The organism is Streptomyces sp. CB02400, assembly GCF_001905725.1.
GTDB lineage: Bacteria > Actinomycetota > Actinomycetes > Streptomycetales > Streptomycetaceae > Streptomyces > Streptomyces atrovirens.
Genome location: NZ_LIWB01000021.1, coordinates 57,672 through 157,454 on the forward strand (window position 1 = coordinate 57,672; position 99,783 = coordinate 157,454).

Consider the following 99,783-nt stretch of genomic DNA (forward strand, 5'->3'; position numbering starts at 1 on the left):
CTTCTCCCTCACCAAGAGCCGAAGTGCACTCATGTCGATGTCCACGATTACGCCTCCTCTTCCTTCTCGTTGTCCTTGCGGTTGAACTCGACCTGGACGCGCGCCCTGGTGATGTCGTCGAAGGCGAGTCTGCGCGCGGTGGCCTTGCGGCCCTTCACGCCGGGCACCTCGAGGTCGAGACCCTCGTCGTCGGCCTCGATGATCCTGGCGACCAGTTCGCCGCCCTCGGCGAGCTGGAACCGGACCAGGCGGCCGGTGGCGCGCGTGTAGTGCCGGTGCTCGGTGAGGAGGCGCTCCGCGCCCGGGGTGCCGACCTCGAGGGTGTACTCCGCGCTGCCCATCGCGTCCGTCTCGTCGAGCTTCGCCGAGAGCGCGCGGCTCACATCGGCGATCCGGTCGAGGTCCGCTCCGGTGTCGGAGTCGACGACGACGCGCAGCACACGCTTGCGGCCGACCGCGTCCACGGCGATCTCTTCGAGATCCAGGCCCTGGGAGCTGACGAGCGGTTCCAGAAGTTCTCGAAGCCTCTCGCTCTGGGTGGTGCTCATCCGGGTGACTCCTCGGCCGCGTGTGCTGTTGTGGGACGGTGCGCGTGTCTGGTCAAAGGGTATCCGGTCGCGGAGGGTGTTGCTGTCCACCCGGTCACGGAGGGTGCCGCTGGGCACCCTCGCGCGGGCGCACGGGTACGGTGATCACGGGCCCCGGCCCGCCCTTTTCCGTCGCCCCGTTCGTACGAGCTTCCGAGGACGTCTGCCGTGTCGTTCCCCCTGTCTCCGCGCGCCCGTTCGGGGCCGCGCAGAAGGAGTCTGCTCGCCGTCGCCCCGGCGGCCCTGCTGGTGGCGGGCTGCTCCGCCGGGTCCGAGGGCTCCGGTGCCTCCGGCGGCAGCCGTCCCTCGGCCGCCGACCGGGCACGCGCGCGTGCGGCCCGGGACAGCAGGGAGCTGGCCGAGCGGTACGACGCGGTCGTGGCCGCGCATCCGAAGCTGGCGGAGCGGCTGCGTCCGCTGCGCGCGGAGGTCGTACGGCACGCGGAGGCGTTCGGGGAGACGGCGGATTCCTCGCCGTCTCCGTCGCTGTCGCCGTCGTCGTCCGGGTCGGGCTCGCCCTCGGCCTCCGCGTCGGCCGGCGTGCCCGCCGTGCCCGCGAAGGAGAAGGACGCCCTCGCCGGACTCGCCGCCGCCGAGCGGGAGCTCGCCGACCGGCGCGCGAAGGCGCTCCTCGACGCGCCGGGCGAGCTGGCCCGGCTGCTGGCCTCGGTCGCGGCGGCCGGCGCGGCGCATGTGTATCTGCTGACGGAGGCATGAGGGTGAGCGAGTCGCGCGAGGCTAAGGACCGGGAACTGCGGGCTCTCCAGGCCGCGCTGGCGGCGGAGCACGCGGCGGTGTACGGCTACGGGGTCGTCGGCGGGCGGATCGGCAAGGACCGGCGCACCGAGGCACGGACGGCGTACGACGCGCACCGGGCGCGCAGGGACGCACTGGTGCGCGCGGTGAAGGACGCGGGGGGCGCGCCCGTCGCCGCCGCCGCGGGGTACGCGCTGCCGTTCCCGGTGCCGGACGCGGCGGCGGCGGCGGTCCGGCTGGCGGCGGAGCTGGAGGACAGGGTGGCCGGGGTGTACGCCGATCTGGTGCGCGCGAGCGGCGGCGAGCAGCGGCGGGGAGCCGCCGAGGCGATGCGGGAGGCGGCGGTGCGGTCGGTGCGCTGGAGCGGCGAGAGCGTAGCCTTCCCTGGGCTCGCCGAGCGGGGCGGTACGGCTTCGGGGTCCCCGGCGCCGACGGCGTGACGGGGCGGCGGGCCCCGCGTACAGCAGGAAGGGAACGACTCGCGCATGGTTTTCGAACCGCCGAAGCGTCTGGTGAGGGCGCTCGGTGAGACGGCACCCGAGAATGACGACTGGCTGGAGAGGCTGCCGGAGACGGCGCGCGGGGCCGTCGCGCAGCGTGAGTTGACCGTGGAGCGGGTGCAGGTGCCGGGCGGGCGCAGCAGCCTGGTCGTGCTGGTGCGGACGGCCGACGGGACGCCCGCCGTGCTGAAGCTGGCGCCGCGCCGGGCGCGCCCGGAGAGCGAGCGGGCCGCGCTGGCCCACTGGGGCGGTCTGGGGGCGGTCCGGCTGCTGGAGCCGGCCGCGGGCGCGACCGAGGGGGTGCTGTTGCTGGAGCGGCTGCATCCGGACGTGTCGGTGCGGTCGTTGCCGGAGGCGAAGGCGTTGCTGGAGGCGGCGGGGACGCTGCGCCGGCTCTGGGTGGACCCGCCGGAGGGGCACGGTTTCGAGACGGTGGCCGAGCGCACGGAGCGGCAGGCGCGGGCGATGCGGGCGAGCGCGGCGGCCGACCCGGAGGTGGCTCCGCTGGTGGAGGCGGCGCTGACGGCCCGCGAGGAGCTGTTGGCGGCGCCGCCCGAGCACCGGCTGCTGCACGGGACGTTCCGGCAGAGCAAGGTGCTGTCCGGGGAGCGCACGCCGTGGCTGGCGGTGGGGCCGGACCCGGTGGTCGGCGAGCACGCGTTCGACCTGGCCCGGCTGGTCCGCGACCGCGTGGAGGACCTCATCGCCCAGGCGTCCGGCGCCACGACGACCCGCCGCCGGGTGAAGCGCCTCGCGGAGTCCCTGGAGGTCGACCGCGAACGCCTGAGCGGCTGGACCCTGTTCCGCGCGGTGGAATCGGGCGTACGGGCCCGCCGCGTGGGCCGCGAACAGGACGCGGAACTCCTCCTGGAGTTCGCGAGCTGGCTCTGAGGGGCGCCGTCCGGACCTCGCCGCGGTCACGGACCCTGGCACCACTCCCCCGCGCTCGGCTCCTCCCCGCGCTCGGCTCCTCCCCGCGCTCGGCTTCGCTCGAGCGGGGACCCTCATGCGCGGAAGGGACCCCCGCCACCGGGTTGTCGTCGGTTGCCAAGGCTCCGCCCTGACGCCCTCCTCCGCCTTGGGACGCTCCCCCAACTGTCTGAAGGGCGCGGGGAGGTGCCCCGCCGCCGGGCCCCGCTCGGCTCGACGGCAAGTCACCGCTCACTGGAGCCGGCCTGATCCGAACGACACTCCTTGGGCCGGTTCTCGGTCCGGAGGCTCCGTCACACTTCTTCGCCGCGATCCGTCAGGTCGGTGTCAGCGAGTGAGACTGTCCGAAGGAGACGGAAATGGAAACGCGTTCGATCACGGCGGAGATCCCGATGGTTCCGCGGATGGCCGAGGACCCCGCGGAGCTCGTTCCCGAGCTGGCGGAGGTGTCGGCGGCGCTGTTCAAGGTCACCGGCAACGGGTCGGTGCCGCGCTCCACGATCAGCTTGGTCCAGCTGCGCGCCGGTCAGATCGTCGGCAGCACCTACCTGACCGTCCTGCACACGGGCTTCCTGCGGAAGGCCGGGCAGTCGGAGGAGCGGATCGCCTCGGTGGCGTCCTGGTGGGACTCGCCGTACTTCACCGGCGCCGAGCGCGCCGCGCTGGCCCTCGTGGAGGCCGTGCTCCAGCCGTCCGCGGACGGCGAGCGGGTCTCCGACGCGCTGTACGCCGAGGTGGCCGAGCACTACGAGTCGAAGGCGCTCGCCACCCTGGTGTTCGCGATCGGCCAGGTCAACTTCTTCACGGCCGTCGCGCTCGTCGCCAAGCCGGTGCCCGGTCGGTCGTTCACCGACCCGTGGAAGTGAGACGGGCCGGGTGAGATCCGGGGCCCGTGCGGCGGGTGGCCGGCACGGGCCCCGTCACCCCGTTACGCCGTGAGGCGGGCGACGGCCTCGTCGACCGTGAGTTCCTCGCGTTCGCCCGTGCGGCGGTCCTTGAGTTCGACGACGCCTTCCGCCGCGCGGCGGCCCGCGACCAGGATCTGCGGGACGCCGATCAGCTCCGAGTCCGTGAACTTCACGCCCGGGGAGACTCCCGCGCGGTCGTCGACCAGGACGCGGAGGCCGGCGGCGGACAGCTTCTCGGAGACGTCCAGGGCCAGCTCAATCTGGAGCGCCTTGCCGGCTGCGACCACGTGGACGTCGGCCGGGGCGACCTCGGCGGGCCAGCACAGCCCCTTGTCGTCGGCGGTCTGCTCGGCGAGCGCCGCCACCGCGCGGGAGACGCCGATGCCGTAGGAGCCCATGGTGACGCGGACCGGCTTGCCGTTCTGGCCGAGGACGTCGAGCTTGAGGGCGTCGGCGTACTTGCGGCCGAGCTGGAAGATGTGGCCGATCTCGATGGCGCGGTCCAGCCGCAGGCCCGTGCCGCACTTGGGGCAGGGATCGCCCTCCTGCACCACCACGACGTCCACGTACGCGTCGACCTCGAAGTCGCGCCCCGCGACCACGTTCTTCGCGTGCGTGTCGGCCTTGTTGGCGCCCGTGATCCAGGCGGTGCCGGGCGCGACGCGCGGGTCGGCGATGTACGTCATCTTGCCCAGGCCCTGCGGTCCGACGTAGCCGCGCACCAGGTCGGGGCGGGCGACGAAGTCGGCCTCGGTGACCATCTCCACCGCGGCCGGGGCGAAGTGCGCCTCGACCTTGTCCATGTCGACCTCGCGGTCACCGGGCACGCCCACGGCGACGATCTCGCCGTCCACCTTGACCAGCAGGTTCTTCAGCGTGGCCGAGGCCTCGACGCCGAGCTGGGCGGCGAGGGTCTCGATGGTCGGGGTGTCGGGCGTGGGGATGTCCTCGGCGGCCGGGACACCGGCGGCGTCGACCGGCTTCAGCTCGTAGGCGATCGCCTCGGTGTTGGCGGCGAAGTCGCAGTTCGGGCAGTCCGCGAAGGTGTCCTCGCCCGCCTCGGCGGGGGCGAGGAACTCCTCGGACTTGGAGCCGCCCATGGCGCCGGCGGTGGCCGCGACGATGCGGTAGTCGAGGCCCAGGCGCTCGTAGACCTTCTGGTACGCCTGGCGGTGCAGGGCGTACGACTTCGCCAGGCCCTCGTCCTCCAGGTCGAAGGAGTACGAGTCCTTCATCAGGAACTCGCGGCCGCGCAGGATGCCGGCGCGGGGGCGGGCCTCGTCGCGGAACTTGGACTGGATCTGGTAGAGGATCACCGGCAGGTCCTTGTAGGAGGACGCCTGGTCCTTCACCATCAGCGTGAAGATCTCCTCGTGGGTGGGGCCGAGGAGGTAGTCGCCGCCCTTGCGGTCCTGGAGGCGGAACAGCTCGGGGCCGTACTCGTCCCAGCGGCCGGTCGCCTCGTAGGGCTCACGCGGCAGCAGCGCGGGGAGCAGCACCTCCTGGGCGCCGATGGCGTCCATCTCCTCGCGGACGATCCGCTCGACGTTGGCGAGGACCTTCTTGCCGAGGGGCAGCCAGGTCCAGATGCCGGCGGCGGTGCGGCGCACATAGCCGGCCCGGACGAGAAGCTTGTGGCTGAGGACCTCGGCGTCCGCCGGGTCGTCGCGCAGCGTCTTCGCCATCAACTGGGACATGCGCTGGACCGGTGCGTTCGCCATGGTTTCCGTACTCCTGCTGCGTCTGGGTGATGACAGGAGGTTAGCCGGGCGGGACGGGGCGGCGGAAATCCATTGTCCCTAGCGGCGGAGGAGGGGCAGCGGGGCGCCCATGACGGCGTACGGCTTGGGGGCGCTGGGGAAGAGGACCTGGCGGGCGAGGTCCTGGTAGCCGAGCGAGCGGTACAGCCTGCGGGCGGGGCTCTCGATGTCGATCGCGGAGAGGATCGAGCGGGGCTGCTCGGCGCCGTCGGTGATCGTGGTGATCAGGGCGCGGCCGATGCCGTGCTTCTGGTGCCGGGGGTGGACGTGCAGCTCGGTGATGACGAAGGAGTCGTCGAGCCAGTCGTCGTGGCCGCGGGCGCGCAGATAGGGCTCGACGACGGTGGACCACCAGTGGGCGCGGTCGTTGGGCATGCCGTAGACGAAGCCGGCCAGGCGGCCCTTGACGGTGGCGCCGAAGGCCCGGGCACCCGGGAGGGTCATGTGCCGCAGCACGATCTGCCGGCGTACGGCCACCTCGTCGGGGCCGAGCCCGAACGCCACCGCCTGCACCGCCAGCGCCTCGTCGACGTGGCCGGGAAGGTCGAGGGGACCGATCACGATGTCGTCGGGATGGGGGCGGCCGTGACCGGGAAAGCGCACCATGCCGGGGAGACTACAGGGCGTGCCCGCTCAGAACAGCACGCTCATGAAGGCGCCGACCTCCTGGAAGCCCACCCTCTCGTACGTCCTGCGGGCGGGCGTGTTGAAGTCGTTGACGTAGAGGCTCGCCACGGGCGCTATCTCCGTCAGGGCGTAGCGCAGGACGGCTGCCATGCCGGGGGCGGCGACGCCCCTGCCCCGGTGCTCGGGGGCCACCCAGACGCCCTGGATCTGGCAGGCGCGGTCGGTCGCGGCGCCGACCTCGGCCTTGAAGACGACCTTGCCGTCGGTGCCGAAGCGGGCGAAGGCGCGGCCGGCGCCGACGAGCTCGGCGACCCGGGCCTGGTAGAGCAGGCCGCCGTCGCCGGCCAGCGGGGAGACGCCGACCTCCTCGGTGAACATCGCCACGCACGCCGGCATGACCGTCTCCAGCTCGTCCTTGCGGACGCGGCGGACGTAGGGGTCGGGGGCTATGAGGTCGGACAGGCGGTCGGTGACCATGAGGGGCTGGTGGGTGCGGACCTCGCGGGCCGGGCCCCACTGGGGTTCGAGCAGCCGCCAGAGCGCGGCGGTGGGCTCGGCCGGGCCGACGATCGAGGAGCAGCGGCGGCCGGCCCGGCGGGCACGGTCGGCGAAGGCGCGGACGGCCCGGGGGGTGGCGCAGATGGGCACCAGGTTGGCACCGGCGTAGCACAGGGACGTCAGGACGCCCCCCTCGTACCAGCCCCACATCTCGCCGCCGAGCCGCCACGGGTCCAGGCCCGCGATCTGGACGCGGGCCGTCACGAAGGCGTTCGCGACCGGCTCGCGGTCGAGTACGGCGAGTGCGGCGTCCAGGTCACTCGGTTCGAGGACCCGGGATGTGGTCTGCGTCAACACGTGCGGGGCCTCACACACTGGGGTCTGCTGATTTCTCCGCACTGTACCTTCGCGAGCTGGGGACCGCCGCCCCCAGACCTCCGCTTCGGCCCGGAAAGGGCCTCGTCCCCACGTGCCGGACGGGCCGGATCACGCCGCCCGGCACGGGTGAGAACCCGTCAGCCCGCCACCGAGATCTGCGGTTCGCCCGAGGCCACGCCGTCCTTCTCCATCTCCTCGGCGATCTTCATCGCCTCCTCGATCAGCGTCTCCACGATCTTCGACTCGGGGACGGTCTTGATGACCTCGCCCTTCACGAAGATCTGGCCCTTGCCGTTGCCGGAGGCGACACCGAGGTCGGCCTCGCGGGCCTCGCCGGGGCCGTTGACGACGCAGCCCATGACGGCGACGCGCAGCGGCACCTCCATGCCCTCAAGGCCGGCGGTGACCTCCTCGGCGAGCTTGTAGACGTCGACCTGGGCGCGTCCGCAGGAGGGGCAGGAGACGATCTCCAGGCCGCGCTGGCGCAGGTTCAGCGACTCCAGGATCTGGATGCCGACCTTGATCTCCTCGACCGGCGGGGCCGACAGGGAGACGCGGATGGTGTCGCCGATGCCCTGGGAGAGCAGCGCGCCGAAGGCGACGGCCGACTTGATGGTGCCCTGGAAGGCGGGCCCGGCCTCGGTGACGCCGAGGTGGAGGGGGTAGTCGCACTGGGCGGCGAGCTGGCGGTAGGCCTCGACCATGACGACCGGGTCGTTGTGCTTGACGGAGATCTTGAGGTCGCGGAAGTCGTGCTCCTCGAAGAGGGACGCCTCCCACAGGGCGGACTCGGCCAGCGCCTCGGGGGTCGCCTTGCCGTACTTCTGGAGCAGGCGCCGGTCCAGCGACCCGGCGTTCACGCCGATGCGGATCGGGGTGCCGTGGTCCTTCGCCGCCTTGGCGATCTCCTTGACCTTGTCGTCGAACTGCTTGATGTTGCCGGGGTTCACCCGGACCGCCGCGCAGCCGGCCTCGATCGCCGCGAAGACGTACTTGGGCTGGAAGTGGATGTCGGCGATCACCGGGATCTGCGACTTCTTCGCGATCACGGCCAGCGCGTCGGCGTCGTCCTGCGTGGGACAGGCCACACGGACGATCTGGCACCCGGAGGCGGTGAGCTCGGCGATCTGCTGGAGGGTGGCGCCGATGTCGGACGTGCGCGTGGTCGTCATCGACTGCACGGACACGGGGGCGTCCCCGCCCACCGCCACGGATCCGACCTGGATCTGCCGGCTCTTCCGGCGCTCGGCGAGCTTGGTCGGAACGGACGGCATGCCGAGAGAAATCGCAGTCATCTGCTGTGCAACCCCAAGTCGTGGATCTAGGTCCGGCTCCCCGTGAGCAGCGGGCTCCGGGCTCCGAGATTACGGCAATGGCCAACGCCCGAGCACATCCCGCCCCTAAACCCACTCAAAGGGCGACGGCCCGGAACCAGAGGGTCCCAGGCCGTCGTGAACGGCGGGTGTCGCCTCCCGGGGGCTATGAGATCCGTACCGGATTCACCACGTCCGCGATCAGGACGAGGATGGTGAAGCAGACGAAGACCCCTGCCACCACGTACGCCACCGGCATCAGTTTCGCCACGTCGAACGGGCCCGGGTCGGGGCGGCGCAGCACCCTGGCGAGGTTGCGGCGCAGCGACTCCCACAGGGCTCCCGCGATGTGTCCGCCGTCGAGCGGCAGCAGCGGGAGCATGTTGAACAGGAACAGGGAGAGGTTGAACATCCCGAGCATCATCACGAACATGGCCACCTGCTGCGAGGCCGGGATGTCGAGGGTGGCGATCTCACCGCCGACCCGGGCCGCGCCGACGACGCCCATCGGGGAGTCGGGTTCGCGGGGGCCGTCGCCGAAGGCCGCGTCCCACAGGGCGGGGATCTTGGACGGCAGGGCGGCGAGGGAGTCGACGGCGTCGCCGACCCGGTCGGTCATCCAGGTCACGGAGTCGCCGAAGTCCTGTTTGACGACTCCGGTGGCCGCGCTGAAGCCGAGGAAGCCGGCCTTGACGTACTCACCCTCGACGTAGGCGCCGTTGTCGTCCTTCTTGGCGACCATGTTGGTCGCGATCTTCGCCTGGAGGGTGACCTCCCGGCCGTCGCGTTCGACGACGATCGGCACGCTCTTGCCGGCGCTGTCGCGGATGAGGTCGGAGAGGACGCCCCAGTCGTCGGTCCTGACCCCGGCGAAGGCGACGATCCTGTCGTCGGCCTTCATCCCGGCGGCGGCGGCCGGGGACTGGGGGTCGGACTTCTTGCAGTCGTCGCGGTTCTCGGTCTGCGAGATCACGCACTGCGAGACCGAGCTGACGGTGGTGGTCTGCTGCTGGATGCCGAAGCCCATCAGCACGGTGAGGAACAGCGCCACCGCGAGGATCAGGTTCATGAACGGGCCCGCGAACATCACGATGACCCGTTTCCACGGCTTGCGCGTGTAGAACAGGCGCTTCTCGTCGCCGGGCCTGAGCTCCTCGAAGGCGGCCGAGCGGGCGTCCTCGATCATGCCGCGCCACGGTGAGGTGGAGCGGGCCTCCAGTCTGCCGTCGGGGCCGGGCGGGAACATGCCGATCATGCGGATGTAGCCGCCGAACGGGATCGCCTTGACGCCGTACTCGGTCTCGCCCTTGTTGCGCGACCAGATGGTGGGACCGAAGCCGACCATGTACTGGGGCACGCGGATGCCGAACATCTTGGCCGTGGACAGATGGCCCAGCTCGTGCCACGCGATCGAGAACAGCAGGCCGGCCGCGAAGACGACTATGCCGAGGATGAACATCAGGGTCGTCATGCACGCGCCTCCGCGCTCGCCGTCCGGTCGGTCAGTTCCCGGGCCCTCGTCCGCGCCCAGGTCTCCGCTTCGAGGACGTCCGACACGGTCAGTGAAGTTCCCGTCGCGGGGGTGCCGTGTTCCTCGACGACCCGGATGACGGTCTCCATGATCCCGTTGAAGGGCAGCGTGCCGGCGCGGAACGCCTCCACGCACTCCTCGTTCGCGGCATTGAACACCGCCGGGGCGGTTCCCGCGAGCTCGCCGACGTGCCGGGCGAGGTTCACCGAGGGGAACGCCTCGTTGTCGAGGGGGAAGAACTCCCAGGTGGACGCCTTGCTCCAGTCGAAGACCGGGGCGGCGTCGGGGACCCGTTCGGGCCAGCCGAGGCCGATGGCGATCGGCCCGCCCATGTCGGGGGGCGTCGCCTGGGCCAGTGTCGATCCGTCCGTGAACTCAACCATCGAGTGGACATACGACTGCGGGTGCACGACGACCTCAATGCGGTCGAAGGGAATGTCGTACAGCAGGTGTGCCTCGATGACCTCCAGGCCCTTGTTGACGAGGGTCGCGGAGTTGATCGTGATGACCGGACCCATGGCCCAGGTGGGGTGCGCGAGGGCGTCCTCGACGGTGACGTCGGCCAGCTGCTCCTTGGTGCGGCCGCGGAAGGGGCCGCCGGAGGCGGTGACGACGAGCCTCCGGACGTCCGCGCGGGTGCCGGCGGCCAGCGCCTGGAAGAGGGCGGCGTGCTCGGAGTCGACCGGGATGATCTGACCGGGCTTGGCGAGGGCCTTGACCAGCGGGCCGCCGACGATGAGCGACTCCTTGTTGGCGAGCGCGAGGGTGCGGCCCGCCTCCAGGGCGGCGAGGGTCGGGGCGAGACCGATGGAGCCGGTGATGCCGTTGAGGACGGTGTGGCAGTCGGAGGCGGCGAGCTGAGTGGCCGCGTCCTTCCCGGCCAGGATCTCGGGCAGCGGCTCCCCCGCCCCGTACCGCGCGGACAGCGCCTCGCGCAGCGCCGGTACGACGTCCTCGCGGGCGACACCGACGGTACGCACCCGCAGCCGGTGGGCCTGCTCGGCGAGGAGGGCGACCCGGCCGCCGTTGGCGGACAGGCCGGTGACCCGGAAGCGGTCGGGGTTGCGCAGCACGAGGTCGATGGCCTGGGTGCCGATCGACCCGGTGGAGCCGAGGATCACCACGTCCTTCGGTCCGTCTCCCGCCACGGGGTCGTAGACGAGGTGCGGGTCGGCGAGGGGGGCTGGAGCGTCGGTCATGGACCCCATTGTGTCGGGTCCCGCGCACGGCCGGGGCCCCGCCCCGGCGGGTCGGGCGCATGTCCTTCCGCGCGGAGGGGCGGCCGGATTCCCCGGCCGCCCCCCTCCGTCCCGGCGGGTCGACGGGTCGGCTGACACCCTGTGTACGGCCGGTGGACGAGCCGCCGCTCGACGACCAGATCCGCGGGCGGGACGTCGAGGGCGCGTGCGATCAGCAGCAGGTCGTGGAAACGCGCGTCCGGGTCTCCACGCTCGATCCGCCCGATCCTCCGGGCACTGTGCCCGGTCGCTACGCCCAGTTCCTCCCGGCTGAGTTCCCGGGACTCCCGCACCTCGCGGATACGGTCGCCCGGTCGGGCGGGAGATCGGATCGCATGAGCACCGTCCTGCCCGGTGGATGCCTCCAGGGTGCCGCGCGGACCGCAGACGAGAGGAACCGTGGGTCTCTCCTGTGTCAGCGGATCGGCCGGTGGGCGTTCTCCCGCTCGGAGGGGCCCGGGGAGGCGTCGGCGATCCAGGGACCGTCGTCCGAGGGGTCGATGACGCCCTGTTCCAGCCACTCGTACGTGCCGGAGAGCACGCCCTTGACGACCTTGCGGTCGATGTCGTCGGTGTTGGTCCACAGGCGGTCGAAGAGTTCCTCGACGCGGATGCGGGCCTGGCGGCAGAAGGCGTCGGCGAGCTGGTAGGCCTCGCGGCCGTTCTCGCCCCGGCCGCGCAGGAGTTCCGCGCGGACGCAGGCGGCGCTCATGGCGAACAGTTCGGCGCCGATGTCGACGATCCGGCCCAGGAAGCCCTGCTTGGTCTCCATCCTCCCCTGCCAGCGGGACATGGCGTAGAAGGTGGAGCGGGCCAGCTTGCGGGAGGTCCGCTCGACGTAGCGCAGGTGCCCGGACAGGTCGACGCCGTGCTTGAACCCGCCGTAGGAGCCGGGGAGCTGTCCGGGGCCCGCGACGAGTTTCGGCAGCCACTTGGCGTAGAAGAGGCCCGCGCCCGCGCCCGCCTTCGCCTTGTCGCCGAGGGACTTCTCGGGGTCGATCAGGTCGCCGGCGACCGAGAGGTGGGCGTCGACGGCCTCGCGGGCGATCAGCAGGTGCATGATCTCCGTGGAACCCTCGAAGATGCGGTTGATGCGCAGGTCGCGCAGCATCTGCTCGGCCGGGACCGCCCGCTCGCCGCGCGCCCGCAGGGACTCGGCGGTCTCGAAGCCGCGTCCGCCGCGGATCTGGACCAGTTCGTCGGCCATCAGCCAGGCCATCTCCGAGCCGTACAGCTTGGCGAGGGCGGCCTCGATGCGGATGTCGTTGCGGTCCTCGTCGGCCATCTGCGAGGAGAGGTCGACCACGGCCTCCAGGGCGAAGGTGGTCGCCGCGATGAACGCGATCTTGGAGCCGACGGCCTCGTGCAGCGCCACCGGCTTGCCCCACTGCTCCCGGGCCGCCGACCACTCACGGGCGATCTTCAGGCACCACTTCCCGGAGCCGACGCACATCGCGGGCAGGGACAGCCGGCCGGTGTTGAGCGTGGTCAGGGCGATCTTCAGGCCCTGGCCCTCCTCGCCGATGCGGTGGGCGGCGGGGACGCGGACCCGGTGGAAGCGGGTGACGCCGTTCTCCAGCCCGCGCAGGCCCATGAAGGCGTTGCGGTTCTCCACGGTGACGCCCTCGGAGGCCGCCTCGACCACGAACGCGGTGATGCCGCCCCGGTGGCCCTCGGACTTCGGCACCCGCGCCATGACCACGAGGAGGTCGGCGACCACGCCGTTGGTGGTCCACAGCTTCACTCCGTCGAGGACGTACTCGTCGCCCTCCGGTACGGCGGTGGTGGCGAGGCGTGCCGGGTCCGAGCCGACGTCCGGCTCGGTGAGCAGGAAGGCCGAGATGTCGGTGCGGGCGCAGCGCGGCAGGAACGTCTCCTTCTGCTCCCGCGTGCCGAAGATCTTCAGCGGCTGCGGTACGCCGATCGACTGGTGCGCGGAGAGCAGCGCGCCGATCGCCGGGTTGGCGGAGCCGACCAGGGCGAGGGCCTTGTTGTAGTAGACCTGGGTGAGGCCGAGGCCGCCGTACTTGGTGTCGATCTTCATGCCGAAGGCGCCGAGCTCCTTGAGCCCGGTGATCACGTCGTCGGGGATCAGGGCGTCGCGCTCGATCCGGGCGCCGTCGATCTTCGTCTCGCAGAAGTCGCGGAGCTTGGCGAGGAACTCCTCGCCGCGCTGGACGTGCTCGTCGGCGGGCAGGGGGTGGGGGTGGATCAGGTCGAGCCGGAAGCGGCCGAGGAACAGTTCCTTGGCGAAGCTGGGCTTGCGCCAGTCCTGTTCCCGGGCGGCCTCCGCCACCTGGCGGGCCTCACGTTCGGTGACGGTGGGTCGGGACGGGGACCGGGGTGTCTCGGGTGTTGCGGACATGAGGCTCACCTCGCCGCGAAAAGGATGGTGTCATTACATTACTGACTGGTGCTACCCGATCGTATGTACCCGATTCGTAGCCGCCCCGCCACCCTTCGTGCGGCCGTACGGCCGACACGCCCGCCCTCGGAGGGCGGGCGGGAGTGAGGGACAATTCCTCCGGCACCCCCTTCAGTCCGACCCGGCTCCGGAGAAAGCTGTCGAAGCGCTTCGACAGCCTATGGACACCCGTCATCCTGTGAGGCTACTGTCGGATCACCCTCACCCACCCCCTGTACATCGCGCGCACTGTCGAAGCGCTTCACAAGCTTGGAGACTGGATGGTCACCCTCGCCGAGGTCGCCCAGCACGCCGGAGTCTCCGCGAGCACGGTGAGCTATGTCCTCAGCGGCAAGCGGTCCATCTCCGTGAACACCCGGCAGCGGGTCGAGCGGAGCATCCGCGAACTCGGGTACCACCCGAACGCCGGGGCCCGCGCCCTGGCCAGCAGCAGGTCCAACATCATCGCGCTGATGATCCCGCTGCGTACGGACATGTACGTGCCGGTGATGATGGAGATCGCCATCGCGGTGGCCACCACGGCCCGCACCCACGGGTACGACGTGCTGCTGCTCACCGGCGAGGAGGGCCCGGACGCGGTGCGCCGGGTCGCGGGCAGCGGACTCGCCGACGGCATGATCCTGATGGACGTCGAACTCGACGACGAGCGCCTCCCGCTGCTGCGGGAGACCGACCGGCCGGCGGTGCTGATCGGTCTCCCCGCCGACACCACCGGCCTGACCTGCGTCGACCTCGACTTCAAGGCCACCGGTGCGCTGTGCGTGGAGCATCTCGCCAAGCGGGGGCACCACGACATCGCCGTCATCGGCGAGGCACCGGCGGTCTACGAACGGCACACCGGCTTCGCCGAGCGCACCCTGGACGGACTGCGCGCCCGGGCGCGGGAGCTGGGACTGCGGCTGCTGCACCGGCCCTGCGAGGGCGGGTACGACGCGATGGCCGTGACGCTCGCCCGGATCCTCGACGAACGCCCCGGCACCACGGGCTTCGTCGTGCAGAACGAGTCGGCGGTGGAACCGCTGCTCGCCCTGCTGCGGCAGCAGGGCCGGGCCGTGCCCGAGGACGTCTCGGTGGTCGCGATCTGCCCGGAGCAGGTCGCCGTGCAGGCCTCGGTGCGGCTGACGTCGGTCGCCGTCCCCGCGCAGGAGATGGGCCGGCTCGCCGTGGAACAGCTGGTCGCCAAGCTCGACGGGCGGGGCGGCGACGAGGTCGTACTGATCGCGCCCGAGCTGACCGTCCGCGCCAGCTCGGGCCCGGCTCCCGCCCAGTAGCTCACCCGCCCGCTGTCACTCGCGGCGCCACAGCGCCGGAACGTTGGGCGGCTCCCAGCCGGTCATCGAGGTGTGGGCCTGCAGACAGCGGTACCCGGCGCCCCCGTAGGTGGCCCGGTCGCCCGCCGCGTACGGGTGGCCGGGAGCCCAGCTTCCGCTCGGCGGGTCGGTGGGCGGGTCCGTCGGCGGATCCGTCGGGCCGCCCTCGACGTCGAGCACGAAGTCGAAGGTGGCTTCCTTGCCGCCGCCGACGTTGCGGACGTTCATCAGCAGCGCCGGGTCGTAGATCGTGTCCGTGTTGTTGCGGGGCTCGCCGGGGAAGTACAGCTGGGTGGTCAGGACGGGCTCGCCGGGCGCCTGGGCCTTGACATGGATGTGCCGTGTGCGACCCGGATAGAGACCGGGCACGATCGTCCGCAGGCTGAAGGCGCCGGAGGCGTCGGTGAACTGGTGCCCGCGGAAGGTGTATCCGACGTTGTCGTAGGCGCCCGCGTTGTCGGCCTGCCAGAAGTCGAGCAGGACCCCGCTCAGCGGGACACAGTCGCGGCCGAAGACGTAACCGCTGACGGTGAGCGGGGTGCCCGGGGTGCCCGGTGTCACGAGGTTGCCGCGCAGCGGGGAGTTCGGCTTGAAGTAGGGACCCTCCATCTGGGGGATCGTGGGATCGTCGCCGTCGTCGCAGAACGGTGTCGGTGCGAGGTCCCGTCCCTGGGTGCCGGCGTCCCTGGCGAGCGCCACCGTGCCCGTCGCGAGCAACGGGACGGCGGCACCGGCGGCGACGGCCGCCCTGAGCAGGTTCTTGCGGCTGATCGGGCGGTCGGCGCCGGTACCGGGTTCATCGGGGGCGGATGGTGTCATGGCGGATTCCTCGGTCTCCTCGGTGGGGGCGGAAGGACGGGGCATGCCTGACCCGGAGCGCGCCCGCGAACGCGGGGCGGGCGAACTGTGTCTCGCGGACGCGCTCCACTGTGATCACCGAAAACGTAGTCGCGCCGGTCACCGCGCCGGAACTCCCGCTCCGGCCCCTGCACGGCGTTATGGCAGCCGGGCGTCGCCGGGAGACACGAGGCCGCCCGCACCTGTGCACCGGTGCGGGCGGCACGGAGATGTGGTGACTAACCGCCGGACACCGTCAGGTTGTTGGTGCGGAAGTCCAGCCCGCCGGACGACGAGGTGATCTCGTAGCCGAACTGCACGTCACCGATGGTCTCGTTGCCCATCCAGCCCTTGGTGTCCTTGATCCATTTGAGGATCGGGAGGATGTTCACGGTGCCGGAGTTCGAGTCCGAGGTGCGCAGGAAGGAGAAGACCTCGTTGGCGCCGTTGTTCCCCTTGTAGACGTTCCAGGTGTGGCCGCCGAGGCTCACGGTGCCCTGCGAGCTGCCGAGCGGGCCCACGGCGCCGTTGTGGTTGACCCAGAGCATGATCTCGTAGTCGTAGTCCGTGTCCCAGATGTCGTACGAGGTGTTGTACGCGCCCGAGGACGGGACGGTGACGTTGTAGCTGCTGGTGAGCGAACCGAGGGAGGTGATCGACTTGTTGATCACCTTCTTGGCGTTCGGGTAGGACTTGATGCCGCCGGTGTTGGGGTGGTCGGCCCACACGCCCCAGTTGGTGCCGGAGTTGGCCCAGACGCACTGGGCGCCGGCGCCGGAACCCCAGATGTTGTTGTAGAGCGTGTAGCCGTTGAGGCTGGTGTTGCCCCACTGGTCGCAGGAGCTCCAGACGGCGGCGTGCGCGGGGGCGGAGGCGAGTCCGACCGTCGCGCCGAGCGCGAGGGCGGGCGCCAGCAGGACCTTGGTGATCCTGCTCAGGGTGCTTGCTGCCATGGGATTCCTTCCATGGGTGGGGGGGAATTGCGGGGGTCACCGCGCCTTCGTGGTGAGGACGCGGTCTTCTCCGGCGACCAGGTCGAGCTGCTCGGCGCCGGCGGAAGTCCACAGGTCGATGCGGTGGGTGCGGGTGGGCCGCAGGACGGCGGTGGCGCCGTCCGGGGTCCAGGTGAGATCGAGCGAGGCACCGAACCGGGTGCGGATGCCGCGCAGTTCGCCGCTCGGGTACGCCGGGAGGGGTGCCGGCAGCAGGACCAGCCGGTCGGGGGTGGACTGGACGAGCGCCTCGATCAGCACGGCGGGCAGGGTGTGGGCGGCGTCGGCGTTGTAGACGTGGCGGTGCGGGTAGTGCGCGCTCATCAGGGAGGCGTGGAAGAAGTCGCCGTCGAGTACCTGGCCGAGCGCGTGGGTGACCCGCTCGCCGTCCCGGAGGCGGGCCGCGATCAGCGCGTGGTGCAGATGGCCGTGCGCGGAGTCGTTCTCGGCGCCGCGCAGTTCCAGGGCGCGGTGCGCGGCGGCGGCCAGGTCCGGGGTGTCGTAGGGGGTGATCTCGTCCAGGGGCCAGACGCCGTAGAGGTGGCTGAGGTGGCGGTGGTCGTAGGAGTCCTCCAGTCCGGGCCGTGCCCATTCGGCGAGCGCCCCGTCGGCGTTGATCCGGTGCGGCGGGAGGCGGTCGGCGAGCGCCCGCCAGCGGTCGGCGTGCTCCGGGTGGTACGCGGCGGCGGTGCGCAGGGCGTGCCGGGCCGCGGAGAGGTCCATGGCCGCGTTGACGGTGCCCCAGCTCGCGTTGGCGGGCCGGTTCTCGGGCGAGTAGGAGGGGACGACGACCAGCCGCCCCTCGCTGTCGGTACGGGTGAGGAAGTCCTCGTAGAACAGGGCGACTTCGGCGAGCGCGGCGGCGGTGTGCGGGTCGTGTTCGCCGCGGGTGTCGTCGTGGTCGACGAGGGGCTTGAGCAGCCAGTCGGCGCCGGCGGTCCACAGGTGGAGCGGGTACTCGCGGCTGAAGTGGTACGAGTGCCCCGACTCGCCGTCGCTGTGGGCGGGCGCGACGACGCCCCGGGCGCCGAAGACCGCGCGGGCGTTGTCTCGCCAGTCGGGCAACTGCCGTCGGATCAGGGCGGCCAGTGCCTCGGTGACCTCGGGGAGGGCCGCCGCGGCGGCGGAGGCGGTCTGGAGGTTGAGGTTGGCGTCGTTGGTGAAGGCGCCGGACCAGGCGGTGTCCCAGTCGCCGGTCCACAGTCCGGTGAGGCGGGGCGGGAACAGGCCGCTGGAGGACAGCAGATGGTAGCGGCCGGCCGCGAAGAGCCGTTCGAGCAGGGCGGCGCTACGTGGTCGGTCGAGCAACTCGGAGCCCGGCAGGGCGCGTTCGTCGGGATCGGCGGCCAGGTCCAGGGTGACGCGTTCGTAGGCGGTGCGGTGCAGGGGGAGGTGGCGGGCGAGGAGATCGTCGTACGGGGTCCCGGGGGCGCCGTCGAGCAGATCGCGCAGGGCGCGGCCCTCGGCGACCACGTCGAGTTCTCCGGTGTGCCGCCGCACCCGGGTGAGCAGCAGCACCGACCGCGCGCCCTCGATGTGCAGGCCCGGCGGGGAGAGCGCCGTCCGGCCGCCGGTGACGGCGACCAGGGTGACGCCGGTGCAGGCGAGGTCGCTGCCCGGGTAGCGGGCGCGCAGGCTGAGCAGGGCGCCCTCGGGGGTGAGGACGGCGCCGTGGCCGACGCCCAGACCGGTGGGGGCGCCCGGGAGCCGGTGGTCCAGGGAGACGTCGAGGGTGAGTCCGGGGCCGGTGACGTGCTGGACGATCACGTCGTCGGCGCGGGAGACGAAGACCCGGCTGGTCCGGTCGGCACGGGTCGCCTCGGTGACGCCGGTGGCGAAGTCGACCGTGCGGCGGTATCCGTCCTGGTCCCTGTCCTGGTGGCCGTCCGGGCGGCGCAGGCGGACCTGGAAGGCGGGGTGGAAGGGCTGCACCCATTGGAGCGGGCGGCCGTCGGTGAAGCCCTCGGCGGCGGTCGGGTCGCCGGCGAGCAGCCGGTCCTGGAGGTCGGACAGTCCGTCGGCGAGCCGGGGCGGCAGCCGGTTCCGGTCGTCGCCCTCGCCCGGACGGACGAGGGTGTGATGAGTGACGACGGTCCGGTCATCGTTCGGATCACCGAACACGAGGGCGCCGTGGTGGCCGTTGCCGCTCAGGAAGGCGTCCTCCCAGCGGGCGGCCGGGCGCGGCTCCCAGGTTCCGTGGACGGGCGTGGCGCTCATGGCTTCAGCACCGCCACGCCGTAGCGGCCGAGGGTGATCCGGTCGGTCACGGTCGTCTCCGTCAGCAGGTCGTGGTGGGTTCCCGGGACGTCCACGGTGACCGGCTCGCGGTCGTGGTTGAGCAGGAAGAGCAGCTCACCGCGGCGGACCGCCTCGACTCCGTCCGGGAGCCCGTCGAGCACCGGCCGGACGCCCGCGCCGGTGGCGACGCGGGTCAGCAGGGCGCGCAGCGCCTCCGGTTCGGGGAGCGTCGAGACGTACCAGGCGCGGCCCTTGCGCAGCACGGCGGGCAGTCCGTCGAGTTCCCCGCCCTTGTAGGGGACGGTCTCGTCGGCGGTGCCGTCGGGCTCCAGTTCCTCGGACCACAGGGTGCCGCGCAGGCCGCCCTCGCAGTCGGCGGTCTCCCCCGCGTCCAGCGGCCACCACTCGTGCAGGGTGCGGATGCCGAACAGCTCGCGCAGCCGGGCGTCCATGGCGCCGGGCCGGACCCGGTCGTCCTGGTCGGCGACGCCGGTCAGGAAGCCGCAGACGAGGGTGCCGCCGCCGCGTACGTAGGCGAGGAGGTTGTCGACGGCCGCGTCCGTGAGGAGATAGAGCTGCGGGACGACGACGAGCCGGTAGCCGGTCAGGTCGTGTTCGGGGTGGGCGAAGTCGGTGGTCAGGTGGGCCCCCCAGAGGGCGCGGTGCCAGGCGCTCAGGACCTGCGGGTAGTCGACCTCGTGGGAGGGGCGGGCCTCCTGGTCGCCGGCCCACCAGGAGTGCCAGTCGTGCAGCACGGCGACGTCGGCGGTGATCCCGCCGCCGGTGGTGTGCGGGGCGATCCGGGCGAGGTCCGCACCGAGCTGCTTGACCTCCTGGTACGTACGTCCCTGCTCGCCCGCGTGGCCGACCATCCCGGAGTGGAACTTCTCGGCGCCCTGCCGGGACTGGCGCCACTGGAAGTAGCAGACGGCGTCGGCGCCGCGGGCGACGGCCTGGAGGGACCACAGACGGTTGAGGCCGCGCGGCTTGGGGTGGTTCACCCGGCGCCAGTTGACCGGTCCGGCCGCCTGCTCCATGAGCATCCAGGGGCCGCGGGCCTGGGAGCGGGTCATGTCCTGGACCAGGGCGCCGCTCTGCGCGCCGAGGGGGTCGCGCGGGTCGGGGTAGAGGTCGACGGAGACGACGTCCTCCTCCTCGGCCCAGCGCCAGGCGTCCTGGCCGGCCCACAGCGGCATGAAGTTGGTGGTGACCGGGATGTGCGGGCTGTGCCGGCGGACGATGTCGCGTTCGGCGGTGTAACACTCCAGGAGCATGTCGGACGTGAAGCGCTTGAAGTCCAGCACCTGGGTGGGGTTCTTCAGGTAGTGCGCGTGGCGGGGCGGCAGCACCTCGGCCCAGTCGCCGTAGCCCTGGCTCCAGAAGGCGGTGCCCCAGGCGGTGTTGAGGGCGTCGAGGGAGCCGTAGCGGTGGCGCAGCCAGTCACGGAAGCGGGCGGCGGCCTCGTCGCCCCAGTCGTAGGTGCAGTACTCGTTGTTGATGTGCCACAGGGTGAGGGCCGGGTGGGTGCCGTAGCGGGCGGCCAGGTCCTCGGTGATGGCGGCGGCGTACCGGCGGTAGGTGGCGCTGGAGTGCGAGAAGTGCTGGCGTCCGCCCCACCACTCGGTCCGGCCCTCCGCGTCACGGGGCAGGGTGTCCGGGTGGAGCCGGCCCATCCAGGGCGGCGGGGAGGCGGTCGGGGTGGCGAGGACGACACCGATGCCGCTCTCGTGCATCAGGTCCATCAGCCGGTCCAGCCAGCCGAAGTCCCGCTCCCCGGGGCGGGGTTCGAGTTTCGACCAGGAGAAGACGCCGAGGGTGACGGAGTTGACGCCGGCCTCCTTCATCAGGCGGACGTCCTCGTGCCAGATCTCCTCGGGCCACTGCTCGGGGTTGTAGTCGCCGCCGTAGAGGAGGCGGCCACGGGTGACGTCGTTCAGGTTCGGCATCAGACGGGCTCCCCGTACTGGATGCCGCGCCCGTTGGTGGCGAGGTAGACCCGGCCGTACACGCGCGGGTCGCCGGTGATGGTCTCGCCGGTCCAGCCCCACTGGTGGTCGTCGTCGTTGATCCGCACCCAGGTCTTCGCCCCGTCGTCGGAGCGGTAGACGGCGGTGATCGCCTCGGTCGAGCCGACCTGGTAGACCGCCGGGTAGCCGGCGCCGTCGGCGGCCTTGCCGAAGCCGAGGGTGTAGGAGGCCCAGCAGGTCTCCACCTTGGCGAAGCTCTCGCCCCCGTCAGTCGATCGGTACAGCCCGTTCCACTTGGTGCTCAGCCACAGGTCGCCGGTGCGGCCGGGCGCCGCGACCAGCTTGAACTGGCTGTCCCCTGAGGGCAGCCCGGTCGCACGGGCGGTGAAGGAACGGCCGCTGTCAGTGCTGGCGAGCAGCGTTCCCGTGTCGGTGTCGTATGCGTAGAAGAGCGTCGGGTCGGCCGGGTCGGCGACCGGCGTGGCGCCCTTCGGGAAGGAGGGGATCTCGGACCAGGTGGTGCCGTTGTCCGCCGAGCGGTGGGCCGGGTACTTGGTGCCGTCCCAGTGCACGAAGGACCACAGGAGCACGCTGCCGTCGGCGTTGGTCGCGATCGGTCCCGGTGCGTCCTTGGCGATGGAGGGCTGGGCCGCGAAGGGCGCCCAGGTCCGCCCGCCGTCGTGGGAGTACGCGCCGTTGCCGTGGTCGCCCCAGCCGGTCCGTACGACGTACTGCGGCCTGCGCGAGGCCTGCGCGAGGCCGGTCGCGGTGCCGAAGACGGGGTCGGTGGCCATGCCGCGCGACGGGGACGCCGTGAGCCGGTCGTGGTACAGCACGCCGATGTCGCCGCACCCGCTGATCAGGTGCGCCTTCCCGGCCGGGGGCGAGATCAGCTGGCGGGCGGACGTCTCCTCCAGGCCGCGGATCTGCGGGGCCCAGTGCTTCAGGTCGCGGGTGCCGTAGAGGGTCGCGCCGGTGCCGTGGACGAGGTGCCGCGAGTCGTACGGGTCGAGGGCGAGCGCCTGGATCCACCAGCCGAACTTGGGCTTGTCCTCGCCCCACTTCAGGTAGGGCGTCTCGGACACGTCGAGGACGGCGGTGTCCTTCAGCGAGCGCCAGTTGCGACCGCCGTCGGTGGACCGGTACAGGGTGTCGACCGCCGCCCAGCGGTTGTTGGTGGAGACGACGACGGTGCCGGGGCGGCGGGCGTCGATCGCGACCCCGCCGTAGCCGAAGGTGTCGGCAGAGCCGTCCTCGGTCGTCCCGCCCGGCTTCACCGGGGTGACCTCGGTCCACTTGCCGCTGGTGGTGCGCAGCTTGTGCACACTGCCGTCGGACTGGCCGTTGGGGCCGGGCGCGTCGGCGTACGTCACGTACAGCTCGCGGGTGTGCCGGTCGTACGCGGCGCGGATCGGTACGCGGGCGGCGGTACCGGACGGCTGCCCGGGGACCGCCTCCCAGGCGGTGCCGTCGGCCGTGCGGAAGAGGTTCGCGTCACCGCCGTCGCCCCAGCCGGCGTAGACGGTGCGCCCGGCGGCGACGAGGAGCGTGACGCCCTGGCCGGTGGCGGACGGGGCGGCCGGGAATCCGCTCACCGGCGCCCAGGTGGCGCCCCGGTCGGTGGACCTGAGCAGCCCGTCGTGCCGGGTGCCCAGCCACAGGGTGTCGCTGTCGCGCGGGTCCACGAGGAGCCGCTCCCCCGCGCCCCGGCCGTCCTCGTTGGCGCCGAGCTTCACGGTGAGGTCGGTGCGCTGCCAGGTGGCGCCGCGGTCGTCCGAACGCAGTACGGCACCGTTGCTCCCCCACGACTGGGCGTAGGTGCCGCAGGCGAGGTACAGCCGGTCCGGGTGGGCGGGGTCGACCGCCATCGCCTCGACACCGAGCAGGTTCCAGTCGTCCCACCCGATGTGATCGAGCAACGGAACCCAGCGGTCACGCCGGTCGTCCCAGCGGTAGGCACCCCCGATGTCGGTCCGGGCATAGGCGAGCCCGCGCACACGAGGATGGAACAGCACACCGGTGATGAACCCGGTCCCGCCGATGACGACGTTGCGCCAGCGGTAGGAGGAGGACCCGGCGGCCTTCGCCTGGCCGGCGAGAACGGGAACACCGGCGACGGCGGCGACGGCCGCCGCTCCGGCAAGAACGGCACGCCGGCTCAAGGAGGACGCGAACATGACAGAACCTCGCCTATGAGGGGGGTGAGTGGAGAAACCTGAAGGGGCGCGGGGAACTGCGCGATCAACCACACGAAACCCGCGGCCGAACGACCACGCAGGTCCCCCCACTGCACAGGGCGTCAGCCCTTCACCGCACCGGTGAGCATGCCCTTCTTGAAGTGCTTCTGGACGAACGGCGACAACACCGCCACCGGCAACAACGCCATCACCATGACGGCCATCTGCACGGCGAGACCGGACAGCTCACCGGTCTTGATCGCCTGGCCGAGCCCGACCGGCGCCTCCTGCTTCTGCACAAGCTGGATCATGACGTTCTGCAGCGGCAGCATGTCCTGGTCGTTGAGATACAGCGAGGCGTTGAACCAGGCACTCCAGTACCCGACGGCGTAGAACAGCGTGATCACCGCGACGACCGCGCGGGACAGCGGCAGCACGATCTGCCACAGGATGCGCAGGTCCCCGGCGCCGTCGATGCGGGCGCTGTCGATCAGCTCCTGCGAGATGCCCATGAAGAAGCCGCGCAGCACCAGGATGTTGAACACGCTGATCGCGCTGGGCAGGATCAGCGCGAGATAGCTGTCCGTCAGGCCCAGCGACTGCACCAGCAGATAGGTGGGGATGAGGCCGGCGCTGAAGAACATCGTGGCCAGCAGCACCATGAGGATCCAGCGGTGGCCGACGGAGCCACTGCGGGACAGTCCGTAGGCGCACAGCACGGACACCGCCATCGAGAAGAGGGTGCCGACGAGGGTGACGCCGATGCTGACGATCGTGGCGCGGGTGACCTGGCCGCCGCTGAGCAGTTCCTGGTAGGCGATGAAGGTGATGTCCTTCGGGATCATCACCAGCCCGCCCGCCTCGTCGATGGTCTTCCGTGAGGACAGGCTGGTGACGACGACGATCCACAGCGGGAACAGGATGGCCAGGCAGGCGAAGAGCAGGACCAGCCCCTTGCCGGCGAGTCCGGCCCGGCTGGGTGCCTCCTCCCACACCGGCCGGGGCGGAGCCGCCCACCGACCGGGAGTCCGCGCGGGCTTGTCGATCACTGCGGTCATTTCTTGTACACCCCCTGCTCGCCCATGAGGTGGGCCACCTTGTTCGCTGCCAGGACCAGGCCGAGACTGATGACGCCCTTGACGAGACCGGCGGCGGCCGCGTAGCTGAAGTCCTGGTTGCGCACACCGTTCCACCACACGAAGGTGTCCAGGACCTCCGCGGCGCCCGGTCCCACGGCGCCTCGTTGCAGGAGGATCTGTTCGAACCCGACGGTCAGGGCGTCACCGACGCGCAGCACCAGCAGCAGGGCGATCACCGGCCGCAGCGCGGGCAGCGTGACGTGCCACATGCGGCGCCAGCGGTTGGCGCCGTCCATCGCGGCGGCCTCGTACAGGTCGGGACTGACCGAGGCCAGCGCGGCGAGGAAGACGATGATCCCCCAGCCGGCGTCCTTCCACACGCTCTGCGCGGTGATCAGGAACTTGAAGGTCTCCGGGTCGGTCATGATGTCGAGCCCGTCGTACCCGTGCTGCCTCAGCAGCTGGGAGAGGAGCCCGGCACCGCCGAGCAGTTGCTGGAAGACGGCGACGACCAGCACCCACGAGAAGAAGTGCGGCAGGTAGAGGATGGCCTGCGAGATCGCCCGTACCCTCGGCCTGACCACGCTGTTGATGAGCAGCGCGAGCAGGATGGGGATCGGGAAGTACAGCACCAGCTGGAGGAAGAACAGCACCAGCGTGTTCTGGACCGAGTTCCAGAAGGCGGAGTCCTCGAAGATCCGCTGGAAGTTCTCCAGGCCCACCCAGGGGCTGCGCAGGATGGAGACGACCCCGTTGTCGCTGATGTAGGGGTCGTACTCCTGGAACGCGACGACGTTGCCGAGGATCGGCACATAGTTGAAGAGCAGTACCAGCAGGATGGCCGGCAGTGTCATCAGCAGCAGTACGCGGTCGCGTCTGAACCTCAACCGGAGGCTGAGTTTCCCGGCGGGTGGCTTCTTCGTGGCCCCGGTGGCGCCGCCGTGCGCCGCCGGGGGGTTCTCCTTCGCTTCGGCCTCGGTGTCGGTCCGAGGCACCGTGCTGTGGGACACGGCGGTTCTCCTTGCCTCGGTACCTGGTCAGCCGGCCGCCGAGCCGTTCTCGTCGAGGATCTTCTGGTACCAGTCGCGGAGCTTGTCCCCACCCTTGCTCTTCCAGTCGGAGACGGCCTGCTGCACGTCGCTGATCTTCTTGCGGCCGCGGATGACGTCGTCCTCCAGCTGCTCGAAGTCGTTGGAGAGGTTGGTGTAGCGGGAGGGCTCGGTGATCTGCATGCCGTAGAAGGACGGCTTCTTGGTGAAGGCGCCCATCCGCTGCTGCCACTCCACCTGCCCCTTGGCGACCTCGGGGAAGTCGGGGTGGGCGATGGTGGCGGCGGGGCTCGCGACCATCACGTAGGCGTTCATCACGTCGATGTTGCCCTGGTCGGTCTTGGTGGGCACACCGTCCTTGACGGTGTAGTGGGTGCCCTCCACACCGTAGTTGGTGGCCATGTACTCCTTGGTGCCGTACGGCGCGGCGGTGACGTTGGCGACGGCCAGCACGTCACGGATCACGGCCTCGGATGCCTTCTTGTTGACGAAGGCGAAGATGCCGGCCGGGTTCTGCGCCCACAGCGTGGGGTCGCCGCCGTCATGGCCGAAGATGTCCATGCCCCAGATCTTGAACTCGGGGTTCTGGGTGGCCTGTTCGGCGGTGCGGCTCCACCACTGCGAGGAGTCCTGGTTGTAGATCAGGAACTCACCGGCGGCGAACTTGGGCCCGGGGTCGGCGGCGTTGCTCTTGCCCAGCCTGGCGTCGGGGTGCACCACGTCGGCGGCGAACAGCTTGCGCGTCCACTCCAGGGCCTCGAGGTACTCCTCGGTCTCGATGCGGTAGACCAGCTTGCCGTCGACCTCGTTCCAGCCGAGCGACTTCTCGTTGCCGGAGAGCACACCGAAGGCGTTGAAGGCGGTCCATTTCATGTCCAGGCAGGCCCAGCGCTTGGCCTTGGCGTTGGTGGCGTCCTTGGCCAGCGCCATGAACTCGTCGCACGAGCGGGGGACTTCGTAGCCCTCCTTCTCGAAGATGTCCTGGCGGTAGAGCGGCACGATGCCGGTGACGTACGAGGACGGCATGGGCAGGCCGCGCAGCTTGCCGCCGAAGATGGACCGCTGCCAGGCGTCGGTGGGGATCGCGGCGAGGTTCGGGTACTCCTTGACCGCGTCGCCGGACAGGTACGGGCCGAGGTCGGCGAACTTGCCGATGATGGCGCTGGGGATCTTGCCCGTCATGTTCCAGCCGGGCACGACCACCACGTCGGGCACCTCGCTGGAGGCGAGGACCGCGCCGAGCTTCTGGTCGTAGGTGTTGCCGTCCTGGTTCTGCCAGACCACGTCGACGCCGATGAGGTCGTTCATCGACGTGTAGTAGGCGTTGCCGTCCTTGGGCGGGGAGCCCCAGAACGGCGACATGATGGTGACCTTGCCGCCCTTGCCGAGCTTCTTCGGCACCGACGTCTTCAGGCCCGCCAGGTCGAGCTTGCTGGTGAAACCGACCGCGGAACCGTTCTTGCTGGGGATGTCGGGCGTGACCACATTGCTCGCCACGTACGCCGGGAGGATCTTCTTGGCGTCCTTGCTCGACGTGGTGCCGTCCCGCGAACCTCCGTCGGATCCGCCGCACGCGGCGAGCAGCGGCATTCCTCCCGCCACCGCTGCGGTGGCGACCGCCGTGGAGGCGAGGAAGCTTCTCCGGCTCGGTCCGGAGGAGCTGGGGGCGGCGTTCGGCGTCATTGCGTCAACCCTTCATGGCGCACCAGGACACCCGGCGGTGGCCGTCGGCTGCGGTGTCTTCAGTGGAACTGGCTGAGCCGAAGCGGTCGTTCGGCGGAAGGTGCGCCGGAGTGGCGGGCCTCACAGTCGAAGCGCTTCGATGTTGCTGCGAGGTTAAGTGAACACCCAGGGGCACACAAGAGTCGCATCGAAGATTCCTCGGATGTATGCGCGATTGCGATACAGGCATACTGCCCATGGATCATTCACGAGGCGTCCGATCCGTGCCCTCGGATCCCTTGACACCCACCCCCACCTCGAATGAGCATCGAAGCGCTTCGAAAGCGCCTCGCCGCTCCATCCCGAGGGGAACCCACGTGACCGCACAAACGCCGCCTACGCCGCCTTTCCGCGATACGACTCTGCCGTTCGCGAAGCGCATCGACGACCTTCTGTCGCGGCTCACCCTCGACGAGAAGATCGGATTTCTGCACCAGTTCGCGCCGGCCGTCGAGCGCCTGGACGTCGCCGCCTTCCGCACCGGCCAGGAGGCCCTGCACGGTGTCGCCTGGATGGGCCCGGCGACCGTGTTCCCCCAGGCCGTCGGTCTCGGCGCCACCTGGAACCAGGAACTGGTGCGCCGGGTGGGCGAGGCGGTGTCCCGCGAGACCCGCGCGATGCGCGCCCGCGACGAGCGCGTCGGCCTCAACGTCTGGGCCCCGACCGTCAATCTGCTGCGCCACCCGCTGTGGGGCCGCAACGAGGAGGGCTACTCGGAGGACCCGAAGCTCACCTCGGCGATCGCCACCGCCTACACCCACGGCCTGCGCGGCGACCACCCGGTGTACTGGCGCACGGCCCCCGTCCTCAAGCACTGGCTGGCGCACAACAACGAGACGGAGCGCGACACCACGTCCAGCTCCGTCCGCCCGCGCGTGCTGCACGAGTACGACCTGCGCGCCTTCCGCGACGCCGTCGAGGCGGGCGCGGTGGCGGGCGTGATGCCGGCGTACAACCTGGTCAACGGCCGCCCGAACCACGTCTCTCCGTATCTGCGCGACCAGTTGCGCGCCTGGACCGAAGAGGACCTGCTGGTCTGCTCGGACGCCGGCGCGCCGTCCAACCTGGTCGACTCTGAGCACTATTTCGACACCCACGAGGAGGCCACCGCGGCGGCCCTGCGGGCCGGGGTCGACAGCTTCACCGACCACGGCACCGACGGCTCGAAGATCATCGGACGTGTCCGGGGCGCGCTGGAGCAAGGCCTGCTGACGGAGGCCGACATCGACACGGCCGTACGCCGCCAGCTCTCGGTGCGGTTCCGGCTCGGCGAGTTCGACCCGGGCGCGGACCCCTACGCCGGGGAGCAGCCCTTCGACACCCCGGAGCACCGGGCGCTCGCCCAGGAGGCCGCCGAGCAGGCGATCGTCCTGCTGAAGAACGACGGCCCGCTGCCGCTCGCCCCGGACACCCGGATCGCGGTCGTCGGGCTGCTCGCCGACGAGTGCAAGCTCGACTGGTACAGCGGCAGCCTCATCCACCGCTCCACCCCGCTGGAGGGCCTCTACGAGCGTTTCGGCGCCGAGCGCGTGGAGTTCGCCGAGGGCATGGACCGGGTGCTGCTGAAGACCTCCGCCGGTACGTTTCTGCACGTCCCGCCGGCCCCCGAGGCGCCCGAGACGGCGCGCGGCGCCGAGGGTGCCCTCGACCCGGCGCTGCTCGCGGGCCGCACCGACCTGCCGCCGCTCACCGCCGGGGCGGACGGCACCGAACTCGCCCTGGCCGACTGGGGCGAGGGCGTGCTCACCCTGCGGGCGCCCGACGGCCGCTACCTCTCGGTCGCCGAGGACGGGTACGTGCGCGCCTCCGCCGACCAGCCGGGCGGCTGGATCGTGCAGGAGACGTTCCGGCTGGAACCGCACGGGGACGGTCACCTCCTCAGGCATGTGGGGACAGGACGCCATGTGCAGGTCGCCGCCGACGGCGTGAAGGTTGCCGAGGAGGATCCCGAGGTCTTCGAACTGGTCGTCGTCGAGCACGGGCAGGACGCGGTCACGCGCGCCGCGGCCGGCGCCGACGTGGTCGTGGTGGTCGCCGGCAACGATCCGCACATCAACGGGCGCGAGACCGAGGACCGTACGACGCTGCGGCTGCCCGCCCAGCAGGAGCGGCTGCTGCGCGCGGCCCGCGCCGCCAACCCGAACACGGTGCTGGTGCTGACCTCCGCCTACCCGTACGCGGTGGACGCGGCGGACCTCCCGGCGCTGCTGTGGACCGCGCACGGCGGTCAGGCCGCGGGCACCGCGCTGGCCCGGGTGCTCGCCGGTGACGTCTCCCCCGCCGGCCGGCTGCCGCAGACCTGGTACGCCGACGACGCCGACCTGCCGGACCTCCTGGACTACGACGTGATCGGTGGCCGGCAGACCTATCTGTACTTCGAGGGCACCCCGCTGTTCCCCTTCGGGCACGGCCTGTCGTACGCGGGCTTCTCCTACGGGGAGCTGACGGCGGACGTCGACGGGTCGGCGGTGCGGGTCTCCTTCGCCGTCACCAACACCGGTGAGGTCACCGCCGACGAGGTGCCCCAGCTCTACACGCGGGCCGTGGACCCGTCGGTGCCGCGTCCGCGCCGTGAGCTGCTGGCACACCGGAGGGTGACGCTGGCGCCCGGGGAGACGGCCGAGCTGTCCTTCGTGCTGCCGCTGTCCGTCTTCGCGTTCTGGGACGTGGCGGTGGGCCGGTGGCGGGTGGAGCCGGGGGCGTACGAGCTGCTGGCCGGGGCGTCCAGCGAGGACGTGCGGGCACGGGCCACGGTCACCCTGGACGGCGAGCCGGCCGTCCCGCGCCCCGTCCTCGAACACGGCCTGGACGCGGCCGACTTCGACGAGCAGAGCGGTGTCGAGATCGTCGACCGCGCGAAGGCGGCGGGCGACGCGGTCACCGCCGTGGCCGGGAAGGACGGCGAACTCCTCTTCCGGAGCTGCGACTTCGGCGGCGGGGTGACGAAGCTGACCGTGGAGGTGTCCGGCGAGGGCACGGCCGAGGTCTCGCTCGACGGCGGGCCGGTGCTCGCCGAACTGTCGCCGGAGGCGCCCACGTCCGGCCCGTACGACTACACCACGCTCCACGCGTCCTTCGCCGTCGCCGACGGCGTGCACGACGTGCGGCTCCGGCTGCGCGGCCCGCTGCGGGTCGCGCGGGTCGGCTTCTCCGGTTGAGGGTCCGGACGCGGCCGACACCAAGAAGGGGCCCGGCACCGAAGGCATCGGTGCCGGGCCCCGGTGCTTCGTTTCCGGAGGGCCGCTTCCGAAGGGCTGCTCCGGGAGCGCGGCCCCGAGCCGGGAACCCCCCTTCGGGTAAGGGGAAGTCAATATGATGCCGGGGTCAGTTTTAACGGAGGGGAGATCTTTTTCATGTCCGGCAGCAACCCCGCACCCGGTGGGTTCGGGCCGCCGTCACAGCCCCCGCAGCAGCCGGGCCCCGGTTACGGCTACCCGCAGTCCGGCCCGTCCTACGGCTACCCCTCGGGTCCCGCTCCGCAGGGCATGCCCCCCGCGCCCTATCCGCAGGCGCCCGGCTACATGATGCCCATGCAGCCGAGCAACGGCATGGGGACCACCGGGCTGGTGCTGGGCATCATCGGCCTGGTCTGCAGCCTCACCTTCTTCCTGTGGTTCTTCGGTGTGATCCTGGGCATCCTGGCGATCGTCTTCGGCGCCGTCGGCCGGGGGAAGGCGAACCGCGGCGAGGCCACCAACAAGGGCTCGGCGACCGCCGGGCTCATCTGCGGCATCGTGGCCACGGTGATCCTGCCGCTGCTCGGCATCCTGCTCTTCGCCAGTGTCATGGGAGGCATCGGCGCGGCGTCCTGAACGCCTGTCCTGACTGAGGGCCGGTCCGCATCGGACCGGCCCTCCGCCGTGTGCGAAGGTCCCCGTTCAGCCAGCACGCAGCCGTCGCCGGGCCTCCATCAACGCGAACCCCAGCAGGTTCGGACCCCTCCAGCGCTCCGGGTCGCTCGCCCCCTCGTCGCCGGCCGCGAGGCCGATGCCCCACACCCGGTCCACCGGGCTCGCCTCGACCAGGACGCGGTCGCCCGTGTTCAGCAGGAACGCCCGCAGGTCGTCGTGGGCCGCGAACTTGTGCACGCTGCCCTCGACGACGATGCCGAGCCGCTCCCGGCGCCATGTCTCCTCGTCGAAGCCGCGCACCAGCCGTCCGGCCTTCTTCGCCTGAGAGGGATGCTCCGCGGCCAGCACCCGCCGCTCCCCCTCCGGGTCCCCGAACAGCCGGGCCTTGGCCGCCATCATCCAGTGCTCGGCGGTCGCGTACCCCACCCCGTCCACCGTGAACGGCGACGGCCACCACTGGCTCAGGCAGCTCGCCCCGATCCGGCCGTCGGGCAGCGGCCAGTGTCCCCAGAAGTGCAGGTACTTGATCCTCGCCCCGGCGCGGGCCGCCTCGATCAGCGTCTCCCGCGAGTCCGTCGCCCCCGTGATCCTCTCCATGCACGCGAGTCTGGCAGCAACCACTGACACTCCGTCCTGCCTTTTCCGTGGCTACTCGACACCTGGTCGACAGATTCCGTCGCGTAACCAAAAGGCAACAACGGAATCACTTGTTGGAGCCCACTCGTTCTGTCAGGATCGGCACTCAAATCGAGCTGGAGCCACGCCGCCCCCCTCGGGGACACGGAGGAGAGCGACATGCACAACCCGGGCAGCACCACCCCGGAACGGTTTCCCGCCCAGGACCGGTTCGCGGACGGCGCGCAGTTCATCGCGGGCCGTCCGGCGAAGGGCACCTCGGGCCGTACCCACACGGTCGTCGACCCGGCCACCGGCGCGGAGGTGTACACATACGAACTCGCCGGCCCCGACGACGTCGACGCGGCCGTCGCCGCCGCGCGGGAGGCGTTTCCGGCGTGGGCCGGCGCCACTCCCGGTGAGCGGTCCGACGCCCTGCACCGGTTCGCCGCCGTCGTCGCCGACCGCGCGGAGGACTTCGCCCGCGCGGAGTCACTGCAGTGCGGCAAGCCCCTGAAGCTGAGCCGCGAGTTCGACGTACCGGGCACGATCGACAACATCGCCTTCTTCGCCGGTGCCGCCCGTCACCTCCAGGGCCAGTCGGCCGGCGAGTACTCCGGCGACCACACCTCCTACGTCCGCCGCGAGCCGATCGGTGTCGTGGGCTCCGTCGCCCCCTGGAACTATCCGCTCCAGATGGCCGCCTGGAAGATCCTCCCGGCGATCGCCGCGGGCAACACCATCGTCCTCAAGCCCGCCGAGCTCACCCCGCTGACCTCGCTCCTCTTCGCCCAGGCCGCCACCGACGCCGGAATCCCGGACGGTGTGATCAACATCGTCACCGGCACCGGCAGGGAGGCGGGCGAGCACCTGGTCGGCCACCCCGACGTGGCCATGACCTCCTTCACCGGCTCCACCGCCGTCGGCAAGCGGGTCGCCGAGATCGCCACCGCCACCGTCAAGCGCCTCCACCTGGAGCTGGGCGGCAAGGCCCCCTTCGTCGTCTTCGACGACGCCGACCTCGACGCCGCCGTCAACGGCGCGGTCGCGGGCGCGCTGATCAACACCGGCCAGGACTGCACGGCCGCCACGCGCGCGTACGTGCAGCGCCCGCTCTACGAGGCGTTCGTCGAGCGCACCGCCGCCCTGATGGAGACCGTCCGGCTCGGCGACCCGTTCGCCCCCGGCACCGACCTCGGCCCGATGGTCTCGCACGTCCAGCGCGACCGGGTGGCCGGTTTCGTCGACCGGGCGCGTGCCTACGCGCGCGTGGTGACCGGCGGCGAGGCACCCCTGGGCGAGCTGAGAGACGGCGCGTACTATCGCCCCACCCTCATCGCCGGCGCACCGCAGGACAGCGAGGTCGTGCAGTCCGAGATCTTCGGTCCGGTGCTGGTCGTCCTGCCCTTCGACACCGACGACGAGGGCATCGCGCTGGCCAACGACACCCCGTACGGACTCGCCGCCTCCGCCTGGAGCCGGGACGTGTACCGCACGGGCCGCGCCACCCGCGAGATCAAGGCCGGGTGCGTGTGGATCAACGACCACATCCCGATCATCAGCGAGATGCCGCACGGCGGGCACAAGGCGTCCGGCTTCGGCAAGGACATGTCCGCCTACTCGTTCGAGGAGTACACGCAGCTCAAGCACGTCATGTTCGACAACACCGCGGTGGTCCGCAAGGACTGGCACCGCACCGTCTTCGGGGACCGATAGCAGCCAGGCCGCCCGACCCGCGGCCACACTCTCCCGAAAGGGCACCACGCGCATGGAGCAGTACGAGCCCGACCGCCTCTCACCGGCCCAGGTGGCCGCCATGCGGCGCAGCTTCCGCACCGGCAGGGCGGCCCTGTCCCGCCGTTCCCTGCTGCGCGCCTCCGCGGGCGGCGCGCTCGCGGCCGGCGGACTCGGCGCGCTGAGCGGCTGCGGCATCCCCGCGGCCGGCAACACCCAGGGCGGCGTCTCGGCGGAGGACCACTCGAAGGAGGAGAAGTCCGTCAACTTCTCCAACTGGACCGAGTACATGGACGTCGACGACAGCGGACGCGCGCACCCCACGCTGGACGCGTTCACGGAACGCACCGGCATCAAGGTCAAGTACACCGAGGACATCAACGACAACACCGAGTTCTTCGGCAAGATCAAGCCGCAGCTCGCCGCGGGCCAGGACACCGGCCGCGACATCATCGTCCTCACCGACTGGCTGGCCGCCCGTCTGATCCGCCTCGGCTGGGTCCAGAAGCTGGATCCGGCCAACCTCCCGAACGCCTTCGCCAACCTGTCGCCCCAGTTCCGCAGCCCCGACTGGGACCCGGGCCGCGCCTACTCCTACCCCTGGCAGGGCATCGCGACCGTCATCGCCTACAACAAGAAGGCGCTCGACGGCGTCGAGGTGAGGACCCTCTCCGACCTGCTGGACAACCCGAAGCTCAAGGGCCGGGTCGGACTGCTCACCGAGATGCGCGACACCATGGGCCTGACCCTGCTCGACATGGGCAAGGAGCCGGAGAAGTTCACCGCGGACGACTACGACGCGGCGCTCGCCCGGCTCCAGAAGGCCGTCGACAAGGGCCAGATCCGCCGCTTCACCGGCAACGACTACACCGCGGACATCAGCAAGGGCGATTTCGCCGCCTGTGTGGCCTGGGCCGGGGACGTCGTCCAGCTCAAGGCGGACAACCCGGACATCGACTTCCTGATCCCCGACAGCGGCTACATGATGTCCAGCGACAACCTGCTGGTCCCCAACAAGGCCCGTCACAAGGCCAACGCCGAGCGGCTGATCGACTACTACTTCGAGCCGAAGGCGGCCGCGGAACTCGCCGCCTACATCAACTTCGTCTGCCCGGTCGAGGGAGTGAAGGACGAGCTCGCGAAGATCGACGAGGACGCGGCGAACAACCCGCTGATCCTCCCCGACCAGGCCATGCAGGCCAAGTCCCGTGCCTTCCGCTCCCTGAGCTCCAAGGAAGAGACGGAATTCGAAGAGAAGTTCGCGAAGCTCACTGGGGCGTGACGAGATGAAGACGACCAAAGACACCACCACGGCCGGCCACGGCGGCGGGGACGTCCGCCTCACCGGCATCGGCAAGACGTACGGCTCCTTCACCGCCGTACATCCCCTGGACCTGACCGTCCCACAGGGCTCCTTCTTCGCCCTGCTCGGCGCGTCCGGCTGCGGCAAGACCACCACCCTGCGGATGATCGCCGGCCTGGAGGAGCCCACGAGCGGCACCGTCCACCTCGGCGACCAGGACGTCACCGCGCTGCCGCCGTACAAGCGGCCGGTGAACACGGTCTTCCAGTCCTACGCCCTCTTCCCGCACCTCGACATCTTCGAGAACGTCGCCTTCGGTCTGCGCCGGCGCGGCATCAAGAGCGTGAAGAAGCAGGTCGAGGAGATGCTGGAGCTGGTCCAGCTCGGCGAGCAGGCCCGCAAGAAGCCGCACCAGCTCTCCGGCGGCCAGCAGCAGCGCGTCGCGGTGGCCCGAGCGCTGATCAACCACCCCAAGGTGCTGCTGCTGGACGAGCCGCTCGGCGCCCTCGACCTGAAGCTGCGCCGCCAGATGCAGCTTGAGCTCAAGCGCATCCAGACCGAGGTCGGCATCACCTTCGTGCACGTCACGCACGACCAGGAGGAGGCCATGACCATGGCCGACACGGTCGCCGTGATGAACGCCGGCCGCGTCGAGCAGCTCGGCTCGCCCACCGACCTGTACGAGAACCCGCGCACCACGTTCGTCGCCAACTTCCTCGGCACCTCCAACTTCATCGAGGCCGAGGTCGACACCAAGTCCGGCGACGAGATCGTCCTCAAGGCGGGCGGCGGCAAGCTGGTCCTGCCCGGGGCCCGTAACAGCGCGCCCACGACGGCCGGCGGCAAGGTGCTGGTCGGGGTGCGCCCGGAGAAGATCTCCCTCACCCACGCCGACGACGCCGGCGAGATACCCGAGGGCCGCAACCGCATCACCGGCCGGATCGCCGAATCCAGCTTCATCGGCGTCTCCACGCAGTTCGTCGTCGACAGCCCGGTCTGCTCCGACTTCGAGGTCTACGTCCAGAACATCGACCGCGACGCCCGGCTGGTGCCCGGCGCCGAGGTGGTCCTGCACTGGAACCCGGCGCACACCTTCGGCCTGGACGCGGCGCAGGACATCGACGCGGGCGTCGAGACCGGCGAGGAAGAGGTCGCCTGATGGCCACGGTCACCGAGGCGCCACCCCTGGCGCCCGCCCCGGAGACGAAACCACCGCGCACACCACGCAAAAGGGGCCGCTGGACGCCGTATCTGCTCCTGCTGCCCGGTCTGCTGTGGCTGTTCGTGTTCTTCGCGCTGCCGGTGATCTACCAGGCCTCCACGTCCGTGCAGACGGGCTCCCTGGAGGAGGGTTACGAGGTCACCTGGCACTTCGCCACCTACTGGGACGCGCTGTCCGACTACTGGCCGCAGTTCGTCCGCTCGGTGCTCTACGCGGCCTCCGCGACCGTGCTGTGCCTGCTGCTCGGCTACCCGCTGGCGTATCTGATCGCCTTCCGCGCGGGACGCTGGCGGAACCTGATCATGATCCTGGTGATCGCGCCTTTCTTCACCAGCTTCCTGATCCGCACGCTCGCCTGGAAGACGATCCTCGCCGACGGCGGCCCGGTGGTCGACGCCCTGAACACCCTGCACGTCCTGGACGTCACGGCCTGGCTCGGCTGGACCGCCGGCGACCGGGTGCTCGCCACGCCGCTCGCGGTGGTGTGCGGTCTGACGTACAACTTCCTGCCGTTCATGATCCTGCCGCTCTACACCTCCCTGGAGCGCATCGACCCCCGGCTGCACGAGGCGGCGAACGACCTGTACGCCAGGCCGTCGACCACCTTCCGCAGGGTCACCTTCCCGCTGTCGATGCCGGGCGTGGTCTCCGGCACGCTGCTGACCTTCATCCCGGCGTCCGGCGACTACATCAACTCGGATCTGCTCGGCTCGACCGACACCCGCATGGTCGGCAATGTCATCCAGTCGCAATTCCTGCGGATTCTCGACTATCCGACGGCCGCGGCACTCTCGTTCATCCTGATGGCCGCGATCCTCGTCATCGTCACGCTCTACATCCGCAAGTCCGGCACGGAGGATCTGGTTTAAATGACCTTCGTCAATTGGTTCAAGCGCCGCCTCGTCGTCATCGCGGGACTGCTGACTCTCGCGTATCTCCTCCTGCCGAACGTCGTCGTCACCGTGTTCTCCTTCAACAATCCGAAGGGGCGCTTCAATTACACGTGGCAGGAGTTCTCCACGGAGGCGTGGAAGGATCCGTGCGGTGTCTCCGGGCTGTGCGCCTCGCTGTCGCTCAGCCTCCAGCTCGCCCTGTGGGCGACGCTCGGCGCCACCCTGCTCGGCACGATGATCGCCTTCGCGCTGGTCCGCTACCGCTTCCGCGCCCGCGGTGCCGTGAACTCGCTGATCTTCCTGCCGATGGCGATGCCCGAGGTGGTCATGGCGGCCTCGCTGCTCACCCTGTTCCTCAACATGGGTGCTCAACTGGGCTTCTGGACGATCCTGATCGCCCACATCATGTTCTGCCTCAGCTTCGTCGTGGTCGCCGTGAAGGCGCGCGTGATGTCGATGGACCCGAGGCTGGAGCAGGCCGCGCAGGACCTGTACGCCGGCCCGTTCCAGACGTTCGTCCGGGTCACGCTGCCGATCGCCGCCCCCGGCATCGCGGCGGGCGCGCTGCTCGCCTTCGCGCTCTCCTTCGACGATTTCATCATCACCAACTTCAACGCCGGCTCGACCGTCACCTTCCCGATGTTCGTCTGGGGCTCCGCACAGCGCGGAACTCCCGTGCAGGTCAATGTGATCGGTACGGCCATGTTCGTCATCGCCGTCCTGCTGGTACTGGTCTCCATGGTGATCGGCAATCGCCGCAACCGGCAGAAGGCATAAAAAAGCACTGTAGGGAGTTGAAATCATGGCCCCTGGCGCCATGAGCCGTTGGACGAAATCCCTTTCCGAAGCCCGGCCGGCTTCCTACTGGCTGGACGACCCCGGCAGGCCCGGCCCCGAACCCGCCCTCACCGGCGCCGAGACCTGCGACCTGCTGGTCGTCGGCGGCGGCTACAGCGGACTGTGGACCGCGCTGGTCGCCAAGGAGCGCGACCCCTCACGGGACGTCGTGCTGGTGGAGGGCCGCGAGGTGGGCTGGGCCGCCTCCGGCCGCAACGGCGGATTCTGCGCCGCCTCCCTCACCCACGGCCTGCCCAACGGGCTGACCCGCTGGCCGGACGAGATCCACACCCTGGAGCGGCTGGGCGCCCGCAACCTCGACGCCATCGAGGAGACGGTCGCCCGCCACTCCATCGACTGCGACTTCGAGCGCTCCGGCGAGATCGACGTCGCCACCGAGCCCTACCAGGCGTGGGAGCTCAAGGACTGGTACGAGGAGATCCGCGCCAAGGGCCACGCCGACGGCATCGAGTACCTGGACGCCGACGCCGTACGGGAACAGGTGAACTCCCCGACCTTCCAGGCCGGGCTGTACGACCGCCGGGGCGTGGCCATGCTCCACCCGGCCAGACTGGCCTGGGGACTGAAGCGGGCCTGCATCGACCTCGGCGTCCGCGTGTACGAGCACACCCCCGCGCTCACCCTGAAGCCGTACGGCACCGGCATGGCCGTACGCACCCCGTACGGGCGGATCCGCGCCCGCGCGGTGGCGCTCGGCACCAACGTCTTCCCCAGCCTGGTCAGACGGGTCCGCTCCTACACCGTCCCGGTCTACGACTACGCCCTGATGACGGAGCCGCTCACCGCCGACCAACTGGCGTCCATCGGCTGGAAGAACCGCCAGGGTCTCGGGGACAGCGCCAACCAGTTCCACTACTTCCGGCTCTCCGCCGACAACCGGATCCTGTGGGGCGGCTACGACGCGGTCTATCCGTACGGCGGCCGGGTGCGCGCCGAGTACGACGACCGGCCGGAGACGTACGCCAAGCTCGCCGGGCACTTCTTCACCTGCTTCCCGCAGTTGGAGGGTGTGCGCTTCACCCACGCCTGGGGCGGCGCGATCGACACCTGCTCCCGCTTCTCGGCGTTCTTCGGCACGGCGTACACGGGGAAGGTGGCGTACGCGGCGGGCTACACCGGCCTCGGCGTCGGCGCCACCCGCTTCGGGGCCGAGGTGATGCTGGACCTGCTGGCGGGGGAACGGACGGAGCGCACGGAGCTGGAGATGGTGCGCAGGAAGCCGCTGCCGTTCCCGCCGGAGCCGTTCGCCTGGACCGGCATCGCCCTCACCAAGTGGTCGCTGGCCAGGGCGGACGCGCGGGGCGGGCGGCGCAATCTGTGGCTGCGGACGATGGACCGATTGGGTCTCGGCTTCGACAGCTGAGCCGCGCGGGGGCTTGACAACCGAATTGGTCTGGACCAAATTGAGCGCGCTCCACCCTCCAATTCCCCCCTGCCCGGAGGCCCTTGTGGACCGCTCCAGACCCCTCGCGCGCCGGCCCCTCGTGGCGCTGCTCACCGCCACCGCCCTCGCCACCACCGGTATGACCGCGCTGTCGTCGGCCGCCCGCGCGGCCGACGCGGACCTCGCCAGGAACGGCGGCTTCGAGTCCGGCCTCGACGGCTGGAGCTGTACGGCCGGTACGACCGTCAACTCACCGGTGCACAGTGGCGGTTCGGCGCTGAAGGCGACCCCGGCGGGCGCCGACAACGCCCGCTGCGCGCAGACCGTCACCGTGAAACCCGACTCCCAGTACACGCTCTCCGGTCACGTCCGGGGCAGCTACGTCTACCTCGGCGCGAGCGGCACCGGCACCACCGACGTCTCCACCTGGGCCCAGTCGGCCCCCGACTGGCAGCGGCTCACCACCACCTTCCGCACCGGCCCCTCCACCACCCGCGTCACCATCTACACCCACGGCTGGTACGGCACCGGCGCCTACCACGCCGACGACATCACCCTGGTCGGCCCCGGCGGCGAGACCGGCCAGCCGCCCGCCCCGCCCACCGGCCTCAGGACGGGCACCGTCACCTCGACCAGCGTGGCCCTGTCCTGGGCACCGGTCGCCGGCGCCACCGGCTACGCCGTCTACCGCGACGGCACCGAGGTCCAGAGCGTCAGCGGCACTTCGGCCACCGTGACCGGACTGTCGCCCTCGACGGCGTACGCCTTCCAGGTCGCGGCCGTGAACGACGCGGGCGAGTCGGCCCGTTCGGCCACCGTGACCGCGACGACGGGCGCCCCCGACTCCGGCGGCGGTCCCTCCGACCTCCCGCCCCACGCCCTGGTCGGCTACCTCCACGCCAGCTTCGCCAACGGCTCGGGCTACACCCGCCTGGCCGACGTGCCCGAGAGCTGGGACGTCATCGACCTGGCCTTCGGCGAGCCGACCTCGGCCACCTCCGGTGACATCCGCTTCGACCGGTGCCCGGCCTCCGAGTGTCCGGGGGTGGAGAGCGACGCCGAGTTCAAGGCGGCGATCAAGGCCAAGCAGGCGGCCGGGAAGAAGGTGCTGATCTCCATCGGCGGCGCCAACGGCCAGGTGCAGCTCACCACCACGGCCGCCCGGGACACCTTCGTCTCCTCCGTCTCGAAGATCATCGACGAGTACGGACTCGACGGTCTGGACATCGACTTCGAGGGCCACTCCCTCTCCCTGAACGCCGACGACACGGACTTCAGGAACCCGAAGACCCCGGTGATCGTCAACCTGATCTCCGCCCTGAAGACCCTCAAGGCCAAGTACGGCGACGACTTCGTGCTGACCATGGCCCCGGAGACCTTCTTCGTCCAGCTCGGCTACCAGTACTACGGCACCGGCAAGTGGGGCGGCCAGGACCCGAGGGCGGGCGCGTACCTCCCCGTCATCCACGCCATGCGCGACGACCTGACCCTGCTGCACGTCCAGGACTACAACTCCGGCCCGATCATGGGCCTGGACAACCAGTACCACTCGATGGGCAGTGCCGACTTCCACATCGCCATGACCGACATGCTGCTCACCGGCTTCCCGGTGGCGGGTGACGCGAACAACGTCTTCCCGCCGCTGCGCGCCGACCAGGTCGCCATCGGCATGCCGGCCACCACCAACGCGGGCAACGGGCACGTGTCCCCGGCCGAGGTCACCAAGACCCTCGACTGTCTGACGAAGCGCACGAACTGCGGCAGTTACGCGACCCACGGGACGTGGCCCGGACTGCGCGGGCTGATGACCTGGTCGATCAACTGGGACCGGTTCGGCGGCTGGGAGTTCCAGCGGACGTTCGACGGCTACTTCGGCTGAGCGACAACCAGAGGCAGATCAGCAGCACCGCGCCGAGGCACCAGCTGGCCGCCACGTCCAGCGGCCAGTGGTAGCCCCGGCGCACCAGCCCGAACGAGGCGCCGGCGACCAGGACGGCGCAGGCCGCGACGAGCAGGCGACGCACCGCCGCCGACCGCAGCAGCGGCAGGAGCAGCAGCGTCGCCGCGCCGTACGCCACCACGGCGGTGGCCGTGTGCCCGGAGGGGTAATAGCCGACCGCCGGGGGCACGGCCGGGGTGCCGGGGCGGTCGGTCCACTCCTTCAGGGGCGCGACCAGCGCCGGCACCAGCACCATCGCCAGGGCCCCGGCGGCGGGCGGCAGCCACCAGCGGTCCATACCTGTGGCACGTCCGCGCCAGGCGACGTACGCCAGTGCGATCGCCAGGACGGGGAGGGCGACCTGGACGTTGCCGAGGTCGGCGAGCAGTTCGGATGCCTGGTCCGGATGGACCAGCTCCCGGCTCAGCCGCTCGTCGAGGCCCACCAGCGGGCCGTCGGCGACGACCTGCCAGGTGATCAGCGCGAAGAGGAGAACGGGCGGTCCCAGCAGCAGCATGGTGCACAGCTTCGCAGGTGGGGCCCGGCGTACGCCGAAGGGCCAGTGCAAAGGGGGGGTATGCACTGGCCCTTCTGGGAACGGCTTGCCGTGTGAGGTGCCCGGATGGCCGTCCGGACCGGAACGTCGCGCGCCCCGGGGGGTCTGGGGCGGGCGACCGTCCGATCATGAGGAGACCCGAAGCCTTCAGGCCCCGGTTGTGTGCGCGAGGGCACGACCAGGTCGAAGCTGGGGAGGCCCCGGCCTGAAACCACCCACAGTCCCCTGTGGGCGGGGTGTATCTCTCATCCGCGTAGAAACCTACGGCAGGGGGTGGCCCCGCGACAGGGCCAACGGGCTCCCGTCATCCACCTCGCACACGTTCTTCACACGCTCTGCCGCTCGTCGGCCCCGGCGGTCCGGGGCAGGCGGCTCACCTGCCCCGATGCCGGCTCAGATGCGCGCGAACGCCTGCTCGATGATGTCGAGGCCCTCGTTCAGCAGGTCCTCGCCGATGACCAGCGGGGGCAGGAAGCGCAGCACGTTGCCGTAGGTGCCACAGGTCAGGACCAGCAGGCCCTCCTGGTGGCAGGCCTTGGCCAGCGCGGCCGTCGCCTCGGGGTTCGGCTCCTTGGTGTCGCGGTCCTTGACCAGCTCGATGGCGATCATCGCGCCCCGGCCGCGGACGTCGCCGATGACGTCGAACTTCTCGGCCATGGCGGTGAGGCGGGCCTTCATGACGGACTCGATGTTCTTCGCCCTGGCGTTGAGGTCGAGCTCCTTCATCGTCTCGATCGCGCCGAGCGCACCCGCGCAGGCGACCGGGTTGCCGCCGTAGGTGCCGCCCAGGCCGCCGGAGTGGGCGGCGTCCATGATCTCGGCGCGACCGGTGACGGCAGCGAGCGGCAGGCCGCCCGCGATGCCCTTCGCGGTGGTGATCAGGTCCGGGACGATGCCCTCGTCCTCGCAGGCGAACCACTGGCCGGTGCGGCAGAAGCCGGACTGGATCTCGTCGGCGACGAAGACGATGCCGTTGTCCTCGGCGAACTGGCTGATCGCGGGCAGGAAGCCCTTGGCCGGCTCGATGAAGCCGCCCTCGCCGAGCACCGGCTCGATGATGATCGCGGCCACGTTCTCGGCGCCGACCTGCTTGGAGATCTGGTCGATGGCCTGCGCGGCGGCCTCCGGACCCGCGTTCTCCGGGCCGGTCGGCCAGCGGTAGCCGTAGGCGACCGGGACGCGGTACACCTCGGGAGCGAACGGGCCGAAGCCGTGCTTGTACGGCATGTTCTTCGCGGTCAGCGCCATGGTGAGGTTCGTACGGCCGTGGTAGCCGTGGTCGAACACGACGACCGCCTGGCGCTTGGTGTACGCACGCGCGATCTTGACGGCGTTCTCGACGGCCTCGGCGCCGCTGTTGAACAGCGCGGACTTCTTGGCGTGGTCGCCCGGGGTCAGCTCGGCGAGCGCCTCGGCGACGGCCACGTAGCCCTCGTACGGCGTGACCATGAAGCAGGTGTGGGTGAAGTCGGCGAGCTGGGCGGAGGCACGGCGGACGACGGCCTCGGCGGAGGCGCCGACGGAGGTCACGGCGATGCCGGAACCGAAGTCGATCAGCCGGTTGCCGTCGACGTCCTCGATGATGCCGCCGCCCGCGCGGGTGGTGAACACGGGCAGCACGGAGCCCACGCCCTGCGCGACCGCGGCAGTGCGGCGGGCCTGCAGCTCCTGCGACTTCGGTCCGGGGATGGCGGTGACGACGCGGCGCTCCTGCGGAAGTGCGGTCATGCGGGGCTCCTGGGGGGTGTTTCGGACGCTTGCGTTCTTTTCTCGCAGGCTAGGGCGGGGAGCGGGGGGTGGGCATGCTCCATGTGGGCGTTGTCGGGGGTTCCGGGTTGTCCTTGGTGGACATAGCGGGGGTGGGTTGTGCTCACCCGCGCTTGCGGGGTGCCGCTGCGCCCACCCGTGCCGCCCTGGGGGGTGCCTTCCAGGCCCTTGAAGCACTGGAGGAGGCACGACCGCCCGCAGCTCGGGCCGTGTATGCGGTGAACTCGCTCTGTCAGGGCGTTAGATTGGCTCGCTGATGGCGGATGGAGCGGCAGCTCAGGGGGCAAGGCGATGAACGACGACGGTACCCAGGACGCGCGGGGCACGCACGCGAACCCCGTACCGCGCCCGGCCGACCCCCCGGACATCCCGGCGACACCCCCACGCCCGGCCCGCGCCCCAGGCACACCCCCGCCTCCGCAGCAGTCCCCCGTCACCGCCTGGCTCGACGAGGAGCGGCCGGCCGCCCGCCCGGGGATCTGGCGGTTCGGCCACCGCCCCAAGGAGATCCGGGAACGCATCGCCCCGGTGACCGTCGCCGGCATGTTCATCCCGGTCGTCCTGGCACTCGGGGTGTGGTCCCTCTGGAGCAGCGGCTACTTCCCGTACAAAGGCACCCTGTTCCGGATGTTCACGCCGGATGACTGGTGGTACGAGCTGTCGCTGGTGCCCCGGCCGGTCGAGGGCCGGACCGTGACGCTTCCCGGGGAACACGCCAGGCTGGTCGCCGACGGCCTCCTCTTCGGCGCGCTCGTCTTCGGAGTCGGCGTACTCGGCAGTTGGCGTGCCATCGTCCGCCACTACATGAACCGCTTGCCCCGCCCGACACAGCTCCTGATCTCTGGCTGCCTCGCCCTCCTGATCCTCAGCTTCGTCTTCCCCGACGCGTTTCCGGGCCTCGGCTGGTTCGAGCTGCCGGTCCTGGTCCCGCTGCTCTCCCTGACCGCGTTGATCACGGACAGCTACGAGCCGATGAGCTCCGCCTTCTTCACGTACTCGCTGTACACGGTCGTCACCCTGCTCGTGCTGTGGCCCTTCGCCCGCCTCGGGGGCTGGCTGCCGTACGCGAAGGCGCTGTTCGCGCCTCCCCCGACGGGCACCGCCGTCGGTAAGACCGCGTTCGACCGCCCCCGCTCGCAATGGCCCGCCCTCCACGACGCTGGGCAGCACGAGGCCGCGGAGGTGCTCACCGCAGAGGTGAACGAAGGCCGTGCGAACGACGTCGACTGCGCCCGCATCGAGCACGCCTTCGCCGTCGCCCGGCGCGGCGCCACGCTGGCGGCCTTCAGCGACACCGTCCTGCGCCAGGGCGGCGCGGCCTGGACGCATCCTTCCGGCGCCCGGGACCTGCCGCACCGGACCGCCCGTCACGACCTGCTCGCCGGTCAGGTGCGCATCGGCCGCTGGGTGGCGGCCGAGCGCGCGCCCCAGCCGTACCACGACGCGGGGGCGGCTCTCGGTCCGGACGTGCTCGGCACCTCGCTGCTGGCCATCGGCCCCTCCGGGTCCGGCAAGACCCGCACCCTCGTTGAGCCGGTGACCGAGGCGCTCGCGCTGCAGGCGCTCACCGGGCGCTGTGCCGTCGTGGCCGTCTCCGCCGCCGGCAACCCCCTGGGCAGGGACGACGCCTTCGACGTGATCGTGCGGATCGGTGATCCGTCCTCGGTGCACGACCTCGATCCGTACGCCGAGTCCGACGATCCGGACGAGGCGGCGGCGATCCTCGCCGAGGCGCTGACCGGCGACCTCGACACGGTCGGCACGCAAGGCGCCACCACCGCGCTGGCTCAGCTCCTCGGCCCCTTCCGCGCGGTACGGGGGCGCTTCCCCACCCTGCCAGAGCTGCGCGAGTTGCTGGAGGGTGACGAGGGGACCCTGACCCCGCTGCGGGAGGCGCTGGCCTCGAGTGGGAACGATGTCATGCGCCGCGAGCTCGACGCGCGGCTGCGCCAGACCGGTACGTTGGGCGATCCGGGCCAGCTCCTGGCCGACCGGCTGGCGTTGCTGAACAGGCCGGTGTTCACGGACTTCTTCGGCGGGGGCGGTCCCAGTCGGCCGTTCTCCCTGCGCGCGGTCGCACACCATCCCCTCCGTGTGCGGATCGACCTGCCGGAGCATGGCCACGAGGAAGCCGGACGGCTGATCACCCGGCTGGTCCTCGCCCAGTTCCACGCCGTCGTACGCGAGAGCCGGCGCACCCACTTCGCCTGTCTGGTCCTGGACGACGCGACGGACACGGTCACCGCGGAGTCGGTGCGCCGCATCCAGCGGCTGCGGTCGCAGAACGCGGGCGTGCTGCTCACCCTGCGCACCGTTGGTGACGTCCCCGAGGCGCTGCACGGACCGCTCTACGGCGCGGTGGGCTGCCGTATGGCGTTCTCCGGTGTCACCACCTGGGACGGCAACCGGTTCGCGCAGACCTGGGGCACCGAGTGGGTGGAGACGACGGAGATCGCCAAGCACACGGTCTTCGCGGACCAGCCGATGACGCGTTTCCTCCACGCGCTGCGCAAGTGGCTGACGGGCAAGGCGGTGACCACGGACGCGGTCACCGTGAAGCAGGTCGAGCGGGAGCGGTGGTCCGCCTCCGAGCTGGCGCACTCCGTGCCGCCCGGGCACGCCGTGCTGTCGCTGACCGACGTCAAGGGCGAGCACGCGCCGCCGCTGCTGGTGGACCTGCGGGGGTGAGCCGTCCGGTCCGGGCGGCCGGGGACCGTACAGTGAGGCAGAATCGACACAGGCCGTTCATACGCGGCGGCCAAAAGATCACCGAGTTCTCACACACCCGACGCAGACCCGAAGGCCCAAGGCACCCATGCCCCCGACGCTCGCCTCGCTCGTCCACCACTCCGCGCTCAAGCTGACCGTGCGCGCGGGCGAGGACCGCCTCGACGTGCCGGTCCGCTGGGCGCACGCCAGTGAGCTCGCCGACCCCGTGCCCTACATGGAGGGCGGGGAACTCCTGCTGATCACCGCGCTGAAACTCGACGCGGAGGACCGGGAGGCGATGCGCCGCTATGTGAGGCGGCTGGTCGGGGCGGGAGTCGTGGGCCTCGGATTCGCCGTCGGCGTCCACTACGAGGACATCCCCGACGCCCTGGTCGACGCGGCCCGCGCGGAGGACCTGCCACTCCTCGAGGTGCCGCGCCGCACCCCCTTCCTCGCGATCAGCAAGGCCGTGTCCGCCGCCATCGCCGCCGACCAGTACCGCGCGGTGACCGCGGGCTTCGCGGCCCAGCGGGAACTGACCAGACAGGCCCTGACCGAAGGCCCGGAGGGGCTGCTGGCCGCGCTCGCCGCGCAGGTCGACGGGTGGGCCGCGCTGTACGACGCCTCGGGCGCCGTCGTGGCCACGGCACCGGAGTGGGCGGGCCGGCGCGCCGCGCGGCTCACCCCGGACGTGACCCGGCTGCGGGAGCGGTCCGCGCCCGCCTCCTCGGTCGTGGCCGGACCGGAGAACGAGGACCGGGTCGAACTGCACTCCCTCGGTACCGGCCGACGCCCCCGCGCGGCGCTCGCCGTCGGCACGGCCGCCGCCCTCGGCACCGCCGAGCGGTACGCCGTCCACTCCGCCATCGCCCTGCTCACCCTGACCACGGAACGCTCCCGCTCGCTGCACGCCGCCGAGCAGCGCATCGGCGCCGCCGTGCTGCGCATGCTGCTCGCCGGGGAGCCGGACCACGCCCGCGCGGTGGCCGGGGACCTGTACGGCGGCCTTCTCGACGCGCCCTTCCGGATCATCGTGGCCGCCGGGGGCGAGGCGAACGGGGATGCCCTCGGAGCCCTCGCCGAGGTCGCGGAGTCCGCCGCCGCCCGCTCCGGGGAGGTGGTCCTGGCCGTGCCGGAGGGGAACCGGCTGGTGATACTGGCCTGCGACGGCGGCGCCGCCGTGGCCGCCTGCTGCGACCACGCCGCCGCGCGGGAGGCGGCCCGCAAGGCCGACGACGACGAACTGGTCGTCGGACTGTCCGCACCGGCCGGCCCGATCGCCGCGTCCACCGCCTACAAGCAGGCCGAACAGGCCCTCTCGGTGGCACGGCGGCGGGGGAGGGTGCTGGTGGAGCACGAACACATGGCCGCGGGCTCAGTGCTGCCGCTGCTCGCCGACGACGCGGTCAGGGCGTTCGCCGACGGGCTGCTGCGCGCCCTGCGCGAACACGACGCGACGGGCCGCGGCGACCTCGTCGCCTCCCTCCGCGCCTGGCTCTCCCGCCACGGCCAGTGGGACGCGGCAGCAGCCGACCTGGGCGTCCACCGCCACACCCTCCGCTACCGCATGCGCCGGGTCGAGGAGATCCTCGGCCGCTCCCTGGACGACCCGGACACCCGCATGGAGCTGTGGCTGTCCCTGAAGGCGACGACAACGGATTGACGCCCTCATCCGCCCGGGGGCGGGTGATTCCGGTCCGTACTGCTCCGCGGTGCCACGGGTTCCTGTTTCACGGGCCTCTGCCGGCCGGTGAGCGTCGGTCTTACATGGCCTCCACAGGCCTGACTTCCCACCCGTCCGGCGACAGGCCGGGCAACCCCATCACCCGGCCCGGCAATCTCAGCCCTTCTCCTGCGGACCTCCAGGTCGCCATGGACCCCTCCCAGCCCGTCCGTCCCCCTCCCTCCCAGCCCGTCCGGCGTTTGAGGACAAGGGGCTCTGGGGCGCAGCCCCAGGGACGGGACGGGAAGGGGCGGCGGGGGCGAAAACCCAAAAGCCCGCACCCCCACCCCACCCCGCCAAACCGTAGAACCCCCACACCCCCACCACTACGACTCGGCCAAACTCCACCCCCCGCCCTCCGCCCTACCGTGGACCCAGCAGCCCACCCACACACCCCCAACCGCGGAAGGGCCGGAACCCGCACATGACTTCCACCACCGCCTTCTGGCTCGCCGGCCGCCAGGCCACCGGCGAGACCACCTTCGACGTCACCTCCCCCTGGGACGGCCACACCGTCGGCACCGTGAGCGTCCCCACCGACGCCCAGGTAGAAGACGCCGTCTCCGCCGCCCACGCCGTCCGCGAGGACTTCGCCGCCACCCCCGCCCACACCCGCGCCGCCGCCCTCGACCACGTCAGCCGCCGCCTCGTCGAGCGCACCGAGGAGATCGCCCGCCTGATCTCCGCCGAGAACGGCAAGCCGGTCAAGTGGGCCCGCGGAGAGGTCGGCCGCGCCGTCTCCGTCTTCCGCTTCGCCGCCGAGGAGGCCCGCCGCTTCAACGGCGGCGAGGCCCAGCGCCTGGACACCGACGCCGGCGGCCAGGGCCGGCTCGCCTTCACCCGCCGCTTCCCCAAGGGCGTCGTCCTCGGCATCGCGCCGTTCAACTTCCCGCTGAACCTGTGCGCCCACAAGATCGCCCCCGCGATCGCCGCGGGCGCGCCGATCATCCTCAAGCCGGCGCCCGCCACGCCCCTCTCCGGCCTGATCCTCGGTGAACTGCTCGCCGAGACCGAGCTGCCCGCCGGCTCCTGGAGCATCCTCCCGGTCCCCAACGACCGCATGCCCGCCCTGGTCCAGGACGAGCGCCTCCCGGTCATCTCCTTCACCGGCTCCGAGACCGTCGGCTACGCGATCATGGACTCGGTGCCGCGCAAGCACTGCACCCTGGAGCTGGGCGGCAACGGCGCGGCCGTCGTCCTCGCCGACTTCGCGAGCGACGAGGACCTGGACCGGGCCGCGCAGCGCATCGCGACCTTCTCCAACTACCAGGGCGGCCAGTCCTGCATCTCCGTGCAGCGCGTGATCGCCGACGCGTCGGTGTACGACCGGCTGCTGCCGCGCATCGTCGCCGCCGTCGAGGCGCAGGTCACCGGCGACCCGAACGACGACGCCACCGACGTCGGCCCGCTGGTGAGCGAGGCCGCCGCGCAGCGCGTGGAGTCCTGGGTCGACGAGGCCGTCGCCGCGGGCGCCACGCTGCACACCGGCGGCAAGCGCGACGGCGCCTCCTACGCGCCGACCGTGCTCACCGACGTACCGGCCGACGCGACGATCTCCTGCGAGGAGGTCTTCGGACCGGTGCTGACCGTGCAGAAGGTGGACGGCGAGGCGGCGGCCTTCGCGGCCGTCAACGACTCCAAGTACGGCCTCCAGGCGGGCGTGTTCACGCACGACCTGCAGACCGCCTTCCGGGCCCACCGGGCCCTGGAGGTCGGCGGTGTCGTCATCGGCGACGTGCCGTCCTACCGCGCCGACCAGATGCCGTACGGCGGCGCCAAGCAGTCCGGTGTGGGCCGCGAGGGCGTGAAGTTCGCGATGGACGACTACACCTACGAGCGGGTGATGGTCCTGACGGGCCTCGCGCTCTGACCCACCCGCGAAGGACCGACGGCCCGAGCCCGCTGTGCGGGGGCTCGGGCCGTCGGTCCTCGGCGACCGGTGTTGGTCAGCGGAAGGCGGGAGCGGTGACGGCCGGGCGGTGGGCGCCGTAGTAGTCCTCGTCCTCCCAGCCGTCCTCCTCGCTGTTGATGGCGGCCACGACGCCGATCGCTATCAGGACGATCACGGCGATGCCGAGGACGAGGCCGATGATGCCCGTGATCAGGCCGGCCTGGGCCTGCCCGTGGTTGTCGGCCAGGCCCTGCTCGGCCTTCTGGCGGCCCTTGATGCCGAAGACGATGGCGAGGATGCCGAGGACGACGGAGACCACGCCGTAGAGGCAGAACAGGCAGCAGGCCAGGATGCCGAGCACCATGGCCGCGACCCCCATGCCGTTCTGCCGCTGCATCGGCATGCCGGGCCAGCCGTAGCCCGGCGGGTAGCCGGGGTATCCGTAGCCGCCGGGTGCGCCGGGACCGGTGGGCGCGACGGGCGGCGGGGGCAGCGCGGAGCCCGGGGCGTCGAACGGCGTGGCGCCGCCCGGGGGCATGCCCCCGGCGGGCGGGACGAAGCCGGCACCCGGCATCCCGGCGATGGTGGGCTGGTTGTGCACGGACGGCGGCTGCGGCGCGGACAGCCCGTCGGCGACGGTCGGCGTGGCCGGTGACTGCGGCGGCCGGCCGGCGCCGGACGTGCGGTCCTTGTCCAGTGAGGTCCTGTCCTCCGGGGCCGCCCAGGGGTCGTCGGCGCCCGTGTCCCCGCCCGGCTGCGTCGCGTCCGTCATCTGGAGTTCCCCCTCGGCCCTCGATCGTCCGGCCATGCTACGGCTCCGCCGCCCCGTACCGCCCCGCGCCCCCTTCTCCGACCGCCTACGATGACCCCGAGTCACCGATCAGCCGATCATCCGCGTCCCGCCGCTCGCGCGGTCGAAGGGGCGCCGTTCCGGGGAGGAACCCTTGACCGACCGTCTCGTCGAGCCGCGCGTCCCACACGATCTGCGGGCCTTCATCGCCGGGCTGCCGAAGGCCGAACTGCACGTGCACCACGTCGGGTCCGCCTCCCCCCGCATCGTCTCGGAGCTGGCCGCCCGCCACCCCGACTCCAAGGTCCCCACCGACCCCGAGGCCCTGGCCGACTACTTCACCTTCACGGACTTCGCCCACTTCATCGAGGTGTACCTGTCCGTCGTCGAGCTCATCCGCACCCCCGAGGACGTACGGCTGCTGACCTACGAGGTGGCCCGTGAACTGGCCCGGCAGCAGGTGCGGTACGCCGAGCTGACCATCACCCCGTTCTCCTCCACCCGGCGCGGCATCGACGAGCGTGCCTTCATGGACGCGATCGAGGACGCCCGCAAGGCGGCCGAGGCCGAGTTCGGGACGGTGCTGCGCTGGTGCTTCGACATTCCCGGCGAGGCCGGGCTGGAGTCCGCCGAGGAGACCGTGCGGCTCGCCACCGACGACCGGCTGCGCCCGGAGGGCCTGGTCTCCTTCGGTCTCGGCGGGCCCGAGATCGGCGTGCCCCGGCCGCAGTTCAAGCCGTACTTCGACCGCGCGATCGCCGCCGGGCTGCACTCCGTACCGCACGCCGGCGAGACCACGGGACCGGAGACGGTGTGGGACGCGCTCAACGAGCTGGGCGCCGAGCGCATCGGGCACGGCACCAGCTCCGCCCGCGACCCGAAGCTGCTCCAGCACCTGGCCGAGCGGCGCATCCCGCTGGAGGTGTGCCCCACCTCCAACATCGCCACCCGCGCGGTGACCGACCTCGACGAACACCCCATCAAGGAGTTCACGCGGGCCGGCGTCCTGGTCACCGTCAACTCCGACGACCCGCCGATGTTCGGCACCGACCTCGACAACGAGTACGCGGTCGCCGCGCGGCTGCTGGAGCTCGACGAGCGGGGTCTGGCCGGTCTGGCGAAGAACGCGGTCGAGGCGTCGTTCATGGACCCGGCCGGCAAGGCGCGGCTGGCCGCCGAGATCGACACCTACACCGCGTCCTGGCTCGCCTCCTGACCATCCGCGAAGGGCCGCCATGCAGAACGTGACCGCCGTGGCCCACCGCGGCGACCCCTACCGCGTCCGCGAGAACACCCTCGCCTCGCTGCGGTCCGCGCTCCACCGGGGCGCGGACGCGGTGGAGATCGACGTACGCCTCACCCGGGACGGCGTCCCGGTGCTGCTGCACGACGGCACGCTGAAGCGGCTCTGGGAGCACGACCGTCCGCTGCTGTCGCTGTCGTGGGAGGAGGTGCGCGCGGTCACGGACGACGGGGTGCCCACGCTCTCCGACGCTCTGGCGGCGACGGACGGCGGCCGGGTGATGATCGACCTGCCCGGCACGCCGGACGTCCGCGCGGCGCGCCGGGTCGTGGACGCCGTGCGCGAGCGGGGCGCCCAGGACCGCGTGTACTACTGCGCGGGCGCCTGCGCCATGCTCGCCGTGCGCGCGGCGGACCCGTCCGCCGAGATCGCTCTCACGCGTACGACGCTGGCACCGGCCCGCGCCGGTCTGCTGGAGGCGATCCGTCCGCGCTGGCTGAACTACCGCTTCGGCCTGGTCGACCGCGCGCTCGCGGACCGTGTCCACCACGCCGGTTATCTGCTGTCCGTCTGGACCCCGGACACCCGCCGCTCCATGCGCCGCCTGCTGTCCCTGGGCGTCGACTCGATCACCACCAACCGCATCGACGTGCTGTGCGCGCTGCGTGCGGCCGGGGGCCGGCCGGGGCGGCAGGCACCCTAGGGACAACCCCTGACAACTCTCCTGCACGCCCAGGGGAGTCGGTCGGGGGTGCGCCAGGGCAGGCGCCCTCCCTGACGACGATCCGGAGGCGGCCCGCACGGCCGGAGGATGATCACGTCCTTCCGCCGAACTCCCCCGAGGAGCAGCCGATGCACGCCCGCCGCCGTACCACCCTGCTCGCCGCCTCCCTCGTCCTCGCCCTGGGCGCGGGCCCGCTCGTCGCGCCCGCGTTCGCCTCCTCCGCCCCGCGGGCGCCCGTGTGCACCACCGCACCGTCCCACCAGGCGCTGTGCGAGGCGATCGGGGGGCTGCCCGACGCGACCACGACCGCCGCGCTGGTCCGGCTGGGCGGTACCGAGGGTTCCTGGCAGGGCAGTTCGGGGGTGCGGGACCTGGTGAGCGGCCGGGCGGCCGACCCGGACGCGCGGTTCAGGGCCGGTTCGACGACCAAGGTGGTGACGGCCGCCGCCGTCCTCCGGCTCGCGGCGCAGGGCGAGGTCGACCTCGACGCGTCGATCGAGCGTTATCTCCCCGGTCTGCTCGGTCCCGAGTTCGAGGAGCCCGTCACCGTACGGAACCTGCTGAACCACACCAGCGGCATCCAGCCGGGCGTCAGTTGGGGGAACACCTTCGAGGAGCAGTACGCGCACCGCCGCGACACGCTCACCCCGCAGCGGGTCGTGGAGTCGGCGGTCGCGAAGGGACCGGCGTTCGACGCCGGTGAGCAGCAGCAGTACCTCAACATCAACTACACGATCCTCGGCATGCTGATCGAGAAGGTGACCGGGCACTCGTACGCCTCCGAGGTGGCCCGGCTGGTGCTGCGCCCCGCCAGGATGCGGCACACGTACTTCCCCGGCACCGACCCCCGTATCCGCGGACCGCACCACCACGGCTACCAGGCGGTCTCCCGGCCGGACGGGACGACCCGGCTGGTCGACGTCACCGAGTGGAACGTGGCCGACCGCTGGGCGGCCGGGGACATGATCTCGACCACCGCCGACCTGGAACGGCTCGTCACGGCCCTCTTCAGCGGACGGATCGTGCCCGAACCGCAGTTGCGGGAGATGTTCACCGTCCCGGCGGGCATCGAGGGCGCCGCCCACAGCGCGGGCCTGACCCGCCTGGAGCTCCAGGGCACGGTCTACTGGGGAAAGAGCGGTGCCCGCCCCGGCTACAGCACGATGCTCGCCGCGACCGAGGACCTGGGCTTCACCCTCGTGTACTCGCTCTCCGACACCGACGCGAAGGACACGGCGTCGAACCCGGTCGCCGACCGGATCCGGGAGGCCGCCCTCACGTAGCGAGGGCGGGTGCCGTGTTCGGCGTGAGCGCCTCCAGCCGCTTGATCTTCTGGCGTACGACGTACAGCGGGATCACTCCGAACACTCCGAACGCCATGTCGATGACGCTCCACCAGAAGGGGATGCCCCGGACCGGGCCGCAGACGAGGGCGAGCGGGATGATGCCGGCGCAGGCGATCATGCCGAACTCGATGACCCAGATGTTGCGGACGGGGTCGCGGTAGGGGCCGTAGAAGGCGACCGCGATCACGAGGTGCGCGAAGGCGAGCCAGTCGGTGCCGTAGAGGAGGAAGGGGTACTCGGCGTCGGCGGTGTCGAGCCCCTGGCGTACGCGCTCGATCCAGCCCATGAGGGCGGGGAGGTGCTCCGGCGCCGACAGGGACCGGAGCAGGTCCTCGGTCCAGCGCAGTTCGTGCACCAGCGGGAAGGCCGTGACGCCGCTGAGCACCAGGCAGACGACGAAGAAGACCAGCCAGGCGCGAATGCCCTTGAGCAGGGCGGCTCTGTCGCTCATGGCAGCAGCGTACGCCGAGAGTTGAACATGTTCAAAAACGGGGTTCGGTTCCTGGAGACACGTCGGCCCCGGACGGTGGTGCACCGTCCGGGGCCGACGCTTCGACGCTTATCCGTCCAGGGACGTCATCACGTGCTTGACGCGCGTGTAGTCGTCGAAGCCGTACGCCGAGAGGTCCTTGCCGTAGCCGGACTTCTTGAAGCCGCCGTGCGGCATCTCCGCGACCAGCGGGATGTGGGTGTTGATCCACACGCAGCCGAAGTCGAGCTTCTTGGACATGCGCATCGCGCGGGAGTGGTCCTTGGTCCACACCGAGGAGGCCAGCGCGTACTCGACGCCGTTGGCGTACTCGACGGCCTGGTCCTCGTCGGTGAAGCGCTGGACGGTGATGACCGGGCCGAAGACCTCCTTCTGGACGATCTCGTCGTCCTGGTTGAGGCCGGAGACGACGGTCGGGGCGTAGAAGAAGCCCTTGTCGCCGACGCGCTTGCCGCCGGCGACCACGCGCGCGTGCGCCGGCAGCCGCTCGATGAAGCCCTCGACCTGCTTGAGCTGGTTGGGGTTGTTGAGCGGGCCGAAGAGGACGTCCTCGTCGTCCGGCATGCCGGTCCTGGTGTCGGCGGCGGCCTTGGCGAGCGCGGAGACGAACTCGTCGTGGATCGACTCGTGGACGAGCACGCGCGTGGCGGCCGTGCAGTCCTGGCCGGCGTTGAAGAAGCCCGCGACGGAGATGTCCTCGACGGCCTTGGCGATGTCGGTGTCCTCGAAGACGACGACCGGGGCCTTGCCGCCCAGCTCCAGGTGGACCCGCTTGAGGTCCTTGGACGCGGACTCGGCGACGGACATGCCCGCGCGCACCGAACCGGTGATGGACGCCATCGCCGGGGTGGGGTGCTCGACCATCAGGCGGCCGGTGTCGCGGTCGCCGCAGACGACGTTGAAGACGCCCTTGGGGAGGATCGAGCCGAGGATCTCGGCGAGCAGGACCGTGGAGGCCGGGGTGGTGTCCGAGGGCTTCAGGACGACCGTGTTGCCCGCGGCGATCGCCGGGGCGAACTTCCACACGGCCATCATCATCGGGTAGTTCCAGGGCGCGACCTGGGCGCACACGCCGATCGGCTCACGGCGCACGAAGGAGGTCAGCCCCTCCATGTACTCGCCGGCGCCCTTGCCCTCCAGCATCCGCGCCGCGCCCGCGAAGAAGCGGATCTGGTCCACCATCGGCGGGATCTCCTCGGTGCGGGTCAGCCCGGTGGGCTTGCCCGTGTTCTCCACCTCGGCCGCGATGAGTTCCTCGGCGCGCTCCTCGAAGGCGTCCGCGATCTTCAGCAGGGCCTTCTGGCGCTCGGCCGGGGTGGTGTCGCGCCAGCCGGGGAACGCCTCGGCGGCGGCGGCCATCGCGGCGTCCACGTCCGCCTGCCCGGACAGCGGAGCGGTCGCGTACGCCTCGCCCGTGGCGGGGTTGACCACCTCGGTGGTCCGTCCGTCGGCGGCGTCCCGGAACTCCCCGCCGATGTAGTTGCGCAGACGACGCAGCTCGGTGCTCACTGCAGGCCCTCCTGGTGTTCCTCGTGGGTGTCCGAGGTGTCTGGGGTGTCAAGAAATGACCGGTGTCCAACCTCTGAGACACCCACCCTAAACCGACGGCAGACGTTTTCAACACCCCCACCCACTCCACTCCTGCGAAATCCGCAAGCTGAGACGTCTCAGACAACGAAATTCATCGATCGAGCCTTGCGAAACTGTCGATACGTCGTGCACAGTGACACCGTGGCCAGTCGAAGCGCAGACCCGAAGGACTCCCGCGAGTCCAAGAACGGCGGCGGTCCCCAGTTGGACGCCGTCTCCCTCGCCATCATCGAGCAGCTCCAGGAGGACGGCCGCCGGCCGTACGCCGCCATCGGCAAGGCCGTCGGCCTGTCGGAGGCGGCCGTGCGCCAGCGCGTCCAGAAGCTGCTCGATCAGGGCGTGATGCAGATCGTCGCCGTCACGGACCCGCTCACCGTGGGCTTCCGCCGCCAGGCGATGGTCGGGGTCAACGTCGAGGGCGACGTGGAGTCCGTGGCCGACGCGCTGACCGCCATGGACGAGTGCGAGTACGTGGTGATGACCGCGGGCTCCTTCGACCTCATGGTCGAGATCGTCTGTGAGGACGACGACCACCTTCTGGAGGTCATCAACCGACGCATCCGGGCCGTTCCCGGAGTGCGCTCCACCGAGAGTTTCGTCTACCTCAAGCTCAAGAAGCAGACCTACATGTGGGGAACCCGATAATCGTGAGCACCGACCGCCCCCAGGACCTCAGCAAGTCCGCGTACGACCACCTGTGGATGCACTTCACCCGCATGTCCTCGTACGAGAACTCCCCCGTCCCCACCATCGTCCGGGGCGAGGGCACCCACATCTACGACGACCGGGGCAAGCGCTACCTCGACGGCCTCGCGGGCCTGTTCGTGGTACAGGCGGGCCACGGCCGTCAGGAGCTCGCGGAGACCGCCTCCAAGCAGGCCCAGGAGCTGGCCTTCTTCCCCGTGTGGTCCTACGCCCACCCCAAGGCCGTGGAGCTGGCGGAGCGGCTCGCGCACGAGGCGCCGGGCGACCTCAACAAGGTCTTCTTCACCACCGGCGGCGGCGAGGCGGTGGAGACCGCCTGGAAGCTCGCCAAGCAGTACTTCAAGCTCGTCGGCAAGCCGACCAAGTACAAGGTCATATCCCGCGCGGTGGCCTACCACGGCACCCCGCAGGGCGCCCTGTCCATCACCGGACTGCCGGCCCTGAAGGCCCCGTTCGAGCCCCTCGTCCCGGGCGCGCACAAGGTGCCCAACACCAACCTCTACCGGGCGCCGATCCACGGCGACGACCCGGAGGCGTTCGGCCGCTGGGCCGCCGACCAGATCGAGCAGCAGATCCTCTTCGAGGGCCCGGACACGGTCGCCGCGGTCTTCCTGGAGCCGGTGCAGAACGCCGGCGGCTGCTTCCCGCCCCCGCCCGGCTACTTCCAGCGGGTGCGCGAGATCTGCGACCAGTACGACGTGCTGCTCGTCTCCGACGAGGTCATCTGCGCCTTCGGCCGGCTGGGCACCACCTTCGCCTGCGACAAGTTCGGCTACGTCCCGGACATGATCACCTGCGCCAAGGGCATGACCTCGGGCTACTCCCCCATCGGCGCGTGCATCGTCTCCGACCGGCTCGCCGAGCCGTTCTACAAGGGCGAGAACACCTTCCTGCACGGCTACACCTTCGGCGGCCACCCGGTCTCCGCCGCGGTGGGCATCGCCAACCTCGACCTGTTCGAGCGCGAGGGCCTCAACCAGCACGTGCTCGACAACGAGGGCGCCTTCCGCGCGACCCTGGAGAAGCTGCACGACCTGCCGATCGTCGGCGACGTCCGCGGCAACGGCTTCTTCTACGGCATCGAGCTGGTCAAGGACAAGAACACCAAGGAGTCCTTCGACGCCGACGAGACCGAGCGCGTGCTGTACGGCTTCCTGTCGAAGAAGCTCTTCGAGAACGGCCTGTACTGCCGGGCCGACGACCGCGGCGACCCGGTCGTCCAGCTCGCCCCGCCGCTGATCTCCAACCAGGAGACCTTCGACGAGATCGAGCAGATCCTGCGCGCGACCCTCTCGGAGGCCTGGACCAAGCTGTAGGCCAAACGAGGTTCCGATCTTCCCTTTGGATGATCAACACCGGCCCCGGTGCCGCCCGTTCGAGTGAGAAACGGGCGCCCGGGGCCGTGTGCTGTCCGGCCTCCCGCCGCGGCCTGCCTAGCGTTCCAGTGACCGATCGGCCCTGCCTTCGTTCCCCCGGACGGGGGATTTACCCGAAGAGCGCACGACATTTCCGATCCGAACCGAGGTGTACGCCATGGTGGCCCCACCGGACAACGACGTGCTCTGGGCGCGAGCCCTGCACTACCGGTACGACGACGGCTCACCCGGACTGAGCGGGGTCTCGCTCGGCGTCCGGGAGGGCGAGATCCTCGCCGTCGGCGGCCCGCGCGGCAGCGGCAAGACGACCCTGCTGCGCTGTCTGTCCGGCCTGCTGCCCGCGAAGAACGGCGAGGTCTGGTTCAACAGCGTGCCCGTGCACACCATGAGCCCCGTCGCCCGCGAGCGGCTGCGCCGGGACCGCTTCGGCTGGATCGACCCGGAACCGGTGCTGGTGCCCGAGCTGAACGTCTGGGAGAACGCCGCCCTGCCGCTGATGCTGCGCGGCACCGACCGGCGCCGCGCCAGGACGGCGGCCCTGGAGTGGCTGGAGCGCCTCGACATCGGCGACAAGGCCCGCAGGCACCACGGGGAGCTGACGCAGGCGGAGCGACAGCGGGTGTGCATCGCCCGCGCCCTCGCCCCGGCGCCCTCGGTGCTGTTCGCCGACGAGCCGACCGCCCCGCTGTACCGCGTCGACCGCGGTCACGTACTGCGCACGCTCACCACGGCGGCCCGCTCGCACGGCATCACCGTGGTCCTCGCGACCCACGACGCGCAGACCGCGGCCCTCGCCGACCGCACCGTGTCGCTGCTCGACGGGCGGCGGGTGCGCACCGTACATCTGCCGCCGGTCGCCGGGGCGGCCGAGACGGAAGGCCGGGCGGCGTGCTCGCTCTCCGTCTGACCCGAAGCGCCCACACCGCCGTCCAGCTGCGCCGGCTCCTGGTCGCGGCCGCGTCCGCGGGCACGGGCTTCCTGCTGCTCAGCACCCTCGGCCACGCGCTGGGCCACCCCGACCCGGCCTCCTCGGCGCTCCGGCTGGCCTGGTGCGCGGTCCCGCTGGCGGCCACGGTGTACTTCGCGATCGCGGTCGCCCGCACCGATCCGGGCACCCGGCCCCGGCCCGGTCTGTCGGCGATCGGTCTCGGTCCCGCCCGGCTGATGGCGGTCTCCGCGGCCACCACGGCGCTGTCCTGCGCGCTGGGCTCGCTGCTGGCCCTGCTGGTCTTCCTCCAGTTGCGCGGCGACCTCACCGGCATGCCCTCCGACGGCGCCGCGACGGACTTCCTCGCCACCGGACGGCCGCTTCCGCTGCCGGCCGCCCTGACCCTGCTGGCGCTCGTGCCGCTGAGCGCGTCGGCGGCCGTGGCGGTGGCGCTGCGGCCGCGTGAGCCGGTGGCGGGCGCGGCCGCGGGGCGGACGTACGGCAGGTTCGGCGCGTACCGGCGTACACCGGTACGCGCGTCGTTCGGGGCGTACGGACGGTTCGGCAGGCAACTGGGAGCGGCGGCCCGCGGCCGGCGTACGGCCGAGGCGGTGCCGGAGCGGGAGGGCACGGCGGAGGAGGTCCCCGGGGCGGCCGCCGGCACCGAGCCCGCCGACGCCGGGCCCGCCGTGCCGCTCACGCCGCCGTCCGGGCTGCCGTGGGGCATCGCGGTACTGGCGGTGGGTCTGGCCGTGGAGGCCTTCGCGAGCCGTACGGGCGGCGGGGGCACGCCGGGCGACCGGCCCTCCGCGCTGCTCGGTCTCGCCCTGACCGCCGTCGGTCTCGCCCTGGCCGGTCCCGGCCTCACCCATCTGTGCGGCAGGCTGCTGCAGACGGTACGGCCCGGCGCGCTGCGGCTGCTGGCCGGGCGGGTCCTGATGACGGAGGCCACGCGCATCGGACGCCCGCTGGGCGTGGTCTGCGCGGTGCTGTCGGCCGCGTACGCCATGGCCTCGCTGCACGACCGCGAGGACGCCTCCGCCGACCCGCTCGTCGTGCTCGGGGTGCTGCTGGTGGCCGGCTGCACGACGGCGACGCTGCTGACGGCCGCCGTCGAGGCCAGGCAGGCCCGCGCCGGCACCACCGCCGCGCTGCGGCGCCTCGGGGCGGCCACGGGGACGCTGCGCCGGGCCGCCGTGCTCCGCGCGGGTGCGCTGCTCGCCCTGTTCGGGCCGTTGGCCCTGGTCGTGGCCGAGCTGTCGGCGTGGCCGCTGGCCCGCTGAGGAGTCGTCCGAAAACCGGTCCGGAAAAAATCTCCGCGGGCCGATGAGTTCCGCGCGGGCCCCCGGTCTACCCCACGAACGCTACGGAACCAACCGGGAGAGGCCCCGCCATGTACCAGCAGATGATCTTCGTGAACCTGGCCGTCAACGACCTCGACGCCTCGAAGAAGTTCTTCACGGAGCTCGGCTACTCGATCAACGCGCAGTTCAGCGACGAGACCGCCGCGTCGGTCGTGATCAGCGACACGATCGTCGCGATGCTGCTGACCAGGCAGAAGTACGCGGAGTTCACCAAGAAGGAGATCGTGGACGCCGCGAAGAGCAGCGAGGTGCTGCTGGGGCTGAGCGCGGAGAGCCGCGAGAAGGTCGACGAGCTGGTGGAGAAGGCCGTCGCGGCGGGCGGCTCGGTCGCCGGCGAGACCCAGGACCACGGCTTCATGTACGGCCGCGCCTTCGACGACCTCGACGGCCACACCTGGGAGGTCATCTGGATGGACCCGGCCGCGGTGCAGGGCTGACGCGCACGCGGGCCCAGGGGTGCCGTCCGGATCCTGCCGGGGTCGCGGGCCCCGGCACGCACTCTCCCGGAGGGCGCCGAGCGGCGCTGGCGCCGGCTGCCGGCTCCCCACGCCCGACTGCGCCCGGGTCGACCACGAGGCGCCGTCGCCTGAAGCCGACCTGGTCCGAACGACACCCCCTTAGCATGGGCGGGTGCAGACGAGTCCCGCCCATGCCGTCCATCACGGGGACCGCGAGATAGAGACGCTCGAGGAGTTCGACGCGATCGTCTCGTCCCGCGGCACGCTCTCCGGATTCCGTGTCCAGTCCGTCGACCTGACCGACCGGACACGGGAGTTGCTCACCAACGACACCGCCGGAGCCGTCTTCCTCGGCTGTCCGATGCGCCCCGACGCGGCGGAGAAGCTCCGCGCCGACGGCGCCCTGGTGCTCCCGCCCGTCCCCGGCCTGCCCTTCGACCCGTACCGAGGGCATCTCTACACGCCCGGCGACCTGTTCGCCTCGCTCGACAAGGGCTACGAGGCGACCCCGGACGCGCTGGCCTACACCTGGTTCCAGCGGACCAAGGCGGACGGCGACATCTTCGCCTCCATGCTGCGCGCGGTCCACGACGACTCCATGTCCGACGCCCTCGACGAACTCCTGCGCGGAGCACGGGTCGTGGGCGTGATGGGCGGTCACGCGATGGCCCGCGGCACCGAGGAGTTCCGGGGTGCCGCCCGGCTCGGACGGGCACTGACCCACGCCGGGTTCACGGTGGCGACGGGCGGCGGTCCGGGCGCGATGGAGGCGGCGAACCTCGGCGCCTACGCGGCCCCGTACGACGACGCCATGCTGGACGAGGCCTGCGAACTCCTCGCCTGCGCGCCCTCGTTCACGCCGTCGATCACCGACTGGGCGCGTGCCGCCTTCGAGGTGCGCACCCGCTGGCCGAAGGGCAACCACTCGATCGGCATCCCCACCTGGTTCTACGGCCACGAGCCGCCGAACGCCTTCGCCTCGCACATCGCGAAGTACTTCGCCAACGCCACCCGCGAGGACGGGCTGCTGGCCCGCTGCGACGCGGGCGTGGTGTTCCTGCCGGGTGCCGCCGGGACCGTACAGGAGATCTTCGACAACGCGACGCCGAACTACTACGGGTCGCGCGGTGAACCCACGCCCATGGTGCTGGTGGACCGGGCTCACTGGACGGAGAGGCTGCCGGCCTGGCCGCTGCTGCGGTCGCTCGCCCGGGAGCGCTCGATGGAGGCCCGGATCGCCCTGGTCGACCGGATCGAGGAGGCCCCGGAGACCTTGAAACGTCTGGGCTGTTAATAAGAAGGCAAAGCCCGGTCCCACTGTAGGCATATGCGTTGACACTACTTATGCGGCGCTTATAGACCTGAGAGCCACAGGGGAGTGCTGATGCTCCGTCAACACTCCCTCCACCCCCCGCATTTAAGCTCTCCCGTAAGGACAAACGTGGCAGTTCTGTCCGTATCCCGCCGTACCGTCGCGCGCTCCGTGCGCGCCCTCGGTGTCGTCTCCGCGTCCGCCGCCCTCGCGATCGGCGTCGCCGGCAGCGCGGCGGCCTGCGACATCACCGAGTTCTCGGCCGAGGCCAAGTGCGTCGGTGACAAGGGCGTCATCACCGTCACCGACAAGGACCCGGCCGGCGTCCCCGCCACCATCACCGTGTTCCTGCAGGACAAGCAGGTCGGCGAGCAGGTGGTCAAGGGCACCGCTGAAGGCACCACCATCACCTTCGAGGAGGACTGGAAGCCGAACGCCGAGTACCGCATCCACGTCGACGCGCAGCCCTACGTCGACGAGGACATCAAGCCGAACCTGGTCACTCCGGCGACGGCCTGCAAGACGGAGGAGAAGCCCCCGGTCGAGGAGGAGCCGAAGCCGACCCCGTCGGAGTCCTCCTCCACCCCGGCCGAGGAGCCCGAGCCGACCCCGTCAGAGTCGGAGAGCGAGAGCACCGCTCCGGCGGACACCTCGAGCAACGCGCCGTCCCCGGCCGGTGAGTCGAACCTCGCCGAGACCGGTGCCGACTCCAACACCGGTCTGATCGCCGGCATCGCGGCCGCCCTGGTCGTGGCCGGCGGTGGCGCGGTCTTCTTCGGCATGCGCCGCCGCGGGGCGAACAGCCAGCGCTGACGCCTCACGCACACAGTGGCGGTCCGTCCCCTCTCCCGGGGGCGGGCCGCTTCCGTGTCCGGCCGCTCAGCCGAACGTCGCCCGCTCCAGCCAGGACTCCAGCAGCTTCCGGTCGCCGAGCACGCCGAGTCCGGGGGCGTCCAGCGGCAGCCGGCGGTAGAAGGCGAGGAGCACGGAGGTGAGCGGGCCGCGCAGGGCGACGGTGGCCTTCTCATGGCCGTGACGCCAGGAGACGCCCTCCTCGCCGAGCTCGATCAGCCACTCCGCGTGGTTCCCCGCCCCGGCGTCGGTGGCGTGCAGGTGGATGGTGCGCCGGGGGCCGCGCAGCTCGTGCACCGCGTCGTCCGGCAGCGTCCGCTGCGCCCACTCCACGATCTCCAGCCACTCGTCGACCGCGTCGGCGGCGACCTCGGGCGCGACCTCGTAGGGCAGCCCGGCGGCCAGGGTGGCGTCCGCGCGGTGGACGGTCACCTCGTGCGTCATGCGGCGGGCCCAGAACCCGGCGTTGTCGATCCCGGACCAGCTCCACACCTTGGCGTCCGGACCGGCCTCGCGCAGCGCGCCGACGACCAGTTCACCGGACTCCGCCAGCCAGGCGTCCAGCGCTCCGGGATCACCCCACGCCCCGGGCCCGTCGAACCCCGGCACCCGGTCCTCGGGGACGTCCTCCTCGGCCCCGGTCCGCACCAGGACGCCCACCCAGCGCAGGGCGCCGCCGGTATGCCGTACGAGCTGCTCCAGGGACCAGTCGGGCGTGGTGGGCACGGTGCCGGACAGATCGGCGCCGGACGTCACGACCGTCCGCAACTGCCCTATCTGGTGTGCGATCTCCTCGCAGTAGCGGTCATGCGCGAGTGGTGTCATGCCGCACACCCTAGGCAGTCGCGCTCATCCCAGCACGGCGATTTCCGCCGCGTCGAACTCCACCCCGACCTCGTCCCCGACCTCCGGCGCGGCCCTGAGCGCACAGGCCGCCTCCAGGCGGGGCGCGTCCTCGGGCTGGAGGTGGACGGTGACATGGGTGCCGCGGAAGGTGCGCGCGGCCACCGTGCAGCGCAGGCCCTCGCCGGCCGGGACCAGGCGGACACCGGCGGGGCGGACGAGAAGGGTCCGCGGGCCCTGCGGGGCTCCTTCCGGGACGGGGAGCTTGCCCCAGGGGGTCACCGCGACGTCGTCGCCCACCGCCGCCTCGACGACGTTCTCGAAGCCGAGGAAGCGGGCCACGAAGGCATCGGCCGGACGCTGCCACACCTCAAGCGGCGTACCGGACTGGGCGATCCGCCCGTCCCTCATCACCACCACCCGGTCGGCCAGCGCGAACGCCTCACCCTGGTCGTGCGTCACGGCGAGCACCGTGGTGCCCAACCGGCCGAACAGTTCGCGCAGTTCGACGACCAGCCGTTCCCTGAGCGACCGGTCGAGCTGCCCGAGCGGCTCGTCGAGCATCAGCAGCCGGGGGCTGGGCGCGAGGGCGCGGGCGAGCGCCACACGCTGCTGCTCACCGCCGGACAGCGCGGCGACGGCCCGTCCGGCCGCGTCCGGCAGTCCCACGAGGTCCAGCAACTCCCGTACGCGGTCCGCCTGTTCGCCCCGAGACGCGCCGTGCATGCGCAGGCCGAAGGCGACATTGCCGCCCACGTCCCGCTGCGGGAAGAGCTGGTGGTCCTGGAACATCAGCCCGACGCCGCGCTTGTGCGCGGGCACGCCCGACTGGTCGTGTCCGTCGAGCGACACCCGCCCGGAGTCGAGGGGCTGCAGTCCGGCCACCGCCCGCAGCAGCGTGGACTTGCCGCTGCCGCTGGGGCCGAGCACGCACACGATCTCGTGCTCCGCGACCCCCAGGTCGACGGCGTCCAGCACCGGCCGCCCGCCGAAGCGGACGGTCGCGGCCTGAAGGCTCAGCAGCATCTAGAACTCCCCGGTCCGGTCGGTCCGCAGCCGCTCCAGCACGAGCAGCGCCACCGCGCACACGATCATCAGAATCGTCGACAGGGCCATCGCCTGGCCGTAGTTGAGGTCCCCGGGCCGTCCCAGCAGCCGTGCCACGGCGACCGGCAGGGTGGGATTCTCCGGCCGCGCGATGAACACCGTCGCCCCGAACTCGCCCAGCGACACCGCGAAGGCGAACCCGGCCGCGATCAGCAGCGCCCGCCGCACCAGTGGCAGGTCCACCTCCCGCCACGCCCGCCACGGCGACGCCCCGAGCACCGCCGCCGCCTCCCGCAGGCGTACGTCCACGGCCCGCAGCACCGGCAGCATGGTCCGTACGACGAAGGGGACGCCGACCAGCGCCTGTGCGAGGGGGACCAGGATCCAGGAGGCGCGGAGGTCCAGCGGCGGCTCGTCGAGGGCGATCAGGAAACCGAAGCCGACGGTCACCGCGGACACCCCGAGCGGCAGCATCAGCAGCGCGTCGAAGCCGCGCACCAGCCGTCCCGCGTCCCGCCGGGTCAGCGCGACGGCGGCGAGACCGCCGATCACCACGGCGATGGCGGTGGCGGCGACGGCGTACTGGAGCGAGTTGCCGACCGCCTCGATCGGCGCGACCAGGAACACTCCCCCGTCGTCCTCGGTCAGCTCCCGGTAGTAGCCGAGGCCGGCGGCGCCGAAGGAGCGTTCCACCAGGACGGCGAGCGGCAGCAGGATCAGTACGGCGACGGTGGCGACGACTCCGCCGAGGAGCGCCCACTGTCCGGCGCCGCGCGGACGGCGCGCGGTCACCGAGGCGTCCACCAGCCGCAGCGCGGTCTCCCGGCGCCGTACGGTCCAGGCGTGCAGGGCGAGGATCGCGCCCACGGCGACGAACTGGATCATCGTCAGGACGGCGGCCGTGGACAGGTCGAAGATCTCGGAGGTCTGCCGGTAGATCTCCACTTCGAGGGTGGAGAAGGTGGGCCCGCCCAGGATCTGCACCACACCGAAGGAGGTGAAGGTGAACAGGAAGACCATCAGCGCGGCCGCCGCGACGGCGGGCGCGAGCGCGGGCAGGGTGACGGTCCGCCAGGCCGCGAACCGGGAGGCGCCGAGCATCCGCGCGGCCTCCTCCTGCCGCGGGTCGAGCTGCGACCAGAGCCCGCCCACGGTGCGTACGACGACGGCGTAGTTGAAGAAGACGTGCGCGAGCAGGATCGCCCACACGGTGGTGTCCAGGCGCAGACCCCACAGCTCGTCGAGGAGTCCGCCGCGGCCGACGAGCGCCATGAACGCCGTACCGACGACGACCGTCGGCAGCACGAACGGCACGGTGACCACGGCCCGCAGCACCTGCTTGCCGGGGAAGTCGAAGCGGGCGAAGACGTACGCGCCGGGCAGGGCGATCAGCAGGGTGAGGGCGGTGGAGACGAGGGCCTGCCAGGTGGTGAACCACAGGACCTGACGGACGTCGGACTGCGCCAGTACGTCCCCGATCCGCCCGAGGTGCCAGGCCCCGTCGGCCTTCAGTCCGCGCGCGACGATCGCGGTGACGGGGTAGGCGAAGAAGACGGCGAAGAACGCGACGGGCACGGCCATCAGGCCGAGCCGCGCCGCGCTCCCGCGCCGCCTCGCCGCGGTCCGCGTCACTTCAGTACGAGCGAGGCCCACGACTTGACCCACTGGTCACGGTTGTCGGCGATCTTCGCCGGGTCCATGGTCTCCGGGTCCTTCGCCTGCGGCCCGAACCTCACGAAGTCCTCGGGCACCTGGGCGCCCTCCACCACCGGGTACACGAACATGTTGAGCGGCATGTCGTCCTGGAACTTCTTGCTGATCAGGAAGTCGAGCAGGGCCTTGCCGCCCTCGGGGTTCTTCGCGTTGCCCAGCAGTCCGGCGTACTCGACCTGGCGGAAGCAGGTGCCCTCGGCGACGCCGGTGGGCGCGGTCTCCGGCTTCGGGTCGGCGTAGATGACCTCGGCGGGCGGCGAGGAGGCGTAGGACACCACCAGCGGCCGGTCGGCCTTGGCCTTCTTGCCGCCGGCCGAGCCGGAGAACTCCTCGTTGTAGGCCTGCTCCCAGCCGTCGACCACCTTCACGCCGTTGGCCTTGAGCTTCTTCCAGTAGTCCTGCCAGCCCTCGTCCCCGTACTTCGCGGCGGTCCCGAGCAGGAAACCGAGGCCGGGCGAGGAGGTGGAGGCGTTCTCGACGACGAGGAGGTCCTCGTACTCGGGCTTGACCAGGTCGTCGAGGGTCTTCGGCGGGGTCAGGTCGTGCTCGGCGAACCAGGCCTTGTCGTAGTTGACGCAGATGTCACCGCTGTCGACGGGGGTGACCCGGTGCTTGTCCTGGTCCGCGCGGTACTCGTCGAGGATCAGGTCGGAGCCCTTGGCCTCGTACGGCTGGAACAGCCCGTTGTCGAGGGCGCGGGAGAGCAGGGTGTTGTCGACGCCGAAGAAGACGTCGCCCTGGGGGTTGTCCTTGGTCAGGATCGCCTTGTTGACGGCCTGCCCGGCGTCGCCGTCCTTAAGGACCTTGAGCTCGTAACCGGACTGCTTCTCGAAGGCGGCGACGACGTCCTTCGACACGACCCACGAATTGTGGCTGACGAGGGTCACGGTCTTGGACCCGCCGCCGCTCGAGTCGTCGTTGCCGGACGACCCGCACGCGGACAGCGTGACCAGCCCCAGCCCGACGGCCAGGACCGTGACCTTCTTGGTGATGCCCACTTGATTCCTCCTGGAGTGACCAGGAAGAGACGCGGCCCTGCCCGGGACCCCTGGGCGGAGTCCCGGGCAGGGCGCAACAGCTCGAGTGATGACCGATCTCCCTACCCAGAATGACCTGGGCGAGGTTCGGAGGGTCTGCGGCCGGTGCCGCACTCTCAGCGCTGTGGCGCTCCCCTGTCGGAATATGTAGATGTGATTGCTCTGGTCACATTACCGTTCGCTCGCGGCGAGCTGACCACACGCCCCGTCGATCTCCTGCCCACGGGTGTCCCGGATCGTCACCGGCACACCGTGCGCGGCGATCGCCTCCACGAACGCCTTCTCGTCCTCGGGACGGGAGGCGGTCCACTTGGAGCCGGGGGTGGGGTTGAGCGGGATGAGGTTGACGTGCACGGGGCGGCCCTTGAGCATCCGCCCGAGGCGGTCACCGCGCCAGGCCTGGTCGTTGATGTCCCGGATGAGGGCGTACTCGATGGACAGCCGCCGGCCCGACCTGGCCGCGTACTCGAACCCGGCGTCGAGCACCTCGCGCACCTTCCACCGCGTGTTCACGGGGACGAGGGTGTCGCGCAGTTCGTCGTCGGGGGCGTGCAGCGAGATGGCGAGGCGGCACTTGAAGCCCTCGTCGGAGAACCGGTGGATGGCCGGGACGAGACCGACGGTGGACACGGTGATCCCGCGCTGCGACAGCCCGAGCCCGTCCGGCTCGGGATCGGTGAGGCGGCGAATCGCCCCCACGACCCGGTTGTAGTTGGCGAGCGGCTCACCCATGCCCATGAACACGATGTTGCTCAGCCGCGCCGGGCCGCCGGGGACCTCACCGTCCCTGAGCGCCCGCATCCCGTCCACGATCTGGTGCACGATCTCGGCGGTGGACAGGTTCCGGTCGAGACCGGCCTGCCCGGTCGCGCAGAACGGGCAGTTCATGCCGCAGCCCGCCTGGGAGCTGATGCACATGGTCACCCGGTCCGGGTAGCGCATCAGCACGGACTCGACGAGCGTGCCGTCGAACAGCTTCCACAGCGTCTTGCGCGTCGTCCCCTGGTCGGTCGACAGATGCCGTACGACCGTCATCAGCTCCGGAAGCAGCGCCTCCTGCAGCTTGCCGCGGGAACCGGCGGGGACGTCGGTCCACTGCTCCGGGTCGTGCGCGTACCGCGCGAAGTAGTGCTGAGAGAGCTGCTTGGCACGAAACGCCTTCTCACCGACCGCGACGACCGCCTCCTTCCGCTCGGCGGGCGTGAGGTCGGCGAGGTGCCGCGGCGGCTTCTTGGCTCCGCGGGGGGCGACGAATGTAAGTTCTCCGGGCTTAGGCATGGCGTTACCAGTGTCGCAGATCCACACGGGTGACCCGGTCGGGCTCGGAAGAGGCCGGCGATCAGGACGAAGACGTCGGTCACGCAGGTCTTCGTGCGGTGCCATGGGCCGCAGTAGCGGCGCGGCCTGCGGCGGCCCTTCTGGTCGAGGAGCGCCTCGCACCATCGGCAGGGCGGGTCACCGTAGTACCTGTCGTCGTCCCCCCGCCTCGCCCGTGCCATGGAGGGACCTTGACCGCCCCGGACAGCGGTCGGGCCCCCGCCCGGGAAGGACGAGAGCCCGATCGGCCACGTGGGCAAGGATCAGCCGGAGCCGACGAACAACACCAGCAGCAGCCACACCACCGGTGCCGTCGGCAGCAAGGAGTCCAACCGGTCCATGATGCCTCCGTGCCCCGGGAGCAGGGTGCCCATGTCCTTGATGCCCAGGTCCCGCTTGATCATGGACTCGCCCAGGTCGCCCAGTGTGGCGCTGGCCGCGACCGCGAGGCCGAGCAGCAGGCCCTGCCACCAGCTGCCGTCGTCGATCAGGTACTGCATGCACAGCGCGCCGACGACCATCGCGAAGGTCACCGCGCCCAGCAGGCCCTCGCGGGTCTTGCCGGGGCTGATGCGCGGGGCGAGCTTGGTCTTGCCGAAGCGCCAGCCGACCGCGTACGCGCCGGTGTCGCTGACGACCGTCAGCAGCAGGAAGGTCAGGACGCGCCACGGGCCGTCGTCGGCGGTGAGCATCATCGTGACGAAGGTCGCCAGGAACGGCACGTAGAACGTCGCGAAGACACCCGCCGTGACGTCCTTGAGGTAGCCCTCGGGCGGCGCCGTCATACGCCAGACCAGCACCGCCAGCGTGGTGAGCGCCATGGCGACCCACGCGCCCTCGGCCTCCCAGGCGTACCCGGCGACGACCATGGCCGCACCGCCCAGCGCGAGCGGCACCAAGGGCGCCTTGATGCCCTTGCGCTCCCGCAGCCGCGACGTCAGCTCCCACAGGCCCACCACCACGGCGACGGCGACCACGCCGACGAAGACGGCCTTGACGACGAACAGCGACGCGACGATCACCACGCCGAGTCCGACGCCGACGCCTATCGCGGCACCGAGATCGCGCCCCGCGCTCTTCTTCTGCGGTGCGGGTGCCGGCTGCGGGGCGTCGGGCATGGGCTCCGGATTCTGCGGCACCTCCCCCGGAAGGGGACGGGCCCGCGTCGGTTCGTCTCGGAACGGGGGGCCGCTCAGCCGAGCGGCCCCCCGGTCCATATCCTGGTCTCCGCCGTGTTCGGGTACGTCGGGCACGACGGGCATGGGGCGAGTGTGCTGCGCGTAGTGCGCATCGTACGCGGGACCCGCCGGGGCAGCGCCCTGGCCGGGCCCGTGGTCGGACGGCCCCCAGTACCCGGTCTGCGGCGTCCCCCAGGAAGAGTCGTTCATCAGACCTCGAGCAGCTCCGCTTCCTTGTGCTTCAGGAGCTCGTCCACCTGGGCGACGTACTTCGCGGTGGTGTCGTCGAGCTCCTTCTCAGCACGGCGGCCCTCGTCCTCGCCGACCTCGCCGTCCTTGATCAGCTTGTCGATGGCGTCCTTGGCCTTGCGGCGGACGGAGCGGATGGAGACCTTCGCGTCCTCGCCCTTGGTCTTGGCGACCTTGATGTAGTCACGGCGGCGCTCCTCGGTGAGCTCGGGGAACGTCACCCGGATGATGTTGCCGTCGTTGCTCGGGTTGACGCCCAGGTCGGAGTCGCGGATCGCCTGCTCGATGTTGCGCAGGGCGCTCTTGTCGAACGGGGTCACCACGGCCATGCGCGGCTCGGGCACGGAGAACGAGGCCAGCTGGTTGATCGGCGTCAGCGCGCCGTAGTAGTCGGCCACGATCTTGTTGAACATCGCCGGGTGCGCACGGCCGGTGCGGATCGCTGCGAAGTCCTCCTTGGCGACCACGACGGCCTTCTCCATCTTCTCCTCGGCCTCGAGGAGGGTCTCTTCGATCACCACTTGCTCCTGCGTGTCTTGAGTAGGCCCGGCCGCGGTTCCCCGTCGGGGCGGCGGCCGGCTGCGTCGCGTCTTCTTCCTGCACGGTTCCCGACCGGCAGGACATTGTCCATCCCCCGGTCAGTTGCGGCCGGCTTGGTCGCCCACCAGCGTGCCGATCTTCTCACCCTTGACGGCGCGGGCGATATTGCCCTCCTTCAGGAGTTCGAAGACGACGATCGGGAGGCTGTTGTCACGGCAGAGCGTGACGGCCGTGGCGTCGGCGACCTTCAGGTCCCGGGTGATGACCTCGCCGTAGCCGAGCGCGTCGAACTTCACGGCGTCCGGGTTGGTCTTCGGGTCGGAGTCGTAGACGCCGTCCACACCGTTCTTGCCCATGAGCAGCGCCTCGGCGTCGATCTCCAGGGCGCGCTGGGCGGCGGTGGTGTCGGTGGAGAAGTACGGCATGCCCATTCCGGCGCCGAAGATGACCACGCGGCCCTTCTCCAGGTGCCGTACGGCGCGCAGCGGAATGTAGGGCTCGGCGACCTGCCCCATGGTGATGGCGGTCTGCACGCGGCAGTCGACGCCCTCCTTCTCCAGGAAGTCCTGGAGGGCGAGGCAGTTCATCACGGTGCCGAGCATGCCCATGTAGTCGGAGCGGGCGCGGTCCATGCCGCGCACCTGGAGTTCGGCGCCGCGGAAGAAGTTGCCGCCGCCGATGACGATCGCGATCTGCGCGCCGTCCCGTACGACGGCCGCGATCTCACGCGCGATGGCGTGCACCACGTCGGGGTCGACGCCCAGGCCCCCGCCACCGGAGAAGGCCTCTCCGGACAGCTTCAGCAGAAACCGGCCGCTTACTTTGCCGTCGTCGCTCTTCTCAGCCTTGGTGGTCATCGTCGGATCCCGCCTCTTTCACGTGTTGCACATACGAAGAAGGCCATTGCCGGTGGGGTGTGCTTCGCATCCCATGCGGCAATGGCCTCCTCGTCAGATCTGCTGTCGTCCGGCACGCGCGCGTGCGTGGACGCGTGTCCGAACGACTGCTGTCGACCCTATCGGGGTCGCGCGCCCGTCGCGGTACGGACTCAGATGCCGACCTTGATGCGCGTGAAGCGCTTCAGGGTGACACCGGCCTCGTCCAGGACCTTCTGGACGGACTTCTTGTTGTCCAGCGCGTAGGGCTGGCCGAGCAGCGTGGCGTCCTTGAAGAAGCCGTTGAGGCGACCCTCGACGATCTTCGGCAGGGCGGCCTCGGGCTTGCCCTCGGCGCGGGTGGTCTCCTCGGCGACACGGCGCTCGGACTCGACGACCTCGGCCGGCACGTCCTCCTTGGAGAGGTACTTCGGCGCGAAGGCGGCGATGTGCTGGGCAACGCCCTTGGCGACCTCGGCGTTCGGCTTGTCGAACTCGACGAGCACGCCGATCTGCGGGGGCAGGTCGGGCATCGTGCGGTGCATGTACGCCGTCACGTAGCCGTCGGCGAACTGGGCGAAGCGGTCCAGGACGATCTTCTCGCCCAGGTTGGCGTTGGCCTCGTCCACGAACGCCTGGACGGTCTTGCCGGCCTCGATCTCGGAGGCGAGCAGGGCCTCGAGGTCGGCCGGGGAGGTCTTGACGACGTGCTCGGCGATGGTGGTGGCCACGGCCTGGAACTTGTCGCCCTTGGCGACGAAGTCCGTCTCGCACTTCAGCTCGACGAGGACGCCGGAGGAGTTGTCGTCGGCGATGATCGAGACCACGGCGCCGTTCTCGGCGGAGCGGCCCTCGCGCTTGGCGACGCCCTTCTGGCCCTTGATGCGGAGCGCCTCGACGGCCTTCTCGACGTTGCCCTCGGCCTCGTCCAGCGCCTTCTTGCAGTCCATCATGCCGGCGCCGGTGAGCTCCCGGAGCTTCTTGACGTCGGCGGCGGTGTAGTTCGCCATGAGTCTGTGATCTTTCTCGAAGTCTGGAGGTTCGGAGATCTGCGGGTCAGGACCTACCTGAGGGCAGGTCTCCGACTCGCCGCTGACCTACGGGTGAACGGCGGGAGCGGATGTGATGTCACCGCTCCCGCCGTCATCGGCTCTGACGGGGCGGTCAGGCCTGCTCGGCCTCGGCGGCAGGGGCCTCGGCCTCGGCGGCGGGGGCCTCGGCCGGCTGCTCGGCCTCGGCGGCGGCCGGAGCGGCCTCCTCGGCCTTCTTCTCGTCGGCCTTCTTCTCGCCCGCGAGCAGGTCGCGCTCCCACTCGGCCAGCGGCTCACCGGCGGCCTTCTCGCCCTTGCCGGCCTCGGCGACACCGGAGCGGGACATCAGGCCCTCGGCGACGGCGTCGGCGATCACGCGGGTGAGCAGGGTGACGGAGCGGATCGCGTCGTCGTTGCCCGGGATCTTGTAGTCGACCTCGTCGGGGTCGCAGTTGGTGTCGAGGATGGCGACGACCGGGATGTTGAGCTTCCGGGCCTCGCCGACCGCGATGTGCTCCTTCTTGGTGTCCACGATCCAGACGGCGCTGGGCACCTTCTGCATCTCGCGGATACCGCCGAGGGTCTTCTCCAGCTTGGCCTTCTCGCGGGAGAGGACCAGCAGCTCCTTCTTGGTGAGGCCGGAGGCGGCCACGTCCTCGAAGTCGATCTGCTCGAGCTCCTTGAGGCGCTGCAGACGCTTGTAGACGGTCGAGAAGTTGGTGAGCATGCCGCCCAGCCAGCGCTGGTTGACGTAGGGCATGCCGACGCGGGAGGCCTGCTCGGCGATGGCCTCCTGCGCCTGCTTCTTCGTGCCGACGAACATGACCGTGCCGCCGTGGGCGACGGTCTCCTTGACGAACTCGTAGGCGCGGTCGATGTACGACAGCGACTGGAGCAGGTCGATGATGTAGATGCCGTTGCGCTCCGTGAAGATGAAGCGCTTCATCTTCGGGTTCCAACGACGGGTCTGGTGACCGAAGTGGACGCCGCTCTCCAGCAGCTCCCGCATCGTGACGACGGCCATGGCCGTATCTCCTCGAATTTCTCGGTTGTGCCGCGGATGCCGGACGGCTTCCGCGCCTGACGCCCACGACGCGCCGTTGCCACGAAGGACCGAGGGGCGCTGACATCCGGGTTCCGGCCGTGACCGGTCCTGATGTCGGGGCGTGCGAAGTCGACCCGGTGGCCCGGGTCGCCACCAGAAGTGTACGGGACCCGCGAGGCGCCGGGTGACGCCGTTGTCCACAAACGGCCGGTGGTCCACGGGTCCGGGCGGTGATCACGGATGTCCGGAAGGCTCTGCGGCATGCGAAAGAGTGCATTCACGAGGGCGTGTACGCGACTGGTCCTTCTGGTGGTCCTGACCCTGGCGGCGCTGCTGGCCCCGCCTCCGCCGGGCCTGTCGGCGGCGGGGGCGGGAGCGGTGGCGCCGACGGGTGAGGACGCCGGGACGCCGGCCGTCGGACGGGCGTGGCCGGTGGGGGTACGGCCACGGGTGCTGCGCGGCTGGGAGCCGCCGGCGACGGTGTACGGGCGCGGGCACCGGGGCGTGGACCTGGCGGCTCCGCCGGGGACGCCGGTACGGGCGGTGGCGGCGGGCCGGGTCTCCTTCGCGGGCCGGGTGGCCGGAAAGGGCGTCGTCTCGGTGGAGCTGACCGGCACGGGCGATCCCCCGTTGCGCACCACCTACGAACCGGTCCGCGCGTCGGTGACCGAGGACGACGAGGTGACGGCTGGCGAGGTGATCGGCACGGTGGAACCCACGGGCTCCCACTGCGCGGCCCCCTGCGTCCACTGGGGCCTACTGAGGAACGACACCTACCTGAACCCACTCACCCTGCTCCCCCCATGGCTCCTGCCCAGAGGCCCGTCAAGACTGCTACCGGTACTTGGGGTACCGATGCCGACCTGAGGAACACATGCCCGGCCCGGGGCCGGACCGAGCGCGACCCACGCCGGCACAGAGCCGCAGAAGCCGAGCGCCCCCGGAGGAGCGACCTCCGACGGGTACGGCCGCACCAGAGCCGTACGGCCCGACGTGGCCGACACCGACCGGAACCTCACGCGACCGAACCGAAGACACCCACACCAGTACAGGGCCACGGGAGCCGGGCAACACCGCCGACAGGTGCGGTCACGCCAGAGCCGTGCGGCCGGATCGGGCGTGGCCCATGGCGGGTCGGGGTGGCGGGAGCCGGGGGAGGCTGCCTGGCGGGCTTCGAAGGAGCGGCCGGGAAGACGCCGCCGTGGCGTGGCCGTCAGCCGCTTACGCCTCTGAGGGCCATCGAGACGGCCGCTTCGGTGATCGCTCCGGGGTGTTCCGCCGCGCCCAGTTCGATGCGGCGTACGGCCGCGTCGACCACGCCCTGGAGGAGCATCGCCGCGAGGCGGGGCTCGGCGTGGTCCAGGTCGGCCAGGGCCTCGACGATCATCGCGATGAGGCCGCCGTGGGCCGCGCGGATCTTCTCCCGGGCGCCGGCGTCGAGCTCGCTCGCGGAGATCGCGACCACGGCGCGGTGCCGCCGGTCCCCGACCAGTTCCAGCTGCTTGCGGACGTACGCCTCGATCTTGGCCTCGGCGCCGTCGGCGGCCGCCATCGCCGCCTCGACCTCCGCCGCCCAGACCGGGAAGTCGACCTCGCACAGCTCCTCGACCACGGCGGCCCGCGAGCGGAAGTACTCGTACACGGACGAACGCGCGAGGCCGGTGCGCTCGGCGAGGGCCGGGAAGGTCAGCGCCTCCGTACCGCCCTCGGACAGCAGGGAGCGTGCCGCGTCCAGCAGGGCGGCTCGCTGCATCGACCGGTGCTCGGCCACGGAGGCCGCTCGAATCCTTGGCACGTCGACCACTTTACGGACGCCCCGCCCGTGGCGGCCAGAGGACCGGCCCGCTCCGAGCCGGAAGGGCTCAGCGGCCGAAGCCCGCCAGTTTCGCGCGCAGCTGCAGCACGGACTTGGTGTGGATCTGGCTGACCCGGCTCTCGGTCACGCCCAGCACATTGCCGATCTCGGCGAGGGTGAGCCCCTCGTAGTAGTACAGGGTGACCACGGTCTTCTCCCGCTCCGGCAGTGTGTTGATGGCCCGCGCGAGGAACCTCCGCAGCTCCCGGTCCTCGGCCACCTCCACCGGGTTGTCGGCGGCCGTGTCCTCCAGGGTGTCCATGAAGCTGAGCTGATCGCCGCCGTCGCCCCCGGCGTGCAGCAGCTCCTCCAGCGCGACGACGTTCGCCAGTGACAACTGGCTGAAAACCGCGTGCAGATCGGCCACCGTGATGCCCATCTCACCGGCGACCTCGCTCTCCGACGGCGTGCGGTGCAGCCGCGCCTCCAGCGTGGCGTAGGCGCGCTCCACGTTGCGCGCCTTCTGCCGCACCGAACGCGGGATCCAGTCCAGCGCCCGCAGCTCGTCGATCATCGCGCCCCGGATGCGGGTGATCGCGTAGGTCTCGAACTTGATCTCGCGGTCGACGTCGAACTTCTCGATCGCGTCGATCAGCCCGAAGACCCCGGAGGAGACGAAGTCCGCCTGCTCGACGTTGGGCGGCAGCCCCACGCTGACCCGGCCGGCGACGTACTTCACCAGCGGCGAGTAGTGCAGGATCAGCTGCTCCCGCAGTCTTTCGTCCCCCGTCGCCTTGTACGACCGCCACAGCTCGTCGAGTGTCGAGGGAGCGGGCGGCCGCACGCTGCCACCGTCGCGGGCGGCTGGGGGGATCGCCGCCCGGTCGGACCCGGAGGTGTGCTGGGGCATTCGTCGCCTTGTGCCGTTCTGCTGTGGACCGGTGCTGCCTGGGTGCGCTGTCTGTCCGATGTCTGGGTGCCTGTCCTTGCCTGTCCGTGTCGGGATCCTCGTGAGCGTAGCGTGACTGCGGCGTCGCGGTGTGCGAAGAAGCGAGGTAGGACCGTGCGCAGATTCGTTCCGGGTGCCGTTCCACCGGGGCGCACCCGTCGCTCTGAGTGATCGACGGGGTAGTCCAACTGACGTAAATTCCAAGGGGTGTCGGGATTCCCCCGGACGGCCGAACACGCTGTGTCAGCGAGGCTCGGGACCGTCCCGGACCGGGATCATCGCCTGGCGCGTCAACTTCCAGCCGTCGCCGTGTCGTTCGACGTGACCAAGTGCTCGTAGTTCGTACAGTCTGGCGATCGCGTCGTCCGGGGTGGTCTGCGCGGCGAGCGCGATCTCGTCGGGTCGGGCCGTTCCGCGCCCCGGCAGCGCGGCGAGGACCTGCCGTCCGGCCGGGTCGAGCAGGTCCCGGGGCAGCACCGGCCCCCGGCGTTCCGGTGCGAGTTCGCCCATGTCGCCGACCAGTTCGACGACCTCGGCGGCATCGGTGACCAGCACCGCGTCCTGCCGCAGCAGTTCGTGCACCCCGGCGGAGAGCCCGCTGGTGGCCGGCCCCGGTACTCCCATCGTGTGGCGTCCCAGACGGCGGGCCGCCCGGGCGGTCGCCAGGGAGCCGCTGCGGTGGGCGGCCTCGACGACGACGGTGCCCCGGGTGAGCGCGGCGATCACCCTGTTGCGGAGGATGAACCTGCTCGGTGTCGGGTGATCACCGGGCGGCAACTCGCCGACGACCAGTCCCTGTTCGGCGATTCTGCCGATCAGCCCGGTGTGGCCGCGCGGGTAGGGCCGGTCGACTCCGCAGGCGAGTACGGCGATGGTGGCGCCGCCCGAGCCGAGGGCGCCGCGGTGGGCGGCGCCGTCGACCCCGTAGGCGCCGCCGGAGACCACGATCCAGCCGCGTTCGGCGAGGCCGGCGGAGAGGGTGGCGGCCATGTGCGCGCCGTACTCGGTGCAGGCGCGGGCGCCGACGACGGCGACCGAGCGCAGCGCCCACATCCGCAGGTCCGCTCCCCCGCGCACCCACAGCCCGAGCGGCCGGGCGTCGCCCAGGTCGTCGAGCTGTCCGGGCCATTGCGGGGTGCCGGGACCCACGAAACGCACCCCGGCGTCCCGCGCGACGGCGAGGTCCCTGCGCGGTTCGGCCCGCTCGGCCCGGGCCAGTAACCCGGCCCACCGCTTCCCGCTCACCCCCGGCAGCGGGTCCCCCCGCTCCCGCAGCCGTCGCACCACGGCGTCCACGCCGAGCTCCCGCACCCAGCGCCCGCCGGTCTCGTCACCGGGTTCGACGACCCGGGTGAGGAAGACCCGGCCGAGCAGTTCGTCACCGGGTCCGTCCACGGCGCTCATACCCCCGCCCCGATGGCCATGGGCACCCCGCGCGGGACGCCGGTGCGCAACTGCAGGGCGAGGGCGACGTCCGCGGCGCCGGGCCGCTCGTGGCCGGCCAGGTCGGCGACGGTCCAGGCGACCCGCAGGACCCGGTCGAGTCCCCGGGCGGTGAGCACGCCCCGTTCCAGGCTCCGCTCGGCGTCGTCCATGGCGCCGGGGGCGGCGTGCCAGCGGCTGCGCAGCTCCCGTCCGGGGACCTCGCTGTTGGTGCGCCACGGGGTGCCGGTGAGCCGCGCCGCGGCACGGTCCCGGGCCGCGCGCACCCGGTCGGCGACCGTGGCGGTGGTGTCGCCCCGGGCGCCGCCCGCCGTCAGTCCGTCACGCGTGACGCGGTCGACCTCGACCCGCAGGTCGACCCGGTCGAGCAGCGGCCCGGACAGCCTGGCCTGGTAGCGGCGGATCGCCGAGGGCGGGCACTCGCACTGCTCGTTCGTCCGCGAGAAGCGCCCGCAGGGGCACGGGTTGGCGGCGAGCACCATGAGGAAGCGCGCCGGGAAGCGCACGACACCGGCGCTGCGCGCGATGATCACGTGTCCGGACTCCAGCGGCTGCCGCAGGGCGTCCAGGGCCTTGCCACTGAACTCCGGGGTTTCGTCCAGAAAGAGCACGCCTCGATGTGAGAGGGACACCGCTCCCGGCCGGACCGTACCGGCGCCGCCGCCGACGAGTGCCTGCATGGTGGCCGAGTGGTGCGGGGCGCAGTAGGGGGCCGTGTCGATCAGGGGTTTGCCCACGGGGAGCAGTCCCGCCACCGAGTGCACGGCCGTCACCTCGAGCGAGGCCTGCCGGTCCAGCGGCGGCAGGATCGACGGCAGCCGCTCCGCGAGCATGGTCTTGCCGGCGCCCGGCGGTCCCTCCAGGAAGAGGTGGTGTCCGCCCGCCGCGGCCACCTCCACGGCCGTCCGTGCCGCGAGCTGGCCCACGACGTCCGCGAGGTCATGGCCCTGGTCGTGCGATGCCGCGCCGACGCCGTGCATCCCGGTGTCCGCTCCGGTGCCCGGGGCGCGCAGCCCCGCCAGCAGCGGGTCGGGCCGTGTCTGGTCCTCGGCGTCCTCCTCCGGCACGGGCTCGTCGGTGAGCACCGCGATCAGCTGGCGCAGACTGCGGACGCCCAGGACGGACACGCCCGGCACCAGCGAGGCCTCGGCGGCGGCGCACTCGGGCACCACCACCTGCTCGTATCCCGCGTCGGCCGCGGCCAGTACCGCCGGCAGGATGCCGCGCACCGGCCGCACCCGGCCGTCGAGGCCCAGCTCGCCGATCATGACGATGTCGCCGAGCACCCTCGGATCGATCCGTTCGGCGGCGCCGAGCACGGCGCAGGCGACCGCCAGGTCGAAACCGCTGCCGGCCTTCGGGACCGACGCGGGGCTGAGTCCCACGGTGAGTTTCTTCTGCGGCCACTCGCCGCCGGAATTGACCACGGCCGCCCTGACCCGGTCCCTGCTCTCCGTCAGGCTCTTGTCCGGCAGCCCCACCAGCGTGAAGGCCGCGACCCCGGGCTCCAGGTCGGCCTGGACCTCCACGACCACGCCCTCGACGCCCACCAGCGTCACCGAGCACGTACGCGCGAACCCCATGTCAGGCCACCCCCCGGACGTGCTCGACCACGGGTGCGCCGCGGGCCGGCAGCAGCACGCCGACCAGGTCGATGCGGACCCCGCCGGGCGGCGCTCCCCCGTGTTCCTGGAGCCAGCGTTCGGCGAGGCCCCGCAGGCGGTCGGCCTTGGCCGCCGTGACCGCCTCCATGGGGTGCTGGAAGGGTCCTGCCCTGCGGGTCTTCACCTCGCAGACGACCAGGGCGTCCCCGTCGCGGGCCACGATGTCGATCTCGCCGGTCCTGCCGCAGCGCCAGTTGCGCCGCAGGACCGTCATCCCGTCCTGGGTCAGCCGCCGTGCGGCCAGTGTCTCGCCGTACCTGCCGAGTGCGCTGCGTGCCCGATGTGCGCTCTGTGCGTTCCGCGTGTTCTGTGCGTTCATGTCGGCACCACCTCCGGCGCCAACGGTCACGCATCCCGCCCGACGGAGTGGATCTTGGTGCGGAACCCGGCGACTGTGGACAACTCCGTCACCCGCACGAGTACGCCGGTCACCCGCCCGGCAGCTCCAGGTCGCTCTTGTTGAGCTCCTCGATGTTCACGTCCTTGAACGTCAGCACGCGCACCTGTTTCACGAACCGGGCCGGCCGGTACATGTCCCAGACCCAGGCGTCCGCCATCGACACCTCGAAGAACACTTCGCCCTGGACCGAGTGCACCTGCATCTCGTAGTCGTTGGTGAGGTAGAAGCGCCGTTCGGTCTCGATCACGTATTTGAACAGACCGACGACATCGCGGTACTCCCGGTAGAGCTTGAGCTCCATCTCGGTCTCGTACTTCTCGAGGTCCTCGGCGCTCATGGCATGTTCCCCTTCAGCCGTGCGATCCCACCATTGTGCGCCAGTCCCGGGCGTCACTGGACGATTTCGGTGTCCAGGGTCACGGGTCCGGCCGGGGGACCTTCGTCGAGCAGTGCGCGCAGCAGCCCGGCGAGTCTGGTCGGATACACCGTCTCATGTGTCCGGGCGAGTTCCGGGCACGTCCACCAGCGGGCTCCGGCGACACTGCGCCGCTCCAGCTCGGTCAGCGCCGTGGCCGCGGTCGCGGTCTGGGTGGTGCGGGCGAGGTAGTACCACTCGTCCTGGTCCCAACGGCGGCCGGCGAACGGGAAGGAGCACCTCCGCCGCCACAGCACGGGTCCGAGTTCGACCTCGGTGATGCCGGTCTCCTCGGCGAGTTCCCGCAGGGCGGCCTGTTCACGGGTCTCGTCGCCCTCCACGCCGCCGCCGGGCGTGAACCACCAGTCGTCGGCGGGGTCGTCCGGTTCGTGGCCGTGCAGCAGCAGGATGCGGTCCCGCGGGTCGAGCAGGACGACCCGGGCGACCCTGCGCAGTCCGCCCGTGTAGGAGTCCCCGACCGCCGGGACGGGCTCAGCGGGCACCGGCGGCCCCCGCGTCGGTCCGGGTCCTGGACGCACCCGCCCGCTTGGCGAAGGGACCGTACGCGGCCCCGCCGAGAATGAGCACGGTACCGGCGATCACCAGTGCGGCCACGGTCCTGAGCGGGCCCGGCGAGGAGAGCGCGCCGAGCTGTTCGAAGCCGGTGGGCGCCTCGAGCATGCCGTTCATCGGCCAGACCACGGCGTCGACCCTGGCCTGGACCGCACCGCGGGAGACGGTGCCGCCGGCGGCGTCGGTCAGATGGGCCGTGGAGTCCAGCGACCCGGAGCGCTCGTCACCGAGCAGGAACAGGCGCCCCTTCGGCACGGCCACCTCGGGGATGGCGCCGAACTCGGCCGCCGTGCCCCCGGAGAGATACGGCTCGTCGATCTCCTCGCCGTTGACCTCCAGCTTGCCGTCCCGGCAGCAGGAGACCGTGTCACCGCCGACGGCGACCACCCGCTTCACCATGGGGAGGTCCGACCACGTCGTGTCCGTGAAGACGACCACGTCACCACGGCGGACGTCATCACCGTCGATGCGCTCGGCCAGCACCCGGTCACCGGCACCGATCGTCGGCGCCATCGACGGGGTGGGCACGGTGTACGGCCGGTACAGCACCGCTCCCCAGACGAATCCGCCGAGGAACATCACCAGGCCCAGGGCCACGGCCAGCCCGGACAGCCGCTGCCCGGTCCTGCTGCCCGGGTCCCTGCTGCCCGGGACCGTACGCGTCGTGCTCTGACCACTCATGGGCGGCACCCTACCCGGCGGTACCGGACAGGGTCAGCCCTCCCGGCGGCCCTCCCCGACGCCGTACCGCCGGCGCCGCCAGAGCACCAGCGGCACCGCGCCCGCGAGCGCGAGTCCCTGGGGCGCGGCCGTCAGGACCGCGGCGGACGACGGTCCGGCGGCCAGACCGGGCTGGTCGAAGGTGTCCGGGACGGGCAGGTTGGTCCAGCGGTTGACCGGCCAGGCGATGACGACGGCACGGCCGACGACCTTGTCCACGGGAACGAAACCGTTGTTCTTGTCGCCCTGGTTGTAGCGCGAGTCCCGGGAGTTCTGCCGGTGGTCGCCCATGACCCAGATGTGACCCTCGGGGACCTTGACCTTGAACTGGCCGCCCTGGTCGTCCTGGCTGCACGGGGTGTTGCCGGGATACACGTACGGCTCGTTCAGCGCCATGCCGTTGACCTTCAGCGGGCCGGTGCCCTTGCATTCGATCGTGTCACCACCGACTCCGACGACCCGCTTGATCAGGTCCTTCTCCTCCGCGGACGGCATCAGACCGATCCAGCTGAGGACCTTCTGCAGGGGGTTCGGGTCGGGCGTCGGCTCGCCGGCCAGCCAGTTGTCGGGGTCGTGGAAGACGACGACCTCGCCGCGCTCGGGCTCGGAGCCGAACCAGGGGGTGAGCTTGTCGACGAGCACACGGTCACCCTGCTGGAGGGTGTTCTGCATCGAGTCGGAGGGGATGGAGAACGCCTGCACCAGGAACGTCTTGATCAGCAGCGCCAGCACCAGCGCGATACCGATCAGGATCGGCAGCTCCTTCCAGAAGGAGCGGGGCTGCTTCGCCTGGGGGGTGTCGTCGCCCGAACCGCCCTGCGCCGTGGGGGGCTGCTCGCCCCCGGGTCCGTCGCCGTCACCCGCCGGGGAGTCGTTCCCGGAGGTCACGAAGTCGTCAGCCGCCGGACCCGCCGCTTCCACGGGACGTCCGCGGTGCTCCTCGCCCTCGCGCCCGGACCGTGCGCCAACCGCCGCATCCCCCACGCCAACTCCTCACTCTCTGCCGCCGCCCGCGCCATGCCCGGCGCAGGCCCACCACTCCCATAACGAGCGGGAGTTCCGCAGGGCTCGGGAGCTGGACCATTCCATCGGGATCGTCCGGGGCAACCCTATGCGACAGCGGGGCGGCAGCGGTCGACCCCGGCACCGAGTCCGACACGGACGCGTAGGCCGTCGGTTCCTCCAGTGTGCTCCAGTGGCCGAGCGGCCAGGCGATGACCATGGCCCGGCCCACCACCTCGTCCTCGGAGACGGTGCCGCCGTAGTCGGTGTCCTGGTGGGAACGGGAGTCTGCGGAGTTCGCCCGGTGGTCGCCCATCACCCACAGCCGCCCCTCGGGGACGGTGACGTCGAACGGAGTCGCGGACGGGGCGTTGCCGGGGTACAGGTAGTCCTCGTCCAGGGGAACGCCGTTGACGGTGACCCGGCCCTGCTTGTCGCAGCACTGGACGCGGTCGCCGCCGACGCCGACGACCCGCTTGATCAGGTCCTTCTCGTTCTCGGACGGCAGCAGCCCGATGAAGGTGAGTCCCTCCTTGATCTGCTTGATCCCGACGGGGTCGTCCTTCTTCGGCGTGGTCTGCTCGTCCCGGAGCCAGCCGCCGGGGTCCTTGAACACGACGACGTCCCCGCGCTGCGGCTTGGAGCCGAACCACGGGGTGAGCTTGTCGACCAGCACCCGGTCGCCGATCCGGATCGTCTGCTCCATGGAGCCGGACGGGATGACGAAGGCCTGGACGAGGAACGTCTTCAGCACCAGCGCTATCACGACGGCGACACCCACGAGGAGGGGGATCTCCTTGACGGCGCTGCGCCTGCGGCGCCGCTTGACCTTGCGCTGGAGCTTGCGCCGCTCGGCCCGGCTGCGTCCGGGGCCCGGACCGGTCGCGCGGCGGGAGCCGGTGGGCAGCAGGTTCTCCGCGGCGCTGTCCGGGACGCCGCGGGGTTTGCCGCGGTTACCCATGGGCGCCCCCCGCCGCGTTCGTCTCCGGGGCGGGCACGCGCGCGTAGGCGTCGGGCCGGTGCAGCCGGGTGGCGTGGTCGAAGGGCCATACGATCCCGTCGGCGCGGCCGGTCACGCTGTCGACCGGGATCATGCCGCCGCCGGGCGAGCCGAGGCGGTCGCGGGAGTCGCTGGAATTGCTGCGGTGGTCACCGAGGACGAACAGGCGCCCGTCGGGCACGACGACGTCGAAGGGCACCGTGGAGGGGCTGTCGCCGGGGAACAGGAAGCCCGACTCGTCGACCGACCGGCCGTTCACCCGGATCCTCCCCTCCCCGTCACAGCAGACCACATGGTCCCCGCCCACCCCGACGACCCGTTTGACGTAGTCGGCGTCACCGAAATACCCGGTGCCGTCGAACACGATCACGTCACCGCGCTGCGGCCCGGCACCGAAGCTGTACGCCAACTTATTTACGAGCACGCGGTCCCCGACCCTCAATCCGTGTTCCATCGATCCACTGGGAATCTGGAACGGCCGCGCCACGAACGTGTTCACCGCCAGCAGGAACACCAGGCAGAGCAACAGAGTCAGGGTAATCCGCCCGCCGGGCAGCCATGGCGTGAGGCGCGGCACCAACGCGGAACGCGACCGCCCCTCCGGCCCCGCCGTCCCCGAGGTGTTCTCGGGTCCGGCCGGGGGGAGGGAACGGTCGCGCTCCGTCGGCTGTGCTTCGGTGTCCATCGGGGCCAGATGCTATCCGGCCGCGATATGACGCCGGTAAAGCGCTCAGTTCTCGCGCTTCTCCTTGATCTTCGCCGCCTTGCCGCGCAGCTCGCGCAGGTAGTACAGCTTGGCGCGGCGGACGTCACCGCGGGTGACGAGCTCGATCTTCTCCACGATCGGGGTGTGCACCGGGAAGGTGCGCTCGACGCCGACGGAGAAGGAGACCTTGCGGACCGTGAAGGTCTCGCGCACGCCGGCGCCCTGACGGCGGATGACCACGCCCTTGAACTGCTGCACACGGGAGCGGTTGCCCTCGATGACGCGCACGTGGACGTTCACGGTGTCGCCGGGACGGAAGGCGGGGACGTCGCTGCGCAGCGACGCGGAGTCGACGGAGTCGAGCAGGTGAGACATTTCGTCTGCTTTCTTCGCTGATGCCGCAGGTCATCAACGGCAACTAGAGGCTGGGACCGATGCCGTGCGGTTCGGGACGGGCGTCGTGTCCCCCTGCGGCAGGGGCGCACGCCGGACGACGCACAGCAGCGGCCTATTCTTCCACGCCGTCGGTCCTGCGCCAAAATCGGCCGTACGGCTCTCCGGCGGGGTCCGGTTCCCAGCCCAGGATGGACAGCATCTCGCGGTCCTTCTTGTCGAACGCCTCGGGGTCACAGCGCTCGATGAGGTCGGGCCGGTTGGCGGTGGTCCGGCGCAGCGCCTCGTCGCGCCGCCAGCGGGCGATCTTCCCGTGGTGGCCGCTGAGCAGCACGTCCGGGATGCCGCGCCCGCGCCACTGCGGCGGCTTGGTGTGGACGGGGCCCTCCAGGAGACTCGCCATGGCCCCGGGCGCGAAGGAGTCGTCGCGGTGCGACTCGGCGTTGCCGAGGACGCCGGGGAGCAGCCGTGCGACGGCCTCCGTGACGACGAGGACCGCCGCCTCGCCGCCGGCCAGCACATAGTCGCCGATGGACACCTCGTACACGGGCATCCGGGTGGCGTACTCGTCGATGACACGGCGGTCGATGCCCTCGTAGCGGGCCGGGGTGAAGACCAGCCAGGGGCGCTCGGAGAGCTGGACGGCGAGTTCCTGGGTGAAGGGACGGCCGCTGGGGGTGGGGACGATCAGGGTCGGCTCGCGGGAGCCGGTCTCGTAGCCGTCCGCCAGGACCGAGTCCAGCGCGTCTCCCCACGGCTCGGTCTTCATGACCATGCCGGGGCCGCCGCCGTACGGGGTGTCGTCGACGGTGTTGTGCCGGTCGTACGTCCAGTCGCGCAGGTCGTGCACGTGGACGTCGAGCTGTCCACGCGCGCGTGCCTTGCCCACGAGGGAGACGTTCAGCGGTTCGAGGTACTCGGGGAAGATCGTGACGACGTCGAGCCGCATCACGCCTCGTCCCCTGCGTCCCGGGAGGAGGCGACCTCCGCGCGGTCGTCGATCAGGCCGGGCGGCGGGTCGACGACCGCGCGCTGCTCCTCCAGGTCGATCTCGGTGACGATCTCCTCGACGAACGGCACGTACACCTCGGTGCCGTCGGGGCGCTCGACCACGAAGAGGTCCTGGGTGGGCAGGTGCGAGATCTCGGTGATCCGGCCGACCTGCTCGCCGTCCTTCGTGACGACGTCGAGGTCGATCAGCTGGTGGTCGTAGTACTCGTCCTCGTCCTCGGGCCGCTCGTCCGGGTCGACGTCTGCGATGAGGAGGGTGTTGCGCAGGGCCTCGGCGCCGTTGCGGTCGCGGACGCCCTCGAAGCGCAGCAGGAGGCGGCCGCTGTGGACGCGGCCGGTCTCGATGGTGAGCGGCCCGACGGAGGCGGGGTCGGTGGTCAGGACGGCACCGGGCCCGAGCCTCAGCTCCGGTTCGTCGGTACGGACCTCCACGGTGACCTCGCCCTTGATGCCATGGGCGCGGCCGATGCGAGCGACTACCAGCTGCACTGTGCTTGATCTCCTGTCGAACTGCGACGAGCCGTTCACGGCTCATACGACTGCGGGCCGGGGACGGCCCAGTGGCCCTCCCCGGCCCGAGCCGGTGCTGCGTTCGGCGTCAGCGGACGTGGTCCACGTCGACGAGGTCGACACGGACACCGCGGCCGCCGATGGCGCCCACGACGGTACGCAGAGCGCGTGCGGTGCGGCCGTTGCGGCCGATCACCTTGCCGAGGTCGTCCGGGTGGACCCGGACCTCGAGCACACGCCCGCGGCGCAGGTTGCGCGAGGCGACCTGCACATCGTCAGGGTTGTCGACGATGCCCTTCACGAGGTGCTCGAGAGCCTCCTCGAGCATGCTCAGGCCTCGGTCGACGCGGACTCGGCGGCGGCCTCGTCCTTCTTCTCAGCCTTCTTCTTCTGGGTGATCGCCTCACCCTTGCCCTCGTCCTCGCCACCGAGCGCCTCGAAGGACGGGCGGGCGGGCTTCTCGGCCGCCTGCAGCAGCGGAGCCGGGGCGGGCTCGCCCTTGAACTTCTGCCAGTCGCCGGTCTTCTTCAGGATGGCGAGCACGGGCTCGGTCGGCTGGGCGCCGACACCGAGCCAGTACGCCACGCGCTCGGCGTCGACCTCCATCACCGACGGGTTGTACGTCGGGTGGTACTTGCCGATCTCCTCGATGGCCCGGCCGTCACGGCGGGTACGGGAGTCGGCGACGACGATGCGGTAGTGAGGCGAACGGATCTTGCCCAGACGCTTCAGCTTGATCTTGACTGCCACGGGAGTGGACTCTCCTGATTTTGACGTGGTTGGGCACGGCGGGATGTGCCGCGTGGGGTTGCGGTACCCGAGTGCCCGATGGACGCGTCAGCCGGAGGAGAGAGGGGTCCTGTTCGGCTGTCGAGTACAGCTGGCCATTCTGCCACACCCTGCGGGGCGGGGGTGACCGAGGGGTGGGCACGCCTGACGGGCGCCCGGCGCCGGTGCGGGCCGGGGGCGGGTCTGCGCGGCCCGGCGCGGTACGAGGTGCTCCGCGCTGATGTGGGCCGGGAGGTGTTCGCGCGGCCCTGCGCTTGCAGGGTGCCGTCGCGCCCACCCGTGCCGCCCCAGCGGCACGACTGCCCGCGGGAGCGGCGGGGCGGCGGGGTGATCCCCGGCATCCACGAGATGCCGGGGCCGTCAGCTTGCTGCTGCTACCACTTCTGGGATCTGGAAGGGTTTGCCGCAGCCGCCGCAGACGATGGGGGCCTGGGCGAGGACCGAGGGGACGACGCGGACGTTGCGGCCGCAGTCGCAGACGGCCTTGACGCGGACGCCGCCCCCGGAGGAGCCGTGCCGCGCGGCCGGACCGCGGAAGCTGCGGGCCGTGTCGCCCGCGGTCGCCGCGGAGTGGGCCTTCAGGGCGCGCTGGAGGCGTTCCGTCGTCGGACGGTAGCGGCGCTTCGCCTCGGGAGTGAGCGTGACCAGGGAGAAGCCGCTGCTGGGGTGCGGTTCCTCGGGGTGGTCCAGGCCCAGTTCCTCGGCGATCGCGAGGAATCTGCGGTTGTGGTAGCGGCCGGCGCGGGATGTGTCGCGTACACCGCGCGCGGCGGCGACGCCGTGGACTGCCTCGTGCAGCAGTCGTTCGAAGGAGAGTTCGTGACCGCACGCGGACGACGACTCCCCGATCAGGGACTCGGGCGCGGCAAGATCGGGCAGCTCGGGGTGGTACCGCTGAATATCGGCCCACGCCTGCGCCAGCTCTGCGGCGAGAACAGGTGGTGTCTGTGTCGTGCTCACGTAATGACAACGAGCCTGGGTGCCTCTGTGTTCCGATTCCGGGGCATCCCAAATAATTTGCACGTACCCGTCAGTTGCCGCTGATGCGTCCTGACGAGTACGGGTGCGCTGATCTGCGGAGAAGCCTCGCAGCTCGCCTCAAGGTGGTGCGTAGGCTGACGTACGCCCCCACGTGTAAGCGGTCTCCGCGCGGCGGTGCGCGCGAGGCTCGCGGGCGCGCAAGAGGCGTTTCGGTCGCTCTCGCGGGGATCCGGCGCCCGGCTCGGCGGGCACGCCACGGGCGCGACGTTACCGGGTCCGCCCCCGCGACCGCGCACCGCCCCGCCACAAGCCACTCCCGGTTCCGTCGACCTTGGCCGGAACCGGCGTACGGGTGCCTTCGCCATGACGGACCGGACGGCCCGGGATTACCGGAATGTGAATTCTTGCCACTGGCACAAGCCGACTGCCAACCGCGGCCGCATTCCACTGGACGACACGACGAGGGCGGAGTTTCCTGGCATACGGGGGTGTGCGGGGCGCACTGCACGGGGGCCAGGGAATGGGGCACTGCGGCAACTCTCGGCTGATTGGGGCGCTTACCTATGACACCTACGCTCGTGCGGCAGCACCCGCCTCGCACGGGGGCCGTCCCCCGTGTGGACCTGCGTGCACGCGCGCGTGACTGGTCCGAGATCCAGGAGCGGATGCTCGTACCGCTCTACGAGGCCGTCTACGAGCGACTGGACGTGGGATCCGCGACACGGCTGCTCGGCCTCGGCTGCGGCTCCGGGCTGGCCCTGCTGATGGCGGCCTCGCGCGGTGCCGCGGTCACCGGCGTCGACACCTGTGCCGACCGGCTGGCCCTCGCGCGGGAGCGGTTGCTGCCCGACGAGCAGCGGGAGCCGCGCGCGCGTGCCGACAACCGGATCGTGCACGGCTCACCCGCCCAGGCCGCTCGCACGGACGCGTACACCGTGGTGACCGCCTTCGAGCCGATCGGCTGCCTCGCGGGCGACGCGGAGGGGCTGGCCGACCTGCTCGCCGAGGCGGTGCCGCTCGCCGGGCGCGGAGCGGCCGTGGTGCTGGCCGGCTGGGGTCCGCCGGAGCGGTGCGCCACGGCGTCCGTGCTCCGGGTGGCCACCAAGCTGGCGGAGCCGTTGCGCGGCGCGGGCACCTGGCGTCCCACGGACCGCGACGACCTGGAGCGGGTCGCCGCGCGGGCGGGGCTGAGGCCGGACGGCTCCGGACGGGTGGCCTGCCTGTTCGGCTACGCCGACGCGGACAGCGCGGTACGGGGCCTGAAATCGACCGGGCTGTTCGACCCGGCGGTCACGGCCACGGACCAGGCGCAGGTCGACAAGGAGCTGGCGGAGGCCCTGCATCCGTACCAGCGGCAGGACGGGACCGTGTGGATGCCGAACGTGTTCCGGTACCTCGTCGCGCGCACGCCCTGAGACACGCCACTGGGGCGCCCTTCGCGTGAGGGGCGCCCCGTGACGTACCGGCGTGGGTCTCAGCCCATGAACTTCTTGAACTCGTCGGGCAGCTCGAAGTCCTTGCCGCCCTGCTGCGGCAGACCGAAGGCGCCCGCGCCCTCCGCGGCGGCGGCGCGGCGCGCGGCCTCCTCCTGCTCCTGCTGCTTGCGCTTCATCGGGTTGCCGGAACGCTGCTTGCCCTTGGCCTGCTTCTGCTTCTTCTTCGTCCGGCCGGGCCCGCCGCCCATGCCCGGCATCCCGGGCATCCCCGGCATGCCGCCGCCCTGGGCCATGCGGGACATCATCTTGCGAGCCTCGAAGAACCGCTCGACCAGGCCCTTCACGGCGCTGACCTCGACACCGGAGCCCTTGGCGATACGGGCGCGGCGCGAGCCGTTGATGATCGTCGGCTCCTGGCGCTCGGCCGGGGTCATCGACTTGATGATCGCGGCGGTTCGGTCGACGTCCCGCTCGTCCAGGTTGTTGATCTGGTCCTTGATCTGGCCCATGCCGGGGAGCATGCCGAGCAGCTTCGAGATGCTGCCCATCTTCCGGACCTGCTCCATCTGGGCCAGGAAGTCGTCCAGGGTGAAGTCCTGGCCCTTCTTCGACGCCAGCTTGGAGGCCATCTTCTCGGCCTCTTCCTGGCTGAACGTCTTCTCCGCCTGCTCGATCAGGGTGAGCAGGTCACCCATGTCGAGGATGCGGGAGGCCATCCGGTCCGGGTGGAAGGCGTCGAACTCGTCGAGCTTCTCACCGTTGGACGCGAACATGATCGGCTTGCCGGTGACCTGCCGGATCGACAGGGCCGCACCACCGCGCGCGTCACCGTCGAGCTTGGAGAGCACCACGCCGTCGAAGCCGACGCCGTCGCGGAACGCCTCGGCGGTGTTGACGGCGTCCTGACCGATCATCGCGTCGACGACGAACAGGATCTCGTCCGGAGAGACGGCGTCACGGATGTCCGCGGCCTGCTGCATCATCTCCTGGTCGATGCCCAGGCGGCCGGCGGTGTCCACGATCACGATGTCGTGGACCTTGGTCTTCGCGAACTCGATGGAGTCCTTGGCGACCTTCACCGGGTCGCCCACACCGTTGCCCGGCTCGGGCGCGTAGACGGCGACGCCCGCGCGCTCGGCGACGACGCTGAGCTGGTTGACGGCGTTGGGGCGCTGGAGGTCGGCGGCGACCAGCACCGGCGAGTGGCCCTGCTCCTTCAGCCAGCGGCCGAGCTTGCCCGCGAGGGTGGTCTTACCGGCACCCTGCAGACCGGCCAGCATGATCACGGTCGGCGGCTGCTTGGCGAAGCGCAGGCGGCGGGTCTCGCCGCCGAGGATGGTGATCAGCTCGTCGTTGACAATTTTGACGATCTGTTGCGCGGGATTGAGAGCCTTCGAGACCTCGGCCCCGAGCGACCTTTCCTTCACGTTCTTGATGAAGGCTCGGACGACGGGCAAGGCCACGTCCGCTTCAAGGAGGGCAATGCGGATCTCACGCGCCGTGGCGTCGATGTCCGCTTCGGACAGCCTGCCCTTGCCCCGAAGGGATTTGAAAGTGGCTGACAAGCGGTCGGAGAGAGTATCGAACACGGCGGCGTAGGTCCTCGCGTCGGCGGTGGTGTGGGTCGTCCTCCAGGGTATCCGGACGCGCAAGCAAATCGTCCCTGCCCGCTGCGAAGAGCGGACAGGGACAGAAGGACCCCCGCAGCGGCGGGGAGGACGCATTACACACGTCAGCGCCAAAGGCGCTTTCTGGATCACCCTCGCAACAGCGGGGAGCACAACCTGTAAACGCAGGACCTCTCCGGAAGGTCACGCCCGCAGCGCCTCCTCCAGCTTCCGGGCCACGGCCACCGCCTCATCACCCGGCAAAGGCACACCCCGCTCCTGCGTCACGTAGAAGGCGTCCACCGCGTTCGCCCCCAACGTGCTCACATGCGCGCTCCGCACCCGCACCGCCGCGTCCTCCAGTGCCCGCCCGATCCGGAACAGCAGGCCCGGAGCGTCCTGCGCGCGGACCTCTATCACGGTGGCGTGCCGGGAGGCGGCCGGGGCGACCGTCACGCGCGGGGGCGGGGCGATCACGCCCCGGCGGCGCGGGTAGGCGGCGTCCCGTTCGGCGAGGCGGGCGGCGATGTCCAGGGTGCCGTCGAGGGCGCGTACGAGGTCCGCGCGGAGGCGGGCGGCCTGGGGCAGGGAGCCGTACTCGGCGGCGACCCGCCAGTCCAGCAGCAGCACGGAGCCGTCCACGCCGTCCGGGAGGTCCAGGGCCCGCAGCTCCGCTGTCCGTACGGTCAGCCGGTGCATGGCGAGCACCCCGGCCACGGCGGGCAGCACGCCCGCCTGGTCGGGTACGGCGATGCGCAGTTCCACGCCCAGCGGTTCGGGGTCGCCGGAGGGCTCGGCGGGCGGCTCGGTCTGCGCCCGCAGGGACAGCACGGGCGCGCCCGTGGCGACCGCCTCGATCGCGAGGCGCTCCTGTTCCGCGGTGGGCGCGGCCTCCTCGGGCCCGTCCGGGGCGTCTCCGGAGAGCACGGCGGAGACCCGTCCGACCAGGTCGGCGACGAGCGAGGCGCGCCAGGACGACCAGGCGGCAGGACCGGTGGCGAGGGCGTCCGCCTCGGTGAGGGCGTGCAGCAGTTCGAGGGTGCCCTGGGCGCCGACGGCGTCGGCGACCGCGCGTACGGTGGCGGGGTCCTCCAGGTCGCGCCGGGTGGCGGTCTCGACGAGCAGCAGATGGTGGCGTACGAGGGTGGCGATCACGGTGACGTCGTGCTGGTCGAAGCCGATGCGGGCGGCCACGTCCCGGGCGATGACCTCGCCGGCCACCGAGTGGTCGCCGGGCCAGCCCTTGCCGATGTCGTGCAGCAGCGCGGCGACCAGCAGCAGGTCGGGGCGGCTGACGCGGCGGGTGAACGCGGAGGCGCGTACGGCGGTCTCGATGAGGTGCCGGTCGACGGTCCACAGGTGCACGGCGTTGCGCTGCGGGCGGCAGCGCACCCGGTCCCAGTCCGGCAGCAGCAGGCTGACCAGGCCCTCCGCCTCCAGCGCCTCCCAGACCTCGACGGTGGGGCGCCCCGAGCCCAGCAGGGTGACGAGCTGTTCGCGGGCCTCGGCGGGCCAGGGCGCGGGCAGCGGGCGCGCGCCGACCGCCATGCGCCGTACGGCGTGCAGGGAGAGCGGGAGTCCGGCCTGGGCGGCGGCGGCCGCGGCGCGCAGGGGGAGCACGGGGTCGCGTTCGGGGCGCGCCGCGCGGGCGAGTACCACCTCGCCGTCCTGCTCCACGATCCCCTCGGCCAGCGGGGAGCGTTCGGGGGCCTGCTTCCCACCCCCCAGCATGGCGCGCAGCCGGGGCCGCACCGCGCGGGAGCGCAGGACGCGTCCCACTTCGCGCCAGGTGACGTCACCGGCGTAGGCGATGACCCGCGCGGCCTCGTAGACCTGCCGCAGCAGCGCGTCCGCGTCGAGCACGCCCAGTTCAGCCGCGACCTGGTCCTGTTCCTGGAGCGCGAGCCGGTCGGTGGCACGCCCGGTCGTCAGATGCAGGGCGTCCCGTACGTCGAGGAGCCGGCGGCGGGCGTCGGCGAGGCCCTCGCGCGGGGCGTCGGCGAGCCAGGAGGCGGCCACCGCGCGCAGGGCGGTGGCGTCGCGCAGTCCGCCGCGGGCCTCCTTGAGGTCGGGTTCCAGGAGGTACTGCAGTTCGCCCTGGCGTTCGGCGCGTTCCTCGCACAGCTCCCGCAGGGCGGGGAGACGTTTCGGCGCCTGGTTGCGCCAGTCGGCGAGGACCGCCGTGCGCAGCGCGGTGGTGAGGCCGAGGTCGCCGGCGATGTGCCGGGCGTCGAGGAGGCCGAGCTGCACCTTGAGGTCCTCGCCCGCGGTCCTGCGGGCCTCAGCCGGGGTGCGGACGGAGTGGTCGAGGGCGAGGCCCAGGTCCCAGACGGGGTACCAGAGGCGGTCCGCGAGGGCGGCGACCGCCTCGGGGTCGGTGCCGTCGTGCAGCAGGAGCAGGTCGAGGTCGCTGCGCGGGGAGAGTTCCGCGCGCCCGTAGCCGCCCACGGCGACCAGGGACACTCCGCGCGCCCCCTCCGCGCCCGCCGCGAACAGTCCGCCGAGCCAGTCGTCGGTGAGGTCCGCGAGGGCGGTACGGCGCGGCGGCCCGGACCGCGCCTCCTCGGTGAGGAGGCGCAGCCGGGCCGCCGCGTAGCCGCCGGGTCCCGGGTCCTCTGCTTCTTCCGTCACGTTCGTACTCGTCACCCGGCGGCTCCCGTTCTCGTGTGTCAGAGCGCGTCCGGACCGCGCTCGCCGGTCCGCACCCGTACGGCCGTCTCGACCGGGATCGACCAGACCTTGCCGTCACCGATCTTTCCGGTGCGGGCCGCCTTGACCACGACGTCGATGAGCTGCTCGGCGTCGTCGTCCTCGACCAGCACCTCGATGCGGATCTTGGGCACCAGGTCGACGGTGTACTCGGCACCGCGGTAGACCTCGGTGTGGCCGCGCTGGCGGCCGTAGCCGCTGGCCTCGGTGACGGTCAGTCCGTGTACTCCGAAGGCCTGCAGGGCCTCCTTGATCTCGTCGAGCCGGTGCGGCTTCACGACGGCGGTGATGAGCTTCATGCGTCCACCTTCTTGCTCTCGGCCGGGGCGGCGGGGGCGGTGGCGGCGGTGCGGGCCGCGCCGCCGCCGGCGCCGCTGAAGTCGTATGCGGTCTCGGCGTGCTCGGCCTGGTCGATGCCGGCCACCTCGTCGTCCTCGGAGACTCGCATACCGATGGTCTTGTCGAGGAGGAGGGCGAGGACCGCGGAGACGACCAGGGAGTAGGCGAGGACGCCGAAGACACCGGCGCACTGCTTCCAGAACTGGTCCAGGCCGCCGCCGTAGAAGAGGCCCGCGACGTCGGACTGGCCCTTGCCGGTGGCGAAGAAGCCGATGAGCAGGGAGCCGAGGATGCCGCCGACGAGGTGGACGCCGACGACGTCGAGGGAGTCGTCGTAGCCGAGCTTGTACTTCAGGCCGACGGCCATGGCGCACAGCACACCGGCGATGACGCCGACGGCGATCGCGCCGAGCGGGGAGACCGCGCCGCCGGCCGGGGTGATGGCGACCAGACCGGCGACCGCGCCGGAGGCGGCGCCCAGTGTGGTGAACGCGCCGTGCCGGATCTTCTCGTAGGCGAGCCAGCCGAGGACCGCGGCGCCGGTGGCGACCTGGGTGTTGACGAACATCAGCGCGCCGACGCCGTCGTCGTTGCCGAGCCACGAGCCGGCGTTGAAACCGAACCAGCCGAACCACAGCAGACCGGCGCCGAGCATGACCAGCGGGAGGCTGTGCGGGCGCATCGGGTCCTTCTTGAAGCCGACGCGCTTGCCGATCACCAGGATCACACCGAGCGCGGCGGCACCGGCGTTGATGTGGACCGCCGTACCGCCGGCGAAGTCGATGACGCCCAGTTCGAAGGCCCAGCCGCCGGCGCCCCAGACCCAGTGCGCGACCGGGAAGTAGACGACGGTGGCCCACAGGGCGATGAACAGCGCCCACGCGGTGAACTTCACGCGGTCCGCGAGGGCGCCGCTGATCAGCGCGGGCGTGAGGACGGCGAACATCAGCTGGAAGACCAGGAAGACGAAGACCGGGATGGTGTAGCCGTCCCACAGCTCCGTCAGGCCGATGTCGCTCAGTCCGACCCAGTCGGAGTTCCAGCCGATGACGCTCCCGGAGTCGGTGCCGAACGCCATGGAGAAGCCGTACAGCACCCACAGGACGGTCACGATGCCGAGGCTGATGAAGCTCATCATCAGCATGTTCAGGGTGCTCTTGACGCGGACCATGCCTCCGTAGAAGAAGGCGAGACCCGGGGTCATGAGCATCACCAGGGCGGAACAGATGAGCATGAACCCTGTGTTGGCGGCGGACAGCGTGGGCGCGTCTGCGGCCAGGGTGATGGCTGGTGCCATCGGCGTCTCCTCGTCGTTGGTACGGCCCCGTGCGGGCGAAGCCTTGAGCGGATTGAGGGGTGGGCCGGTTATGCGCCATGAGATTGGCGCAGCGCCGTTTCGGTGGAAGCCCCTCGTTGTTTCGCCGCCGTGACGAAGGCACCTGGCGTGTTACGGGTCGATGAACTGCCGGATCCGGGGCGCGCCGATCGTTATCGTGGCGCAACCTCGGGTGTACGGCGGTGAGCCGTGGCCGGGGAGACACACGACCGGCCGCGGCCGGCCTCCGAATGACCTGGCATGGGGGAGCCGAGTCGGGCAGTTCGGGAGGGCCGGCCGCGGCCGGGGCCTAGCGGTACCTCGGGGGTGTCAGACCGCCTCCGCGGACTCGGGCAGCTCGATCGCGAGCCGCTCGCCGAGTTCGACGACTTCGGCGAGGTCCCCGAAGTCGCGTACGGCGGTGTCGACCGTCTTTCGGATACGGGTGTTGACGCGCTCGGAACGGACCTTCTTGGCCGCCTTGATGGCCTCGGTGGCGAGAACCGCGCTCTGCTCGGGCTCGCTCTGCAGCAGGTGGACGGTGGCCATGCCGATCAGGTTGAGGGCGTAGGAGCGCTGGTGTTCGCCGCCCTCCTGGCCGAACAGCTCCACGGCCCGCTTCATCAGCGGCTCGGCGAGCGAGGCGTAGGTGGGGCTGCGGCCGGCGACGTAGGCGAGGTCGCGGTAGGAGTGGGAGTTCTCCGCGTACAGCTCGGCCTCGGAGAAGAAGCGGATCCAGTCGGGGTCGGGCTCGTCCCACTCGTCGGCCTCGGCGAAGGTGTCCTCGGCCATCCGCACCGCCCGCTTGCAGCGGCCTGGCTGGCCCATGTTGGCGTAGGCGCGGGCCTCCATCGCATACAGCATGGACTGGGTGCGCGGGCTGGCGCAGTCCCGGCTGCCGTACTGCGCGAGGTGGATCAGCTCCAGGGCGTCCTCGGGCCGGCCGAGGTGGATCATCTGCCGGCTCATGCTGGACAGCACGTACGAGCCGAGCGGCCGGTCGCCGGCCTCCTTGGCGGAGTGCAGGGCGAGCACGAAGTACTTCTGCGCGGTGGGCTGGAGCCCCACGTCGTACGACATCCAGCCGGCCAGTTCGGCGAGTTCGGCGGCGACCTTGAACAGGCGCCGGTTGGTGGACTCGGGCTGGGGTTCCTGGAGCAGGTCGGTCACCTCGTGCAGCTGTCCGACGACCGCCTTGCGGCGCAGGCCGCCACCGCACTGGGCGTCCCACTGCCGGAACATCACGGTGGTGGTCTCCAGCAGGTCCAGCTCCGGCTTGGACAGTCGGCCGCGGGCCCGCGCGGCGGAGGACACCGGTTCGGTCTCGGGCCGGGCCGGCGTGGCGGGCGGGGAGGGGACGAGCCAGCGCTGCATGGGCTCGATGAGGGACGGGCCCGCGGAGAGGGCCAGCGAGCTCCCGAGGAAGCCGCGCCGCGCCAGCATCAGGTCGCTGCGCGAGAACTCGCTGAGCAGGGCCACGGTCTGCGGGCCCGTCCAGGGGAGGTCGACGCCGGTCGCGGAGGGCGCCGGGCGGGTGGTGCGCAGGCCCAGGTCCTCGACGGAGACGACGACGCCGAAGCGTTCGGAGAACAGTTCGGACAGGATTCTGGGGATCGGCTCGCGCGGGTTCTCGCCGTCCAGCCAGCGGCGCACGCGCGAGGTGTCGGTGGAGATGTGGTTGGCGCCCAACTGGCGTGCCCTGCGGTTGACCTGGCGGGCGAGCTCGCCCTTGGACCAGCCGCTGCGGACGAACCATGACGCGAGCAGCTCGTTCGGGCGTTTCTCCGCGCTCGTAGCGTTCGTCCCGCCACCGCCGTTGCCGCTCACTGGAACGCCCCCATCCCTGAAGACCACTTGTCGCCGATTGCGCCAAGCCCTATCAGAATGCCGGTTGTCGGGGCCGCCCGTCCGACGGTTGTCACCCTTCGAACGGAAAGCCGAGTTGCCTCCGGCATACCCACGAGTGCATGTGCCCCAAGAAGCCGTGCACACAAAGTAACCCTACGATCACCCGTCTCACCATGACGGAACCGCAATCGCCACCATTCGCCACCCCTTCGAATGAACTCACCGTTGCCATCCCACGATTCACTTGACACAGGACAGCCAAGAGTGGATGCAGCGATGCAGTGAGGGGCGCGCATCGCCGGACGCACCACCCTTGACGCTTCGAAGCGCTGGTTGAGCGGAACGGCGTCGGGAAGTCGGAAACAGAGAGTCACTTTCTGCGTTCGCTACGTGACCACCGGTACGTCGGACCCGTTGGAGGGGGCATGGGCTTCACGATCGGTATCAGTCGGGGCATCCGCGACATCCGGTCCGGTTCGCGTCGCCGGAGCCGCTCCTCGGACGGCACCGTCGTGGCGGAGTACACCGGGCTGTGGGGCTGGGACGTGGTGCCGGGCGTCCGGGCCGCCGCGGGCGCCTGCTCCTGCGGCCGCGCCGGCTGCCGGGCACCGGGCGCGCATCCGCTGGACCACGCGCCGGTGATCCGCGCCGGGGCCCCGCTGGACGAGGTGACCGCGGTCTGGTCGGAGTTCCCGGGGGCCTCGCTGATGCTGCCGGTCGGGCGGGCGTTCGACGTGATCGAGGTCGCGGAGGCCGCCGGGCGCCACGCCCTGGCCCGGCTGGAGCGCATGGGCCTGCCGGTCGGTCCGGTCGCCGCCACCCCGGACGGCCGCGCCCACTTCTTCGTCGCCCCCGGCGCCGCCGCCGCGCTCCCCGACCTGCTCTACCGCATGGGCTGGGACGTCCCGGCCGCCCTGGACCTGCGCGGCCTCGGGCCCGGTACGCACATCACGGCACCACCGTCCGACCGGGGCGACCTGGGCCCGGTCCGCTGGCTCCGCTCCCCCGCCCTGGACTCGGCGTCCTCCCCACCGGAGGCCCGTCTGCTCCTGGGCACACTGGCATACGTGGCCCACCGCTCGGGGGCGTAACCGTCCCCGCGGACAGTCGCGCCACCGTCCCCGCCTTCCGCGGGCAGCCGCCTGGCCGCCGCCCTCCGCGGGCAGTCGTGCCTCCCCCAGTGCCCTAAGGGCCTGGGAGGTACCCCCAGGGCGGCACGGGTGGGCGCGACGGCACCCCGCAAACGCCGGGCCGCGCGAACACCCCCCCGGCCCACACCCACGCCGGGGCCCCCGGACATGGCGAAGCGCCCGTCCCCCGGTCCACTCAGGGGCGGGCGCTTCTTCGCGTCTGCCGAATCCGTCCGACGGAGTCGGAGTCAGGGCCTCACTCCCCGATAAGGGCATCCACGAACGCCTCCGGCTCGAACGGCGCCAGATCATCCGCCCCCTCACCGAGCCCGATCAACTTGACCGGCACACCCAGCTCACGCTGCACGGCGATCACGATGCCACCCTTGGCCGTACCGTCCAGCTTGGTCAGCACGATGCCGGTGATGTCGACGACCTCGGCGAACACCCGCGCCTGGACCAGACCGTTCTGCCCGGTGGTGGCGTCGAGCACGAGCAGCACCTCGTCCAGCGGAGCCTGCTTCTCCACGACCCGCTTGACCTTGCCCAGCTCGTCCATGAGACCGGTCTTGGTGTGCAGCCGCCCCGCGGTGTCGATGAGCACGGCGTCGGCGGTCATCTCCTTGCCCTCCTTGACCGCGTCGAACGCGACGGAGGCCGGGTCACCGCCCTCCGGACCGCGCACGGTGTGGGCGCCGACCCGCTCGCCCCAGGTCTGCAGCTGGTCGGCGGCGGCGGCACGGAAGGTGTCGGCGGCGCCGAGCACGACGGTGTTGCCGTCGGCGACCAGGACGCGGGCGAGCTTGCCGGTGGTGGTGGTCTTGCCGGTGCCGTTGACGCCGACGACCATCACGATGCCGGGGCCGCCGGCCGCGTTCTCGGTGTGCACGGTGCGGTCCATCTCGGGACCGACCAGCGTGATCAGCTCCTCGCGGAGCAGTCCGCGCAGCTCCTCGGGGGTGCGGGTGCCGAGCACCTTCACGCGCTCGCGCAGCCGCTCGACCAGCTCCTGGGTGGGCTGCACACCGACGTCGGCGGTGAGCAGGGTGTCCTCGATCTCCTCCCAGGTGTCCTCGTCGAGGTGCTCGCGGGACAGCAGGACGAGCAGGCCCTTGCCCAGGGCGTTCTGCGAACGGGAGAGACGGGCGCGCAGCCGGACCAGACGGCCGGCGGTGGGCTCCGGGATCTCGATCTCGGGAGCCTCGGCGGCGGGCGGTTCCTCGATGACGACGGGACCGGCGCCCGCCGGAAGATCAACCTCCTCTATGGTGCGCCGCGGTTCCTCCCGCGGCGTCTCGGCCTCTTCGCCGACGTGCGGCTCGGCCGGAGGGGCGGTGATGTCGGGCGCGGCGGGCGGCGGCGGGGGCAGCGGCTTCTTGCGCCGGCTGCCGACGATGAGCCCGCCGAGCGCGCCGAGCACGACCACGGCGATGACTACAGCAAGGATGACGATGTCCATAACAGCCCCAGTATGGCGTGACCTCCTGCGAGGCCGTTCGCTGTACGCGCGGGGCCCTTGGCCCCGTCGGGCCGGGCCGGCCCGACGCTCTGCCCTGTGCCGGGCGGAAGCCCTCAGGATGGGGTCACAACGCGTCCGGTACCGGACGTGTGCGGGGCGCGCGGAGGCGATGTCGGATGCCTGGTCCCCAGGAACACACACCGCCGCCCGGCCCGGGAAGTGCCCCGGCCGGGCGGCGGTGAAGGTACGGGGAGAGGGGCAGCGGGGAC

General features: G+C 71.3%; 87 protein-coding genes (1 of these 87 cut by a window edge). 30 read left to right on the forward strand and 57 right to left on the reverse strand.

The window, feature by feature from the left end; all coding sequences use genetic code 11:
* Both nusA and rimP read right to left on the reverse strand, forming a co-directional pair.
* Positions 1-45, reverse strand: the 5' portion of a protein-coding gene (nusA, locus tag AMK33_RS34530; RefSeq protein ID WP_073936962.1) for a transcription termination factor NusA. 966 nt of this gene lie to the left of the window's left edge; 45 of the gene's 1,011 nt are visible here — the first part of the coding sequence; the start codon lies at positions 43-45; its stop codon lies off the left edge, out of view.
* Positions 46-47: 2 nt separating this feature from the next.
* A complete protein-coding gene (gene rimP, locus AMK33_RS34535; protein WP_073936963.1) occupies positions 48-548 on the reverse strand; it encodes a ribosome maturation factor RimP in 501 nt (166 codons plus the stop codon).
* Positions 549-755: 207 nt separating this feature from the next.
* On the opposite strand from rimP, the gene AMK33_RS34540 reads away from it, so the two are divergent.
* From AMK33_RS34540 to AMK33_RS34555, 4 genes are all read left to right on the forward strand, one after another.
* Positions 756-1,304, forward strand: coding sequence for a hypothetical protein (locus AMK33_RS34540; protein WP_073936964.1), 549 nt, complete (start codon positions 756-758; stop codon positions 1,302-1,304).
* Positions 1,301-1,783, forward strand: coding sequence for a ferritin-like domain-containing protein (locus AMK33_RS34545; RefSeq protein ID WP_073936965.1), 483 nt, complete (start codon positions 1,301-1,303; stop codon positions 1,781-1,783). Before AMK33_RS34540 ends, AMK33_RS34545 begins: the two co-directional genes overlap by 4 nt.
* A gap of 45 nt (positions 1,784-1,828) precedes the next feature.
* Complete coding sequence (locus AMK33_RS34550; protein ID WP_073936966.1) at positions 1,829-2,734, forward strand: aminoglycoside phosphotransferase family protein; 906 nt, start codon at positions 1,829-1,831, stop codon at positions 2,732-2,734.
* 398 nt (positions 2,735-3,132) lie between these two features.
* The gene (locus tag AMK33_RS34555; protein WP_073936967.1) at positions 3,133-3,639 is read left to right on the forward strand and encodes a carboxymuconolactone decarboxylase family protein; all 507 of its coding nucleotides are present in this window, start codon (positions 3,133-3,135) and stop codon (positions 3,637-3,639) included.
* Between the two features lie 62 nt (positions 3,640-3,701).
* Here AMK33_RS34555 and AMK33_RS34560 read toward each other — a convergent pair whose 3' ends face one another.
* From AMK33_RS34560 to AMK33_RS34595, 8 genes are all read right to left on the reverse strand, one after another.
* Positions 3,702-5,402 (reverse strand): proline--tRNA ligase, encoded by a 1,701-nt coding sequence (locus AMK33_RS34560; RefSeq protein ID WP_073936968.1) that lies wholly within the window; start codon positions 5,400-5,402, stop codon positions 3,702-3,704.
* Positions 5,403-5,480: 78 nt separating this feature from the next.
* Positions 5,481-6,047: a GNAT family N-acetyltransferase gene (locus tag AMK33_RS34565; protein ID WP_073936969.1), complete on the reverse strand. Its 567-nt coding sequence runs from the start codon at positions 6,045-6,047 to the stop codon at positions 5,481-5,483.
* Positions 6,048-6,074: 27 nt separating this feature from the next.
* Positions 6,075-6,923 carry a GNAT family N-acetyltransferase gene (locus tag AMK33_RS34570; protein ID WP_073937042.1) on the reverse strand — a complete coding sequence of 283 codons (849 nt, stop codon included), beginning with the start codon at positions 6,921-6,923 and terminating at the stop codon, positions 6,075-6,077.
* 158 nt (positions 6,924-7,081) lie between these two features.
* Positions 7,082-8,239 carry a flavodoxin-dependent (E)-4-hydroxy-3-methylbut-2-enyl-diphosphate synthase gene (ispG, locus tag AMK33_RS34575; RefSeq protein WP_073936970.1) on the reverse strand — a complete coding sequence of 386 codons (1,158 nt, stop codon included), beginning with the start codon at positions 8,237-8,239 and terminating at the stop codon, positions 7,082-7,084.
* A 184-nt stretch (positions 8,240-8,423) separates the two neighbouring features.
* Complete coding sequence (locus tag AMK33_RS34580; RefSeq protein ID WP_201263137.1) at positions 8,424-9,716, reverse strand: M50 family metallopeptidase; 1,293 nt, start codon at positions 9,714-9,716, stop codon at positions 8,424-8,426.
* Between the two features lie 8 nt (positions 9,717-9,724).
* Entirely contained in the window at positions 9,725-10,987 is a 1,263-nt protein-coding gene (dxr, locus tag AMK33_RS34585) for a 1-deoxy-D-xylulose-5-phosphate reductoisomerase (protein ID WP_073937043.1), read from the reverse strand.
* Positions 10,984-11,547: a helix-turn-helix domain-containing protein gene (locus tag AMK33_RS45340; protein WP_073936972.1), complete on the reverse strand. Its 564-nt coding sequence runs from the start codon at positions 11,545-11,547 to the stop codon at positions 10,984-10,986. The genes dxr and AMK33_RS45340 overlap by 4 nt, the downstream gene beginning before the upstream one ends.
* Complete coding sequence (locus AMK33_RS34595) at positions 11,442-13,391, reverse strand: acyl-CoA dehydrogenase family protein (protein ID WP_073936973.1); 1,950 nt, start codon at positions 13,389-13,391, stop codon at positions 11,442-11,444. The genes AMK33_RS45340 and AMK33_RS34595 overlap by 106 nt, the downstream gene beginning before the upstream one ends.
* 320 nt (positions 13,392-13,711) lie before the next feature.
* On the opposite strand from AMK33_RS34595, the gene AMK33_RS34600 reads away from it, so the two are divergent.
* A complete protein-coding gene (locus tag AMK33_RS34600; protein ID WP_073936974.1) occupies positions 13,712-14,722 on the forward strand; it encodes a LacI family DNA-binding transcriptional regulator in 1,011 nt (336 codons plus the stop codon).
* 15 nt (positions 14,723-14,737) lie between these two features.
* Here AMK33_RS34600 and AMK33_RS34605 read toward each other — a convergent pair whose 3' ends face one another.
* From AMK33_RS34605 to AMK33_RS34640, 8 genes are all read right to left on the reverse strand, one after another.
* Positions 14,738-15,580, reverse strand: coding sequence for a dioxygenase family protein (locus AMK33_RS34605; RefSeq protein ID WP_073936975.1), 843 nt, complete (start codon positions 15,578-15,580; stop codon positions 14,738-14,740).
* 257 nt (positions 15,581-15,837) lie between these two features.
* The gene (locus tag AMK33_RS34610; RefSeq protein WP_073936976.1) at positions 15,838-16,551 is read right to left on the reverse strand and encodes a glycoside hydrolase family 12 protein; all 714 of its coding nucleotides are present in this window, start codon (positions 16,549-16,551) and stop codon (positions 15,838-15,840) included.
* A 36-nt stretch (positions 16,552-16,587) separates the two neighbouring features.
* Positions 16,588-18,807, reverse strand: a complete 2,220-nt coding sequence (locus AMK33_RS34615) for a glycosyl hydrolase family 95 catalytic domain-containing protein (protein ID WP_073936977.1) — start codon at positions 18,805-18,807, stop codon at positions 16,588-16,590.
* Positions 18,804-20,774, reverse strand: a complete 1,971-nt coding sequence (locus AMK33_RS34620; protein ID WP_073936978.1) for a beta-galactosidase — start codon at positions 20,772-20,774, stop codon at positions 18,804-18,806. The genes AMK33_RS34615 and AMK33_RS34620 overlap by 4 nt, the downstream gene beginning before the upstream one ends.
* Positions 20,774-22,972: a 1,4-beta-glucanase gene (locus tag AMK33_RS34625; RefSeq protein ID WP_073936979.1), complete on the reverse strand. Its 2,199-nt coding sequence runs from the start codon at positions 22,970-22,972 to the stop codon at positions 20,774-20,776. The genes AMK33_RS34620 and AMK33_RS34625 overlap by 1 nt, the downstream gene beginning before the upstream one ends.
* 122 nt (positions 22,973-23,094) lie before the next feature.
* The gene (locus AMK33_RS34630) at positions 23,095-24,030 is read right to left on the reverse strand and encodes a carbohydrate ABC transporter permease (RefSeq protein ID WP_073936980.1); all 936 of its coding nucleotides are present in this window, start codon (positions 24,028-24,030) and stop codon (positions 23,095-23,097) included.
* On the reverse strand, positions 24,027-25,061 hold the full coding sequence (locus tag AMK33_RS34635) for an ABC transporter permease (RefSeq protein ID WP_073936981.1): 1,035 nt from the start codon (positions 25,059-25,061) through the stop codon (positions 24,027-24,029). The genes AMK33_RS34630 and AMK33_RS34635 overlap by 4 nt, the downstream gene beginning before the upstream one ends.
* Before the next feature lie 27 nt (positions 25,062-25,088).
* Complete coding sequence (locus AMK33_RS34640; protein ID WP_073936982.1) at positions 25,089-26,783, reverse strand: extracellular solute-binding protein; 1,695 nt, start codon at positions 26,781-26,783, stop codon at positions 25,089-25,091.
* A 356-nt stretch (positions 26,784-27,139) separates the two neighbouring features.
* Here AMK33_RS34640 and AMK33_RS34645 point away from each other — a divergent pair, with 356 nt between their 5' ends.
* Both AMK33_RS34645 and AMK33_RS34650 read left to right on the forward strand, forming a co-directional pair.
* On the forward strand, positions 27,140-29,980 hold the full coding sequence (locus tag AMK33_RS34645) for a glycoside hydrolase family 3 protein (protein WP_073936983.1): 2,841 nt from the start codon (positions 27,140-27,142) through the stop codon (positions 29,978-29,980).
* A gap of 195 nt (positions 29,981-30,175) precedes the next feature.
* Positions 30,176-30,634, forward strand: a complete 459-nt coding sequence (locus tag AMK33_RS34650) for a DUF4190 domain-containing protein (protein ID WP_073936984.1) — start codon at positions 30,176-30,178, stop codon at positions 30,632-30,634.
* A 66-nt stretch (positions 30,635-30,700) separates the two neighbouring features.
* On the opposite strand, the gene AMK33_RS34655 is transcribed toward AMK33_RS34650, so the two are convergent.
* On the reverse strand, positions 30,701-31,270 hold the full coding sequence (locus AMK33_RS34655) for an NADAR family protein (protein WP_073936985.1): 570 nt from the start codon (positions 31,268-31,270) through the stop codon (positions 30,701-30,703).
* Between the two features lie 198 nt (positions 31,271-31,468).
* On the opposite strand from AMK33_RS34655, the gene AMK33_RS34660 reads away from it, so the two are divergent.
* The 7 genes from AMK33_RS34660 to AMK33_RS34690 all read left to right on the forward strand — a co-directional run bounded on the left by AMK33_RS34660 (position 31,469) and on the right by AMK33_RS34690 (position 40,561).
* On the forward strand, positions 31,469-33,004 hold the full coding sequence (locus tag AMK33_RS34660; RefSeq protein ID WP_073936986.1) for a gamma-aminobutyraldehyde dehydrogenase: 1,536 nt from the start codon (positions 31,469-31,471) through the stop codon (positions 33,002-33,004).
* Positions 33,005-33,056: 52 nt separating this feature from the next.
* The gene (locus AMK33_RS34665) at positions 33,057-34,304 is read left to right on the forward strand and encodes a polyamine ABC transporter substrate-binding protein (protein WP_073936987.1); all 1,248 of its coding nucleotides are present in this window, start codon (positions 33,057-33,059) and stop codon (positions 34,302-34,304) included.
* Between the two features lie 4 nt (positions 34,305-34,308).
* On the forward strand, positions 34,309-35,484 hold the full coding sequence (locus AMK33_RS34670) for an ABC transporter ATP-binding protein (RefSeq protein ID WP_073936988.1): 1,176 nt from the start codon (positions 34,309-34,311) through the stop codon (positions 35,482-35,484).
* A complete protein-coding gene (locus AMK33_RS34675; protein WP_073936989.1) occupies positions 35,484-36,416 on the forward strand; it encodes an ABC transporter permease in 933 nt (310 codons plus the stop codon). The genes AMK33_RS34670 and AMK33_RS34675 overlap by 1 nt, the downstream gene beginning before the upstream one ends.
* Complete coding sequence (locus AMK33_RS34680) at positions 36,417-37,217, forward strand: ABC transporter permease (RefSeq protein WP_073936990.1); 801 nt, start codon at positions 36,417-36,419, stop codon at positions 37,215-37,217. It abuts the gene before it with no gap.
* A 25-nt stretch (positions 37,218-37,242) separates the two neighbouring features.
* The gene (locus AMK33_RS34685) at positions 37,243-38,661 is read left to right on the forward strand and encodes an NAD(P)/FAD-dependent oxidoreductase (protein WP_073936991.1); all 1,419 of its coding nucleotides are present in this window, start codon (positions 37,243-37,245) and stop codon (positions 38,659-38,661) included.
* 85 nt (positions 38,662-38,746) lie between these two features.
* Positions 38,747-40,561 (forward strand): chitinase, encoded by a 1,815-nt coding sequence (locus tag AMK33_RS34690; RefSeq protein ID WP_073936992.1) that lies wholly within the window; start codon positions 38,747-38,749, stop codon positions 40,559-40,561.
* On the opposite strand, the gene AMK33_RS34695 is transcribed toward AMK33_RS34690, so the two are convergent.
* Both AMK33_RS34695 and gabT read right to left on the reverse strand, forming a co-directional pair.
* Positions 40,500-41,138, reverse strand: a complete 639-nt coding sequence (locus AMK33_RS34695) for a phosphatase PAP2 family protein (RefSeq protein ID WP_073936993.1) — start codon at positions 41,136-41,138, stop codon at positions 40,500-40,502. The two genes, AMK33_RS34690 and AMK33_RS34695, sit on opposite strands and share 62 nt — an antisense overlap.
* A 432-nt stretch (positions 41,139-41,570) precedes the next feature.
* The gene (gene gabT, locus AMK33_RS34700) at positions 41,571-42,905 is read right to left on the reverse strand and encodes a 4-aminobutyrate--2-oxoglutarate transaminase (protein WP_073936994.1); all 1,335 of its coding nucleotides are present in this window, start codon (positions 42,903-42,905) and stop codon (positions 41,571-41,573) included.
* 330 nt (positions 42,906-43,235) lie between these two features.
* On the opposite strand from gabT, the gene AMK33_RS34705 reads away from it, so the two are divergent.
* From AMK33_RS34705 to AMK33_RS34715, 3 genes are all read left to right on the forward strand, one after another.
* The gene (locus tag AMK33_RS34705) at positions 43,236-45,632 is read left to right on the forward strand and encodes an ATP/GTP-binding protein (RefSeq protein ID WP_073936995.1); all 2,397 of its coding nucleotides are present in this window, start codon (positions 43,236-43,238) and stop codon (positions 45,630-45,632) included.
* 127 nt (positions 45,633-45,759) lie between these two features.
* Complete coding sequence (locus tag AMK33_RS34710) at positions 45,760-47,316, forward strand: PucR family transcriptional regulator (RefSeq protein WP_073936996.1); 1,557 nt, start codon at positions 45,760-45,762, stop codon at positions 47,314-47,316.
* 484 nt (positions 47,317-47,800) lie between these two features.
* Complete coding sequence (locus AMK33_RS34715; protein WP_073936997.1) at positions 47,801-49,246, forward strand: aldehyde dehydrogenase family protein; 1,446 nt, start codon at positions 47,801-47,803, stop codon at positions 49,244-49,246.
* Positions 49,247-49,322: 76 nt separating this feature from the next.
* Here the strand turns inward: AMK33_RS34715 and AMK33_RS34720 are convergent, their stop codons facing one another.
* Positions 49,323-50,039 carry a DUF4190 domain-containing protein gene (locus tag AMK33_RS34720; RefSeq protein WP_073936998.1) on the reverse strand — a complete coding sequence of 239 codons (717 nt, stop codon included), beginning with the start codon at positions 50,037-50,039 and terminating at the stop codon, positions 49,323-49,325.
* A gap of 115 nt (positions 50,040-50,154) precedes the next feature.
* On the opposite strand from AMK33_RS34720, the gene AMK33_RS34725 reads away from it, so the two are divergent.
* From AMK33_RS34725 to AMK33_RS34735, 3 genes are all read left to right on the forward strand, one after another.
* A complete protein-coding gene (locus AMK33_RS34725; protein WP_107425306.1) occupies positions 50,155-51,273 on the forward strand; it encodes an adenosine deaminase in 1,119 nt (372 codons plus the stop codon).
* Between the two features lie 19 nt (positions 51,274-51,292).
* Positions 51,293-52,003, forward strand: coding sequence for a glycerophosphodiester phosphodiesterase (locus AMK33_RS34730; protein ID WP_073937000.1), 711 nt, complete (start codon positions 51,293-51,295; stop codon positions 52,001-52,003).
* A gap of 149 nt (positions 52,004-52,152) precedes the next feature.
* On the forward strand, positions 52,153-53,307 hold the full coding sequence (locus tag AMK33_RS34735) for a serine hydrolase domain-containing protein (RefSeq protein ID WP_073937001.1): 1,155 nt from the start codon (positions 52,153-52,155) through the stop codon (positions 53,305-53,307).
* Here AMK33_RS34735 and AMK33_RS34740 read toward each other — a convergent pair.
* Both AMK33_RS34740 and AMK33_RS34745 read right to left on the reverse strand, forming a co-directional pair.
* Positions 53,300-53,821, reverse strand: a complete 522-nt coding sequence (locus tag AMK33_RS34740) for a hypothetical protein (RefSeq protein WP_073937002.1) — start codon at positions 53,819-53,821, stop codon at positions 53,300-53,302. The genes AMK33_RS34735 and AMK33_RS34740 overlap by 8 nt on opposite strands.
* 108 nt (positions 53,822-53,929) lie before the next feature.
* Positions 53,930-55,369 carry a gamma-aminobutyraldehyde dehydrogenase gene (locus tag AMK33_RS34745; RefSeq protein ID WP_073937003.1) on the reverse strand — a complete coding sequence of 480 codons (1,440 nt, stop codon included), beginning with the start codon at positions 55,367-55,369 and terminating at the stop codon, positions 53,930-53,932.
* A gap of 207 nt (positions 55,370-55,576) precedes the next feature.
* Here AMK33_RS34745 and AMK33_RS34750 point away from each other — a divergent pair, with 207 nt between their 5' ends.
* The 7 genes from AMK33_RS34750 (at position 55,577) to AMK33_RS34780 (ending at position 62,406) form a co-directional block, all read left to right on the forward strand.
* Positions 55,577-56,095 (forward strand): Lrp/AsnC family transcriptional regulator, encoded by a 519-nt coding sequence (locus tag AMK33_RS34750; protein WP_073937004.1) that lies wholly within the window; start codon positions 55,577-55,579, stop codon positions 56,093-56,095.
* Between the two features lie 2 nt (positions 56,096-56,097).
* Positions 56,098-57,471, forward strand: a complete 1,374-nt coding sequence (locus AMK33_RS34755; RefSeq protein ID WP_073937005.1) for an aspartate aminotransferase family protein — start codon at positions 56,098-56,100, stop codon at positions 57,469-57,471.
* A gap of 217 nt (positions 57,472-57,688) precedes the next feature.
* On the forward strand, positions 57,689-58,438 hold the full coding sequence (locus AMK33_RS34760; RefSeq protein WP_073937006.1) for an ABC transporter ATP-binding protein: 750 nt from the start codon (positions 57,689-57,691) through the stop codon (positions 58,436-58,438).
* Positions 58,420-59,742: a hypothetical protein gene (locus AMK33_RS34765; RefSeq protein ID WP_073937007.1), complete on the forward strand. Its 1,323-nt coding sequence runs from the start codon at positions 58,420-58,422 to the stop codon at positions 59,740-59,742. The genes AMK33_RS34760 and AMK33_RS34765 overlap by 19 nt, the downstream gene beginning before the upstream one ends.
* 110 nt (positions 59,743-59,852) lie before the next feature.
* Positions 59,853-60,260, forward strand: a complete 408-nt coding sequence (locus tag AMK33_RS34770; protein ID WP_073937008.1) for a VOC family protein — start codon at positions 59,853-59,855, stop codon at positions 60,258-60,260.
* A gap of 193 nt (positions 60,261-60,453) precedes the next feature.
* Positions 60,454-61,575, forward strand: a complete 1,122-nt coding sequence (locus tag AMK33_RS34775) for an LOG family protein (protein ID WP_073937009.1) — start codon at positions 60,454-60,456, stop codon at positions 61,573-61,575.
* Positions 61,576-61,722: 147 nt separating this feature from the next.
* Complete coding sequence (locus tag AMK33_RS34780; protein ID WP_073937010.1) at positions 61,723-62,406, forward strand: LAETG motif-containing sortase-dependent surface protein; 684 nt, start codon at positions 61,723-61,725, stop codon at positions 62,404-62,406.
* Between the two features lie 66 nt (positions 62,407-62,472).
* On the opposite strand, the gene AMK33_RS34785 is transcribed toward AMK33_RS34780, so the two are convergent.
* From AMK33_RS34785 to rpsB, 10 genes are all read right to left on the reverse strand, one after another.
* On the reverse strand, positions 62,473-63,270 hold the full coding sequence (locus tag AMK33_RS34785; protein WP_073937011.1) for a maleylpyruvate isomerase family mycothiol-dependent enzyme: 798 nt from the start codon (positions 63,268-63,270) through the stop codon (positions 62,473-62,475).
* A gap of 24 nt (positions 63,271-63,294) precedes the next feature.
* Positions 63,295-64,314: an ABC transporter ATP-binding protein gene (locus AMK33_RS34790; RefSeq protein ID WP_073937012.1), complete on the reverse strand. Its 1,020-nt coding sequence runs from the start codon at positions 64,312-64,314 to the stop codon at positions 63,295-63,297.
* A complete protein-coding gene (locus AMK33_RS34795; RefSeq protein WP_107425308.1) occupies positions 64,315-65,916 on the reverse strand; it encodes an ABC transporter permease in 1,602 nt (533 codons plus the stop codon).
* A gap of 47 nt (positions 65,917-65,963) precedes the next feature.
* Positions 65,964-67,046, reverse strand: coding sequence for a thiamine ABC transporter substrate-binding protein (locus AMK33_RS34800; RefSeq protein ID WP_073937014.1), 1,083 nt, complete (start codon positions 67,044-67,046; stop codon positions 65,964-65,966).
* A gap of 210 nt (positions 67,047-67,256) precedes the next feature.
* Complete coding sequence (gene rlmN / locus AMK33_RS34805; RefSeq protein ID WP_073937015.1) at positions 67,257-68,363, reverse strand: 23S rRNA (adenine(2503)-C(2))-methyltransferase RlmN; 1,107 nt, start codon at positions 68,361-68,363, stop codon at positions 67,257-67,259.
* Positions 68,364-68,665: 302 nt separating this feature from the next.
* Complete coding sequence (locus tag AMK33_RS34810; protein ID WP_073937016.1) at positions 68,666-69,790, reverse strand: phosphatidate cytidylyltransferase; 1,125 nt, start codon at positions 69,788-69,790, stop codon at positions 68,666-68,668.
* Positions 69,790-70,347, reverse strand: a complete 558-nt coding sequence (gene frr, locus AMK33_RS34815) for a ribosome recycling factor (protein ID WP_073937044.1) — start codon at positions 70,345-70,347, stop codon at positions 69,790-69,792. Before frr ends, AMK33_RS34810 begins: the two co-directional genes overlap by 1 nt.
* A gap of 120 nt (positions 70,348-70,467) precedes the next feature.
* Positions 70,468-71,226 carry a UMP kinase gene (pyrH, locus tag AMK33_RS34820; RefSeq protein ID WP_030866081.1) on the reverse strand — a complete coding sequence of 253 codons (759 nt, stop codon included), beginning with the start codon at positions 71,224-71,226 and terminating at the stop codon, positions 70,468-70,470.
* Positions 71,227-71,417: 191 nt separating this feature from the next.
* Complete coding sequence (gene tsf / locus AMK33_RS34825; protein ID WP_073937017.1) at positions 71,418-72,254, reverse strand: translation elongation factor Ts; 837 nt, start codon at positions 72,252-72,254, stop codon at positions 71,418-71,420.
* Between the two features lie 154 nt (positions 72,255-72,408).
* Positions 72,409-73,299, reverse strand: coding sequence for a 30S ribosomal protein S2 (gene rpsB, locus AMK33_RS34830; protein WP_073937018.1), 891 nt, complete (start codon positions 73,297-73,299; stop codon positions 72,409-72,411).
* Between the two features lie 282 nt (positions 73,300-73,581).
* Between rpsB and AMK33_RS34835 the strand changes: the two genes are divergently transcribed.
* On the forward strand, positions 73,582-74,187 hold the full coding sequence (locus AMK33_RS34835; protein ID WP_073937019.1) for a M23 family metallopeptidase: 606 nt from the start codon (positions 73,582-73,584) through the stop codon (positions 74,185-74,187).
* A 346-nt stretch (positions 74,188-74,533) separates the two neighbouring features.
* On the opposite strand, the gene AMK33_RS34840 is transcribed toward AMK33_RS34835, so the two are convergent.
* The 17 genes from AMK33_RS34840 to AMK33_RS34920 all read right to left on the reverse strand — a co-directional run bounded on the left by AMK33_RS34840 (position 74,534) and on the right by AMK33_RS34920 (position 87,650).
* Positions 74,534-75,091 (reverse strand): TetR/AcrR family transcriptional regulator, encoded by a 558-nt coding sequence (locus AMK33_RS34840; protein ID WP_073937020.1) that lies wholly within the window; start codon positions 75,089-75,091, stop codon positions 74,534-74,536.
* Positions 75,092-75,182: 91 nt separating this feature from the next.
* The gene (gene whiG, locus AMK33_RS34845; RefSeq protein ID WP_073937021.1) at positions 75,183-76,025 is read right to left on the reverse strand and encodes an RNA polymerase sigma factor WhiG; all 843 of its coding nucleotides are present in this window, start codon (positions 76,023-76,025) and stop codon (positions 75,183-75,185) included.
* A gap of 282 nt (positions 76,026-76,307) precedes the next feature.
* Positions 76,308-77,468, reverse strand: coding sequence for a DNA-processing protein DprA (gene dprA, locus AMK33_RS34850; RefSeq protein WP_073937022.1), 1,161 nt, complete (start codon positions 77,466-77,468; stop codon positions 76,308-76,310).
* Positions 77,465-79,090: a YifB family Mg chelatase-like AAA ATPase gene (locus tag AMK33_RS34855; RefSeq protein WP_073937023.1), complete on the reverse strand. Its 1,626-nt coding sequence runs from the start codon at positions 79,088-79,090 to the stop codon at positions 77,465-77,467. The genes dprA and AMK33_RS34855 overlap by 4 nt, the downstream gene beginning before the upstream one ends.
* Before the next feature lies 1 nt (position 79,091).
* Positions 79,092-79,520 (reverse strand): YraN family protein, encoded by a 429-nt coding sequence (locus AMK33_RS34860; RefSeq protein WP_073937024.1) that lies wholly within the window; start codon positions 79,518-79,520, stop codon positions 79,092-79,094.
* Positions 79,521-79,599: 79 nt separating this feature from the next.
* On the reverse strand, positions 79,600-79,908 hold the full coding sequence (locus tag AMK33_RS34865; RefSeq protein ID WP_003965949.1) for a DUF2469 domain-containing protein: 309 nt from the start codon (positions 79,906-79,908) through the stop codon (positions 79,600-79,602).
* Positions 79,909-79,961: 53 nt separating this feature from the next.
* On the reverse strand, positions 79,962-80,489 hold the full coding sequence (locus AMK33_RS34870) for an NUDIX hydrolase (RefSeq protein WP_073937025.1): 528 nt from the start codon (positions 80,487-80,489) through the stop codon (positions 79,962-79,964).
* Complete coding sequence (lepB, locus tag AMK33_RS34875; RefSeq protein WP_073937026.1) at positions 80,479-81,240, reverse strand: signal peptidase I; 762 nt, start codon at positions 81,238-81,240, stop codon at positions 80,479-80,481. The genes AMK33_RS34870 and lepB (AMK33_RS34875) overlap by 11 nt, the downstream gene beginning before the upstream one ends.
* A gap of 33 nt (positions 81,241-81,273) precedes the next feature.
* Complete coding sequence (gene lepB, locus AMK33_RS34880; protein ID WP_073937027.1) at positions 81,274-82,263, reverse strand: signal peptidase I; 990 nt, start codon at positions 82,261-82,263, stop codon at positions 81,274-81,276.
* Positions 82,175-83,242: a signal peptidase I gene (gene lepB / locus AMK33_RS34885; RefSeq protein WP_073937028.1), complete on the reverse strand. Its 1,068-nt coding sequence runs from the start codon at positions 83,240-83,242 to the stop codon at positions 82,175-82,177. Before lepB (AMK33_RS34885) ends, lepB (AMK33_RS34880) begins: the two co-directional genes overlap by 89 nt.
* Positions 83,235-83,966 (reverse strand): signal peptidase I, encoded by a 732-nt coding sequence (lepB, locus tag AMK33_RS34890; RefSeq protein ID WP_073937029.1) that lies wholly within the window; start codon positions 83,964-83,966, stop codon positions 83,235-83,237. The genes lepB (AMK33_RS34885) and lepB (AMK33_RS34890) overlap by 8 nt, the downstream gene beginning before the upstream one ends.
* A gap of 45 nt (positions 83,967-84,011) precedes the next feature.
* Positions 84,012-84,362 (reverse strand): 50S ribosomal protein L19, encoded by a 351-nt coding sequence (rplS, locus tag AMK33_RS34895; RefSeq protein WP_004924850.1) that lies wholly within the window; start codon positions 84,360-84,362, stop codon positions 84,012-84,014.
* Between the two features lie 133 nt (positions 84,363-84,495).
* The gene (trmD, locus tag AMK33_RS34900) at positions 84,496-85,329 is read right to left on the reverse strand and encodes a tRNA (guanosine(37)-N1)-methyltransferase TrmD (protein WP_073937030.1); all 834 of its coding nucleotides are present in this window, start codon (positions 85,327-85,329) and stop codon (positions 84,496-84,498) included.
* On the reverse strand, positions 85,329-85,880 hold the full coding sequence (gene rimM / locus AMK33_RS34905; RefSeq protein ID WP_073937031.1) for a ribosome maturation factor RimM: 552 nt from the start codon (positions 85,878-85,880) through the stop codon (positions 85,329-85,331). The genes trmD and rimM overlap by 1 nt, the downstream gene beginning before the upstream one ends.
* A gap of 109 nt (positions 85,881-85,989) precedes the next feature.
* Positions 85,990-86,229, reverse strand: coding sequence for an RNA-binding protein (locus AMK33_RS34910; RefSeq protein ID WP_003973401.1), 240 nt, complete (start codon positions 86,227-86,229; stop codon positions 85,990-85,992).
* Between the two features lie 2 nt (positions 86,230-86,231).
* On the reverse strand, positions 86,232-86,651 hold the full coding sequence (rpsP, locus tag AMK33_RS34915) for a 30S ribosomal protein S16 (protein ID WP_030866131.1): 420 nt from the start codon (positions 86,649-86,651) through the stop codon (positions 86,232-86,234).
* A 399-nt stretch (positions 86,652-87,050) separates the two neighbouring features.
* A complete protein-coding gene (locus AMK33_RS34920) occupies positions 87,051-87,650 on the reverse strand; it encodes a hypothetical protein (protein ID WP_073937032.1) in 600 nt (199 codons plus the stop codon).
* Positions 87,651-88,234: 584 nt separating this feature from the next.
* On the opposite strand from AMK33_RS34920, the gene AMK33_RS34925 reads away from it, so the two are divergent.
* The gene (locus AMK33_RS34925) at positions 88,235-89,086 is read left to right on the forward strand and encodes a methyltransferase domain-containing protein (protein WP_073937033.1); all 852 of its coding nucleotides are present in this window, start codon (positions 88,235-88,237) and stop codon (positions 89,084-89,086) included.
* 59 nt (positions 89,087-89,145) lie between these two features.
* Here AMK33_RS34925 and ffh read toward each other — a convergent pair whose 3' ends face one another.
* The 5 genes from ffh to nsdA form a co-directional block, all read right to left on the reverse strand.
* On the reverse strand, positions 89,146-90,696 hold the full coding sequence (gene ffh / locus AMK33_RS34930) for a signal recognition particle protein (protein WP_073937045.1): 1,551 nt from the start codon (positions 90,694-90,696) through the stop codon (positions 89,146-89,148).
* A 222-nt stretch (positions 90,697-90,918) separates the two neighbouring features.
* Positions 90,919-93,360 carry a [protein-PII] uridylyltransferase gene (locus AMK33_RS34935; protein WP_073937034.1) on the reverse strand — a complete coding sequence of 814 codons (2,442 nt, stop codon included), beginning with the start codon at positions 93,358-93,360 and terminating at the stop codon, positions 90,919-90,921.
* Between the two features lie 23 nt (positions 93,361-93,383).
* Entirely contained in the window at positions 93,384-93,722 is a 339-nt protein-coding gene (locus tag AMK33_RS34940; RefSeq protein WP_030231663.1) for a P-II family nitrogen regulator, read from the reverse strand.
* The gene (locus tag AMK33_RS34945; RefSeq protein ID WP_073937035.1) at positions 93,719-95,059 is read right to left on the reverse strand and encodes an ammonium transporter; all 1,341 of its coding nucleotides are present in this window, start codon (positions 95,057-95,059) and stop codon (positions 93,719-93,721) included. The genes AMK33_RS34940 and AMK33_RS34945 overlap by 4 nt, the downstream gene beginning before the upstream one ends.
* Positions 95,060-95,407: 348 nt before the next feature.
* Complete coding sequence (gene nsdA / locus AMK33_RS34950; protein WP_073937036.1) at positions 95,408-96,904, reverse strand: transcriptional repressor NsdA; 1,497 nt, start codon at positions 96,902-96,904, stop codon at positions 95,408-95,410.
* A gap of 446 nt (positions 96,905-97,350) precedes the next feature.
* Here nsdA and AMK33_RS34955 point away from each other — a divergent pair, with 446 nt between their 5' ends.
* The gene (locus tag AMK33_RS34955; RefSeq protein WP_073937037.1) at positions 97,351-98,016 is read left to right on the forward strand and encodes a bifunctional DNA primase/polymerase; all 666 of its coding nucleotides are present in this window, start codon (positions 97,351-97,353) and stop codon (positions 98,014-98,016) included.
* Positions 98,017-98,311: 295 nt separating this feature from the next.
* On the opposite strand, the gene ftsY is transcribed toward AMK33_RS34955, so the two are convergent.
* The gene (gene ftsY, locus AMK33_RS34960; RefSeq protein WP_073937038.1) at positions 98,312-99,514 is read right to left on the reverse strand and encodes a signal recognition particle-docking protein FtsY; all 1,203 of its coding nucleotides are present in this window, start codon (positions 99,512-99,514) and stop codon (positions 98,312-98,314) included.
* Between the last annotated feature and the right edge of the window lie 269 nt (positions 99,515-99,783).

What these genes read in the sequence shown, in the direction of transcription:
- rimP (WP_073936963.1), bottom strand. Translation starts at nt 548, where the DNA reads ATGAGCACCACCCAGAGCGAGAGGCTTCGAGAACTTCTGGAACCGCTC.
- AMK33_RS34545 (WP_073936965.1), top strand. Translation starts at nt 1,301, where the DNA reads ATGAGGGTGAGCGAGTCGCGCGAGGCTAAGGACCGGGAACTGCGGGCT.
- AMK33_RS34550 (WP_073936966.1), top strand. Translation starts at nt 1,829, where the DNA reads ATGGTTTTCGAACCGCCGAAGCGTCTGGTGAGGGCGCTCGGTGAGACG.
- AMK33_RS34555 (WP_073936967.1), top strand. Translation starts at nt 3,133, where the DNA reads ATGGAAACGCGTTCGATCACGGCGGAGATCCCGATGGTTCCGCGGATG.
- AMK33_RS34560 (WP_073936968.1), bottom strand. Translation starts at nt 5,402, where the DNA reads ATGGCGAACGCACCGGTCCAGCGCATGTCCCAGTTGATGGCGAAGACG.
- AMK33_RS34565 (WP_073936969.1), bottom strand. Translation starts at nt 6,047, where the DNA reads ATGGTGCGCTTTCCCGGTCACGGCCGCCCCCATCCCGACGACATCGTG.
- ispG (WP_073936970.1), bottom strand. Translation starts at nt 8,239, where the DNA reads ATGACTGCGATTTCTCTCGGCATGCCGTCCGTTCCGACCAAGCTCGCC.
- AMK33_RS34580 (WP_201263137.1), bottom strand. Translation starts at nt 9,716, where the DNA reads ATGTTCATCCTCGGCATAGTCGTCTTCGCGGCCGGCCTGCTGTTCTCG.
- dxr (WP_073937043.1), bottom strand. Translation starts at nt 10,987, where the DNA reads ATGACCGACGCTCCAGCCCCCCTCGCCGACCCGCACCTCGTCTACGAC.
- AMK33_RS34595 (WP_073936973.1), bottom strand. Translation starts at nt 13,391, where the DNA reads ATGTCCGCAACACCCGAGACACCCCGGTCCCCGTCCCGACCCACCGTC.
- AMK33_RS34600 (WP_073936974.1), top strand. Translation starts at nt 13,712, where the DNA reads ATGGTCACCCTCGCCGAGGTCGCCCAGCACGCCGGAGTCTCCGCGAGC.
- AMK33_RS34605 (WP_073936975.1), bottom strand. Translation starts at nt 15,580, where the DNA reads ATGACACCATCCGCCCCCGATGAACCCGGTACCGGCGCCGACCGCCCG.
- AMK33_RS34610 (WP_073936976.1), bottom strand. Translation starts at nt 16,551, where the DNA reads ATGGCAGCAAGCACCCTGAGCAGGATCACCAAGGTCCTGCTGGCGCCC.
- AMK33_RS34615 (WP_073936977.1), bottom strand. Translation starts at nt 18,807, where the DNA reads ATGAGCGCCACGCCCGTCCACGGAACCTGGGAGCCGCGCCCGGCCGCC.
- AMK33_RS34620 (WP_073936978.1), bottom strand. Translation starts at nt 20,774, where the DNA reads ATGCCGAACCTGAACGACGTCACCCGTGGCCGCCTCCTCTACGGCGGC.
- AMK33_RS34625 (WP_073936979.1), bottom strand. Translation starts at nt 22,972, where the DNA reads ATGTTCGCGTCCTCCTTGAGCCGGCGTGCCGTTCTTGCCGGAGCGGCG.
- AMK33_RS34630 (WP_073936980.1), bottom strand. Translation starts at nt 24,030, where the DNA reads ATGACCGCAGTGATCGACAAGCCCGCGCGGACTCCCGGTCGGTGGGCG.
- AMK33_RS34640 (WP_073936982.1), bottom strand. Translation starts at nt 26,783, where the DNA reads ATGACGCCGAACGCCGCCCCCAGCTCCTCCGGACCGAGCCGGAGAAGC.
- AMK33_RS34650 (WP_073936984.1), top strand. Translation starts at nt 30,176, where the DNA reads ATGTCCGGCAGCAACCCCGCACCCGGTGGGTTCGGGCCGCCGTCACAG.
- AMK33_RS34655 (WP_073936985.1), bottom strand. Translation starts at nt 31,270, where the DNA reads ATGGAGAGGATCACGGGGGCGACGGACTCGCGGGAGACGCTGATCGAG.
- AMK33_RS34660 (WP_073936986.1), top strand. Translation starts at nt 31,469, where the DNA reads ATGCACAACCCGGGCAGCACCACCCCGGAACGGTTTCCCGCCCAGGAC.
- AMK33_RS34665 (WP_073936987.1), top strand. Translation starts at nt 33,057, where the DNA reads ATGGAGCAGTACGAGCCCGACCGCCTCTCACCGGCCCAGGTGGCCGCC.
- AMK33_RS34670 (WP_073936988.1), top strand. Translation starts at nt 34,309, where the DNA reads ATGAAGACGACCAAAGACACCACCACGGCCGGCCACGGCGGCGGGGAC.
- AMK33_RS34675 (WP_073936989.1), top strand. Translation starts at nt 35,484, where the DNA reads ATGGCCACGGTCACCGAGGCGCCACCCCTGGCGCCCGCCCCGGAGACG.
- AMK33_RS34680 (WP_073936990.1), top strand. Translation starts at nt 36,417, where the DNA reads ATGACCTTCGTCAATTGGTTCAAGCGCCGCCTCGTCGTCATCGCGGGA.
- AMK33_RS34685 (WP_073936991.1), top strand. Translation starts at nt 37,243, where the DNA reads ATGGCCCCTGGCGCCATGAGCCGTTGGACGAAATCCCTTTCCGAAGCC.
- AMK33_RS34695 (WP_073936993.1), bottom strand. Translation starts at nt 41,138, where the DNA reads ATGCTGCTGCTGGGACCGCCCGTTCTCCTCTTCGCGCTGATCACCTGG.
- gabT (WP_073936994.1), bottom strand. Translation starts at nt 42,905, where the DNA reads ATGACCGCACTTCCGCAGGAGCGCCGCGTCGTCACCGCCATCCCCGGA.
- AMK33_RS34705 (WP_073936995.1), top strand. Translation starts at nt 43,236, where the DNA reads ATGAACGACGACGGTACCCAGGACGCGCGGGGCACGCACGCGAACCCC.
- AMK33_RS34710 (WP_073936996.1), top strand. Translation starts at nt 45,760, where the DNA reads ATGCCCCCGACGCTCGCCTCGCTCGTCCACCACTCCGCGCTCAAGCTG.
- AMK33_RS34715 (WP_073936997.1), top strand. Translation starts at nt 47,801, where the DNA reads ATGACTTCCACCACCGCCTTCTGGCTCGCCGGCCGCCAGGCCACCGGC.
- AMK33_RS34720 (WP_073936998.1), bottom strand. Translation starts at nt 50,039, where the DNA reads ATGACGGACGCGACGCAGCCGGGCGGGGACACGGGCGCCGACGACCCC.
- AMK33_RS34730 (WP_073937000.1), top strand. Translation starts at nt 51,293, where the DNA reads ATGCAGAACGTGACCGCCGTGGCCCACCGCGGCGACCCCTACCGCGTC.
- AMK33_RS34735 (WP_073937001.1), top strand. Translation starts at nt 52,153, where the DNA reads ATGCACGCCCGCCGCCGTACCACCCTGCTCGCCGCCTCCCTCGTCCTC.
- AMK33_RS34740 (WP_073937002.1), bottom strand. Translation starts at nt 53,821, where the DNA reads ATGAGCGACAGAGCCGCCCTGCTCAAGGGCATTCGCGCCTGGCTGGTC.
- AMK33_RS34760 (WP_073937006.1), top strand. Translation starts at nt 57,689, where the DNA reads ATGGTGGCCCCACCGGACAACGACGTGCTCTGGGCGCGAGCCCTGCAC.
- AMK33_RS34770 (WP_073937008.1), top strand. Translation starts at nt 59,853, where the DNA reads ATGTACCAGCAGATGATCTTCGTGAACCTGGCCGTCAACGACCTCGAC.
- AMK33_RS34785 (WP_073937011.1), bottom strand. Translation starts at nt 63,270, where the DNA reads ATGACACCACTCGCGCATGACCGCTACTGCGAGGAGATCGCACACCAG.
- AMK33_RS34790 (WP_073937012.1), bottom strand. Translation starts at nt 64,314, where the DNA reads ATGCTGCTGAGCCTTCAGGCCGCGACCGTCCGCTTCGGCGGGCGGCCG.
- AMK33_RS34795 (WP_107425308.1), bottom strand. Translation starts at nt 65,916, where the DNA reads ATGGCCGTGCCCGTCGCGTTCTTCGCCGTCTTCTTCGCCTACCCCGTC.
- rlmN (WP_073937015.1), bottom strand. Translation starts at nt 68,363, where the DNA reads ATGCCTAAGCCCGGAGAACTTACATTCGTCGCCCCCCGCGGAGCCAAG.
- AMK33_RS34810 (WP_073937016.1), bottom strand. Translation starts at nt 69,790, where the DNA reads ATGAACGACTCTTCCTGGGGGACGCCGCAGACCGGGTACTGGGGGCCG.
- pyrH (WP_030866081.1), bottom strand. Translation starts at nt 71,226, where the DNA reads ATGACCACCAAGGCTGAGAAGAGCGACGACGGCAAAGTAAGCGGCCGG.
- tsf (WP_073937017.1), bottom strand. Translation starts at nt 72,254, where the DNA reads ATGGCGAACTACACCGCCGCCGACGTCAAGAAGCTCCGGGAGCTCACC.
- rpsB (WP_073937018.1), bottom strand. Translation starts at nt 73,299, where the DNA reads ATGGCCGTCGTCACGATGCGGGAGCTGCTGGAGAGCGGCGTCCACTTC.
- AMK33_RS34835 (WP_073937019.1), top strand. Translation starts at nt 73,582, where the DNA reads ATGCGAAAGAGTGCATTCACGAGGGCGTGTACGCGACTGGTCCTTCTG.
- whiG (WP_073937021.1), bottom strand. Translation starts at nt 76,025, where the DNA reads ATGCCCCAGCACACCTCCGGGTCCGACCGGGCGGCGATCCCCCCAGCC.
- dprA (WP_073937022.1), bottom strand. Translation starts at nt 77,468, where the DNA reads ATGAGCGCCGTGGACGGACCCGGTGACGAACTGCTCGGCCGGGTCTTC.
- AMK33_RS34855 (WP_073937023.1), bottom strand. Translation starts at nt 79,090, where the DNA reads ATGGGGTTCGCGCGTACGTGCTCGGTGACGCTGGTGGGCGTCGAGGGC.
- AMK33_RS34865 (WP_003965949.1), bottom strand. Translation starts at nt 79,908, where the DNA reads ATGAGCGCCGAGGACCTCGAGAAGTACGAGACCGAGATGGAGCTCAAG.
- lepB (WP_073937026.1), bottom strand. Translation starts at nt 81,240, where the DNA reads ATGAGTGGTCAGAGCACGACGCGTACGGTCCCGGGCAGCAGGGACCCG.
- lepB (WP_073937028.1), bottom strand. Translation starts at nt 83,242, where the DNA reads ATGGGTAACCGCGGCAAACCCCGCGGCGTCCCGGACAGCGCCGCGGAG.
- lepB (WP_073937029.1), bottom strand. Translation starts at nt 83,966, where the DNA reads ATGGACACCGAAGCACAGCCGACGGAGCGCGACCGTTCCCTCCCCCCG.
- rplS (WP_004924850.1), bottom strand. Translation starts at nt 84,362, where the DNA reads ATGTCTCACCTGCTCGACTCCGTCGACTCCGCGTCGCTGCGCAGCGAC.
- trmD (WP_073937030.1), bottom strand. Translation starts at nt 85,329, where the DNA reads ATGCGGCTCGACGTCGTCACGATCTTCCCCGAGTACCTCGAACCGCTG.
- AMK33_RS34910 (WP_003973401.1), bottom strand. Translation starts at nt 86,229, where the DNA reads ATGCTCGAGGAGGCTCTCGAGCACCTCGTGAAGGGCATCGTCGACAAC.
- AMK33_RS34925 (WP_073937033.1), top strand. Translation starts at nt 88,235, where the DNA reads ATGACACCTACGCTCGTGCGGCAGCACCCGCCTCGCACGGGGGCCGTC.
- AMK33_RS34940 (WP_030231663.1), bottom strand. Translation starts at nt 93,722, where the DNA reads ATGAAGCTCATCACCGCCGTCGTGAAGCCGCACCGGCTCGACGAGATC.
- AMK33_RS34945 (WP_073937035.1), bottom strand. Translation starts at nt 95,059, where the DNA reads ATGGCACCAGCCATCACCCTGGCCGCAGACGCGCCCACGCTGTCCGCC.
- AMK33_RS34955 (WP_073937037.1), top strand. Translation starts at nt 97,351, where the DNA reads ATGGGCTTCACGATCGGTATCAGTCGGGGCATCCGCGACATCCGGTCC.
- ftsY (WP_073937038.1), bottom strand. Translation starts at nt 99,514, where the DNA reads ATGGACATCGTCATCCTTGCTGTAGTCATCGCCGTGGTCGTGCTCGGC.